The sequence below is a fragment of the Klebsiella sp. 141161 genome (assembly GCF_050600815.1).
GTDB classification, from domain to species: Bacteria; Pseudomonadota; Gammaproteobacteria; order Enterobacterales; family Enterobacteriaceae; genus Klebsiella; species Klebsiella aerogenes.
The window spans coordinates 1-95977 of the sequence record NZ_JAQIRN010000011.1 but is presented as its reverse complement, the minus strand read 5'-3'; the positions used below and the strand labels follow the sequence as shown (position 1 = coordinate 95977).

84 protein-coding genes, 1 rRNA gene, 1 pseudogene and 1 riboswitch are annotated in these 95977 nt (G+C 55.2%); of the genes and pseudogenes, 40 read left to right on the top strand and 46 right to left on the bottom strand.

All coding sequences use genetic code 11. The features are described 5' to 3' along the window. Positions 1-89: ribosomal RNA gene (rrf, locus tag PGR79_RS22485) — 5S ribosomal RNA — on the top strand; the annotation flags it as partial. Between the two features lie 339 nt (positions 90-428). Here rrf and mobB read toward each other — a convergent pair. Further along, on the bottom strand, positions 429-935 hold the full coding sequence (gene mobB, locus PGR79_RS22480; protein ID WP_271032444.1) for a molybdopterin-guanine dinucleotide biosynthesis protein MobB: 507 nt from the start codon (positions 933-935) through the stop codon (positions 429-431). Then, on the bottom strand, positions 932-1513 hold the full coding sequence (gene mobA / locus PGR79_RS22475) for a molybdenum cofactor guanylyltransferase MobA (protein WP_430922541.1): 582 nt from the start codon (positions 1511-1513) through the stop codon (positions 932-934). The genes mobB and mobA overlap by 4 nt, the downstream gene beginning before the upstream one ends. A 71-nt stretch (positions 1514-1584) precedes the next feature. Here mobA and PGR79_RS22470 point away from each other — a divergent pair, with 71 nt between their 5' ends. From PGR79_RS22470 to dsbA, 3 genes are all read left to right on the top strand, one after another. Continuing rightward, positions 1585-1854 carry a YihD family protein gene (locus PGR79_RS22470; RefSeq protein WP_015368982.1) on the top strand — a complete coding sequence of 90 codons (270 nt, stop codon included), beginning with the start codon at positions 1585-1587 and terminating at the stop codon, positions 1852-1854. 75 nt (positions 1855-1929) lie between these two features. Next, positions 1930-2928 carry a serine/threonine protein kinase gene (locus PGR79_RS22465; RefSeq protein WP_430922539.1) on the top strand — a complete coding sequence of 333 codons (999 nt, stop codon included), beginning with the start codon at positions 1930-1932 and terminating at the stop codon, positions 2926-2928. Positions 2929-2954: 26 nt separating this feature from the next. Beyond that, positions 2955-3578: a thiol:disulfide interchange protein DsbA gene (dsbA, locus tag PGR79_RS22460; RefSeq protein ID WP_015368980.1), complete on the top strand. Its 624-nt coding sequence runs from the start codon at positions 2955-2957 to the stop codon at positions 3576-3578. A 44-nt stretch (positions 3579-3622) separates the two neighbouring features. Here the strand turns inward: dsbA and PGR79_RS22455 are convergent, their stop codons facing one another. Next, positions 3623-4525 (bottom strand): acyltransferase, encoded by a 903-nt coding sequence (locus tag PGR79_RS22455; RefSeq protein WP_047054470.1) that lies wholly within the window; start codon positions 4523-4525, stop codon positions 3623-3625. Positions 4526-4921: 396 nt separating this feature from the next. On the opposite strand from PGR79_RS22455, the gene polA reads away from it, so the two are divergent. Continuing rightward, positions 4922-7702, top strand: coding sequence for a DNA polymerase I (gene polA / locus PGR79_RS22450; RefSeq protein WP_430922537.1), 2781 nt, complete (start codon positions 4922-4924; stop codon positions 7700-7702). A gap of 347 nt (positions 7703-8049) precedes the next feature. Here polA and yihA read toward each other — a convergent pair whose 3' ends face one another. Beyond that, positions 8050-8682, bottom strand: a complete 633-nt coding sequence (gene yihA, locus PGR79_RS22445) for a ribosome biogenesis GTP-binding protein YihA/YsxC (protein WP_087858755.1) — start codon at positions 8680-8682, stop codon at positions 8050-8052. A gap of 581 nt (positions 8683-9263) precedes the next feature. On the opposite strand from yihA, the gene yihI reads away from it, so the two are divergent. Together yihI and hemN are read left to right on the top strand one after the other, a co-directional pair. Beyond that, positions 9264-9770 carry a Der GTPase-activating protein YihI gene (gene yihI / locus PGR79_RS22440; protein ID WP_113374883.1) on the top strand — a complete coding sequence of 169 codons (507 nt, stop codon included), beginning with the start codon at positions 9264-9266 and terminating at the stop codon, positions 9768-9770. 188 nt (positions 9771-9958) lie between these two features. Beyond that, positions 9959-11332 (top strand): oxygen-independent coproporphyrinogen III oxidase, encoded by a 1374-nt coding sequence (gene hemN / locus PGR79_RS22435; protein ID WP_087858754.1) that lies wholly within the window; start codon positions 9959-9961, stop codon positions 11330-11332. A 54-nt stretch (positions 11333-11386) separates the two neighbouring features. On the opposite strand, the gene glnG is transcribed toward hemN, so the two are convergent. The 3 genes from glnG to glnA form a co-directional block, all read right to left on the bottom strand. Further along, the gene (glnG, locus tag PGR79_RS22430) at positions 11387-12796 is read right to left on the bottom strand and encodes a nitrogen regulation protein NR(I) (protein ID WP_087858753.1); all 1410 of its coding nucleotides are present in this window, start codon (positions 12794-12796) and stop codon (positions 11387-11389) included. Positions 12797-12804: 8 nt separating this feature from the next. Continuing rightward, entirely contained in the window at positions 12805-13854 is a 1050-nt protein-coding gene (gene glnL / locus PGR79_RS22425) for a nitrogen regulation protein NR(II) (RefSeq protein ID WP_015368972.1), read from the bottom strand. A gap of 188 nt (positions 13855-14042) precedes the next feature. Further along, complete coding sequence (gene glnA / locus PGR79_RS22420; protein ID WP_015368971.1) at positions 14043-15452, bottom strand: glutamate--ammonia ligase; 1410 nt, start codon at positions 15450-15452, stop codon at positions 14043-14045. Positions 15453-15828: 376 nt separating this feature from the next. On the opposite strand from glnA, the gene typA reads away from it, so the two are divergent. The 5 genes from typA to fabY all read left to right on the top strand — a co-directional run bounded on the left by typA (position 15829) and on the right by fabY (position 20658). Further along, positions 15829-17652 carry a ribosome-dependent GTPase TypA gene (gene typA, locus PGR79_RS22415; protein WP_045378776.1) on the top strand — a complete coding sequence of 608 codons (1824 nt, stop codon included), beginning with the start codon at positions 15829-15831 and terminating at the stop codon, positions 17650-17652. Positions 17653-17784: 132 nt separating this feature from the next. Continuing rightward, entirely contained in the window at positions 17785-18384 is a 600-nt protein-coding gene (gene yihX, locus PGR79_RS22410) for a glucose-1-phosphatase (protein WP_015368969.1), read from the top strand. Beyond that, entirely contained in the window at positions 18378-19238 is an 861-nt protein-coding gene (locus PGR79_RS22405; RefSeq protein ID WP_015368968.1) for a virulence factor BrkB family protein, read from the top strand. Before yihX ends, PGR79_RS22405 begins: the two co-directional genes overlap by 7 nt. Next, entirely contained in the window at positions 19235-19672 is a 438-nt protein-coding gene (gene dtd, locus PGR79_RS22400) for a D-aminoacyl-tRNA deacylase (RefSeq protein ID WP_015368967.1), read from the top strand. Before PGR79_RS22405 ends, dtd begins: the two co-directional genes overlap by 4 nt. A 44-nt stretch (positions 19673-19716) precedes the next feature. Further along, on the top strand, positions 19717-20658 hold the full coding sequence (gene fabY / locus PGR79_RS22395; protein WP_015368966.1) for a fatty acid biosynthesis protein FabY: 942 nt from the start codon (positions 19717-19719) through the stop codon (positions 20656-20658). 16 nt (positions 20659-20674) lie between these two features. Here fabY and PGR79_RS22390 read toward each other — a convergent pair whose 3' ends face one another. From PGR79_RS22390 to fdnG, 5 genes are all read right to left on the bottom strand, one after another. Next, entirely contained in the window at positions 20675-21592 is a 918-nt protein-coding gene (locus tag PGR79_RS22390; RefSeq protein ID WP_213794901.1) for an alpha/beta hydrolase, read from the bottom strand. 249 nt (positions 21593-21841) lie between these two features. Further along, a complete protein-coding gene (gene fdhE / locus PGR79_RS22385; protein ID WP_430922535.1) occupies positions 21842-22771 on the bottom strand; it encodes a formate dehydrogenase accessory protein FdhE in 930 nt (309 codons plus the stop codon). A gap of 5 nt (positions 22772-22776) precedes the next feature. Further along, a complete protein-coding gene (gene fdoI / locus PGR79_RS22380; RefSeq protein WP_015368962.1) occupies positions 22777-23403 on the bottom strand; it encodes a formate dehydrogenase cytochrome b556 subunit in 627 nt (208 codons plus the stop codon). Continuing rightward, on the bottom strand, positions 23400-24302 hold the full coding sequence (fdxH, locus tag PGR79_RS22375; protein WP_015368961.1) for a formate dehydrogenase subunit beta: 903 nt from the start codon (positions 24300-24302) through the stop codon (positions 23400-23402). Before fdxH ends, fdoI begins: the two co-directional genes overlap by 4 nt. 12 nt (positions 24303-24314) lie before the next feature. Then, the gene (gene fdnG, locus PGR79_RS22370) at positions 24315-27365 is read right to left on the bottom strand and encodes a formate dehydrogenase-N subunit alpha (protein WP_113374888.1); all 3051 of its coding nucleotides are present in this window, start codon (positions 27363-27365) and stop codon (positions 24315-24317) included. 157 nt (positions 27366-27522) lie between these two features. Between fdnG and fdhD the strand changes: the two genes are divergently transcribed. Both fdhD and PGR79_RS22360 read left to right on the top strand, forming a co-directional pair. Next, a complete protein-coding gene (fdhD, locus tag PGR79_RS22365) occupies positions 27523-28359 on the top strand; it encodes a formate dehydrogenase accessory sulfurtransferase FdhD (protein ID WP_045395330.1) in 837 nt (278 codons plus the stop codon). 128 nt (positions 28360-28487) lie between these two features. Further along, positions 28488-28700: a YdgH/BhsA/McbA-like domain containing protein gene (locus tag PGR79_RS22360; protein ID WP_015368957.1), complete on the top strand. Its 213-nt coding sequence runs from the start codon at positions 28488-28490 to the stop codon at positions 28698-28700. A 44-nt stretch (positions 28701-28744) separates the two neighbouring features. On the opposite strand, the gene PGR79_RS22355 is transcribed toward PGR79_RS22360, so the two are convergent. Together PGR79_RS22355 and PGR79_RS22350 are read right to left on the bottom strand one after the other, a co-directional pair. Then, a complete protein-coding gene (locus PGR79_RS22355) occupies positions 28745-29068 on the bottom strand; it encodes an AzlD domain-containing protein (protein WP_045378791.1) in 324 nt (107 codons plus the stop codon). Continuing rightward, on the bottom strand, positions 29068-29727 hold the full coding sequence (locus PGR79_RS22350; RefSeq protein WP_213317848.1) for an AzlC family ABC transporter permease: 660 nt from the start codon (positions 29725-29727) through the stop codon (positions 29068-29070). Before PGR79_RS22350 ends, PGR79_RS22355 begins: the two co-directional genes overlap by 1 nt. A 100-nt stretch (positions 29728-29827) precedes the next feature. On the opposite strand from PGR79_RS22350, the gene PGR79_RS22345 reads away from it, so the two are divergent. The 5 genes from PGR79_RS22345 to PGR79_RS22325 all read left to right on the top strand — a co-directional run bounded on the left by PGR79_RS22345 (position 29828) and on the right by PGR79_RS22325 (position 34500). After that, entirely contained in the window at positions 29828-30376 is a 549-nt protein-coding gene (locus PGR79_RS22345) for a helix-turn-helix domain-containing protein (RefSeq protein ID WP_087858746.1), read from the top strand. Positions 30377-30576: 200 nt separating this feature from the next. Continuing rightward, complete coding sequence (locus PGR79_RS22340) at positions 30577-31788, top strand: PfkB family carbohydrate kinase (RefSeq protein ID WP_113374889.1); 1212 nt, start codon at positions 30577-30579, stop codon at positions 31786-31788. Between the two features lie 15 nt (positions 31789-31803). Beyond that, positions 31804-32727 carry a dihydrodipicolinate synthase family protein gene (locus PGR79_RS22335; protein WP_032712972.1) on the top strand — a complete coding sequence of 308 codons (924 nt, stop codon included), beginning with the start codon at positions 31804-31806 and terminating at the stop codon, positions 32725-32727. 13 nt (positions 32728-32740) lie between these two features. After that, entirely contained in the window at positions 32741-33232 is a 492-nt protein-coding gene (locus PGR79_RS22330) for a YhcH/YjgK/YiaL family protein (RefSeq protein ID WP_047041910.1), read from the top strand. Beyond that, the gene (locus PGR79_RS22325) at positions 33229-34500 is read left to right on the top strand and encodes an MFS transporter (RefSeq protein WP_113374890.1); all 1272 of its coding nucleotides are present in this window, start codon (positions 33229-33231) and stop codon (positions 34498-34500) included. The genes PGR79_RS22330 and PGR79_RS22325 overlap by 4 nt, the downstream gene beginning before the upstream one ends. Before the next feature lie 45 nt (positions 34501-34545). Here PGR79_RS22325 and rhaM read toward each other — a convergent pair whose 3' ends face one another. The 5 genes from rhaM to rhaB all read right to left on the bottom strand — a co-directional run bounded on the left by rhaM (position 34546) and on the right by rhaB (position 39666). Further along, positions 34546-34860 carry an L-rhamnose mutarotase gene (gene rhaM, locus PGR79_RS22320; RefSeq protein WP_047066317.1) on the bottom strand — a complete coding sequence of 105 codons (315 nt, stop codon included), beginning with the start codon at positions 34858-34860 and terminating at the stop codon, positions 34546-34548. After that, positions 34857-36005: a lactaldehyde reductase gene (fucO, locus tag PGR79_RS22315; protein WP_430922531.1), complete on the bottom strand. Its 1149-nt coding sequence runs from the start codon at positions 36003-36005 to the stop codon at positions 34857-34859. The genes rhaM and fucO overlap by 4 nt, the downstream gene beginning before the upstream one ends. A gap of 31 nt (positions 36006-36036) precedes the next feature. Continuing rightward, entirely contained in the window at positions 36037-36861 is an 825-nt protein-coding gene (gene rhaD / locus PGR79_RS22310; RefSeq protein WP_113374891.1) for a rhamnulose-1-phosphate aldolase, read from the bottom strand. Between the two features lie 82 nt (positions 36862-36943). Beyond that, the gene (gene rhaA, locus PGR79_RS22305; RefSeq protein WP_113374892.1) at positions 36944-38203 is read right to left on the bottom strand and encodes an L-rhamnose isomerase; all 1260 of its coding nucleotides are present in this window, start codon (positions 38201-38203) and stop codon (positions 36944-36946) included. After that, on the bottom strand, positions 38200-39666 hold the full coding sequence (rhaB, locus tag PGR79_RS22300; RefSeq protein ID WP_113374893.1) for a rhamnulokinase: 1467 nt from the start codon (positions 39664-39666) through the stop codon (positions 38200-38202). The genes rhaA and rhaB overlap by 4 nt, the downstream gene beginning before the upstream one ends. 311 nt (positions 39667-39977) lie before the next feature. Here rhaB and rhaS point away from each other — a divergent pair, with 311 nt between their 5' ends. Both rhaS and rhaR read left to right on the top strand, forming a co-directional pair. Next, entirely contained in the window at positions 39978-40814 is an 837-nt protein-coding gene (gene rhaS, locus PGR79_RS22295; protein WP_113374895.1) for an HTH-type transcriptional activator RhaS, read from the top strand. 72 nt (positions 40815-40886) lie between these two features. Continuing rightward, complete coding sequence (gene rhaR / locus PGR79_RS22290) at positions 40887-41735, top strand: HTH-type transcriptional activator RhaR (protein WP_213317846.1); 849 nt, start codon at positions 40887-40889, stop codon at positions 41733-41735. 7 nt (positions 41736-41742) lie between these two features. On the opposite strand, the gene rhaT is transcribed toward rhaR, so the two are convergent. Continuing rightward, positions 41743-42777: an L-rhamnose/proton symporter RhaT gene (gene rhaT, locus PGR79_RS22285; RefSeq protein WP_430922528.1), complete on the bottom strand. Its 1035-nt coding sequence runs from the start codon at positions 42775-42777 to the stop codon at positions 41743-41745. A 290-nt stretch (positions 42778-43067) separates the two neighbouring features. Between rhaT and sodA the strand changes: the two genes are divergently transcribed. Continuing rightward, on the top strand, positions 43068-43688 hold the full coding sequence (gene sodA / locus PGR79_RS22280) for a superoxide dismutase [Mn] (RefSeq protein ID WP_015368940.1): 621 nt from the start codon (positions 43068-43070) through the stop codon (positions 43686-43688). Between the two features lie 72 nt (positions 43689-43760). Beyond that, entirely contained in the window at positions 43761-44435 is a 675-nt protein-coding gene (yiiM, locus tag PGR79_RS22275; protein ID WP_015368939.1) for a 6-hydroxyaminopurine reductase, read from the top strand. 62 nt (positions 44436-44497) lie between these two features. On the opposite strand, the gene cpxA is transcribed toward yiiM, so the two are convergent. Together cpxA and cpxR are read right to left on the bottom strand one after the other, a co-directional pair. After that, positions 44498-45871 carry an envelope stress sensor histidine kinase CpxA gene (gene cpxA / locus PGR79_RS22270; protein ID WP_015368938.1) on the bottom strand — a complete coding sequence of 458 codons (1374 nt, stop codon included), beginning with the start codon at positions 45869-45871 and terminating at the stop codon, positions 44498-44500. Then, entirely contained in the window at positions 45868-46566 is a 699-nt protein-coding gene (gene cpxR, locus PGR79_RS22265) for an envelope stress response regulator transcription factor CpxR (RefSeq protein ID WP_015368937.1), read from the bottom strand. Before cpxR ends, cpxA begins: the two co-directional genes overlap by 4 nt. Before the next feature lie 149 nt (positions 46567-46715). Here cpxR and cpxP point away from each other — a divergent pair, with 149 nt between their 5' ends. The 3 genes from cpxP to pfkA all read left to right on the top strand — a co-directional run bounded on the left by cpxP (position 46716) and on the right by pfkA (position 49440). Then, on the top strand, positions 46716-47219 hold the full coding sequence (gene cpxP / locus PGR79_RS22260; RefSeq protein ID WP_015368936.1) for a cell-envelope stress modulator CpxP: 504 nt from the start codon (positions 46716-46718) through the stop codon (positions 47217-47219). A 158-nt stretch (positions 47220-47377) separates the two neighbouring features. Further along, positions 47378-48274 carry a CDF family cation-efflux transporter FieF gene (gene fieF / locus PGR79_RS22255; protein WP_015368935.1) on the top strand — a complete coding sequence of 299 codons (897 nt, stop codon included), beginning with the start codon at positions 47378-47380 and terminating at the stop codon, positions 48272-48274. A 203-nt stretch (positions 48275-48477) separates the two neighbouring features. Beyond that, the gene (gene pfkA, locus PGR79_RS22250; protein ID WP_015368934.1) at positions 48478-49440 is read left to right on the top strand and encodes a 6-phosphofructokinase; all 963 of its coding nucleotides are present in this window, start codon (positions 48478-48480) and stop codon (positions 49438-49440) included. Between the two features lie 113 nt (positions 49441-49553). Here pfkA and PGR79_RS22245 read toward each other — a convergent pair whose 3' ends face one another. The 8 genes from PGR79_RS22245 to priA all read right to left on the bottom strand — a co-directional run bounded on the left by PGR79_RS22245 (position 49554) and on the right by priA (position 58217). Then, positions 49554-50156, bottom strand: a complete 603-nt coding sequence (locus PGR79_RS22245) for a hypothetical protein (protein ID WP_113374898.1) — start codon at positions 50154-50156, stop codon at positions 49554-49556. A gap of 87 nt (positions 50157-50243) precedes the next feature. After that, entirely contained in the window at positions 50244-50729 is a 486-nt protein-coding gene (gene rraA, locus PGR79_RS22240) for a ribonuclease E activity regulator RraA (RefSeq protein WP_015703948.1), read from the bottom strand. A 92-nt stretch (positions 50730-50821) separates the two neighbouring features. After that, positions 50822-51748 carry a 1,4-dihydroxy-2-naphthoate polyprenyltransferase gene (gene menA, locus PGR79_RS22235; protein ID WP_113374920.1) on the bottom strand — a complete coding sequence of 309 codons (927 nt, stop codon included), beginning with the start codon at positions 51746-51748 and terminating at the stop codon, positions 50822-50824. 67 nt (positions 51749-51815) lie between these two features. Further along, the gene (hslU, locus tag PGR79_RS22230; protein ID WP_045395296.1) at positions 51816-53150 is read right to left on the bottom strand and encodes an HslU--HslV peptidase ATPase subunit; all 1335 of its coding nucleotides are present in this window, start codon (positions 53148-53150) and stop codon (positions 51816-51818) included. Positions 53151-53159: 9 nt separating this feature from the next. Next, positions 53160-53690: an ATP-dependent protease subunit HslV gene (gene hslV / locus PGR79_RS22225; protein WP_015368930.1), complete on the bottom strand. Its 531-nt coding sequence runs from the start codon at positions 53688-53690 to the stop codon at positions 53160-53162. Positions 53691-53781: 91 nt separating this feature from the next. Beyond that, positions 53782-54750, bottom strand: coding sequence for a cell division protein FtsN (ftsN, locus tag PGR79_RS22220; protein WP_113374899.1), 969 nt, complete (start codon positions 54748-54750; stop codon positions 53782-53784). 93 nt (positions 54751-54843) lie between these two features. Continuing rightward, entirely contained in the window at positions 54844-55872 is a 1029-nt protein-coding gene (cytR, locus tag PGR79_RS22215) for a DNA-binding transcriptional regulator CytR (RefSeq protein WP_015368928.1), read from the bottom strand. A gap of 149 nt (positions 55873-56021) precedes the next feature. Next, the gene (gene priA / locus PGR79_RS22210) at positions 56022-58217 is read right to left on the bottom strand and encodes a primosomal protein N' (protein ID WP_430922525.1); all 2196 of its coding nucleotides are present in this window, start codon (positions 58215-58217) and stop codon (positions 56022-56024) included. 260 nt (positions 58218-58477) lie between these two features. On the opposite strand from priA, the gene rpmE reads away from it, so the two are divergent. Next, complete coding sequence (rpmE, locus tag PGR79_RS22205; RefSeq protein ID WP_087858736.1) at positions 58478-58690, top strand: 50S ribosomal protein L31; 213 nt, start codon at positions 58478-58480, stop codon at positions 58688-58690. A 101-nt stretch (positions 58691-58791) separates the two neighbouring features. Here the strand turns inward: rpmE and metJ are convergent, their stop codons facing one another. Beyond that, a complete protein-coding gene (metJ, locus tag PGR79_RS22200; protein WP_004107547.1) occupies positions 58792-59109 on the bottom strand; it encodes a met regulon transcriptional regulator MetJ in 318 nt (105 codons plus the stop codon). Between the two features lie 266 nt (positions 59110-59375). Here metJ and metB point away from each other — a divergent pair, with 266 nt between their 5' ends. Continuing rightward, complete coding sequence (gene metB / locus PGR79_RS22195; protein WP_113374901.1) at positions 59376-60536, top strand: cystathionine gamma-synthase; 1161 nt, start codon at positions 59376-59378, stop codon at positions 60534-60536. A 2-nt stretch (positions 60537-60538) separates the two neighbouring features. Beyond that, entirely contained in the window at positions 60539-62971 is a 2433-nt protein-coding gene (locus tag PGR79_RS22190) for a bifunctional aspartate kinase/homoserine dehydrogenase II (protein WP_113374902.1), read from the top strand. 32 nt (positions 62972-63003) lie between these two features. Here the strand turns inward: PGR79_RS22190 and malI are convergent, their stop codons facing one another. Beyond that, positions 63004-64020, bottom strand: a complete 1017-nt coding sequence (gene malI / locus PGR79_RS22185; RefSeq protein WP_113374903.1) for a Mal regulon transcriptional regulator MalI — start codon at positions 64018-64020, stop codon at positions 63004-63006. Positions 64021-64111: 91 nt separating this feature from the next. Next, complete coding sequence (locus PGR79_RS22180; RefSeq protein ID WP_087858733.1) at positions 64112-65611, bottom strand: PTS transporter subunit EIIC; 1500 nt, start codon at positions 65609-65611, stop codon at positions 64112-64114. A gap of 366 nt (positions 65612-65977) precedes the next feature. Here PGR79_RS22180 and metF point away from each other — a divergent pair, with 366 nt between their 5' ends. Both metF and PGR79_RS22170 read left to right on the top strand, forming a co-directional pair. Beyond that, positions 65978-66865: a methylenetetrahydrofolate reductase gene (metF, locus tag PGR79_RS22175; RefSeq protein WP_087858732.1), complete on the top strand. Its 888-nt coding sequence runs from the start codon at positions 65978-65980 to the stop codon at positions 66863-66865. 151 nt (positions 66866-67016) lie between these two features. Beyond that, a complete protein-coding gene (locus PGR79_RS22170) occupies positions 67017-67943 on the top strand; it encodes a DMT family transporter (protein ID WP_113374904.1) in 927 nt (308 codons plus the stop codon). Between the two features lie 44 nt (positions 67944-67987). On the opposite strand, the gene nagE is transcribed toward PGR79_RS22170, so the two are convergent. The 9 genes and pseudogenes from nagE to PGR79_RS22125 all read right to left on the bottom strand — a co-directional run bounded on the left by nagE (position 67988) and on the right by PGR79_RS22125 (position 79565). Continuing rightward, positions 67988-70000, bottom strand: a complete 2013-nt coding sequence (gene nagE, locus PGR79_RS22165; protein WP_430922523.1) for an N-acetylglucosamine-specific PTS transporter subunit IIBC — start codon at positions 69998-70000, stop codon at positions 67988-67990. Positions 70001-70262: 262 nt separating this feature from the next. Next, on the bottom strand, positions 70263-71405 hold the full coding sequence (gene nagA, locus PGR79_RS22160; RefSeq protein WP_411326003.1) for an N-acetylglucosamine-6-phosphate deacetylase: 1143 nt from the start codon (positions 71403-71405) through the stop codon (positions 70263-70265). A gap of 10 nt (positions 71406-71415) precedes the next feature. Continuing rightward, a complete protein-coding gene (nagB, locus tag PGR79_RS22155; protein WP_411326004.1) occupies positions 71416-72153 on the bottom strand; it encodes a glucosamine-6-phosphate deaminase in 738 nt (245 codons plus the stop codon). A gap of 8 nt (positions 72154-72161) precedes the next feature. After that, positions 72162-73076, bottom strand: coding sequence for a glycyl-radical enzyme activating protein (locus tag PGR79_RS22150; protein WP_411326005.1), 915 nt, complete (start codon positions 73074-73076; stop codon positions 72162-72164). 13 nt (positions 73077-73089) lie between these two features. After that, the gene (locus tag PGR79_RS22145) at positions 73090-75513 is read right to left on the bottom strand and encodes a glycyl radical protein (RefSeq protein ID WP_430922520.1); all 2424 of its coding nucleotides are present in this window, start codon (positions 75511-75513) and stop codon (positions 73090-73092) included. A 158-nt stretch (positions 75514-75671) separates the two neighbouring features. Continuing rightward, on the bottom strand, positions 75672-76421 hold the full coding sequence (locus tag PGR79_RS22140; RefSeq protein WP_430922518.1) for a DeoR/GlpR family DNA-binding transcription regulator: 750 nt from the start codon (positions 76419-76421) through the stop codon (positions 75672-75674). 138 nt (positions 76422-76559) lie between these two features. Then, positions 76560-77663 (bottom strand): bifunctional L-1,2-propanediol dehydrogenase/glycerol dehydrogenase, encoded by a 1104-nt coding sequence (gene gldA, locus PGR79_RS22135; protein ID WP_213317839.1) that lies wholly within the window; start codon positions 77661-77663, stop codon positions 76560-76562. A gap of 54 nt (positions 77664-77717) precedes the next feature. Then, positions 77718-78380 carry a fructose-6-phosphate aldolase gene (gene fsa, locus PGR79_RS22130; RefSeq protein WP_430922516.1) on the bottom strand — a complete coding sequence of 221 codons (663 nt, stop codon included), beginning with the start codon at positions 78378-78380 and terminating at the stop codon, positions 77718-77720. Positions 78381-78585: 205 nt separating this feature from the next. Then, positions 78586-79565: pseudogene (locus PGR79_RS22125) on the bottom strand (helix-turn-helix transcriptional regulator). 24 nt (positions 79566-79589) lie between these two features. Between PGR79_RS22125 and zinT the strand changes: the two are divergent. Beyond that, a complete protein-coding gene (zinT, locus tag PGR79_RS22120) occupies positions 79590-80240 on the top strand; it encodes a metal-binding protein ZinT (RefSeq protein WP_213317836.1) in 651 nt (216 codons plus the stop codon). Between the two features lie 46 nt (positions 80241-80286). On the opposite strand, the gene ppc is transcribed toward zinT, so the two are convergent. Together ppc and argE are read right to left on the bottom strand one after the other, a co-directional pair. Continuing rightward, positions 80287-82938 (bottom strand): phosphoenolpyruvate carboxylase, encoded by a 2652-nt coding sequence (ppc, locus tag PGR79_RS22115; protein ID WP_015368915.1) that lies wholly within the window; start codon positions 82936-82938, stop codon positions 80287-80289. 257 nt (positions 82939-83195) lie between these two features. Then, entirely contained in the window at positions 83196-84347 is a 1152-nt protein-coding gene (gene argE, locus PGR79_RS22110; protein WP_015368914.1) for an acetylornithine deacetylase, read from the bottom strand. Between the two features lie 113 nt (positions 84348-84460). Here argE and argC point away from each other — a divergent pair, with 113 nt between their 5' ends. The 4 genes from argC (at position 84461) to oxyR (ending at position 88895) form a co-directional block, all read left to right on the top strand. Continuing rightward, the gene (argC, locus tag PGR79_RS22105; RefSeq protein ID WP_271032462.1) at positions 84461-85465 is read left to right on the top strand and encodes an N-acetyl-gamma-glutamyl-phosphate reductase; all 1005 of its coding nucleotides are present in this window, start codon (positions 84461-84463) and stop codon (positions 85463-85465) included. 9 nt (positions 85466-85474) lie between these two features. Beyond that, positions 85475-86251 (top strand): acetylglutamate kinase, encoded by a 777-nt coding sequence (gene argB, locus PGR79_RS22100; protein ID WP_113374915.1) that lies wholly within the window; start codon positions 85475-85477, stop codon positions 86249-86251. A 101-nt stretch (positions 86252-86352) separates the two neighbouring features. Beyond that, on the top strand, positions 86353-87726 hold the full coding sequence (gene argH, locus PGR79_RS22095; RefSeq protein ID WP_430922514.1) for an argininosuccinate lyase: 1374 nt from the start codon (positions 86353-86355) through the stop codon (positions 87724-87726). Between the two features lie 251 nt (positions 87727-87977). Then, entirely contained in the window at positions 87978-88895 is a 918-nt protein-coding gene (oxyR, locus tag PGR79_RS22090; RefSeq protein WP_015368909.1) for a DNA-binding transcriptional regulator OxyR, read from the top strand. Here the strand turns inward: oxyR and sthA are convergent. Further along, entirely contained in the window at positions 88878-90278 is a 1401-nt protein-coding gene (gene sthA / locus PGR79_RS22085; RefSeq protein ID WP_015368908.1) for a Si-specific NAD(P)(+) transhydrogenase, read from the bottom strand. The two genes, oxyR and sthA, sit on opposite strands and share 18 nt — an antisense overlap. A 196-nt stretch (positions 90279-90474) precedes the next feature. Here sthA and fabR point away from each other — a divergent pair, with 196 nt between their 5' ends. Further along, positions 90475-91110, top strand: a complete 636-nt coding sequence (fabR, locus tag PGR79_RS22080; RefSeq protein WP_015368907.1) for an HTH-type transcriptional repressor FabR — start codon at positions 90475-90477, stop codon at positions 91108-91110. A 15-nt stretch (positions 91111-91125) separates the two neighbouring features. Next, positions 91126-91485, top strand: a complete 360-nt coding sequence (locus PGR79_RS22075) for a YijD family membrane protein (RefSeq protein WP_045395329.1) — start codon at positions 91126-91128, stop codon at positions 91483-91485. A 52-nt stretch (positions 91486-91537) separates the two neighbouring features. Here PGR79_RS22075 and trmA read toward each other — a convergent pair whose 3' ends face one another. Further along, entirely contained in the window at positions 91538-92638 is a 1101-nt protein-coding gene (gene trmA / locus PGR79_RS22070) for a tRNA (uridine(54)-C5)-methyltransferase TrmA (protein ID WP_113374917.1), read from the bottom strand. Between the two features lie 115 nt (positions 92639-92753). After that, positions 92754-92941, top strand: a riboswitch (cobalamin riboswitch). Positions 92942-93006: 65 nt separating this feature from the next. Here trmA and btuB point away from each other — a divergent pair. Further along, positions 93007-94854: a TonB-dependent vitamin B12 receptor BtuB gene (btuB, locus tag PGR79_RS22065; protein WP_113374918.1), complete on the top strand. Its 1848-nt coding sequence runs from the start codon at positions 93007-93009 to the stop codon at positions 94852-94854. Then, on the top strand, positions 94799-95650 hold the full coding sequence (gene murI, locus PGR79_RS22060; protein ID WP_015703959.1) for a glutamate racemase: 852 nt from the start codon (positions 94799-94801) through the stop codon (positions 95648-95650). The genes btuB and murI overlap by 56 nt, the downstream gene beginning before the upstream one ends. The last annotated feature ends 327 nt before the right edge of the window (positions 95651-95977 follow it).

The window sequence follows — 95977 nt, the reverse complement described above, 5'->3', positions numbered from 1 at the left end:
CCTGACCCCATGCCGAACTCAGAAGTGAAACGCCGTAGCGCCGATGGTAGTGTGGGGTCTCCCCATGTGAGAGTAGGGAACTGCCAGGCATCAAACAAGAAGAACCCCGTACCGAAAGGTGCGGGGTTTTTTGCTGTGTGGCGTCTATCCCCCGGTGGCGCTGCGCTTACCGGGGCTACAGACCGGCGTCGCAACCCGTAGCCCGGGAAAGGCGCCTCGCGCCGCCCCCGGGGAAAGCCGCTGTCATACCAACGTAAACGAAAGGCTCAGTCGGAAGTCCGGGCCTTTTGTTTTTGTGTTTTGCGGTCAGACGCGTCGCCATCTTCCCCGGTGGCGCTGCGCTTACCGGGGCTACAGACCGCGTAGCAACCCGTAGCCCGGAAAAGGTGCGCAGCACCGCCTCCGGGAAAATCCCACCTATATCACCGCTATTGCCTCTCTAACCAACTCTCAATAAACGTCGCGATCTGTGGAATATTATTTAAATCCAACAGCGGAAGTGACGTCGCGATGGGCACATCGCTGGCCACTGCTATCGTATGTTCATCAATCACTAACTCTTCTACACGATGTCCGCTGTTTTGCCGGAAAAGCAGGATCTTCGGTACAGGTTCATGCTTAAAACCCTCCACCAAAACGAAATCCAACTTTTCCGGATCCATTCTGCTTACCAGCCATTGAAGATCTAATTCGGGTTTATCAGGGGTTTCTGTCATCAGCGCCCAACGCTGCGCGCTTGCGACAATAGTTTGCGAAGCGCCAGCTTTGCGCAATTCGTAACTATCCTTGCCTGGCTTATCGACATCCATATCATGATGAGTGTGCTTAATCAGCCCCGGGCGTAATCCTTTGGCGCAGAGTTCAGGGATCAGGCGTTTTAATAGTGTTGTTTTCCCGGTACCGCTCCATGCGGCGATCGCCAGTAATGGGATCATGATGACTCCTGCATCTGCTGCAAATCATCCAGCGTATTCACATTGATGAATGCTGATTTCACATCGCTGAAATTCACCGGGTGCCCGCCCACTTGACGCATAAAGACCATCACCCGGCGTTCTCCATGAGCCAGATAAGTCTCCAGCTCTGGAATAATTCGTCGGTGGACTAATGCAACGGCGGGATGATCGCGCTCGCCATCGTGTACCCAAACCACCGGCGCTGAAGCTTTCTGTTGTACTAAACGCTCGACCAGAAAAGAGGGGATGAACGGCGTGTCGCAGGGGCAAAATACAAACCATGGGCTATCTATCTGCTGCATAACGGCAAGCATTCCGGCCAGTGGGCCTGGATAATCAGCTTGGGTATCGCGATAAACGGCATATCCGCTGGTATGCCAGTACTCAAGATTACGATTAGCGCTAATCACTAAACTGGCTACCTGCGGCTCTAATGTATCCGCGACGTGACGCCAGAGAGGACGACCATTCAGCAACTGCAATCCCTTATCAACACCGCCCATGCGCGTAGCTCTTCCACCCGCCAGCACGACGCCGGTTATTGCCTCGCTTTGCATATTAATATCGCCTCTTTCATTGTGGGATTGACCCTGTTAACTTGTCCCTATCAAGAGTAAGGAGCATGACTATGAAATGTAAACGCCTGAATGAAGTAATTGAACTTCTCCAGCCCGCCTGGCAAAAAGAACCTGAACTGAACCTGATGCAATTCTTGCAGAAACTGGCGGCTGAAGCAGGTTACAAAGGTGAACTAGCCGATCTTTCTGATGATATTCTGATTTATCACCTGAAGATGCGTGATTCATCGAAAGAGGCTGTCATCCCGGGTATTCAGAAAGATTATGAAGAGGATTTTAAAACCGCACTGTTACGCGCGCGCGGTGTTATTAAAGAGTAAAAGGTTGTAAGTGCTGCCGCGAAACCGGCTACGAGATGATATCCTGAAGCATTCGTACGATTATCGGATGTCAGGATGCACGATAAGGCTTTTACTTTTCAGACGCTTCACCCGGATACCATCATTGATGGATTATTCGATCTGGGAATGCGGGTCGACTCCGGTCTGACTCCGCTTAATAGCTATGAGAACCGTGTTTACCAGTTTCAGGACGAAGACCGCCGCCGCTATGTGGTGAAGTTCTATCGTCCTGAACGCTGGTCTGCAGAACAGATCCTCGAAGAACACCAGTTTGCGCTTCAACTCGTAGAAGATGAAGTGCCCGTTGCCGCGCCGCTCTTATTTAACGACAGCACGCTACATCAACATCAACATCAACATCAAGGATTCTTCTTTGCCGTCTTCCCAAGCCTCGGCGGCCGCCAGTTCGAAGCGGATAATCTTGACCAAATAGAATGGGTCGGGCGCTATCTTGGCCGCCTGCACCAGACCGGTCGTAAGCAGCGTTTTAATGCGCGCCCGGAGATTGGCGTACAAGAATATCTGTTGGAACCACGTCAGGTATTCGAACAGGCGACGCTTATTCCATCTGGCCTGAAGGCTGATTTCCTGAGTGCGGCTGATAAACTCATCGATGCTGTCAGGGCACGGTGGCACGGGCGTGCGGATACGCTTCGTCTGCATGGCGACTGCCACGCCGGCAATATCCTGTGGCGCGATGGTCCGCTGTTTGTTGATTTAGATGATGCCCGCACCGGCCCGGCAGTACAGGATCTCTGGATGCTGCTGAATGGCGATAAAGCCGAACAGCGCATGCAGCTGGAGACCATCATTGAGGCCTATGAAGAATTCAGTCCGTTCAATACGGACGAAATCGCTCTCATCGAACCTTTACGCGCCATGCGTTTAGTTTATTATCTGGCGTGGCTGCTCAGGCGTTGGGACGATCCTGCTTTCCCTATAAATTTCCCATGGTTAACCGGGGAAGATTATTGGCGCGGGCAGACTGCAACATTTTTTGAGCAGGTGAAGGTTCTGCAGGAACCCCCTCTTCAGTTAACGCCAATGTATTAATGTGATATATCAGGAGAGAAATAATCATGAAAAAAATTTGGCTGGCGCTGGCTGGTATGATTCTGGCTTTCAGTGCATCCGCTGCCCAGATCACCGACGGCAAGCAGTACACCACCCTTGATAAGCCGGTTGCAGGCGAACCTCAGGTCCTTGAGTTCTTCTCATTCTACTGCCCGCACTGCTATCAGTTTGAAGAAGTGCTGCACGTTTCCGACAACGTACGTCAGAAACTGCCGGAAGGCACCAAAATGACCAAGTATCACGTTGAATTCCTGGGCCCGTTGGGTAAAGACCTGACCCAGGCGTGGGCTGTGGCGATCGCGCTGGGCGTTGAAGATAAAGTAACCGCGCCGATGTTTGAAGCGGTACAGAAAACCCAAACCGTGCAGTCCACTGCCGACATCCGTAAAGTCTTCGTTGATGCGGGCGTGAAAGGTGAAGATTACGACGCGGCATGGAACAGCTTTGTGGTGAAGTCTCTGGTCGCCCAACAAGAGAAAGCCGCAGCCGATTTACAGCTGCAGGGCGTTCCCGCGATGTTTGTTAATGGTAAATACCAGCTGAACCCGCAGGGTATGGATACCAGCAATATGGACGCGTTTGTCTCCCAGTACGCAGATACTGTGAAACAACTGGTTGAAAAGAAATAAAAAAAATGCCGGTCACTGACCGGCTTTTTTTATCGACTAAATAGTTACGACTTTTCGTTACCTTGCATAATGTCAGTGAGCTGGCGATCTTTTTCTTCCCAAAGCCCATTCAGCCAGCGCTGGAAACCGCGCTTAAAGTTTTTATCATTGACGTAATCACCGTGTAGTTCCTCGCCAATCGGCACCAGATTAATACGTACCACGATGCGCGTCAGGCGACCGCTTAACATATCGTAAAACGGCCTGGCATTATTGTCCGGATAGCACAGCGTAACGTTCAGTAGCTTATCGAACTGTGCGCCGAGGACGTTTAATGCCATCGCAATGCCCGCAGCTTTAGGCGGCAATAGGTTGTGGTAAGGCGAGCGCGTCTCGCGCTTCTTTTCTACGGTAAACCTTGAACCTTCAACGAAATTGACGATGGTTGTCGGATGAGAACGGAATTTTTCACATGAGCGGCGAGTCGTTTCGACGTCTTTACCGCGACGTTCCGGGTGGCGCAGTAAGTAGCCGCGCGAATAACGGCGCATAAAAGGCATATCAAGCGCCCAGCAGGCCAGACCGATAAACGGTACCCAGGCCAACTGCTGCTTGAGGAAGTATTTATTCATCGGGATATGCTTGCGAAACAGAACGCAGAGCACCACGATGTCCGCCCAGCTGTGATGGTTGCTGATAAGCAGATACCAGTTCTTTTTATTCAGCCCTTCCAGCCCCTGAATATCCCATTTCAACCATGGGTTGAGATGCAGCAGCAGCGCCAGTCCTTCGCACCAGCAATACATCATAAAATTGCAAAAAACGGAAATAGAACGCCATACCGCCGGGATAGGTACCAGCAGTTTAATCAGTCCGGCGATGATAATCGGTACGGAACAGATAATGGTGACTAAGATGGTAAGGGCGATACTCAGCGGGAGTGTTATCGCAGCGAGTAATCTCGACATAGTTAGTTTATTCAGAAAGTTAGGCCGGTAAAGAACGTTCTTAAACCGCGCAAGGGGCTGATTTTACCAGAAAACGCGGCAAATAACGGGTCTTACCAGAACAGAAAAAAATGCGAATCTTATATCCACATGGAACATTGAGTCATCATGAAGCATATATAGCCCTGGGTGCATATTTAATTCATTGATATATAATGATTTATAAGATTCTTTGTTACATGGTTTAGGCTTTTTTGGCTGAGGCGATAAAACTATGCACAAAGTTATCCACAGATAATATTGTGCAGCGATTTCCCTCTGCGATGAATCTTTTCGGCTAAATGCGGGAAAAATTCAGGATTTCATGCCCGTCTGTGGCATCCTTTACCCATAATCTGATAAACAGGCACGGAAATTATGGTTCAGATCCCAGAAAACCCTCTCATCCTCGTCGACGGCTCCTCTTACCTATATCGGGCTTACCACGCCTTCCCACCGCTAACCAATAGCGCCGGGGAGCCTACCGGTGCTATGTACGGCGTGCTGAATATGTTGCGTAGCCTGATCCTGCAGTATCAGCCGACGCATGCCGTCGTGGTATTTGATGCCAAAGGGAAAACCTTCCGTGACGAATTGTTTGAGCATTACAAATCACATCGTCCGCCGATGCCGGACGATCTACGTGCGCAGATTGAACCGCTGCACAAGATGGTGAAGGCGATGGGGCTGCCGCTGATGGCGGTGCCTGGCGTTGAAGCGGATGACGTTATCGGCACGCTGGCCCGCGAGGCGGAAAAAGTGGGCCGCCCGGTACTGATCAGCACCGGTGATAAAGATATGGCGCAACTGGTGACGCCGGGCATTACGTTAATCAACACCATGACCAACACTATCCTCGGCCCGGAAGAGGTCGTGAATAAGTACGGCGTACCGCCGGAACTGATTATTGATTTCCTCGCGCTGATGGGCGACTCCTCGGATAACATACCTGGCGTCCCGGGCGTTGGGGAAAAAACGGCGCAGGCGCTACTGCAGGGATTGGGTGGTCTGGATACGCTCTATGCGGAACCAGAAAAAATCGCCGGGCTGACCTTCCGCGGCGCGAAAACGATGGCGGCGAAGCTGGAGCAGAACAAAGAGGTGGCCTACCTCTCTTATCAACTCGCCACAATAAAAACCGATGTGGAGCTGGATCTGGGTTGCGAAGAGCTGTTAGTTGCGCAGCCGGCGGCTGATGAACTGCTGGTGCTCTTTAAGCAATATGAATTCAAACGTTGGATCACCGATGTCGAATCTGGCAAATGGCTACAGGGGAAAGGCGCTAAACCAGCGGCGAAACCAGCTGAAGCCGCGGTGATTGTGGAAGAAGAGGTCGCCGCGACGCTCTCTGCTGAGCATTATGTGACAATCCTGGATGAAGCGACGCTGGTTGAATGGATTGCCAGATTGAAGAAAGCGCCGCTATTCGCTTTTGATACCGAAACGGATAGCCTCGATAACATTTCCGCCAATATGGTGGGTCTGTCATTCGCGATTGAGCCTGGCATCGCGGCTTATGTGCCGGTGGCCCATGATTATCTCGATGCGCCGGACCAGATCCCTCGTGAACGCGTGCTGGAGCTGCTCAAGCCGCTGCTGGAAGATGACAAGGTGCTAAAAGTAGGGCAAAACCTGAAGTACGATCGCGGCATCCTGGCCAACTACGACATTGAACTGCGTGGTATTGCCTTCGACACCATGCTGGAATCCTACACCCTCGACAGCGTCGCGGGCCGACATGATATGGATAGCCTGTCCGATCGCTGGTTGAAACACAAAACCATCACCTTTGAAGAGATTGCCGGTAAGGGGAAAAATCAGCTCACCTTTAATCAGATTGCGCTGGAAGAGGCAGGGCGTTACGCCGCGGAAGATGCTGACGTGACGCTACAACTGCATCTGAAGATGTGGCCGCAACTACAGCAGCATGAAGGCCCGCTGAATATCTTTAAAAATATCGAGATGCCGCTGGTGCCGGTGCTGTCGCGGGTTGAGCGCAACGGCGTGAAGATCGATCCGGCGGTGCTACATGCGCATTCGCAGGAGATCGCTAAGCGTCTGGTTGAGCTGGAACAACGTGCCCATGAGATTGCCGGTGAGGAGTTCAACCTCTCTTCTACCAAACAGTTGCAAACCATCTTGTTTGAAAAGCAGGGCATCAAGCCGCTGAAGAAAACGCCTGGCGGCGCGCCGTCGACTTCTGAAGAGGTGCTGGAGGAACTGGCGCTGGATTATCCGCTGCCGAAGGTGATCCTCGAGTATCGTGGGCTGGCGAAGCTTAAATCGACCTATACCGATAAGCTGCCGCTGATGATTAACCCGAAAACCGGCCGCGTTCATACTTCTTACCATCAGGCGGTGACGGCGACCGGGCGTCTCTCTTCGACCGATCCTAACCTGCAGAACATTCCGGTGCGTAATGACGAAGGTCGCCGTATTCGTCAGGCGTTTATCGCGCCTGAGGATTACCTGATTGTGTCTGCCGACTATTCGCAGATTGAGCTGCGCATCATGGCGCATCTGTCGCGCGATGAAGGGCTGCTGAAGGCTTTTGCTGAAGGTAAGGATATTCACCGTGCCACCGCGGCAGAGGTGTTTGGCTTACCGCTGGAAAGCGTCAGTAATGAACAGCGCCGCAGCGCGAAGGCGATTAACTTTGGCCTGATTTACGGCATGAGCGCATTTGGTCTGGCGCGTCAGCTGAATATCCCGCGTAAAGAAGCGCAGAAGTATATGGATCTCTATTTCGAACGCTACCCGGGCGTACTGGACTACATGGAACGTACCCGCGCGCAGGCGAAAGAGCAGGGTTATGTCGAAACGCTGGAAGGGCGTCGTCTGTATCTGCCGGATATCAAATCCAGCAATGGCGCGCGCCGCGCGGGCGCGGAACGTGCAGCGATTAACGCTCCGATGCAGGGAACGGCGGCGGATATTATTAAACGGGCAATGATCGCCGTTGATGACTGGCTGCTGAGCGAAAAACCGCGCGTGCGGATGATCATGCAGGTGCACGATGAACTGGTGTTTGAAGTGCACAAAGACGATCTGGATAGCGTATCGAAGAAGGTGCATGAGTTAATGGAAAACAGCACCACGCTTGCAGTGCCGTTATTGGTGGAAGTCGGTAGCGGTGAAAACTGGGATCAAGCGCACTAAGTGGGCAATCTGTAAGGCTCTTTTTTGTAAGTTAGCAACATAACTTATAGATTTTTGTGATGGTCATTTGAATTTGTTATGTAAATAGTGAAAAAAAACTACAAAAAATGCTTTATCCATAACCGAAAGAAGAGTAAAGTTATTCGCGTAGGGTACAGAGGTAAGATGTTCTATCTTTCAGACCTTTTACTTCACGTAATCGGATTTGGCTGAATATTTTAGCCGCCCCGGTCATTTATGACCGGGGCGTTTTTTATTGCGCGAAAGAAAAGTTTTACGCGCTGACAACAGCGTAAAATGAACGTCCGGATAGGGCGCTGGGCGCCATTATCCGGAAAAAGCGGGGGTTACTCTGCGTCTTCGGCGGCTTCTTGCGGCGGGATTTCGTTAAACCAGCTATCCAGCTTCTGACGCAATTTATCCACGCCAGTTTTTTTCAGCGAAGAGAAAGGCTCAACCTGGATATCGCCATTGAAGGCCTGTACCGCTTCACGCACCATATTGACCTGCGCTTTACGCGCGCCGCTGGCGAGCTTATCGGCTTTGGTTAGCAGGACCAGCACCTGAATATCGCTTTCTACCGCCCATTCGATCATCTGCTGATCGAGATCTTTCAGCGGATGACGGATATCCATTAACACCACCAGGCCTTTCAGGCACAGACGTTTTTCAAGATACTCACCCAGCGCCTTCTGCCATTTGATTTTCATCTCTTCCGGCACCTGCGCATAGCCATACCCCGGCAAGTCGACCAGGCGTTTACCTTCCGCGACTTCAAACAGGTTGATAAGCTGGGTACGACCCGGCGTTTTTGACGTACGCGCCAGGCTTTTCTGGTTAGTCAGCGTATTAAGGGCGCTGGATTTGCCCGCATTTGAGCGGCCAGCGAATGCCACTTCGATTCCGGTATCGGATGGAAGATGGCGGATATCAGGCGCGCTCGTGACAAAATGCGTCTGTTGATAATTCCAGTTGGTCAAGACTGTCGTCTCCGTAAAATCAGGCTATGGCGGGGATTATACCTGAAAGGGAGAAAAAGACTGTTTTTACCGCACGTCGGCGTTGTAAGTAAAAACCATGCGGTTTGTGAGACATTGTCCATAAGGACTATACGAAATTTGTGAGAAAAACCTGACGCCAAATTCATTGATTATCGTTAAATCAAACTGTTACAGGAAATTCTATATCCTTAAGCTGGCTTTTCATCCTACAGGTGGTTGTCGATTTTCGGCAAAGCGGTAAAGTAGTGGGCAAAGGCGAGGATGCCGGAGGATTACGACTCAGGACGAGGGGTCAGGAGCGCCAGGAGGCGAAGACCAGGATTGTCAGGATGACAAACGTCTGGAGACGTTTTAAAAGGGAAAGGGACAGAACAAGGACCGTTGGAAGCTAAGGGAAAGACAGGGTAAGTCGATAGCTGACATGGAAAGTGGAAACCCGTTAAGGGTTGTGAGTGCGGAAAAAGGCGACAGATTAATCTGTCGCCTTTTTTCTTTGCTTGCTTTCTGCTAGATTCCGCCTCAATTCTATACTGAAGAAAACTGTCTGAAGATCACACATCATGAAAAAACCGGCATCCGCATCGCGCGGTAAAGCACGTGGTAAGTCGCGTGAAGAGTTGAACCAGGAAGCACGCGACCGTAAACGTCAGAAAAAACACCGCGGCCATGCCGCAGGCAGCCGCGCCAGCGGCGGCGATGCTGCTTCAGCAGGCAAAGGCCGCAGCCAGCAGCTGGACCCACGCATTGGCAGCAAAAAACCGATCCCGCTGGGCGTGACTGAAAGCACCCCGGCCGTTAAGCAGCACAAACCAAAGAGCGAGAAACCTATGCTTTCACCGCAGGCTGAGCTGGATTTGCTGGAGAATGATGAGCGCCTGGACGCGCTGCTGGAACGTCTGGAAGAGGGCGGTACCCTGAATGCTGAAGAGCAGGCCTGGGTCGATGCTAAACTGGATCGTATTGACGCGCTGATGCAGCAGCTTGGCCTCTCCTATGATGACGACGAGGACGAGGAAGAAGAAGAGCGTCAGGAAGATATGATGCGTCTGCTGAAGGGTGGAAACTAACGTTTGCATCCCATCGGATTCCCGGTCCTGCTTATAACCCTTCTGGTTATATGTTATCTGCTGTGGTTATTCGTTAAACTAAGACGGTTGTCGCGGCGTCAAAAATGGCTGCGCAACCGGCTCATGACCCGAGGTGCGGTTGGGCCGGCACGGCGTACCCGTCGGCGGCATCATCGGAAGGAGTGAGCATGTCTGAGCAGTTAATCGACTGGGATCTGGCCCTTATCCAGAAATATAACTATTCCGGGCCGCGATATACCTCGTATCCCACCGCGCTGGAGTTTTCTCCGGCGTTCGGCGCTGCTGATTTTGCCGCCGCCGTCGCCCGTTACCCGCAGCGCCCGCTGTCGCTGTACGTCCATATCCCGTTCTGCCATAAGCTCTGCTATTTTTGCGGCTGTAATAAGATTGTCACCCGTCAGCAGCATAAGGCTGACCAGTATCTTGATGTCCTTGAGCAGGAAATTATTCACCGCGCGCCGCTTTTTGCCGGCCGTCAGGTTAGCCAACTGCACTGGGGCGGCGGTACGCCGACCTATCTCAACAAAGCGCAAATCAGCCGCTTGATGAATCTGCTGCGTGGCCACTTCAGCTTTAACGCCGATGCGGAAATCTCCATCGAAGTCGATCCGCGTGAAATCGAACTGGATGTACTGGATCATTTACGATCCGCAGGGTTCAACCGTTTGAGCATGGGGGTGCAGGATTTCAATAAAGAAGTACAGCGCCTGGTGAACCGTGAACAAGATGAAGAATTCATCTTTGCGCTGCTGCGTCATGCGCGTGAGATTGGCTTCACATCGACCAACATCGATTTGATTTACGGTCTGCCGAAGCAAACGCCGGAAAGCTTTGCCTTCACGCTGCAGAAAGTCGCTGAACTCAATCCGGACCGTCTGAGCGTATTTAACTACGCGCATCTGCCCACGCTATTCGCTGCGCAGCGCAAAATTAAAGACGCGGATTTACCGAGCGCAGAGCAGAAACTGGATATCCTGCAGGAAACCATCGCTTCGCTTACCGACGCTGGCTATCAGTTTATCGGTATGGATCACTTTGCCCGGCCGGACGATGAACTCGCAATTGCCCAGCGTGAAGGCGTGCTGCACCGCAACTTCCAGGGGTACACCACCCAGGGCGATACCGACCTGCTCGGAATGGGCGTGTCGGCGATCAGTATGATTGGCGACTGCTATGCGCAGAACCAGAAAGAGCTGAAACAGTATTATCAGCAGGTCGATGAAAGCGGCACCGCGCTGTGGCGGGGTATTGCGTTAACCCGCGATGATTGTATCCGCCGGGATATCATTAAGGCCCTGATTTGCAACTTCCGTCTTGAGTTCTCGGCGGTTGAAACGCAGTGGGATCTTATCTTCAACGATTACTTTGCCGAAGATATGAAATTGCTGGCGCCGCTGGCGAAAGACGGGCTGGTGGATGTGGATGAAAAAGGAATACAGGTTACGGCAAAAGGCCGTCTGTTGATTCGTAATATCTGTATGTGCTTCGATGCCTATCTGCGGCAGAAAGCGCGCCTGCAGCAGTTCTCTCGCGTTATTTAAGCGAATCCCGGTGAGCCAGCTCACCGGGCGTTCATTTCACCGCTGAGTCCGGTGTTATTCCATTCCCAGCTCTTTTAGCTTCCGCGTTAACGTATTTCGCCCCCATCCTAGCAGACGAGCAGCTTCCTGCTTATGCCCTTGCGTATGGCGCAGCGCGGTGGTGAGCAGTGCACGCTCCATCTCCGGCTGCGCTTCTGATAGCAGGTTTTGATGACCGGAACGCAGGGCGCGGTCGGCCCATTGCCCCAGCAGCGTCGCCCAGCTATCCGGTTGGAGTTGCGTTGGGCTATCGGGAATCGACGTTTCGAACAGCTCGGACGGCAGATCTTGGGTCAGTACCTCCTGGCCTGCTGCCATCACCGTTAGCCAGCGACAGGTGTTCTCCAGCTGTCGCACGTTACCGGGCCAGGCCAGTCGCGTCAGCGCCGCTTCCGTTTCCGGATGCAATTGCTTGGCTTCGACGCCCAGTTCACGGGCGGCAATCTGCAGGAAGTGGCGCGCCAGGCGTGGAATATCTTCCCGGCGTTCGCGCAGCGGCGGCAAATGCACGCGAATCACGTTCAGGCGATGGAACAAATCTTCACGGAACTTTCCTTCCTGCACGCGTAGCTCAAGGTTCTGGTGAGTCGCGGCAATAATCCGCACATCGACTTTCACCGGCGCATAGCCGCCAACGCGATAAAATTGGCCGTCAGCCAGCACGCGCAGCAGTCGCGTCTGAACATCCAGCGGCATATCGCCAATTTCATCAAGGAACAGCGTACCGCCATCGGCCTGCTCAAAACGCCCCTGACGGACGGTATTGGCGCCGGTAAAAGCTCCTTTTTCATGGCCGAACAGTTCCGATTCAATTAAATCTTTCGGAATGGCCGCCATGTTAAGGGCGATAAACGGCGATTTGGCGCGTGGACTGTGGCGATGCAGCGCGTGGGCGACCAGCTCTTTACCGGTACCTGATTCGCCGTTGATCAGTACGCTGATTGAGGAGCGTGACAGGCGGCCAATGATGCGAAACACATCCTGCATCGCCGGCGCTTCGCCAATAATATCGGCCGTCGGGCTGCTGACCGGCGTATTACGCGGCTGCTGCTGCTCCTGATAATGGCTAATCGCACGGTCAACCAGCGCTACAGCCTCATCAATATCAAAAGGTTTCGGCAGGTAATCAAAGGCCCCCTGCTGATAGGCGCTGACGGCGGCATCGAGATCCGAGTGCGCGGTCATAATGATGACCGGAAGCATCGGATGGCGTTGTTTAATCTGCTTTAACAGCGCCAGGCCGTCCATCCCAGGCATGCGAATGTCGGAAAGTAAAACGTCCGGCGTTTTGGTAGTGAGGGCATCAAGCACCTCATTGCCGCTCTCAAACGTGGTGCAGCTTAAACCCGCTCCGGTGAGTGCGCGTTCAAGCACCCAACGGATGGAGCTATCGTCATCGACTACCCAGGCTATCCCTCGTTGCATAAACACCTCTATTTCCGAATAGGCAGGTATACCGAGAACTCGGTATGGCCAGGCCAACTGGTAAATTCAATTTTGCCGGAGTGCTGATCGATAAGACTGCGGGCGATGGAAAGCCCAAGACCGGTGCCGCCTTCGCGGCCGCTAACCATGGGGTAAAACAGCGTATCCTGCAGATGGGGCGGGATACCGGGCCCGTTATCTTCCACGTCGATACGCGCCGCCAGACGGTAACGTACGCCGTGGAGCGTGAGCTGAAAGGCGGTACGGGTGCGCAGGATGATTTCGCCGCCTTCGGGCCCCAGGGCCTGCAGCGCGTTGCGCACGATATTCAGCAACACTTGCTCGATTTGTTCCGGGTCGTGGGCCAGCTCAGGCAGGCTCGGGTCGTAATCACGGATCAGTTTGACGTTATCCGGCAACTCCATGGAGACCAGCGCCACCACGCGCTCCGCGACTTTATGAATGCTTTCTGTGATGTGCATACCGGGATGCTGCGGCCCCAGCAGGCGATCGACCAGGTTACGTAACCTGTCTGCCTGTTCAATAATCACCTGGGTATATTCCATCAGCGCGGGATCCGGTAGCGCTTTACTCAATAGCTGTGCCGCGCCGCGCAGGCCGCCGAGTGGGTTTTTAATCTCATGCGCCAGACCGCGCACTAAATCGCGCGCCGCCACCTGCTGAGCATGCTGCAGCTGTTCCTGGCTCAAACGTCGCTGATTATCCATCGGCGACATCTCAAGCAGGATATAGCCTTCAGGCAGGCGCTGAGCGGTGAGGGAGAGAATGTGCGAGCGGCCGTCAATCACCAGCGTCACTTCATTATCCGTGAAGCCCTGACCCGCCTGCAGGCTCTCCTGCATCAGGCCAATGTTTAACGAAAAGTAGCTCAGCAATTCTGGCAGCGGTGTACCGAATAATTTACGCGAACTTTGCGCCAGTAACTGCTGGGCAGCCGGGTTGGCATAATGCACCGCGAGGTCGTCATCGACTAATAAAATGCTGTGGATCAGCGAGTTGAGGATCTGCCCAGCATCGGGCTGTGTGCCTGTTGCCATCTGACAGTCTCCTGAAATGGTTGCACTATTTTAGTGCAGTATAGCTTTTTATTGGTAAAAAGCGCGAGAGATCAGCGTGTTGCTGGTGAAAAAAGCCCATCCTGAGATGGGCTGAAAGTTTCCACGGCAACAAAACATCCCTGGTGTCCCGTGCCACAACACGGGAACACCATGGATTTACAGCAAAATCAGACGCTGTAGTACAGTTCGAACTCAACCGGGTGCGGAGTCATACGTACGCGGTCGTTTTCTTCAATGCGCAGGGCGATGTAAGCATCGATAGCTTCGTCAGTGAAGACGCCGCCTGCGGTCAGGAACTCGCGGTCTGCGTCCAGAGCCTGCAGGGCTTCTTCCAGAGAACCTGCAACCTGCGGGATTTCTTTCGCTTCTTCCGGCGGCAGATCGTACAGGTTTTTGTCCATCGCATCGCCAGGATGGATTTTGTTTTTAATACCGTCCAGACCGGCCATCAGCAGCGCGGCAAAGCACAGGTATGGGTTGGCAGCCGGGTCCGGGAAGCGCACTTCGATACGACGCGCTTTCGGCGAGGCAACCACCGGAATACGGATGGAAGCAGAGCGGTTACGGGCGGAGTAAGCCAGCATAACCGGCGCTTCGTAACCCGGGACCAGACGCTTGTAGGAGTTGGTGGTCGGGTTCGCTAGGGCGTTGATCGCTTTAGCGTGCTTGATAACGCCGCCGATGTAGTGCAGCGCTTGCTCAGACAGTCCCGCGTATTTGTCGCCGGAGAACAGGTTTACGCCGTTCTTGGACAGGGACATGTGGCAGTGCATGCCGGAACCGTTATCGCCAAACATTGGTTTTGGCATGAAGGTTGCGGTTTTACCGAAACGGTGAGCGACGTTGTGTACAACGTATTTGTAGATCTGAATTTCGTCCGCTTTTTTGGTCATGGTGTTGAAGCGGGTGGCGATTTCGTTCTGACCTGCAGTTGCCACTTCGTGGTGGTGAGCTTCAACAACCAGGCCCATCTCTTCCATGATCATACACATGGTAGAACGGATGTCCTGAGAGGAGTCTACCGGCGGAACCGGGAAGTAACCGCCTTTCACGCCCGGACGGTGGCCTTTGTTGCCGCCTTCGTATTTGGTAGAAGAGTTCCATGCGCCTTCGATATCGTCAATGGCCACGTGGGAACCAGAGATGGATGCGCCAAAGCGGATGTCGTCGAACAGGAAGAATTCTGGTTCCGGCCCGAACAGCACGGTGTCGGCGATGCCGGTGGCGCGCAGGTATTCTTCAGCGCGCTTGGCGATAGAGCGCGGGTCGCGGTCGTAGCCCTGCAGGGTGCCTGGTTCCAGGATATCGCAGCGGATGATCAGCGTCGGTTCTTCGTAGAACGGGTCGATCAGCGCCGTGGTGGCATCCGGCATCAGGACCATGTCGGATTCGTTAATACCTTTCCAACCGCCAATCGAGGAGCCATCAAACATTTTGCCTTCTTCAAAGAATTCGGCATTTACCTGATGGGAAGGAATCGTGACGTGCTGTTCTTTACCTTTGGTATCGGTGAAGCGCAGATCGACAAACTTCACTTCGTGCTCGTTCAGCATCGTCAAAACGTGTTCAGCGGACATACTTAAACTCTCCCGGATTGGTCATTGTCGTCGTGGTAACGAACTTCTTACTGCTTAAAAGTGGCGTTGTTGCCTTAAAAAATATAAAGCGAAATCTGTGCCAACTTTTAAAAGTACGGTAAAACGCTGTATCATGCGCACCATAGTGCAAAAGGACTGCACCATGATGGAGATAATGCACCAAAATAGTGCTTCAATGTGAACGTTGAGCACCATTTTGGTGCAATTTTTATTACGGTGCCCTTTTATCGCTCCGTGAAAGCGGTCACAAACAAACTCTGCAATACTTGTTTGCGGAGGATCTTTGTGATCCTGTTCAGTCCTTCGCTTAATACGTGTACAATAACGCGCTATTTCTAATGCCTGAGGCAAAGTTGTGATCGAAAATCTGCGTAATATCGCCATCATCGCGCACGTCGACCATGGTAAAACTACCTTGGTTGATAAGCTGCTACAGCAATCCGGTACGTTCGACGCACGTACTGAAGCACAAGAACGTGTGATGGACTCCAACGATTTGGAGAAAGAGCGTGGGATTACCATCCTCGCTAAAAACACTGCAATCAAATGGAATGATTACCGTATCAACATCGTTGATACCCCAGGGCACGCCGACTTCGGAGGTGAAGTTGAGCGTGTTATGTCCATGGTTGACTCTGTGCTGCTGGTGGTTGATGCCTTTGACGGCCCGATGCCGCAGACGCGCTTTGTTACCAAAAAAGCGTTTGCTCACGGTCTGAAGCCGATCGTGGTCATCAACAAAGTTGACCGTCCGGGCGCGCGTCCGGATTGGGTTGTCGACCAGGTATTCGACCTGTTCGTTAACCTCGACGCGACCGACGAACAGCTGGACTTCCCGATCGTTTACGCTTCCGCGCTGAACGGTATCGCGGGTCTGGACCACGAAGACATGGCTGACGACATGACCCCGCTGTACCAGGCGATTGTTGACCGTGTACCGGCGCCGGACGTTGACCTTGACGGTCCGCTGCAGATGCAAATCTCCCAGCTCGACTACAACAACTACGTTGGCGTAATCGGCATTGGTCGCATCAAGCGCGGTAAAGTGAAGCCGAACCAGCAGATCACTATCATCGATAGCGAAGGGAAAACCCGTAACGGTAAAGTCGGTAAAGTACTGACTCACCTGGGCCTCGAGCGTATCGAGAGCGATGTAGCCGAAGCCGGCGACATCATCGCGATCACCGGTCTGGGCGAGCTGAACATCTCCGACACCATCTGCGACCCGCAGAACGTCGAAGCGCTGCCGGCGCTGTCTGTTGATGAGCCGACCGTATCTATGTTCTTCAACGTCAACACCTCTCCGTTCTGCGGTAAAGAAGGTAAGTTCGTTACCTCTCGCCAGATCCTGGACCGTCTGAACAAAGAGCTGGTGCACAACGTTGCGCTGCGCGTTGAAGAAACCGAAGACGCCGATGCGTTCCGCGTTTCTGGCCGTGGCGAACTGCACCTGTCCGTTCTGATTGAAAACATGCGTCGTGAAGGTTTCGAGATGGCGGTTTCCCGTCCGAAAGTTATCTTCCGCGAAATCGATGGCCGTAAACAAGAGCCATTCGAAAACGTAACGCTGGACGTCGAAGAGCAGCACCAGGGGTCTGTCATGCAGGCGCTGGGCGAGCGTAAAGGCGACCTGAAAAACATGAATCCAGACGGTAAAGGCCGCGTACGTCTCGACTACGTGATCCCAAGCCGTGGTCTGATCGGCTTCCGTTCAGAGTTCATGACCATGACTTCCGGTACCGGTCTGCTGTACTCCACCTTCAGCCACTACGACGATGTTCGTCCGGGCGAAGTGGGCCAGCGTAACAACGGCGTACTGATCTCTAACGGTCAGGGTAAAGCGGTTGCGTTCGCACTGTTCGGCCTGCAGGATCGCGGTAAGCTGTTCCTCGGCCACGGTGCTGAAGTTTACGAAGGTCAGATTATCGGTATTCACAGCCGTTCTAACGACCTGACCGTAAACTGCCTGACCGGTAAGAAACTGACCAACATGCGTGCGTCCGGTACTGACGAAGCAACGGTTCTGGTTCCGCCGGTTAAGATGACCCTGGAGCAGGCTCTGGAGTTCATCGATGACGACGAACTGGTAGAAGTTACTCCGACGTCTATCCGTATCCGTAAACGTCACCTGACCGAGAACGACCGTAAACGCGCTATGCGCGGTGCGAAAGAAGAGTAATTACCCTTCTTGTTGCAAGCTAAACCCCGCCACAACGGCGGGGTTTCTTTTTGGGCGCTTTTCACGCCGTCGATAGTCAAACCTCTTCTTTCCCGCTACAGTTAATCTTCAACGGCGCGGAAGGAGACAAAAATGCTCTATATCTTTGATTTAGGTAATGTGATTGTCGACATTGACTTCAACCGGGTGCTCGGAACGTGGAGTGATTTGACCCGCATTCCGCTGGCGACGCTAAAGCAAGACTTTGTCATGGGCGATGCCTTCCACCAGCATGAACGCGGGGAGATCAGCGATGAAGAGTTTGCCGCCGCGATGTGCCACGAAATGAACATGCCGCTGAGCTATGAACAGTTCGCCCACGGCTGGCAGGCCGTTTTTGTCGCCTTGCGTCCAGAAGTCACCGACATCATGCAAAAACTTCGCGACCAGGGGCACCGCGTGGTCGTACTCTCGAACACCAACCGATTACATACCACTTTCTGGCCAAGCGAATATCCACAAGTGCGTGCTGCCGCAGATCATGTGTATCTTTCGCAAGAGATGGGGATGCGCAAACCCGAAACGCGTATCTACCAAAGCGTGCTGCAGGCGGAAGGATTTTCGCCGCAAGACGCGGTCTTTTTTGACGATAACGCCGATAATATAGCTGGGGCTAACCAGTTGGGGATCACCAGTATTCTGGTCACGGATAAGGAGACCATCCCCAACTACTTTGCGAAGCAGCTATGCTAAAAAGCGTTCATCAAAAAACCAAATACCATACCAGGCCGCTGGTGGCCTGGCTTAAGCTGCTGTGGCGGCGAATTGAAGAAGACAACATGACGACGTTGGCGGGGAATCTTGCCTACGTGTCTTTACTTGCGCTGGTACCGCTGATCGCCGTGGTTTTTGCCCTGTTTGCCGCCTTTCCGATGTTCTCCGACGTCAGCGTGCAGATCCGCCATTTTATCTTTGCCAACTTCATTCCGGCGACCGGCGATGTCATTCAGGGATATATCGAACAGTTTGTGGCGAACTCCAGCAGGATGACGGCCGTCGGCGCCTTTGGGTTAATCGTCACCTCATTACTGCTGATGTACTCGATTGATAGCGCGTTGAATACCATCTGGCGCAGCAGTCGGACGCGACCAAAGATCTATTCATTTGCGGTCTACTGGATGATCCTGACTCTCGGGCCGCTGTTGGCTGGCGCCAGTCTGGCAATCAGTTCCTATCTTCTCTCACTACGTTGGGCCAGCGATCTCAATAGTGTCATTGATGATGTACTACGTATATTCCCGCTAATTTTATCGTGGGCGGCGTTCTGGATGCTTTATAGCATCGTGCCCACCACCCAGGTGCGCAATCGCGATGCGGTGATTGGCTCGCTGGTGGCGGCACTGCTTTTTGAAGCCGGTAAAAAGGCTTTTGCTTTATATATCACCATGTTTCCGTCATACCAGCTGATTTATGGCGTGATTGCGGTAGTACCCATTTTGTTTGTCTGGGTTTACTGGACCTGGTGTATCGTCTTGCTTGGCGCTGAAATAACTGTCACTCTCGGTGAATACCGCAAACTCAAAAAAGAAGAAACAGAACAACCATGATTGCATTAATTCAACGCGTATCCCGTGCAAGCGTTACCGTGGAGGGTGAAGTGACGGGTGAAATCGGGCCGGGGCTGCTGGTGCTGCTGGGGGTCGAGAAAGACGATGACGAACAGAAGGCCAACCGTCTGTGTGAACGGGTGCTCGGCTATCGCATTTTCAGCGACGCCGAAGGCAAAATGAATCTTAATGTCCAGCAGGCGGGCGGCAGCGTGCTGGTGGTTTCGCAATTTACGCTGGCGGCCGATACCGAGCGCGGCATGCGCCCGAGTTTTTCCAAAGGCGCGGCGCCGGACAGAGCGGAAGCGCTGTATGAATATTTTGTTGAGCGCTGCCGCCAACAAGAAATGAATACTCAGACCGGGAGATTCGCTGCGGATATGCAGGTCTCGCTGGTAAACGATGGTCCCGTGACCTTTTGGTTGCAGGTATGAGTCAGCTTCCGGGCAGGCTGCGGGTAACAAAAGAGAGTACAGCTATGTATCACCTTCGTGTACCGCAAACAGAAGAAGAGTTAGAAAGCTATTATCAATTCCGCTGGGAGATGCTGCGTAAGCCGCTGCATCAGCCTAAAGGATCGGAACGCGACGCCTGGGATGCCATGGCGCATCATCAGATGGTCGTCGATGAAGAAGGCAACCTGGTTGCCGTCGGCCGGCTGTATATTAATGCGGAGAATGAAGCCTCGATCCGCTTTATGGCCGTACATCCTTCCGTTCAGGATAAAGGTTTAGGCACCCTTATGGCGATGACTCTTGAGTCAGTCGCCCGTCAGGAAGGGGTGAAGCGGGTGACCTGTAGCGCCCGTGAAGACGCGATGGAGTTCTTCTCTAAGCTGGGCTTTGTGAACCAGGGTGAAATCACCACGCCGACAACCACGCCGATTCGCCACTTCTTGATGATTAAACCCATTGCTTCGTTGGACGATATCCTGCACCGCGGCGACTGGTGCGGCCAGCTGCAGCAGGCCTGGTATCAGCACATTCCGCTGAGCGAAAAGATGGGAGTGCGCATCCAGCAGTACACCGGGCAAAAATTTATCACCACCATGCCCGAAGCGGGGAACCAGAATCCGCACCATACGTTATTTGCCGGCAGCCTGTTTTCGCTCGCTACCTTAACCGGCTGGGGGCTAATCTGGTTAATGCTGCGCGAGAGGCACCTTGGCGGCACGATTATCCTTGCGGATGCGCATATCCGTTACAGCAAGCCGATCAGCGGGAGGCCGAATGCCGTGGCCGATTTGGGCTCGCTAAGCGGCGATCTCGATCGCCTGGCGCGCGGGCGTAAGGCTCGCGTGCAGCTTCAGGTCGAACTGTTCGGTAACGATAAGCTGGGCGCCGTTTTTGAGGGAACCTATATCGTACTGCCCGCGAAGCCGTTCGGTTCGTATGAAGAGGGCGGGAACGAGGAAGAGTAACCCGCCTCCGGCATTATTATTGGCCTGGCGTTCGCGTATGCCAGGCAATATCGCGCATCGCCTGCCTTGCCGCGAGGCTTATCCCGCCTAACTGAAAGAAACCGTGTATGACGCCCAGATAGCGCTGGCAGGTGCTTTCTATTCCCTGTGCTATTAACCGCCGGTACAGCGCTTCTCCCTCATCGCGCAAAGGATCAAATTCGGCCGTCAGGATATGAACCGGCGGCAGCCCGTTAAAATCTTCGCGCCACAGCGGACTGGCTTCCGGATGGGTGGCGGGTGTGGCCGCTAAATACATCTCGTAGCCGCTAAGCAGCGTATCCCGGGTAATGATGTAATCCTCGCCGTTGCAGGCGTAGCTTGCCATGCTGGCGGTAGCGTCGAGCATAGGGTAAATCAGGATAAGCTGCGCAGGTTGCCATACTCCCGCTGCTTTCAGGCGCAGAGCCGTGACCAGGGCGAGGTGGCCGCCGGCGCTGTCGCCGGCCAGCGTGATGCGAGCGGCGTCAACGCCAAGCCGCTGCGCATACCGATGGACAATGTTGGCGCCTCGTTCCGCATCATCGTGCGCCGCCGGAAAAGGGGACTCCGGGGCGAGGCGGTATTGCACGGCGATCACCCGGCATCCACTGAACCAGGCAAGCTGGCGCAATTGGTTGTCATGGGTGGCAAAGCCGCCGCTCACAAAACAGCCGCCGTGGTAATACACAATGGTGGGTAGCAAGCCGTTGCTTTTTGGCGGCGAGACGACGCGAAAGGTTATGCCATCGAGCGTGATGTCTTCAACCTGCACACGCGTTTCAGTTTCCCCTGCGAGAACGGCGCTGGCGAGATAGCCGTTTCTCCGGTCATCAATACTCTGTTCTCGTGCTGATGGCCGCCCCGCAGCAATAAACTCCTCAACCAGCGAAGCAATACCTTTTTCCAACGTCATGGCAAGTCCCTTTTACTGGATTAATATCCAGTGTTATAGCCTGGTTTTTGCGAAAAAGATATACCGAATAAAGCCGCGATCGCTTTCTGGAAAGCGGCTCGCAAAAGCGTATTTCTCAGCAAAGATCTGCTTCTTCTGTTGAACAATAGCTGGAGAAGCAGGATCGGGATAAGGAGAGCATTTCCGGCGTGGTCACGCCGTATGAATGATAACGAGCGACCTGAGTCGCCCGTTATAGGTGCGCAGAACTTACTCCCCTTCGCCGGGGAACATGAACGGGTTAATTGAGCTTCTGGCGAAGCCTTCCTGTTCCATGCGAGCATCGAGTACCAGCGAGGCTAAATCGTCGGCAACGGCTTCGACTTTCGGGTCTTTCTCCTGATACATAATCTTCAGGTAGCTCCCGCAGTCGCCGCAGCTTTCGGCTTTCACCGCCGCCTGCTCGTTATCCAGCGACCAGTAGTGCAGGTCGCGGCTCTGTTCGCAGTTGCTGCATTTTACGCGTACCACATGCCATTCGGTTTCACACAAGTTGCAGTGCAGATAGCGCAGCCCCTGAGTGGTGCCGATTTGCACGATGCTGGAGACCGGCATCGAGCCGCAAACCGGGCAGAACTGGCGATGCTCGCCGTATTCGGCGCGCGCTTTCCCCGGGATCAGGCTGGCCATTTGCGCCCAGTACAGCGACAGCGCGGCCCAGATAAACGGCGCTTTGTCGCTGCTGACCGAGGCGAAATCGGAAACAAACAGCGCGCTGGCCATCTCTTCCAGTTCCGGCCCGGAGGCTTTTTCCAGGTTCTCGATAACCGACAGCGCCGGGCCGCTCATCTCAGGTTTCAGCTCGGCGATCAGTGAATGCAGTAGCTTGTGCCAGTGTTTATCACGCGGTAATACGTGAATATCCAGCGGCGGCTTGCCCTGATCGTTGGCCTCTTTAATGCGGGCAGTCAGATCCATCTGCAACGGATGGTCGTACAGCACCACTTCCTGCGCATGAGCGATCAGCGCGGCAAAGCGCAGGTAATCGCCCAGCGGGTTGTTGGCGGCCAGCTCGCGCAGGCGCTCTGCGCGGCGGTTATAAAGATTCTTCAGTCTGGGGAACAGTAGCGGCGGAATTGCTTCCGCCGTGCGTTTCTCGCTCGAACCCAGCTCGTCTTGCGGGATTATGCGAATACTCATGCAGTCTATTTTTCCTGTTTCTGGCGGACTTCACGGTACCAGCGCGGGTGATGTTTCTTCGCCCACGTTTTGGTAACCCAGCCTTCCACCATCGCGGTAATGGTGCCTTTCACCCAGAGGGCGGCGTAGATATGCACCATGATAACCACAATTAACGCGACTGCGGCAAAAGAATGCAGCATCAGCGCGAATCGGATCACCGGGATTGAGAATGCAGGCGCAAAGTACGGACGCCAGATGATCACACCGCTCACCAGCAGCAGCACCAGGAAAATAATTGCCGCCCAGAATACGCATTTCTGGCCGAAGTTATAACGCCCGGTATCGCCTACCTCCTCGTTGACGACGATCTTACGAATATTCTTCGCCCAAAAGATATCATCCCGATTGATTAGGTTATGGTGCCAGTAACGGAAAAACATGATGATAAACGACGCGAACATCACCACCCCGACGAACGGGTGGAGAATACGCGCCAGCTGCGGCGTACCGAGAATATGCATCAGCCAGTTAAACGACGGGAAGAAAAAGCCTAACCCGCTTACCGCCGCCAGAATAAAGCAGAAGGCGGTTATCCAGTGGTTGATGCGTTCCGGCGCCGTGTAGCGCACGATGGTGTCACGTTTTCTCATTTGCGCACCTCGTCTTTCTCTTCATGCAGGTTGTCTTCTTCCTCATCTGCGCGGTTCGGACCGACGCCGACGTAGTGGAAGATGCTGGCTGCGAAGGTCGCAGCAAAGCCGACCGCCGCCAGCGGTTTCCAGATACCTTTCCAGAATTTCACCGTTTGGCTGATTTCCGGATTCTCTGGCAGACCGTGGTACAGATTCGGTTTATCGGCATGGTGCAGCACGTACATCACGTGGGTGCCGCCGACGCCAGCCGGATCGTACAGGCCCGCCTTGTCGTAACCGCGGGTTTTCAGCTCTGCGACGCGCTCGCCGGCCAGCGTTTTCATATCCTCTTTCGAACCAAAGTGGATAGCGCCGGTTGGGCAGGTTTTCACGCACGCCGGCTCCTGGCCGACGGTCACGCGGTCCACGCACAGCGTACATTTGTAGACACGGTTGTCTTCCGGGTTCAGACGCGGTACATCGAACGGGCAACCTGCGATGCAGTAGCCGCAGCCGATACACTGCTCAGACTGGAAGTCGACGATGCCGTTAGCGTACTGAATGATTGCGCCTTCTGACGGACAGGCCTTCAGGCAGCCCGGGTCAGCGCAGTGCATGCAGCCATCTTTACGAATAAGCCATTCCAGCTTGTCGTTTTGTTCCACTTCCGAGAAGCGCATGACCGTCCATGACTTGGCGGTCAGGTCCGCCGGGTTGTCATACACCCCAACGTTGTTACCCACTTCGTCACGGAGATCGTTCCATTCGGAACAGGCCACCTGGCAGGCTTTACAGCCGATACAGGTGGTAACGTCGATAAGCTTCGCCACTTCCTGCTGGTGGTCCCGCGCCTGAGGCGCGGGAGTGAAACCGTTAGTCGCGGAACGACGAATAATATCTTGCGATTGATAAGCCATAAGTCGTCTCCGTTACACCTTTTCCACGTTCACGAGGAAGGCTTTAAACTCCGGCGTCTGCGTGTTGGCGTCGCCGACAAACGGCGTCAGCGTATTGGCGATAAAGCCTTTTTTCGCCACGCCTTCGTAGCCCCAGTGAATAGGAATACCGATGGTATCCACCTCTTTACCGTGAACCTGCAGCGTACGAATACGCTTGGTCACTACCGCCTTGGCTTTGATATAGCCGCGGTTAGAGGAGACTTTCACGGTATCGCCATGGCCGATGCCGAGCTTATTCGCCAGTTTTTCGCCGATCTCCACAAACTGTTCCGGCTGCGCGATGGCGTTAAGCAGCGCGTGTTTGGTCCAGTAGTGGAAGTGTTCGGTCAGGCGGTAAGTGGTGCCGACGTACGGGAACTGCTCGGCCTTGCCCATCTGCTCGAGATCGCCTTTAAAGACGCGAGCGGCCGGGTTAGAGACCACGTTTGGATGCAGCGGGTTAGTCCCCAGCGGCGTTTCAAACGGTTCGTAGTGTTCCGGGAACGGCCCCTCAGCCATCTTATCAATAGCGAACAGACGCCCCATCCCTTCAGGCTGCATGATAAACGGACCGACGTCGCTGCCAGGGGCGGCGGCGCTGTAATCCGGAATATCCACACCACCCCATTTCGCGCCGTCCCATTTCAGCAACTGACGCTTCGGATCCCACGGTTTACCCTGCGGGTCCGCGGAGGCGCGGTTATACAGAATGCGGCGGTTTAGCGGCCATGCCCAAGCCCAGCCCAGCGTATTGCCGAGGCCTGACGGGTCGGCGTTATCGCGGCGCGCCATCTGGTTGCCTTCCGGCGTCCAGCTACCGGCGAAGATCCAGCAGCCGCTGGAAGTCGTGCCGTCGTCGCGTAGCTGTGCGAAGGAGCTCAATTGCTGCCCTTTCTTAACGATTACCGCGCCGGTTGCCGGATCGGTAATATCCGCCAGCGCTTTACCGTTGCTTTCCATCGCCACTTCTTCCGATGCCGGCTCGTGCGGCGTGGAGTAGTTCCACGTCATGTTGAGCACCGGCTCCGGCGTTGGACCGCCTTCTTCGGCATACATCTTACGCAGACGCGAGAAGATACCAGCGAGGATTTCGCCATCGGTCACGGCTATCCCCGGGGCGTCCGCGCCTTTCCAGTGCCACTGCAGCCAGCGGCCGGAGTTCACGATAGAACCGTTTTCTTCGGCGAAGCAGGTGGACGGCAGACGGAACACTTCGGTCTGGATTTTCGCCGGATCAACATCGTTGGACTCACCGTGGTTTTGCCAGAAGGTGGACGTTTCGGTGTTGAGCGGATCGATGGTCACAAGGAACTTCAGCTTCGACAGGGAAGCTACTACCTTGTTTTTGTTCGGGAACGAGGCGACCGGGTTAAAGCCCTGGCAAATGTAGCCATTCACTTTGCCCTGATTCATCATCTCGAAATACTGCAGCACGTCGTAGCTCTTATCCCACTTCGGCAACCAGTCAAAGCCCCAGCTATTTTCTGCCGTAGCTTTATCGCCGAAGAAGGCTTTCATCATGGAGACGAAGAACTTCGGATAGTTGCCCCAGTAGTTCACCTGATCTTTCAACAGCGGTTTCGGCGTGTTGGCGCTCAGGTAGGTCTGCAGGTCGGCCTGTTTTTCATTAGGCAGCGACATGTATCCCGGCAGGCTGGTTGAGAGCAGGCCGAGGTCAGTCAGACCCTGGATATTGGAGTGACCGCGCAGGGCATTGACGCCGCCGCCTGCCATCCCCATGTTGCCAAGCAGCAGCTGGATCATCGCCATGGTGCGAATGTTCTGCGCGCCGATGGAGTGCTGGGTCCAGCCGAGAGCATACAGGAACGACGCGGTTTTATCGTGCGCGCTGGTTTCTGCAATATATTCGCAAACTTTAAGGAAATCGGCCTTCGGCGTACCACAGATGTTTTCGACCACATCCGGCGTATAGCGGGAAACGTGCTGTTTTAGCAGATTCCAGACGCAGCGTGGATGCTGTAGCGTGGTATCGCGTTTGGCGAAGCCGTTTTCATCCAGCTCATAGTTCCAGCTGGTTTTGTCATACTGGCGTTTTTCGGCATCGTAGCCGCTGAACAGACCATCATCAAAGCTGTAGTCCTCACGCACGATCAGGCTGGCGTTGGTATAGGCTTCGGTGTATTCACGGTTGAATTTTTCGTTATTCAGCAGGTACAGGATGACGCCCGACAGGAAGGTTATGTCGGTACCGGAACGAATCGGGGTGTAGAAATCAGCCACCGACGCCGTACGCGTAAAGCGCGGATCGATAACGATGAGCTTGGCGCCGTTATGAATTTTGGCTTCCATCGCCCAGCGGAATCCCACCGGATGCGCTTCTGCGGCGTTACCGCCCATCACCACGATCAGGTTGGCGTTTTTAATATCAACCCAGTGGTTGGTCATCGCACCGCGACCAAATGTTGGAGCAAGACTTGCTACCGTTGGTCCGTGTCAGACACGCGCCTGGTTATCCACCGCCAGCATCCCGAGGGCGCGGGTGAATTTTTGCGTTAAATAGCCGGTTTCGTTACTGGAAGCGGAGGCGCACAGCATACCGGTGGTCAGCCAACGGTTAACGGTGGTGCCGGCGCTGTTTTGGGCGATAAAGTTGGCGTCACGGTCTTCTTTCATCAGCTTCGCGATGCGATCGAACGCTTCGTCCCAGCTGATTTGCTGCCATTTATCAGAACCTGGCGCGCGATATTCCGGGAATTTCAGGCGGCTTTCAGAATGGATAAAGTCCACCAGACCGGCCCCTTTCGGGCAGAGCGCACCACGGTTTACCGGATGATCCGGATCGCCTTCGATATGGAAAATGGATGCTTTGGCGTTTTTCGCACCGTCGCCGAGGCTATACATCAATAGCCCGCAGCCAACGGAACAGTACGTACAGGTGTTGCGGGTTTCGCGAGTACGCAGCAGTTTGTACTGCCGGGTTTCCGCGAGCGCAGTAGCCGGGGCAAAGCCCAGCGCTGCTGCCGTCGTGCCTGCCATACCGCCAGCGCAGATCTTAAAGAACTGCCTTCTGCTGACCTGCATGGTTCGCTCCTTGTTTCGACATTGTCACATGTAGTTATTTACTTTGCGGTGAAGGCCGCAAAGGTTCAGAATTGAGTTAATTTCCCTCGGTCCTGGAGGGATATAAAAACAGAATACCACATTGTGTGTATGCCTGTTCCAATACGGTTAAATGAAAGTGAATAAGAACCTTCCTGAACAAATCAAAAATGTGACAGATGTCACAGGTTATCGCCAGATTACCCTCTGGAAACGTGAGGATTTACAACATCCTCAGCCAGACGAGGTAGCAGAAGAGGTACCCGTCGCTCTGGTCTATAACGGCATCTCGCACGTCGTCATGATGGCGACGCCACGTGACCTGGAACATTTCGCCGTCGGTTTTTCCCTATCTGAAGGGATTATACAAAGCCGACAAGAGATCTACGGGATGGACGTGGTACAGGCCTGTAACGGGGTTGAAGTGCAAATAGAACTCTCCAGCCGCCGGTTTATGGGGCTGAAAGAGCGCCGCCGGGCGCTCGCCGGGCGTACCGGTTGTGGGGTATGTGGCGTCGAGCAGCTAAATGATATTGGTAAGCCCGTCGAGCCGCTGCCCTTTAGCCAGACCTTTGCGCTCTCTCATCTCGATCGCGCGCTCAAACAGTTAAATGAGGTTCAGCCTATCGGCCGCCTGACCGGCTGTACGCACGCCGCCGCGTGGGTGCGCCCTGACGGTGAACTGGCGGGCGGGCATGAAGATGTAGGCCGTCACGTTGCGCTGGATAAACTGCTGGGGCGTCGTAGTGAAGAAGGAGAGGGCTGGCAGCAGGGCGCGGCCTTAGTCTCCAGCCGCGCCAGTTATGAGATGGTACAGAAGGCCGCGATGTGCGGGGTGGAAATCCTGTTTGCCGTCTCTGCGGCGACGACGCTGGCGGTTGAAGTCGCCGAGCGTTGTAATCTGACGCTGGTGGGGTTCTGCAGGCCAGGCAGAGCGACGATTTATACTCATCCGCAGCGCCTCATTGCCGGTTAAATGTTGGTCAGTTTTTTTGAAAGATGACAGCAAATCCTTCCGCTTTTAGTTACGGGATGTGAAGATTATTATTTATCACATCAAGGCACGGCGCCTTATCCAAACAACTAAATTAAAGGGTTTATATCATGAAAAGCATCAAAACTTTTGTCGCTGTTATCGCTCTGGCCGCTTCTTTCGGTTCTTTCGCTGCACAATCCGTGACCGCCACCGCTTCCACTATGGACGCCGCGGAAGCGAAAATCGCCGCTCAGGCGCAGGCTGCCGGCGCGTCTTCTTACACCATTACCGAAGCGTTTAACGGTAATCGCGTGCATATGACCGCTGAACTGAACAAATAAGTTAGCAAGTAACTACCGTCGAAAGAGCGCCTCAGGGCGCTTTTTTAGTTTATACCCGCCAGGCGTAGCAACGCCGTCACCACCGCCGCGGCGATAATCACCACGATAAGCGGCATCTTGCGCCAGGCAAGGAACACGGCAAAACCGACGCCAAGTACCCGCGCCATGCCGGAAAAATGCTCGCCTTCATAAAAGGTGGTTGCCAGCGCCACGGAAAACAGCAACACCGTCGCGGCATCAGAAAGCAGCGCCTGTGAGCGCTCGGAAAACGCTAAACGGCTGCCGAGCTTTGCCCCGCCCAAACGCATCAGGTATGTGCCGATCGACAGAATCGCGATCCCGGCGATAAACAGCGTCATATTAGCCATTATTTTTTCCTCGCCAGTAAGCCAAACAATGAGAGCAGAACCGGTAATCCAACCGGCGCGAAGGGCACGGCGGCAAGCGAAATAACCGCGCCGCTGCAGGCACGAATCAGTGTGGTACGTTTTTTAAAAGCCGGTACCACCAGCGCCAGCAGAATAGCCGGGAATACCGCATCCAGGCCGATGGTTTCTGGAGCGGGTAATAATTTACCGACGCCGGCACCCAGCAGGGTACCGAGCGGCCAGATGAGCGCCACGCCTAGCCCGCAGAGCCAGTAGGCGGCTTTACGTTGCTCCTGGGTTTTCTGCGACAGGCCGAACACCACGCTCTCATCATTCATGATGTGGCAGCCGAGCAGGCTGGCGGCGCGGGCGCCGACCAGATCGCGCACGGTGACGCCAAAAGGAACGTGGCGGGCGTTCACCAGTAAACCTGCCGCCGCCGCGGCGAGCGGGTTACCGCCGCTGGCGACAATACCGATAAACATAAACTCAGAGGCACCGGCCAGCACCGTAATGGAAAGGACAAACGGCACCCACAGCGGAAAACCGTAGGCCATCGCTAATGAACCGTAAGACATGCCAACCACGCCGACCGCCAGGCATACCAGAATGATTGCTTTAATGGTGTCTCCACTGAGACAGGAAAATTTGTAACGCATACGCTTTAGCCATATCGAACGAATTTCCATTATAATGAACGCAACAGAATGGTTTTTCAAGACGAACGATTCGTTCGATATAAAATACGAGGAGCGGTGTATGACACAGCCCATCAGCGTAATTGCTAAAAGCCTGGCGCGCGAGCGTTCGCGCACCGGGCTCTCACTGGCGGAGGTGGCGCGCCGCGCCGGGATAGCCAAATCGACCCTGTCACAGCTGGAGTCCGGCAATGGCAACCCTAGCCTGGAAACATTGTGGGCGCTGTGCGTGGCGCTGGACATTCCCTTCGCCCGCTTACTGGAGCCGCAGGCCAACCAGACCCAGGTGATTCGCCGCGGCGAAGGCACTAAAGTGGTTGCTGAGCAGGCCAACTATCAGGCCATTTTGCTGGCGGCTTGTCCCCCCGGCGCGCGTCGCGACATCTATCTGCTGTTGACGCAGCCCGGCGCCGATCGGATCTCGCACCCGCACCCGCCCGGGTCGGTCGAACATATTATTATCACTCAGGGGCGCGCGCGCGTTGGTCTTACCGAAGCGCCGGAAGAGCTGGGGGAAGGGGATTACATCTGCTACCCGGCCGATCGGGAACACCTCTTTCAGGCGCTGGAGCCGGATACCCAGGCGCTGCTGGTGGCAGAGCAAAATTAGTCATAATCTGCGCATTTTATTCTGATGCGCAGAAGATTATTTCATTTCCCATTAATGATTGAGTGAATTATTTATTCACTCAATTTCTTCATTGTTTTTCCATTTTTGTTTCCTTCCGTTTTGCCTGAAAACATGGGATTGATGTCACTCTTCCTTCCGGAAGGGGTTCGTATACTTAATTCGTGACATTGGGGCCTATTATGTTTTTAGAAGAACGTAGAAAGCATATCCTGAAATATTTAAACGATCATGAGCGTGGTTTTGTTAATTATTTTGCTGCTTATTTTAGTGTTTCAAAAGAAACCATTCGCAGTGATTTAAATATTCTTGCAGAAATGGGGTTGGTGCAACGTTGTTATGGCGGAGCGATTATTTCCCGGCACAATTTAAAGGCTGAACTTATTTCTGAAACCGGTGATAGTTTCGGCGTGCTGCTGCAGCCGATTAACCATCGGAAACCTACGGCGAGCGGTCAGCAGAAAGGAAAATCGATGAACGGCAAAGTGTGTGTATTCGGCTCATTTAATGTGGATATCGTGGCCCGAGTGGAGCGTTTTCCGCGCGGCGGAGAATCGCTACTGGCGCTCGCCAGCAGCCTTGGGCCCGGTGGCAAGGGGGCGAATCAGGCGACAGCGGCCAGTAAAGCCGGCGCGCAGGTCCATTTTGTCGCTAAGGTGGGCAAGGATCAGTTTAGCCACCTGGCGGCCGATCATCTCACTCGTTCAGAAATACACTCCTATACGCTTTATCAATCTGAGAGCGAACCTACCGGCAATGCCATTATTTATGTTTCGCAGGAAAATGGCGAAAATATGATTGCTATTTACTCTGGCGCCAATACTACAATAACGCATAATGAGATTGAGGCGATTATTCCAGAGTTGTCCGCCTCCGACGTTTTACTTGTTCAGCTTGAGAATAATTTTGACGCCACCCATTCGCTAATAAAAATCGCCAGGGAACTCGGTAAGACAGTCATTCTCAATCCGGCGCCATACTCGGCGGAAATAATCAAAAGCATCCCTTATATCGATGTGATTACACCGAATGAAACCGAGGCTTCATTATTATCCGGTATCGACATTCACGATGTTGATACTGCCAAAGAAGCCGCGCTGCGCATCGCTGAATTAGGTGTAAAGAAAGTTCTGATTACCATGGGGTCGCGCGGAGCGCTGCTGCTGGATAATCTCCAGTTTAGCCAAATTCGCGCCTTTCCGGCGGTCACCGTCGATACCACCGGCGCTGGCGATGCGTTTAATGGCGCGCTCGCCGCCTCGCTGGCTGCCGGCAACACCCTGGTTCAGGCCGCGACCTGGGCCTCTGCTTTCGCCTCTCTGGCCGTCGAGCTGGAGGGGGCTTCCAACATGCCTGACTTTGCGCAGGCAAGTGCCCGACTCCGTACCCTCTAATCCAGGAAAAATAAGATGAAAACGATTAACGGTGTTGTACCCGTCATGCTGACCCCTTTTACCGCTGACGACCAGATTGATTATCCGGCGCTGGCGAAGCTGATTGATTGGTATCTGGCAAAGGGCGTGGATGCGCTTTTTGCCGTCTGCCAGTCCAGCGAAATGCAATATCTCAGCCTACAGGAGCGTGTCGAGCTGGCGCGTTTCGTGGTGCAACGCGTGGCGGGACGCATTCCAGTCATTGCCTCGGGCCATATCAGCGATGATCTGGCGGCGCAAAAAGAGGAGTTGCTGGCAATGGCGCAGACCGGCATTGATGCGCTGGTGCTGGTCACTAATCATCTCGATCCGCGTAATGAGGGCAGTGAAGTCTTTTTCGCTACCCTGCAATCGCTGTTAGCGGCTTTGCCTTCTTCCATGCCGCTGGGGCTGTACGAGTGCCCGGCGCCGTATCGCCGCCTGCTTAGCGACGACGAGTTCGCCTGGTGCGCCAACAGTGGTCGTTTCGTGGTGCTGAAAGATGTGAGCTGCGATCTGCCAACCGTTGAGCGCCGCGTGCGTCTGGCGCAGGGAACCCCGCTGAAGGTCATTAACGCCAATGCCGCGATTGCCTGGCCGGCGATGCTGGCGGGCGCCGAAGGTTTCAGCGGCGTGTTCACCAACTTCCATCCCGAACTGTACGGCTGGCTGTGGCGGGAAGGCAAAAATCAGCGGGCGCTGGCCGATGAACTGGCGATATTTCTGTCGCTGGGTGCGGTAACCGAAACGCTGGGCTACCCGAAAAACGCCAAAATTTACCATCAACGGCTGGGGACCTTCGACAGCGATGCCTGCCGGGTTAATAAAGACGATGTGCTGAGCAAATTCTGGGGGCTGACGGTGATCCTCGACCAGATCCGCGCCGGGACTGAACTGTGGCAGCAGCGGATCGCCGGCTAAGGGAGGGATCGTTATGATCGTATCGAGTCTGCAGGCGTGGTCTGCGCAACAGGCCGCGTTTCATCCGGCGATCCGCCAGGCGCTGGCGTTTATCGCCAGCCAGGATTTCCAGCGCTTCGCGCCGGGGAAAATCGACCTGATCCCGGGGAAACTTTTCTGCCTGCTACAGGAGATGGAGAGCGTGCCTTTCGCGCAGGCGCGGCCGGAGTCGCACAAGCAGTTCATTGATATTCAGTATCTGATTTCCGGCGAGGAGCGGATGGGTGTCAGCCGCGCTGAAAGCGGCAGTCATTGCGTTACCGAGGATCGGACGCCGCAGCAGGACATCTTGTTCTGGCAGGTTGAAGAAGAGGAGACGCAGATAACCCTGAAACCCGGCATGTTCGCCATTTTCTTTCCCCAGGATATCCATCGCCCCTGCTGCCATCCGCGCGATGGCGAGCGGCAACATATCCGTAAAGCGGTGATGAAAATCGATCGCGCCTTGCTGGAGGAGGGTTTATGAGTTCGCTAAATCAAACGGCGGCTGAAGCGATTGCGGCGCCGAAACTCTCGCGTCGACGTTGGGGCATTATTTTAATCCTGCTGCTGGCCGCGGTGGTCAATTACCTCGATCGCGCCAACCTGAGTATCGCGAACACCACCATCGCCAGGGAGTTTGGCTTCTCTGGTACTGAAATGGGGCTGTTATTGTCAGCGTTTCTCTGGCCCTATGCGCTGGCGAATTTACCCGCCGGCTGGCTGGTAGACCGCTTTGGCGCGAAGAAAATGTTCAGCGGCGCGCTGGGGTTATGGTCAGCGGTGACGTTCTTAATGGGCTTCGTGAACACCTATAGCTTCTTCTATGGTTTGCGCATGCTGCTGGGCGTGGCGGAGTCACCGTTCTTCACTTCCGGTATCAAGATCACCCAGAGCTGGTTTGCGGAGAAAGAACGCGGTTTGCCAACGTCAATTATCAATACCGGTTCGCAAATCGCCAATGCGATAGCGCCTCCGGTGCTGACTATTTTGCTGTTATGGATCGGCTGGCGCGGCATGTTCATGGTTGTCGGCCTGCTCGGACTGCCATTGTTGCTGGCGTGGCTTAAGTTTTATCGCGACCCGGACGCGCGCGAGGCGATGCTGATACATACCGGGAAAGTCATACGTCCCGAAGGTGAGCAGCCGAAGGTCAGCTGGGGAGAACTGTTTCGCCGGAAAACCACCTGGTTCATGATTGCCGGTAACTTCTGCATCATGTTTACCATTTGGGTTTATCTGACATGGCTGCCGGGATATCTGGAAACCTCGCTGGGCTTTAGCCTCAAGCAGACCGGTTTTATCGCCTCGATACCTTTCTTTGCCGGTATTATCGGCGTGCTGTGTGGCGGGATGCTTTCTGACAGACTGGTGCGTAAAGGGATGAACGCCGTTACCGCGCGTAAAGTGCCGATTGTGGCGGGTGCCGCGCTGGCGGCCTGTTTCGTGATGCCGATTCCGTTTGTTGATAATAGCGGCGTTGCGATCGCCCTGCTGACGCTGGGCTACTTCTGTTCACAAATGCCTTCCGGCGTGATCTGGACGTTAGCGACCGATATGGCGCCGAAAGAACAGGTCGCCTCATTGGGTGCTATCCAGAACTTTGGCGGCTTTCTCGGCGCGGCGCTGGCGCCGATTATCACCGGCATTATTCTTGATGCTACCGGGCACTTTACCAACGTATTTATTCTCGGTGGGATACTGCTGTTTATGGGCGCCTGCTGCTACGGTTTCTTTGTGCGCAAAAATGCCTAATCCCTCTGGTAGCAAAAACGCCTGATTGCTCAGGCGTTTTCTTTATTACGCAAGGTAAAACACTTCACTCAGTTCAGCGCTTAGCGGGCTGTTATCCGGATTCGTCGGCATCACCTCGCGCATATACCGCCACCAGCGTTGGCAGACCTCTGTTTCCGCCACCGCGTTCCAGCGGGCCTCCGATTCAATTTCCACCGTGGCGAATAGCAGATGGCGCTGTTTGTCGAGGTAGATTGCATAGTGGTGCGCGCCATGCGCTTTCAGCGTGGCTTCCAGTTCAGGCCAGATGGGATTATGACGGCGCTGATACTCCTCGTGGGCGTCGGGATTAACCTGCATCACGAAGGCTTTGCGGATCATAACGCCTCCAGGTATAACTCGCGCACCTCGTCGCGGCTGGCGCTGCGCGGGTTACACGGCGCGCAGGGGTCGGCCAGCGCTTTATCCAGCCAGCCTTCGATGTCGGCCTTACTGACGCCAAGCTGGCTAAAGCCTTCAGGAATACCGACTCGTTTGCTCAACGCGCGAATCGCATTAATCGCCGCCATGCTGGCGGTTTCGTCGCTCATGCCGCCCGTATCGACGCCCACCGCCTGGGCGATGCGGGCAAAACGCGCTACCGCGTTCGGGCGGTTAAAGTTTTCGATGATCGGCAGCAGGATGGCATTACAAACGCCGTGCGGCAGATTGTGGGTCGCGCCCGGCTGGTGCGCCAGCGCGTGTACCAGACCAAGACCTGCGCTGTTGAACGCCATTCCTGCCAGATACTGACCGTATGCCATCTGCTCGCGGGCCTGCAGATTGTGCCCGTCATCAACGGCCAGCGGCAGCCACTGGTGAATTAAGCGAATCGCTTCCAGCGCGTTGGCGTCGGTCAGCGGATGGGCGCCGACGGAGACAAACGCCTCAATAGCGTGGGTTAACGCATCCATACCGGTCGCGGCGGTAACCGACGGCGGAATATCGAGCATCACGCTGGCGTCGTCGACGGCAATATCCGGGATGATGTTTGGGTCGATGATGACCTCTTTCACCTGACGTTCGCTATCAATAATCACCGCGTTGCTGGTCATTTCAGCGGCGGTTCCGGCGGTGGTGTTTATTGCCACCAGCGGCACGCCGGCATTCTTCACTTTGCCCACGCCGGAATAGGCGGTCGATGGCGCCGGGTTAGCGCTGAGAATTTTCACCGCCTTAGCGGTATCGATCGGGCTGCCGCCGCCGAAGGCGATAATATAGTCGCACTGCGCCGCACGGAATGCGGCGATACCTTGCTGAACCAGCGCTTCGGTTGGGTTCGGAAAGACGTTATCGAACAGATGATAAGACAGTTGATGCGCTTCCAGCGCCTGAAACAGGCTATCGAGCAGGCCCATTTCCACCAGATGGCCGTCGGTGACAATCAGCGCTTTTCCCCACTGCTTGTCCGCCACCAGGCTCACCATATCGCCGATCGCGCCCGCGCCATGCAGGCTGATTTTCGGCAGTGCCAACATAAAGCTCATGATTATTCTCCTTACAAAGCGACTCGCTTTCTTAGAGCGCCAGCGCGCTGGCCAGCGGCGTGACGCCAAAGCGTTGGCCTAACGCAATCAATTCTTCGCGGCTAATCGTCTGTTTCATGCCGCCCATCGAATAGACTTTCACCAGCACCTCGGCGGATTTCTCGGCGGTATCGATTAGGCCGAAAGTCTCATCCAGCGTCGGTCCGCTGCCGAAGACGCCGTGGAATGGCCACAGCACCAGAGAGTGTTTCTGCATTTCACCGGCGGTCGCCTGGCCAATCTCGTCGGTGCCCGGCACCATCCACGGCAGAATGCCGACGCCGTCCGGGAACACCACCAGGCATTCGGTGCTGCCTTCCCAAAGCTTGCGGGTGAACAGATCGCTGTTGTTCTCCAGCACGTAGGTCAGGGCGATCAGGTTGGTGGCATGGCAGTGCATGATCACGCGATCTTTGCCGCCGGTGGCTTTGATGCGCTCGCAGTGCGACAGGAAATGCGCCGGCAGTTCCGACGTCGGCACGGCTTCTTCCGTTAACCCCCACAGAATGAAGTAGCCCGCGCCGTCGTTGTCTATTTTCACCACTCCGAGATTGGCGGCGGGATCGAGCTGCACATTACGGAAGAATTTACCGGAACCGGTAACGATAAACGGCTGATTAGCCAGTTCCGGCATCGGCTGGCTTAAGGCGATATAGCGCGGCTGAGCGTGAAAATCGGCTTTGAATGGCGCGATATCCGCTTCATCCAGGCGCAGCGTCAAATTACCGCCGTTACGCTCGTCCCAGCCTTTAAGCCAGGCGTCGGAGGTGGCTTTGATCATGCCCTGAACGAACCATGAATTGATGATGTTGTGCATAGTCTTGTCTTTCCTGTTGATTCGTAATAGGTGTGATTCCCCGGATAAACCCTGTACGGCGCAATCCGGGGAAAGTCAGGCATTAGCCGCGCTGGCTCAGCACGTCTTTTTCATAGGTCCGCACGTTTTCCAGCCACTGGCTGCCTGCCGGCGTATCGTGACGCTGGCAGTACATCTCCCAGATGGCCTGCCACGGCAGAGATTTCTGCTCTTCGAGCAGCGCCAGACGGGCGGTGTAATCACCGTCGTTTTCCAGCTGGCGCAGCAGCGCCGTCGGCTCGAGCAGCGCGCGCAGCAGGGCTTTTTTCATGTTGCGGGTGCCGATTACCCACGCCGCGATGCGGTTAATGGAGGCATCAAAGAAGTCGAGGCCGATATGCACGCGGTCGAACAGGTTGTGGCGGATAATTTCGCTGGCGATGGCCTGGGTTTCGTCATCCAGCAGCACCACGTGATCGCTGTCCCAGCGTACCGGGCGGCTGACGTGCAGCAGCAGGCGTGGGATATAGAGCATGGCGGCGGAGATTTTGTCGGAGATGACTTCCGTCGGATGGAAGTGGCCGGCATCCAGGCACAACGCGGTTTGACGACTGGCGGCGTAGCCCATGTAGAATTCATTGGAGCCCACGGTATAGCTTTCAGCGCCGATACCGAACAGCTTGCTCTCAACGGCGTCGATATGGTGCGCCGGATCGAGCTTTTCGCTGATGACCTCATCCAGCGCGTTCAGCAGCCGCTGGCGCGGGGCGAAGCGATCGACGGTAATATCTTTCATGCCGTCCGGCACCCAGATATTCATTACCGATGGCGTCCCAAGTTGTTCGCCGAAATAAGCGGAGATGCGGCGGCTGGCTTTACAGTGATCGATCCAGAACTGACGAATCTCCGGGTTGGCGTGCGACAGCGTAAAGCCGTCGGCGCTTAGCGGATGCGAGAAGCAGGAAGGGTTAAAATCGAGCCCCAACTGGTGGCGTTTCGCCCATTCCACCCAGTGCTTAAAGTGTTCCGGCTTGATTTCATTACGCGCGACCGGCGTGGCGGACTCAAGATAAATCGCGTGCAGATTAAGGCGCTTCGGCCCCGGTATCAGGCTTAGCGCCTGTTCGAGGTCGGCGCGTAGCTCCTGGGCATTGCGCGCTTTGCCGGGATAGTTGCCGGTGGCCTGAATGCCGCCGGTTAAGTTGCCTTCCGGGTTTTCAAAGCCCGCCACGTCATCGCCCTGCCAGCAGTGCATTGACACCGGCAGACGGTCCAGCTGACGCAGAGCTTCCTCGGCATCTACGCCGATGGCGGCATAGCGCTGCTTAGCAATTTCCCAGGCTTGTTCAAGTTGAGTGGTCATGCGCAAAGCTCCTTTGTAGGTTGTGGCTGAAATTGCGCGACGAAGCGGGCAATTTCGCTATCTGAATGTGGGGTGAACGTGGTGAGCGACGCGTTGTCGCGTACCACCTGACGGAATTCATCGACGTTGTGCAGTTCATCCAGCGTCATCAGCTGGATGCCGATATTGCCAAGCGTGGAGGCTTCAATGGGGCCCGCCACCGCCGGCAGGCCGCAGGCATCGGCGCACAGTTGGTTAAGCAACGCGTTCTGGCAGCCGCCGCCGACGATATGTAACTGGCTAAAAGGGTGGCCGCGGAGTGCTGCAAGCTCGCCCAATACCCGGGCATACAGCAGCGCCAGGCTGTCAAAAATGCAGCGCGCCAGTTCGGCGGGAGTGACCGGAATCGGCTGGGCGGTCTCCGCGCAGGCGGCCTGAATTTCGGCACTCATATTGGCCGGGTTAATAAAGCGATCGTTATTGCAATCAATCAGGTAACGGCAGGCTGGCAGCATCGCCGTGTCGACAATCAGCGCCTGCAGATCGCTAATGTTCTGCTCTTGCAGTACCCGCTGCAGCAGCCATAGGCCCATGATGTTTTTCAGTACCCGATAGCGTCCCTCAGCGCCGCCTTCATTAGTGATATTCGCCTTCAGTGCTTGCTGGCTGGTGTAAGGCGTTTTACTTTCAAAGCCCATCAGCGACCAGGTGCCTGATGAGAGATAGGCGGCATTTTTATCCGCCAGCGGCGAGGCGATCACGGCGCTGGCCGTATCGTGGCTGGCGACGGCGACCACCGGGATGCGGTTACCCTGCGGGCAGATCCAGTGGCCGATAACATTGCCCGGATGCGTCGGCGTACCGAACCAGTCCGGCTGCGCGCCGCTCCAGCGGAGCAGCTCGTCATCCCAGTTATCGCTATTGATATTAACCAGTTGCGTGGTGGTGGCGTTGGTGTATTCCCAGTTCATCGCGCCGGTCAGGCGGTAGCTGAAGTAGTCCGGGATCAGCAGCGCATGGGCGACCTGTTCCACCAGCGTCGGCTGCTGGCTGACCAGCGCCCGCAGCTGATAAAGGGTGTTGAACGGCAGAAATTGGATGCCGCTGCGGCAGTAGATATTGGCGCGGCCGAGGTGTTCGATTGCCTGCGCCATCAGGCCGTGAGTGCGGCTATCGCGATAGGAAACCGGCAGGCCGACGCGCTGGCCGTGCTTATCCAGCAAGACGAAATCAACGCCCCAGGTGTCGATGCCGATACTGTCGATCAGGATCCCCTGTTCGCACACTTTCACCAGCCCACGGCGAATTTCCGCTTCCAGGCTATCGATATCCCAGCAATCGTAGCCGCCCACTTTCAGGAGGCGGTTGGTGAAACGGTGAACTTCACGCAGCGTCAGCGCGCGCGTCGCGGTGTCATAATTCGCAAGCATGACCCGACCGCTGGATGCGCCTAAATCAACGGCGACACAATGACGAATACTCATGGCACGACCCTTCTTAAAATCATTACAGGCAGTCTAAAAAAGGCGTCTCTGCGTCACCTTCTCGCTACTGACAGCGAAAGCGGGCGGCTGGCAACACAGCAAAGGTGACCGTGAGAAGCGTCACAGTTTCGTTTTATGGGCGGCGCGAGGTGCGGTGTGATGTTGGCCGCAGTTCCGGAAATTTCCGGCTGGTTCTTGAAAAAACGGCAGGTTTTACGCGGTTCGCGGTCAAAAATTGAAGGCCGGATTGCCGGCCCTTAATTACTATTTGCGGCGACGGTTGATAATTTTTCTCATTCGTGGAGGCTGCTATGACCGTGTTGCACAGTACGGATTTTTTTAAGGCCGGCGTCTCGGCGGTGGCGATTGAACCGCGCCTTCCTCAAGCGGCCTTTCCAGAACATCACCATGATTTTCATGAGATTGTCATCGTTGAACAGGGTACGGGCATTCACGTTTTCAACGGCCAGCCCTATACCATCAGCGGCGGTTCGGTCTGCTTTATTCGCGATCACGATCGCCATCTTTACGAACACACTAATAACCTGTGTCTGACCAACGTGCTCTACCGCGCGCCGGATGCTTTTCGTTTTTTGACCGGCGTGAACCAGCTGCTGCCGCAGGAGCAGGACGGCAACTATCTGTCACACTGGCGAGTCAACCAGACGGTACTGCAGCAGGTGCGGCAAATCGTCGGTCAGATGGAAAAGGTCGGGCAGGGCATCGAACCCCATACCATCGCCAGCCGTGAAATCCTTTTTATGCAGCTACTGGTGCTACTGCACAGCAACAGCCTGGCGGAAGGCGCCGGCAACCACGAGGCGCGGCTGAATCAGCTGATGGCCTGGCTGGAAGACCATTTTGCCGAAGAGATATGCTGGGAGGAGGTAGCGGCGCAGTTTTCGCTCTCTTTACGCACCCTGCATCGCCAGCTAAAGCTGCAAACCGGGCTGACGCCCCAGCGCTACCTCAACCGGGTGCGCCTGATGAAAGCGCGGCACCTGCTGCGCCACAGCGATGATAGCGTGACAGAAATCGCTTATCGCTGCGGTTTTGGCGACAGTAACCATTTTTCGACGCTATTTCGCCGTGAATTCGACTGGTCGCCGCGCGATATTCGCCAGGGGCGCGACGCTATTCTTCAGTAACGCGAGAAGAGTCAACGTATTGCCTCACCAAAATGCGAATAATGGTTGGTTTCCGCGTCGGGAGTAAGAGTTGTGGCAGGTCAGCTGGTGCTTCGCAAAGATGAGTTTTTTGCCTCTCCCTCGCAGGCGGTCGCGGTGGCTGACCGCTACCCGCAAAACGTCTTCGCCGAGCATACCCATGAATTTTGCGAGCTGGTGCTGGTGTGGCGCGGCAACGGCCTGCATATCCTCAACGATCGCCCGTGGCGGATTACCCGCGGCGATCTCTTTTATATCCGCGCGGAAGATAAACACTCTTATGCTTCGGTCAACGACCTGGTTCTGCAGAATATTATTTATTGCCCGGATCGACTGCGGCTCAATTTTGACTGGGCGGCGCATATTCCGGGATTATTCGGCACGACCTGGCAGCCGCACTGGCGGATCGGCAGCAGCGGCATGGCGCAGGTCAGGCAGGTGATTAACCAGCTGGAACACGAAAGCGCGCGGCAGGATGCGCAGGCGGACAGCATGGCGGAACTGCTGTTTGCCCAACTGGCGCTAACGCTCCAGCGCTATCGCTACGCCACTGATAATCTGGCGGCGACGCAAAGCGAAACTCTGCTCGACAAACTGCTAACGGCGCTGGCCGGAAGTCTGAATCGCCCCTTTAATCTGGATAGCTTCTGTCTGCATGAAGGCTGCAGCGAACGCGCGTTACGCCAGCAGTTTCGCCAGCAAACGGGAATGACGATAACTCACTATTTGCGCCAGCTGCGGATCTGCCATGCGCAGTATTTACTGCAGCATACCGAGCGGCTAATCGGCGAGATCGCCATGCAGTGCGGGTTTGAGGACAGTAACTATTTTTCGGTGGTGTTTAATCGGGAAATTGGCATGACGCCGGGACAGTGGCGGCAGCGCAGTCGCGCCGCCGCGTAAGGGGAAATCAGTTAGCCATTCCCAGGCCGACGATATTCGCGGCGATGATAATCACCACGCAGCCGAGGCTGAGCACGCTGACCGGGCGGCGTCCGGCGTTGTTCCACTCTTTCAGCACCAGCCCGACCAGCCCGCCGCACAGTACGTAGAAGCTCATATGCAGCATCCAGCTCATGTAGTCATACTGCGCCGGGATACTGGCGTGGCCCCAGGCATAGAAGAAGAACTGCAGATACCACATTAGCCCGCCCAATGCGGAAAGCAGAATGTTGCTGATGATAAGCGGTTTTGCCAGTGAGAAGTCGGCTTTTAGCGACAAATCCTTCACTTTGGCGAGGCGAATATAACAGAAGCCGAGGTTAACCAGTGCGCCGCCGCCCATGATCACCACGTAGCTTGGCAGCGCGGTATACAGCGGATCGACGCCCAGCGCCGCGGCGGCTTCATGCATTGGTTTAGCGGCGTTCATCGCAAATGACATGCCGGCGGAGAAAATACCGCACATCACCGCCAGCATCAGCCCTTTTTTCAGGTTGAACTCTTCCGCTTTGATGCCCATTTTGCGCTCTTTAAGCTGGCCGGCGCGGGTGACGATACCCACGCCAATCACCGCCACCAGCACGCCGAGCAGGGTCATTTGTCCGCCTTTGGTGTGAATCAACACATCAAAGTGGCCGTTGAGGATCGGCGTCATTAAGGTGCCGACGATAAGCGTAATGCCGATAGCGATACCGATACCCATCGACATCCCCAGATAGCGCATGGTCAGGCCATAGTTGATGTTACCGATGCCCCACATCGCGCCGAACAAAAACACCGGCAGCAGCGTGGAAGCGCTAAATGAGCGATAGTAGGCCCAGAAATCGGGCAGCAGCATGGCGCTTATCGCCCACGGCAGAATTAGCCAGGAAACAATCCCGCCGATCGACCACATGGTTTCCCACGACCAGTGTTTCACCTTCTTGAAAGGGGCATAAAAACAGGCGGCACTGGCGGCGCCAATTAAATGCCAAAAAATTCCCATCGTAATCGCATGATTCATTGCCTTTACCCTCATCTGTGTTGGGTTGGATAGACTCTCTCCGATGCGATGAGTGTAAAAATTGCGCAGTTTTTACGCCTTTGAGCTGTTGCCACCTCAGACGAAACTCTGGCAATCAGGGGCTTAATGGGTTGTTTTAGCTCACAAACCGGCGTGTATCTATTTTGGGTATAACCTTAGTAAAACTACGGCATTGATAATCATTTTCAATATCATTTAATTAACTATAATGAACCGACTGCTTACGCGGCGTTAACACCCTCTGCCGCCCGATAATAATGGAGATGATTATGAGTTATACACTGCCATCCCTGCCGTACGCTTACGATGCTCTGGAACCGCATTTCGACAAGCAGACGATGGAGATCCATCATACTAAGCATCACCAGACCTACGTTAACAACGCTAACGCAGCGCTGGAAAGCCTGCCGGAATTCGCTAACCTGTCCGCGGAAGAGCTGATCACTAAGCTTGATCAACTGCCGGCTGACAAAAAAACCGTACTGCGTAACAACGCGGGCGGCCACGCTAACCACAGCCTGTTCTGGAAAGGCCTGAAAACCGGCACCACCCTGCAGGGCGACCTGAAAGCCGCTATCGAGCGTGATTTCGGTTCTGTGGACAACTTCAAAGCTGAATTCGAAAAAGCGGCAGCTACCCGCTTTGGTTCCGGCTGGGCGTGGCTGGTGCTGAAAGGCGACAAACTGGCCGTCGTTTCTACCGCAAACCAGGACTCCCCGCTGATGGGCGAAGCCATTTCCGGCGCTTCAGGCTTCCCGATTATCGGCCTGGATGTGTGGGAACACGCTTACTACCTGAAATTCCAGAACCGCCGTCCGGACTACATCAAAGCCTTCTGGGACGTGGTGAACTGGGACGAAGCAGCAGCGCGTTTTGCCGCCAAAAAATAAGGTTGCATTGTGCTAAGAGAGAAGCGAGTCTGATGACTCGCTTTTTTTATATCCGTAGCAAGGAGAGCAGCAATGCATTATCCGGTGAATGTCTTTGTCGGCAAAATCAGGGACTACGACGGTAGCCGCCCCAGCGCAATTGGCAAAATCCAGGTCGATGGCGAATTACAGCTCGGCGATCTCGGGCTGGAAGGGGACGAGCAGGCGGAAAAGAAAATTCACGGCGGGCCGGATCGCGCGCTGTGCCACTATCCCCGCGAGCATTACCTCGACTGGATCCGCGAATTCCCGCAGCAGGCCGATCTGTTCTGCGCCCCCGCATTCGGCGAAAACCTTTCTACCGAAGGGCTAACGGAAAAAAACGTCTATATCGGCGATATCTTTCGTTGGGGCGAAGCGCTGATTCAGGTCACTCAACCGCGCTCTCCCTGCTTCAAACTGAATTACCATTTCGGTATTAGCGACATGGCGCAACTGATGCAAAACAGCGGCAAGGTTGGCTGGCTCTACCGCATTATCGCCGGCGGCCGGGTTTCCAGCGATGCGCCGCTGGAGCTGGTATCGCGTCTGAGCGACGTGAGCGTGCATGAGGCTGGTGCGATTGCCTGGCATATGCCGTTTGACGACGACCAGTATCACCGTCTGCTATCGGCGGCGGGACTGTCGGTGAGCTGGAGCAGAACCATGCAGAAACGGCGTTTAAGCGGGCAGATCGAGGATAATTCGCGCAGATTATGGGGGAAATAATTCCCCCATATTGAACGTTGCAACCAGTAGCCCGGCTCAGCGTAGCGCAAGCCGGGACAGGGTTAAGTACGCTTATACAGCGGCAGCCAGATTGTTAAACGCAGCCCACCCAGCGGGCTATCGTCGGCTTTAACCCAGCCGCGATGTTGCTGAATCGCCGTTTCGACAATCGCCAGCCCCAGACCGGTGCCGCCGGACTCGCGATCGCGAGCCTCGTCGGTACGATAGAACGGACGGAAAATCTGTTCGCGATCCTCCGGGCTGACGCCCGGGCCGTCATCATCGACGTTGACCGTGATTCCGTCTTTATCCACCGAGAAACTGACGGAAATTTTCGTGTGCGAGTAGCGCAGCGCGTTGCGCACGATATTTTCCAGCGCGCTTTCCAGCGCATTAGGGTTACCGTACAGCGGCCAGGGGCCCGGCGGATACTCAACGGTAAATGATTTCCCCATCTGTTCGGCTTCAAATGCCGCGTTGTCCAGCACTTCGCCCCACAGCTGATTCGCTTTCACCGTCTCGCTGACCAGCGCGTTTTTCGCCTGATTACGCGACATCACCAGCAGGTCGTTAATCATGCTATCCAGCCGGTGCGCTTCGGTTTCGATACGCTCCAGCTCTTTGCTTTCACCGCTGCGGCGGCGCAGCAACGCAGTGCCTAACTGCAGACGGGTTAACGGCGTGCGTAGCTCGTGCGAGATATCCGACAGCAGCCGCTGCTGGCTGGTCATCATTCGCTCAAGCGCGGTCACCATCTGGTTGAAGCTGGCCCCGGCGGCCAGAAACTCCTGCGGACCGGCTTCCAGTTCAGGATGCTGCCGCAGGTTACCCTGGGCAACTTCGTCGGCGGCGTTTTTCAGTTTGCGCGCCGGTTTCGCCAGACTCCACGCCAGCCAGAGCAGCAGCGGGGCGCTGACCAGCATCGTCACGATAAGCAGTAATAGCGGACGGTCAAACAGCAGGTTGATGAAGTCGGATTGTGAAGTGCTGGCAGGGCGGATGAGATAAAGTTGATAATTATCTTCACCATCCCTGACGGAAAACGGGCCGACCATCTCCAGGCGTCCGTAACGCTTCTTCTGCGGATGATCGGCATTATCGGCCTGGCCGATAAAGTTACGAATGATCTGCATTTCGTTGCGTTCTGCGCCGATCACGCGGCCTTCGCTGGTGACCAGCAGCAGTCGCTGCCCCGGCGGCGCCCACTTATCGATGGCGCGAAACAGGCGTCGCCACCACATCAGGTCGTTCGGCGGGTCGTTCGCCAGTTCGGCCTCGACGTGCTGCTCAATCATGATGCCCTGACGTTGCTCGCTTTCCAGCAGCTCGGTCATCTGGCGCGAGTCCAGCTTGGGCAACATCAGTACCAGCATCAACACCAGCGCCAGCGTGAGCCAGAAGATGGCGAAGATGCGTGCGGTTAAACTTCCAATCATGAAGCAGAAACCATCAGATAGCCGCGTCCGCGCAACGTTTTAAACCACGGATGGCCGTCTTTGCGCTCCGGCAGCTTACGCCGCAGGTTGGAAATATGCATATCGATAGCGCGGTCGAACGGCGTCAGCCGCTTGCCCAGCACTTCCTGGCTTAAGTGTTCACGTGACACCACCTGACCCAGATGCTGTGCCAGCAGATACAGCAGAGTGAACTCGGTACCGGTCAGCTCCAGCGTTTGCCCATCAAAATTGGCTTCCTGACGACCCGGATTGAGGCTTAACGCATCCACTTCCAGGGTCGGAGAACCGGATTCAGTGGTCTGCTGCTGCTCGCTCCAGTGGGAACGACGCAGAATCGCGCGTATACGGGCCACCAGCTCGCGATCGTTAAACGGCTTAGGCAAATAGTCATCCGCCCCGAGTTCGAGGCCGAGAACGCGATCCAGCTCGCTTCCGCGCGCCGTTAGCATGATAACCGGGGTCTGGTGTGTCTGACGTAATTCTTTAAGCGTGTCGATACCGTTTTTCTTCGGCATCATCACATCAAGCAAAAGGAGATCAATGCTGTCGTCAAGAAGCGCCAGCGCCTGTTCACCGTCATGGGCAACGAGCACATTAAAACCTTCCATATCGAGCAGCTCTTTTAACAGGGAGGTGAGCTCCCGGTCATCATCAACTAACAGGATTTTATTCATTGTTTAAATACCTCCGAGGCAGAAATTACGTCATCAAGGCTCGCTAATCCATGACTTTACGTTGTTTTACACCCCCTGACGCATGTTTGCAGCCTGAATCGTAAACTGTCTCTCGTTGAATCGCGACACAAACGTTTTGGGAGTATGTGATGCGCAATGTTATCGCTGCCGTCATGGCCTCAACGCTGGCGCTAAGTGCTACTAGCCAAGCCGCTGAAGTCGTTACCGGCGTTAACTGGCTCCACGGTGAAGAGGGAGCCCAGCGCAGCGGCCAGAGCCATATGTTTGACGGCATAAGTCTAACCGAACAGCAACGACAGCAGTTACGGGATCTTATGCAACGGGCGCGCCATGACCGGCTCCCTGTTAATGTTAGCGAACTGGAGACAATGCATAGTCTTGTCACCGCAGATAAATTTGATGAAAGCGCTGTGCGCGCTCAGGCAGAAAAGATGGCGCAGGAACAGGTTGCCCGCCAGGTAGAAATGGCGAAAGTCCGCAACCAGATGTACCACCTGCTAACCCCTGAGCAGCAAGCGGTTTTAAATGCTAAGCACCAGCAGCGTATGGATCAGTTGCGTGAGGTTGCAAGGATGCAGAAAGGCTCAGCCATGATGCTTTCCAGTAGTAGCAGTACCGTGCAACCCAAGTAACAAACCCTGTTTTCCTTGCCATAGACACCATCCCTGTCTTCCCCCACATGATGTGGGGGTTTTTTTTGTCTTTTTTTCGCCTCAGCCGCCGCATGCCCGTTCATCTTCCGGGTAAAAGTTCAGGTTATACTAAGCGCATCGCCGGAAAAGGAGCGTTTATGAATCAATCTTATGGGCGGCTGGTGAGTCGCGCGGCTATTGCCGCGACGGCGATGGCCTCCGTGTTACTTTTGATCAAAATTTTTGCGTGGTGGTATACCGGTTCGGTGAGTATTCTGGCGGCGCTGGTGGATTCGCTGGTGGATATTGCCGCCTCGCTGACCAACCTGCTGGTGGTGCGTTACTCACTACAACCCGCTGATGAAGAACATACTTTTGGCCATGGGAAAGCGGAATCGCTGGCGGCGCTGGCGCAGAGCATGTTTATTTCCGGTTCGGCGTTGTTTCTGTTCCTGACCGGGATCCAGCATCTGATTCGCCCTGAACCGATGCAGGCGGCAGGCGTCGGGATGGTGGTAACGCTGATTGCCTTGATAAGCACCCTGATGCTGGTGACCTTTCAGCGCTGGGTGGTCAGAAAAACCCAGAGCCAGGCCGTGCGTGCGGATATGCTTCATTATCAGTCTGATGTTATGATGAACGGCGCTATTCTTATCGCCCTCGGCCTCTCCTGGTACGGCTGGCACCGCGCCGATGCGCTGTTTGCATTAGGGATTGGCATCTATATTTTATATAGCGCCCTGCGTATGGGTTACGACGCGGTGCAATCGTTATTAGACCGCGCGCTTCCGGATGAGGAACGTCAGGAAATCATCAGTATCGTGAATAGCTGGCCCGGCGTCAGCGGCGCGCACGATCTACGAACGCGGCAGTCAGGGCCGACTCGCTTTATTCAAATACATTTGGAAATGGAAGATAACCTCCCTCTGGTACAGGCGCACGTGATTGCCGACCAGGTGGAGCAGGCTATTTTGCGCCGTTTCCCGGGATCGGATGTCATCATCCATCAGGATCCCTGTTCTGTGGTGCCGCCGGCGCGGCAGGGCGTTTTTTGAGCTTTCGGTTATAGTCTGTAAACTCGATGTAAAAATGTGGGGCGGGTAGGCATTTTTTGTATAAATTACCGCCATTTGGTCTGACCTGAATCAATTCAGCCAGAAGCGTTTGATATACTATTGCAATTATCGTCGTGCACTCCTGGTATGGGAGCGCTTCAGGCAACAGGATTATTTTTTGCTTCCTAAGTTCAGAGGTAGTCATGATTAAGAAAATCGGTGTGTTGACAAGTGGCGGTGATGCGCCGGGCATGAACGCAGCAATTCGCGGCGTTGTGCGCGCGGCATTAACGGAAGGTCTGGAAGTTTTTGGAATCTATGACGGTTACCTCGGCCTGTATGAAGATCGTATGGTTCAGCTTGACCGTTACAGCGTGTCCGACATGATCAACCGTGGCGGTACCTTCCTCGGCTCCGCTCGCTTCCCGGAATTCCGTGAAGAGCATATTCGCGCTGTCGCCATTGAAAATATGAAAAAGCGCGGCCTGGACGCGCTGGTTGTTATCGGCGGCGACGGTTCCTATATGGGTGCGATGCGTCTGACCGAGATGGGTTTCCCTTGCATCGGCCTGCCGGGCACCATCGACAACGACATCAAAGGTACTGACTACACCATCGGTTTCTTTACCGCGCTGAGCACCGTTGTTGAAGCGATTGACCGCCTGCGTGACACCTCCTCTTCGCACCAGCGTATCTCTGTGGTGGAAGTGATGGGCCGCTATTGCGGCGATCTGACTCTGGCGGCGGCGATAGCCGGCGGCTGTGAGTTCATCATGGTGCCGGAAGTAGAATATACCCGCGACGATCTGGTGGCCGAAATCAAAGCCGGCATCGCGAAAGGTAAGAAACACGCGATCGTGGCCATCACCGAGCACATGTGCGACGTTGACGAACTGGCGAGCTTCATTGAGAAAGAAACGGGCCGTGAAACCCGTGCTACCGTGCTGGGTCACATTCAGCGCGGCGGCTCTCCGGTTCCTTACGACCGTATTCTGGCTTCCCGCATGGGCGCATATGCTATTGAACTGCTGCTGCAGGGCTTTGGCGGCCGCTGTGTCGGTATCCAGAACGAGAAGCTGGTTCACCACGACATCATCGATGCTATCGAAAATATGAAGCGTCCGTTCAAGTCTGACTGGATGGATTGCGCGAAGAAACTGTACTAAGTTTCTCGGCATAACAAAAAGGCCTTCTCACTGAGAAGGCCTTTTTTCGTAGCGTATAAAACCGAGCGAGCCATGCTCGGTATGCTATTTATCGACAAGCGTGGGATTCGATTTCAAGGGCGAAATTGAACCTTGCGTTGCAAATGATAATTTTCTAGCGATTGGCTTAACAGCTCAGAAAAAACAGAATGATTTTCTTGAGCGATTGTTAATTTTAACGCCGCTTCTAAAGTATCTATTTCTTCATCTTCAAGTGGTCTGCCGGTGGCTATCTCCAGCCGATTTTCTTGCCAGCGGTAGCGCGTAGGGATCGTATCGTGCCAGGTTCTGTATTGGCTCTGGGGATTAGTCGCTTCACCCCATGTCTTGACGCCTTTTCCCGTCGCTTTCTTTTGTGTAACGTTTATCATCTTTTCGGTATCTGAAAAGTATTTTGCCATCTCTCGCAAAATTTGTTGTTTTTGCGAATTGTCCAGCGTTGCAAATTGCAGTGTTACCTGGGTCGATGGATAGCCAACGATTTCTTTGTATTCCTTTTCAAAGGTCGCTGCGTTACGTGGAAGAGATACCGCACCGATAAATATAATGAAAGCTGCTCCTAAGCGTAATGACGCAGCAAGGGCATAGGGCGGTTGGGCTAAAATCAGGATGCGAAATCCTCGATATAGTAGCCATGGTATCGAAATAAAGCTGAGGAAATAGAGTATTTCATGCAAGTCATGCACTCCTTTGCGCTTGTGTGAGCGATTAACCATCCTGGTTATAAAGAAAAGGCAGGCTGCGCCTGCCTTTCAATGCTAGTGCTATTCGATATCCAGCGCATCCTCGGAAAGGATGATACCGGTATTGTCAGCATACAGATGATCGCCGGAGAAGAAGGTAACGCCGCCGAAGTTGACGCGCACGTCGCTTTCGCCGATACCTTCCCCAGCAGCGGCCACAGGAATGGCGGCTAACGCCTGGATACCGATATCTAAATCTTCCAGGTCGTCAACCTGGCGCACCGCGCCATAGACCACCAGCCCTTCCCATTCGTTCTGTACCGCCAGACGCGCCAGGTCTGCGTCAATTAACGCGCGTCGTACGGAACCGCCGCCGTCGATAAGGAGAATATGACCACGGCCATTCTGCTCGAGCAGATCGTAGAGCAACCCGTTATCCTCGAAACATTTTACCGTAATGATCTGTCCACCAAACGACGACCGCCCTCCAAAGTTGGAAAACAGCGGTTCCACGACATTGACATCTTCCTGGTAGATGTCGCAAAGCTCGGAAGTATCGTATTTCATAGGCTTAACGTTCAGTTGCTGCGAGAATTTTTAGTATATCCCGTGAACTGCATTGTTTGCAAAATCATCAATTGTTAATTGATATTTGTCAGTTATGCCGCCAGCTTACTGCCGATAATCCCGATGACAAACAGCAGGTTGGTTAATAATGCCGCTTTGACCGTGCGTTCGAGCATCGGACGCATCGCCACCGGTTCGCGCTCACGCATGACGAAACGCGCCTGTTTCACCAGTAGCGGAATGGCGAGAATAAACAGCCAGCCCCACAGGCTGCGCAGCGCCAGCAGGTTAAACAGCGCCAGGCAGAGCGGAGCGCCGAGCAGCAGGACGCTGTGATAACGGCGGGCGTTCACCGGCCCCAGACGGACCGCCAGCGTATTTTTACCGTTCTGACGGTCGCTATCGATATCGCGCAGGTTATTGATATTCAGCACCGCGGCGGCCAGCAGACCACAGGCTGTAGCGGGCAGGAAAATAACCGCGTCGATGCTGTGCGCCTGTAGATACCAACTGCCGACAACGCTCAGCCAGCCGAAGAAAACCAGCACCGAGATATCGCCAAGGCCAATATAGCCGTAAGGACGCGTGCCGACGGTATAAGTGATAGCCGCGATAATCGACAACCCGCCGAGCACCATAAAGCCGATGAAGTCCGCCATTGTCTGCCAGGCGGAGAACAGCAACGCCAGGCCGGAAAGGCAAATCAGCGCTACCGTTACGATCAGCGCGCGTTTCATCTGCGATTGGGTGATGGCGCCTTTTTGCATTCCGCGCAGCGGCCCGATACGGTCAGGTTTATCGCTGCCTTTAACGGCGTCGCCATAATCATTGGCGAGATTAGATAAAATTTGCAGCAAACCGGCGGTAATAAGCGCCAGCAGCGCGACCAGCGGATCGAAGTGGCCTTGCTGCCACGCCAACGCGGTGCCGACGACGATAGCGGCGAACGCCAGAGGTAATGTTTTGGGACGCAGGCTTTCAAGCCAGGCCTTAGTGCGTGTTATCGGTTGTTCAGTCATTTCTTTCAGCCAAAAAAATGGGGCTATCATAGCCCCATCGTGTGTGATGAAAATGCATTGAACCGGATTATAGGATAAAACGGCTCAGATCTTCATCTGCCACCAGAACATCCAGGTGTTTACCGACATAATCACCGTCGATGGTCACCGTCTGGCCGTTCATTTCGCTGGCATCATAAGAGATGTCTTCGATCAGACGTTCCAGCACCGTGTGCAGGCGACGCGCGCCGATATTTTCGGTGGTTTCGTTAACCTGCCATGCCGCCTGAGCGATACGCTTGATACCATCTTCAGTGAATTCGATATTCACGCCTTCGGTGGCCATCAGCGCTTTGTACTGCACGGTGATGGAAGCATTCGGCTCGGTCAGAATACGTTCGAAATCATGGGTGGTCAGCGCTTTCAGCTCAACGCGGATCGGCAGACGGCCCTGCAGTTCCGGGATCAAATCTGATGGGCTGGCGACCTGGAATGCGCCGGAGGCGATAAACAGAATGTGATCGGTTTTCACCATCCCGTGTTTAGTGGAGACGGTGCAGCCTTCCACCAGCGGCAGCAGGTCGCGCTGAACGCCTTCACGAGACACATCCGGGCCGGAGGAGTTGCCGCCGCGCTTACAGATTTTGTCGATTTCGTCGATAAACACGATCCCGTGCTGTTCAACGGCGTCGATAGCTTCTTGCTTCAGCTCTTCCGGGTTAACCAGCTTCGCCGCTTCTTCTTCGATAAGCAGCTTCATCGCGTCTTTGATTTTCAGCTTACGCGGTTTTTGTTTCTGGCCGCCCAGGTTCTGGAACATGGACTGCAGCTGGCTGGTCATCTCTTCCATGCCCGGAGGGGACATGATTTCAACGCCCATCGGCGCCGCGGCGAGGTCGATTTCGATCTCTTTGTCGTCAAGCTGGCCTTCGCGCAGTTTCTTGCGGAATGCCTGGCGCGCAGCGGAAGGTTCCTGCGGCTGTTCAGCCTGGCCCCAGTTATTTTTCGCCGGCGGGATCAGTACGTCGAGGATACGCTCTTCGGCCATTTCTTCGGCGCGATAGCGGTTTTTATCGATGGACTGCATGCGGACCATTTTGATCGCGGCGTCGGTCAGATCGCGGATGATGGAGTCCACTTCTTTACCAACATAGCCCACTTCGGTGAACTTGGTCGCTTCAACTTTGATGAACGGCGCGTTGGCCAGTTTCGCCAGGCGACGGGCGATTTCGGTTTTACCGACGCCGGTCGGGCCTATCATCAGAATGTTTTTCGGCGTGACTTCATGACGCAGCTCTTCATTAAGCTGCATACGGCGCCAGCGGTTACGCAGGGCGATAGCAACAGAACGCTTGGCTGCGTCCTGGCCGATAATATGTTTGTCCAGTTCGCTGACAATTTCGCGTGGGGTCATTTCAGACATGGGAGATCCTTACGCTTTAGAAGGTAATTCTTCGATGGTGTGGAAGTGGTTGGTATAGATGCAGATATCCCCTGCAATATCCAACGCTTTCTCGGCGATGTCGCGAGCGCCCATTTCGGTGTTTTCCAGCAGCGCGCGAGCGGCGGCCTGGGCATATGGCCCGCCGGAGCCAATCGCAATCAAATCGTTTTCTGGCTGAACCACGTCGCCGTTACCGGTGATGATAAGCGACGCGTTTTCGTCAGCGACGGCGAGCAACGCTTCCAGTTTGCGCAGCATGCGGTCGGTACGCCAGTCTTTCGCCAGCTCAACGGCGGCTTTCACCAGATGGCCCTGATGCATCTCGAGCTTACGTTCGAAAAGTTCGAACAGGGTGAAGGCGTCAGCGGTGCCGCCAGCGAAACCAGCGATCACTTTGTCGTTGTACAGACGACGCACTTTCTTCACGTTGCCTTTCATCACGGTGTTGCCCAGCGTGGCCTGGCCATCACCGGCGATAACGACATGGCCGTTACGGCGAACACTAACTATTGTTGTCACGAGCAGACCCCTTGGTTGCAAAAGCGGAATAGGGGCCCCGCGCGTTACGCGGGGCAGAATGCAATTATAGATGGGGGGGATTTTTGGGGTTTCAACCCCTGGCGGCGAGACGAATGCAGTTTGCGTGCCCGGCCATCTTGAGACGGTTGATCATATCGTTGGCGTTCTCTTTGCCTTTCAGCGGCCCAATCACCACCCGATTCCAGCCGTTGTTGGTGGTGATATGCGAAGCAAAGCCCTCAAAAGCCAACTGAGCGCGTACGGTTTCGGCCTGCTCAGCGCCTTTAAAGGAACCACACTGAACCATCCAGCTGCGATCGTCTTTCTTTTCGGCGGCTGCGGCTTTCGGCGCTTCCTCCACGCGGGCGACCGGCGCGGCGGCCTGGCTTTTCGGTTGCGCGGTGGTGTTATGCGCCGGCGTCTGCAGCAGATCCTGGTACGGCTGCTGGTTGGACGCGGTTTGCTTCGGCTGCTGTTGCTGCACCGGCTTCGGCTGCTGGACGCGCGGCTGTTGCTGCACAGTTTGCTGCTGAGTCTGCGCCCACTGTTGCTGCTGCGCCTGCTGCTGTTGCTGCGCCAGACGTTGACGCTGCAGCGTCTGCTGACGCTGCGCCGGCGTTTGTTCGTTCCACGGCACTTCGGTCAGCTGCGTGGGCTGCTGACGCATATCCGCCTGCATTTGCGCCAGCAACTGGCGCTGCTCGTCGGTAAGCTGCTCGGGTTTCATCACTTCGCCGCCGGCGGTTGGCTCAGTCGGCGCGCGAACGCCCGGCTGGCGGCTTTCCAGCTCTTTAATATAGCGCCAACGCTCTTCCGGCTTCGGCGGGAGACCATTGCCTGCCGCCTGACGGTTCTGCAGCGCTTCCGCTTCTTCTTTCTTGTGATGGGTAATGAAATACAGACCACCGATAAAGGCCACCAGCACGGCCGCTGCGATCGCAACCATAGTCGGTGAAATCGCCGGAAGGCTGCTTTGCTTGTTCCTTGAGCTTCGGGAGCTGCTCTTTTTGCGCCGCGAAGGAGCCGGTTGGCTGCGGCGTACATAATCTCGTTGTGCCACTATCGTTTCGCTGTCTTATATTCGTTCGTCAGCCCGCCATGTTACTTAAGCGGCGGGCCTTTGACCAGAAGAGCAGGCCCGAAAGCCTGATGGTTATCGTCTGATTTTTTGCGTACTGCCGCGAACGATCAGTTCGCAATCGAGCAGACGCGAGCCGCTGTTGACGTTACGGCCCTGCATTTGCTCGAGTAAAAGCAGCATTCCTTCACGGCCGATATCAAAACGCGGCTGTGAAACGGTGGTTAACGGTGGATCGCAAAATTCAGACAACGCGATGTTATCAAACCCAACAATCGATAAATCTTCCGGCACCCTCAGGCCGCGACGTTTGGCCAGCGACAACGCGCCCAGCGCCATAACGTCGCTATGGCAAAAGACCGCCGTCGGCGGCACCGGCTGCGCCAGCAGTTGCTCCAGCGCGTTGGCCCCGGCTTCAAAGGTAAAGTTGCCGCGGGCGATGTAGTGCGGATCGACGGTGATACCGCTGCGGCGCAGCGCCTGAACGTATCCCTGCAGCCGGTAATGGCACAGCGGCATATCCTCCGGCCCGGCGATACAGCCGATACGTTGATGCCCCAGTTCGTGGAGATAATTAACGGCATTAAACGCGGCGGTCAGGTTATCGATATGCACGGTAGGGAGCTCCAGCTCCGGCGCAAACTCGTTCGACATGACCATCGGCGGCAAATTACGCTGCTCTTCGACGCTGGCGTCGAACGGCAGGCGCGAGCTCAGCAGCACCATACCGTCAATTTGTTTGGTGATAATGAGATCAATAAAGGTTTTTTCTTTCTGATTCTGATGGGCGCAATCGCCGATCAGCACCAGATAGCCTTCGTCGGCGGCGGTCACTTCAATGCCGCGAATCACCTCACTGAAGAAGGGATCGCAAATATCCGGCACGATCACAAGGATCGTCCGCGACTCATTGCGTTTCATGTTACGCCCGAGCGATTGCGGTAAATAGCCGACTTCCTGCGCCGCCTGCTCCACCCGACTGCGGGTTGCCTGCGACACTTTGTCGGGATTCATTAGCGCACGGGATACGGTTGCCGTTGAAACGTTTGCCTTCAGGGCGACGTCTTTCATGGTGGCGGCAACCATTTGTTTTTTGGGCTTCACCTGGTTTCTCCTCGCTGACTGCGCAGACACATCCCTTGCGTGCTGACATCAGCAACATTTTTAACAGATAGTACAGCCTGAGAGTTACAGAATTTTCATGAAAAACGTGACGGTTGTTGAATTTTTCGATCCGCCTCGCAAGAGAAGACTTAGCCTTCAATAGGATCGACATCCAGCACCCACTTCACTTTACGCGCTTCCGGCAAGGTGTTTATCAACGCCAGCGTACCGCTGACGATATGTTGTAGACGTATGCGGGAAGGGTGCTGCAGCAGAATTTGCCAGCGCCAGCGACCGCCGCGCTTTGGCGCCAGCGCGGGGACCGGGCCGAGTACCCACAGTTTATCATCGGCCAGCGGGCTGGCCTGCAGCAGGTTACGTAACTGCTGTAAAAACAGCGGCGCCTGCTGGTTATTATGGTCTTCGGCGCGGATCAGCACGTGACTGGTCCACGGCGGTAGCTGCATGGTTTGCCGTTCCGCCAGCGCCTGCTCGGCAAACGCATCGTAGCCTTTATACAGTAGGGTTTGCAGCAGCGGGTGTTCCGGATGGTGGGTTTGCAGGATTACTTCACCCTGTTTGCCCGCGCGCCCGGAACGGCCGGAGACCTGGGTATAGAGCTGGGCAAAACGCTCCGCCGAGCGGAAATCGGCGGAAAACAGCGCGCCGTCGACATCCAGCAGCGACACCAGGGTGACGTCCGGGAAATGATGTCCCTTAGCCAGCATTTGGGTGCCAATCAGAATGCGCGCGCCGCCGCGATGGACGTCGGCAAGATATTGCTCCAGCGCCCCTTTACGGCTGGTGGTATCGCGGTCGATACGTGAGATTGGCACATCAGGGAACATCGGCGCCAGCGCCTGCTCCAGCTGTTCGGTCCCGAGACCCACTGGCACCAGGTGTGTCGATCCGCAGGAAGGACATTGGCGTGGAATGGGACGCTGGCTGTCGCAGTGGTGGCAGCGCAGATGGTGCTGCGCCTGATGCAGGGTGTAGTAACTATCGCAGCGCGGGCACTCCGCTATCCAGCCGCAGTCGTGGCACAGCAGCGCCGGGGCGAAACCGCGGCGATTTAAAAACAGGATCACCTGATTGTCGGCCTGCAGATGCTGTCGCATGCGGTTAATCAGCGCAGGCGATAGGCCCGCCTGCAACTGCTGGCCTTTTAAATCCAGCACGTGCTGCTGTGCCGGACGGGCATTGCCCGCGCGTTTCGTCAGCTTTAACTCACGGTACTTACGCTGGCGTACGTTGTAGAGCGTCTCCAGCGCCGGGGTTGCCGAGCCGAGGATAATCGGGATCTGTTCGCTATGGGCGCGCCAAACTGCCAGGTCGCGAGCGTGATAACGCCAGCCTTCCTGCTGTTTATAGGAGCTATCGTGTTCTTCGTCGATGACAATAACGCCGAGATCTTTAAACGGCGTAAACAGCGACGAGCGGGTGCCGATGACGATCGGCGCTTCGCCATTTTTCGCCTTTAACCATGATGCGAGGCGCTCGCTGTCGTTGAGACCCGAATGCAGGACCTCCACCGGAGCGTTAAAACGCTGGCGGAAGCGGGCGATAGTCTGCGGCGTCAGGCCGATTTCCGGCACCATTACCAGCGCCTGCCGACCCTGCGCCAGCACGTTCTCCAGCACGCTCAGATAGACTTCCGTTTTCCCTGAGCCGGTAATACCCGCCAGCAGCCAGGCGGAGAAACGGTCCGAGGCGCTATGAATTGCCCCGACGGCGGTCGCCTGCTCGGTATTCAGGCGCAGCCGTTCGCCGGGCACAGCGAAGCTGGTCCGCCAATCGCTAATGGCTGGGGATTCGCTGGCCAACTCCGCCAGCCCTTTGCCGCGCAGCGCCTGTAGCGCCGCGTCATTGAATTCAAGTTCTGCGACCTGATAGCGCCAGATTTTGCCCTGGCGCAGCGCTGCCAGCGCCTGCTGCTGTTTCGGCGAGCGTTTAAGGCTGTTGATATCCAGCGCTTGTCCCTGTTCCGTCGCAAACCAGTACCACATTGGCGCGGCGCTGGCCGGTTTGCCCTGGCGCAGCATAATCGGCAGCGCGTGGAACAGCACATCGCCGATGGGATGATGATAGTAATCCGCGGCCCATAGCAACATGCGCCAGACGGTAGAGGAAAAAACCGGTTCGCTATCCAGCGCTTCGGCGACCGGTTTGAGTTCGGCGAGCGGGAGTTCGCTACGCTCGCTGACCGACACCACGATACCGATTCGCTCCTGTTTGCCGAACGGCACGCGTACGCGACAGCCTGCTTTGACCAGGATGCCTTCAGGCAACAAATAGTCAAAGGTGCGGGGCAGCGGAACGGGCAGGGCGACATGAGCGACGGACATGGAATCTTCCTGACTTGAAATCTGGCGGGATAGTATACACATTACCGAAGGCGACGCGGATAAGTTTGCATCTGCTGGTCAAATTCTGTATGATTCGCCGCCTTTGGTGCGCTTTATGCCGCATCAAACATCCCAAAACCCGGGAAATTCGTTAAGCTGGTATGCGCCAGCTGTGCGAAGGTCGTCGGGAAATTATTAATATCGCGTGGTGTCTGGCGTTAGGGCTGGAAGAGCGACGCGGCCTTAACTGAGGTTCTCCCATGAAAAAAGGTATTCACCCAAATTACGAAGAAATTACTGCTACCTGTTCTTGCGGTAATGTCATGAAAATCCGTTCCACCGTTGGTCACGACCTGAACCTCGACGTGTGCGGTAAATGCCACCCGTTCTACACCGGCAAACAGCGTGATGTTGCTACCGGTGGCCGTGTTGACCGCTTCAACAAGCGCTTCAGCATCCCGGGCAGCAAGTAAGTTGCCAGAAAGAGCCGCCTCAGGGCGGCTTTTTTGTATCCTTCGTCTGGCCAGGCCGAGGGATAAAAAAAGCGGAAGATGTCTTCCGCTTTTTTTATGTCTTAGTATTCCCACGTATCCGGGTCGATACCCAGTTCACGCATAATCTCTTTCGCCGCTTCCGGGATTTCATCGCTGCGCTCTTTACGCAGGTCTTCATCGTTAGGTAACGGTTGACCGGTAAAGGCATGCAGGAACGCCTCGCACAGCAGTTCGCTATTCGTGGCGTGACGCAGGTTATTCACCTGACGACGCGTGCGTTCATCGGTGAGGATCTTTAACACCTTCAGAGGAATGGAAACCGTAATTTTTTTTACTTGCTCACTCTTCTTACCGTGCTCAGCGTATGGGCTGATATATTCGCCGCTCCATTCAGCCATGAGATACCTTAATCCTCTGTTTATTAGTTAAGGGCCAGAACATTACGCCCGGCCATAATTGCGCGTAGTTTACCGTATGAGCGCGCTTTCCGACATGAGATAAGCCGCCGCCGACGTGCGCTAATGCATATAATTTTAACGGCTATTTGTCTTTTGCTCAATCTATACGCAAAGAAGTTTAGATGTCCAGATGTATTGACGTCTATTGTGACAATGATTACTCTGAGGCCTGACTTCTCACCGAACAGCCCAGGAACTGTCCAAACATGACGCGTAAACAGGCCACCATTGCAGTGCGTAGCGGTTTAAATGACGACGAACAGTACGGTTGCGTTGTCCCGCCGATTCACCTCTCCAGCACCTATAATTTCACCGGTTTCAATGAACCTCGCGCCCACGATTATTCCCGTCGCGGCAACCCGACTCGCGATGTCGTACAGCGCGCGCTGGCGGAACTGGAAGGCGGCGCGGGCGCGGTACTGACCAATACCGGAATGTCGGCTATCCTGCTGGTGACCACGGTGTTCCTGAAACCGGGCGATCTGCTGGTGGCACCGCACGATTGTTATGGCGGCAGCTATCGTCTGTTTGACAGCCTGGCGAAACGCGGCTGCTATCGCGTGCGCTTTGTCGATCAAAGCGATGAGCAGGCATTACGTGAAGCATTAGCGGAACAACCGAAGCTGGTGCTGGTCGAAAGCCCGAGCAACCCATTGCTGCGGGTGGTCGATATTGCGAAAATCTGCGGGCTGGCGCGTGAAGCCGGCGCAGTGAGCGTGGTGGATAACACCTTCCTGAGCCCAGCGTTGCAAAATCCGCTGGCGCTGGGCGCCGATCTGGTGTTGCATTCGTGCACCAAATATCTCAACGGCCACTCTGACGTGGTCGCCGGGGTGGTGATTGCCAACGATCCTGAAACTGTCACCGAACTGGCATGGTGGGCGAATAATATCGGCGTCACCGGCGGGGCGTTTGATAGCTATCTGTTATTGCGTGGTTTGCGTACCCTTTCTCCGCGAATGGAAGTGGCGCAGCGCAACGCGCAGGCGATAGTCGACTATCTGAAAACCCAGCCGCTGGTGAAAAAGCTGTATCATCCGTCCCTGCCGGAAAATCAGGGGCACGAGATTGCAGCGCGTCAGCAAAAAGGTTTTGGAGCGATGCTAAGCTTCGAGCTCGATGGCGATGAGCAGACGCTGCGTCGCTTCTTGAGCGGTTTATCGCTCTTTACGCTGGCGGAATCGTTGGGGGGCGTTGAGAGCCTGATTTCCCATGCGGCGACGATGACGCATGCGGGCATGGCGCCGGAAGCGCGTGCGGCGGCAGGGATCTCGGAAACGCTCCTGCGTATTTCGACCGGTATTGAAGATGGTGAAGATTTAATTGCCGACCTGGAAAATGGCTTCCGGGCAGCAAACGAGGAATAAAGATGAGTGTGATTGCGCAGGCAGGGGCGAAGGGTCGTCAGCTGCACAAATTTGGTGGGAGTAGTTTAGCGGATGCGAAATGTTACCTGCGCGTCGCCGGGATCATGACCGACTATGCGCAGGCAGGCGATATGATGGTCGTTTCTGCCGCCGGTAGCACCACCAACCAGCTGATTAGCTGGCTGCAGCTAAGCCAGACCGATCGTCTTTCTGCGCATCAGGTGCAACAAGCGCTGCGTCGCTATCAAATGGATCTGATCGCCGGCCTGTTGCCGGCGGACGCCGCTGACGCGCTGATCGCGACGTTTATTCACGATCTTGAACGTCTGGCGGGCCTGCTGGATAGCGGCATCACCGATGCGGTATATGCTGAAGTCGTCGGCCACGGCGAAGTGTGGTCCGCGCGCCTGATGGCGGCGGTACTGAACCACCTTGGCGTTGAAGCCGCCTGGCTGGACGCGCGCGCTTTCCTGCGCGCGGAACGTGCCGCGCAGCCGCAGGTTGATGAAGGCTTGTCCTACCCGTTGTTACAACAGTTGATGGCGCAGCACCCCAACAAACGGCTGGTGGTGACCGGCTTTATCGCTCGTAACAATGCCGGGGAAACCGTACTGCTGGGCCGTAACGGTTCCGACTACTCCGCCACCCAAATTGGCGCGCTGGCCGGGGTCTCCCGCGTCACCATCTGGAGCGATGTGGCCGGGGTTTACAGCGCCGACCCGCGTAAAGTGAAAGATGCATGCCTGCTGCCGCTGCTGCGTCTTGATGAAGCCAGCGAGCTGGCTCGCCTGGCGGCGCCGGTACTGCACGCGCGTACGCTACAGCCGGTTTCCGGCAGCGATATCGATTTACAGCTGCGCTGCAGCTACACCCCCGACCAGGGTTCGACGCGCATTGAGCGCGTGCTGGCATCCGGCACCGGCGCGCGTATTGTCACCAGTCACGACGACGTCTGCCTGATTGAATTCCAGGTGCCTGCCGGGCAGGATTTCAAGCTGGCGCATAAAGAGCTGGATCAGATTTTCAAACGCGCGCAGCTGCGCCCGCTGGCGGTGGGCGTGCATGCCGACCGTAAGCTGCTGCAGTTCTGTTACACCTCTGAGGTGGCCGATAGCGCGCTGAAGCTGCTGGACGAGGCGGGCCTGCCGGGCGAGCTGCGTCTGCGCCAGAAGCTGGCGCTGGTCGCGATGGTCGGCGCGGGCGTGACCCGCAATCCATTGCACTGCCACCGTTTCTGGCAGCAATTGAAAGGGCAGCCGGTAGAGTTTACCTGGCAATCGGAAGAGGGTATCAGCCTGGTGGCGGTACTGCGCGCCGGCCCAACCGAGAGCCTGATTCAGGGGCTGCATCATTCCGTGTTCCGTGCTGAAAAACGCATCGGTCTGGTGCTGTTCGGCAAAGGCAATATCGGTTCCCGCTGGCTGGAGTTGTTCGCGCGCGAGCAGAGCACGCTTTCCGCCCGTACCGGCTTTGAATTCCTGCTGGCCGGGGTGGTGGATAGCCGCCGTAGCCTGCTGAACTATGAAGGCCTGGATGCCAGTCGCGCATTGGCATTCTTTGAAGATGAAGCGGTTGAGCAGGATGAAGAGTCGCTATTCCTGTGGATGCGCGCGCACCCTTATGATGATTTAGTGGTGCTGGACGTGACCGCCAGCGAGCAGCTGGCCGATCAGTATCTGGATTTCGCCAGCCACGGCTTCCACGTGATCAGCGCCAATAAGCTGGCGGGCGCCAGCAGCAGCGATAAATATCGCCAGATCCACGACGCCTTCGAAAAAACCGGCCGTCACTGGCTGTATAACGCCACCGTCGGCGCAGGCTTGCCGGTTAACCATACGGTGCGCGATCTCATCGACAGCGGCGATACCATCCTGGGGCTGAGCGGTATCTTCTCCGGTACGCTCTCCTGGCTGTTCCTGCAGTTTGACGGCACGGTGCCATTTACCGAACTGGTGGATCAGGCCTGGCAGCAAGGGCTGACCGAACCGGATCCGCGCGTTGACCTGTCAGGTAAAGACGTGATGCGCAAGCTGGTGATCCTGGCGCGCGAAGCTGGTTACAATATCGAGCCGGATCAGGTGCGCGTGGAATCGCTGGTTCCGGCGCATTGCGAAGAGGGCTCGGTTGACCACTTCTTTGAGAACGGCGAAGAGCTGAACGAACAGATGCTGCAGCGCCTTGAAGCCGCCCGTGAAATGGGGCTGGTGTTGCGTTACGTGGCGCGTTTTGATGCCAACGGTAAAGCACGCGTCGGGGTCGAAGCGGTGCGTCAGGAGCATCCGCTGGCGGCGCTGCTGCCGTGCGATAACGTCTTCGCTATCGAGAGTCGCTGGTATCGCGATAACCCAATGGTGATTCGTGGGCCAGGCGCGGGTCGCGATGTTACCGCCGGGGCTATTCAGTCAGATATTAACCGTCTGGCGCAACTGCTGTAATCTCTCAAGCCGGCCCGCTGGGCCGGCCTTCATTATGCGGATTCCCGCGCGACGAGCTGCCCGGAGAGGGTGATATGCTGCGTCGGCAGCGTGGGTTCTTTGATCTTGCGGATAATTAACGCGGCGGCCTGACGGCCGGTCTCTTCGCTGGCGGAGGAGACATAGGTAAAGGACGGCGAGGTCAAATTCACATGCATCATATCTTCGAAACCCACCAGCGCCACCTGCTGGGTAAGAAAAACATCTTTACCTACCGTCCGCCCCACCTGATGAATACCGTTGAGACAGCCAATCATCGCGTCCGGCGAATGGCACAGCAGCGCGGTAATAGCGTTGTTCTGTTCCAGTAGCTGACGGGTGGCGATACTCGCGGCCTGCGTGTTGTCGTGACAGGCAGGCGCAAACTCTTCGCGCACCGCCATGCCGTTTTTCTCTAGCGTGCTGTAAAAGCCGAGCAATCGCTGCTGGCGGATGAGATCGTTTTCCTGACCGCCGATATAGGCAATGTAGCGATGGCCGCGCTCGATCAGATAACGCGCGGCGATGCTCGCGGCCTGACGGTTATCGCGGACCACGCGATCGCGGTTGTCGATTAACGGCGTTTGCGAGACGGCCACTAGCGGTAGCGGGCAACGCAGCAGCGCTGCTGGCAGCGTATTGCTGGTGGTATCAGCATCAAGATAAATCACGCCGGCGACGCCCTGTTGTTTAAATGACAGCAGGCAGCGATCCAGATAGTCGCTATCGTTAAGCGGCTGACCGAGAAAAACCATGTAGCCCTGTTTCTCCAGTTCCTGCACGATATTGGCCATCACTTTGATGGAAAAACTGTCGTTGAAATCGCGAAGAATCAGGCCGATCAGATTGGTGGTGTTGGCGCGAAGGTTGGCGGCGGCGACGTTATGCACATAGCCGAGCTCCTGGATGGCAGCATTGACTTTTTCGATGGTGGCGTCGGAAATCTTCCCTTTTTGACGTAATACCAGCGAGACCGTAGAAACGGAAACTCCGGCCAGTTTCGCCACATCTATAATGCTGACTTTCTTCAAAATCGCTCCATGAAAACTGTTGTATGACAGTCAGATAGCAGAAGATCGCTTCTCCAGGACAAGCGATCTTCCACACCATAACATCTTCTGCTTATTTGCCAATCATCCCCGACATGGTTTGGGCGATAAATTGCGCCCTGGCGCCAAAAATTATCTGGATACCGTTATCACCGACGAAGACTACGCCGCGCGCGCCGATACTGTTGAGGCCGTCTTTATCTACCGCATCGCGTTCGGCAACCTCCAGACGCAAGCGGGTGATGCAGGCGCCAACCGAGTCGATATTCTGCGAACCGCCGAGCAGGCTGACTATTTCGGTTGCCAGTTCGGTGTCGGTTTTATCATTGGCCGTTACGGTGATATCGGTACGTCCCGGCGTTTTCACATCGAAGCGGCGGATCACGAAACGGAAGGTGAAATAATAAATCAGCGCCATCGGCACGCCAACAATCACCGCGCTGAGGAAGTTTGTCTGATAGCCGTTCATGGAAGGCAAAATACCGAAGGAGATATAGTCGATAAGCCCGGCGGAGAACGACTTGGCAATATGCGCGTGCAGCAGGTACATGGTCATGTACGAGAGCCCCGCCATAATGGCGTTAAAGACGTACAGAATCGGCGCCACGAAGATAAAGGTGAATTCGACGGGTTCGGTGATGCCGGTCAGGAAGCAGGTCAGCGCGGCGGAGAAGAGAATACCGGCCGCGATTTTTTTATTTTTAGTATGCGCTTCGTGATACATCGCCAGACAGGCGGCCGGCAGAGCGAACAGCATCAGCGGGAATTCACCCTGCATAAATTTGCCGGCGTTTTGATAACTGTCGGTGCTAAAGGATTTCACCCCTTCTTCCAGCATCTTAAACCAGATGGTCTGGTCGCCGTGGATCATCTGGCCTGCCTGGGTAGTGTAATCGCCGAAGGAGTACCAGAAGGAAGGGTACCAGATGTGGTGCAGGCCAAGCGGGATCAGCGCGCGTTCAACGAGGCCGAAAATAAAGGTTGAGGCGGCCTGGTTATCGCCGTTAATCACCATCGACAGGGAATCAATACCGGCCTGGATATGCTGCCAGACATAAGGTAGCAGCAGGCCGAGGATGAACGACAAGAAGGCGGTGGCGATCGCCACAAAGCGCTTACCGGAGAAGAAGCCGAGGAATTCCGGTAATTGCAACGTATGGAAGCGGTTATAACACCAGGCGGCGAGGATCCCGCAGATTAGCCCGCCGAATACCCCCATCTGTAACGTCGGGATGCCGACCACCATCGCGTATTTCCCGCCCTGTGCGGCCATTTCCGGCGTGATACCGAGCACGGTACCGATGGTGATGTTGGTGACGAAAACGGAGACGGCCGCCGATAGCGCGGCGATACCGGATTCTGACGCCAGGCCGACCGCGGAGCCGATAGCGAAGAGCATCGGTAGGTTATCGAAAATAATACCGCCGGCATTCATCATCAGCGGTAAATGGAATTTGTCCCCGAAGGCCAACAGCAAGCCGGCGGCCGGGAGGAGCGAAATCGGCAGCATTAAGGCGCGGCCGATCATCGACAGTTTTGATAATGATTTTATGAACCCTGACCACAGACTCATGCTGATTACCCCGAATAGATATTATTGGCGATGATACATTAAGTAGAACGTTCTAGTAGAACGTTCTACTTAATGTGGATCAAGGCGGGCGTTGCTGCAATAGTAATCGTCATGCCAGGGGGGGAGATGTGCGATTTTTTGAACTACTTCAAATTACGTTGTGGACAAAATCTGAAAACAACGCCAGGGCGCGCCTGGCCTGACGCCAGATGAACTTTTTTCACTTTGACTGAAAATTCCTCACTGTTTACGCAGATTTTTCTATTGACGCCCGCCCGCTTTTCCGTCATTTTTACATCTGGACGTCTAAACGTATAGAAGTTCGCAACACGACTGATAAATATAATGCGATTGATGAGGTAAGGTATGAGCTTTTTTCACGCCAATCAGCGGGAAGCCCTGAATCAGAGCCTGGCGGAAGTCCAGGGCCAGATTAATGTGTCCTTTGAATTCTTTCCGCCGCGTACCAGTGAAATGGAGCAAACCCTGTGGAAATCCATCGATCGCTTAAGCAGCCTGAAGCCGAAGTTTGTTTCCGTCACCTACGGGGCGAACTCCGGCGAGCGCGACCGCACCCACAGCATTATTAAAGGCATTAAAGACCGCACCGGTCTGGAAGCGGCGCCGCACCTGACCTGTATCGACGCCAGCCGCGATGAACTGCGCGCGATTGCCCAGGATTACTGGAACAACGGTATCCGCCATATTGTCGCGCTGCGCGGCGACCTGCCGCCGGGTAGCGGCAAGCCGGAGATGTACGCCGCCGATCTGGTCACGCTGCTGAAAGAAGTGGGTGATTTTGATATCTCCGTCGCCGCCTATCCGGAAGTCCATCCGGAAGCCAAAAGCGCGCAGGCCGATCTGTTAAACCTGAAACGTAAAGTAGAAGCCGGCGCTAATCGCGCGATCACTCAGTTCTTTTTTGATGTCGAAAGCTACCTGCGTTTCCGTGACCGCTGCGTCTCCGCCGGTATCGACGTGGAAATTATTCCGGGCATTCTGCCGGTCTCTAACTTCAAGCAGGCGAAGAAATTTGCCGATATGACGAACGTGCGTATTCCGACCTGGATGTCGAAAATGTTCGAAGGACTGGATAACGATGCCGAAACGCGCCAGCTGGTAGGGGCGAATATCGCCATGGACATGGTGAAAATTTTAAGCCGCGAAGGAGTGAAAGATTTCCACTTCTACACCCTGAATCGCGCCGAAATGAGCTATGCCATTTGCCATACTCTGGGCGTGCGTCCGGCGTAATCACCTGCTTTACCTCTTGTTTCATCCTTACCGGGGCGGCGAACTGCAGTTTGCCGCCCTCTTTTTTAGCACGAAAAGTGCGCTCTGCCTTTAAGCAACCTGCCGCCAAAGCGAGTATAGTGCCCGCAAAAATAATGACGGTGGAGAAGTTATGACGGTTGCAAGGAACAGCAATCTCCTGGCCGGTTGCGGCCTCGTCCTGCTGACGCTTATCTGGAGCTACAGCTGGATTGCGATGAAACAGGTAACGCTCTATATCGGAGCCTTCGATTTTACCGCACTGCGCTGCATCTTCGGCGCGATTGTGCTGATGGCGGTGCTGGCGCTGCGCGGTCGCGGCATGCGGCCGACGCCGTTTGGCTATACCCTGGCGATTGCGCTGCTGCAAACCTGCGGCATGGTCGGCCTGGCGCAGTGGGCGCTGATGAGCGGCGGCGCCGGTAAAGTCGCCATTCTCAGCTACACCATGCCGTTCTGGGTGGTGATCATGGCGGCGCTGTTTTTAGGCGAGCGCATGCGGCGGCTACAGTATGCCGCTATCGTACTGGCGGCGTGCGGTCTACTGCTGGTGCTGCAGCCGTGGCAGTTGGATTTCTCCTCGATGAAAAGCGCGCTGCTGGCGATCCTCTCCGGCATCAGTTGGGGAGCGAGCGCCATTGTCGCTAAACGCATGTATCGGCGCTATCCGCGCCTCGATTTACTATCATTAACCGCCTGGCAGATGCTATATGCCGCGCTGGTGATGAGCGTGGTGGCGTGGCTGGTGCCGCAGCGCAGCATTGACTGGCAGCCTGGGGTTTTTTGGGCGCTTGGCTATAGCGCGATCCTGGCTACGGCGGTGGCCTGGAGCCTGTGGCTGTATGTCCTGCGTAACCTGCCTGCCAGCGTCGCCGGCCTGAGTACGCTGGCGGTACCGGTCTGCGGCGTGCTGTTTTCCTGGTGGCTGCTGGGTGAAAATCCGGGGCTGGTGGAAGGCGCCGGCATTGTGCTGATTGTCGCTGCGCTGGCGATTATCAGCCTTAAAAAGCGCCACGCTCAGGGGCAATCTGTTGAGCGGCCGGCGACGGCGGCAAAGTAATCATTCAATGTGGCCGCAGGGCGCGGCCACTTTGTCTATTAATTTTATCCCTTGATGTGGTACAACGGTTCACCCGCTTTCACCTGACCCTGCGCTTTGATTTCCAGCTGCGCGAACTCCTCTATATTGCTGCAGAGCACCGGGCTTACCATCGAACGCACGTTAGCTTCGAGGTACACGAGATCCATTTCGAGAATCGGCTGACCTGCGACAACGGTAGCGCCTTCTTCCGCCAGCCGGGTAAAGCCCTGACCCGCCAGCGCAACGGTATCAATCCCCATATGCACCACGATCTCAGCGCCATCTTCGGTTTCAAGACAGAAGGCATGATTAGTGTTGAAAATCTTGATGAGAGTACCCGCCGCGGGTGAAACCACAATGTTGCTGGCCGGCAGGATGGCGACACCATCGCCGACGGCGCCGCTGGCAAAAGCTTCATCTGGGACGTGCTTCAGCGCGATCAGCTCACCGCTTACCGGTGCGACGAGCTCGATAACTCGCAATGCATTCGCTGCCTTGCGTGGACTGTTGTGGGCCTGCGCGGTGACGCTGGGTAGCGCCTGCGCGGCATCGACATGGCCCGCTGTTTTCATGGCGGTGGCGATTTTTTCCGCCACGAAGCCAACGATTATCTGCACATTGCTGGAGTTGAGGCGAATGACCCCGCTGGCGCCCAGGCGGCGAGCCAGCGCTTCATCGACCAGCGTTGCATCCTTAACGCCAAGGCGCAGGCGGGTGATGCAGGCGTCGATATTGGTGAGATTATCGGAACCGCCGATGGCGGCAATGTACTGGCGCGCCAGCGCGCTGATATCCTGCTGTTTTGCGGCGCTCAGGTTTACATCTTCGCCGTCGGCGGCGCTGCCGGCAACGGCCAGTTCGCGGCCCGGCGTCAGCAGGTTGAAGCGGGTGATGGTGAAGCGAAAGACCAGATAATAAATCGCGAAGTACACTAGTCCCATGGGGATAAGCAGATACCAGTGGGTTGCCAGCGGATTGCGTGATGCCAGTACCATATCGACCAGACCGGCGCTGAAGCCGAATCCGGCAATCCAGTGCATGCTGGCGGCGATGAAGACGGAAACACCGGTTAAAAAGGCGTGGATGACGTACAGCGCCGGGGCCACGAACATGAAGGAAAATTCCAGCGGTTCGGTAATGCCGGTGAAGAAGGCGGCAAACGCGCCAGCCATCATAATCCCCATCACTTTCGCTCTATTTTCCGCGCGGGCGCATTGGTACATGGCCAGCGCCGCGCCCGGCAGACCGAACATCATGACCGGGAAAAAGCCCGCCTGATAACGACCGGTAATACCGACCACCGCTTTACCGGAGGCGATGGACTGCGCGCCGCCGAGGAAATTAGGGATGTCGTTAATCCCGGCGACGTCGAACCAGAATACCGAGTTCAGGGCGTGATGAAGGCCGACCGGGATGAGCATGCGGTTGAAAAAAGCATAGATCCCCGCGCCTAATGAACCCAGTTTCTGGATATGTTCACCGAAGCTAACTAGTCCGCTAAAGACCACCGGCCAGATGAACATCAGGACAAACGCCACGACAATCATGGTGAATGAAGTGAGGATCGGCACCAGACGACGTCCGCTGAAGAACGAGAGCGCTTTCGGTAACTCCGTGCTGCTAAAGCGATTATAGAGTTCAGCCGAAATAATGCCGACCATGATGCCGATAAACTGATTTTTAATCTTCGCAAAGGCCGCAGGCACCTGCTCGATTGGGATCTGTTGGATCATGGCGACAGCTGCTGGCGAACAGAGCGTGGTTAATACCAGAAAGCCGACAAACCCGGCCAGCGCGGCGGCGCCGTCTTTATCTTTCGACATGCCGTAAGCTACCCCGACGGCAAACAGGACGCCCATATTATCGATAATGGCTGAACCGGACTGAATACACAGTGCCGCCAGCGCGTTAGAACTGCCCCAGCCGTTGGGATCGATCCAGTAACCGATACCCATTAAAATGGCGGCGGCAGGTAAAGTGGCGACGGGCACCATCAATGCCCGGCCGACTTTTTGTAGATAACCCAAAATATTCATATGAATTCCCTTAAAATAATAAATCCTGAAGCCGCATGTAATAAAGCGACTGACCTGTATAACGATGGGCAGTTAAATTTAATTAGGCTTATTTTTTTATTGTGGATTAGTTTTAAAGGATTTCAGGAGGTGTTTAATGTTAGCCAGGTCGCATTTTAATAAATATTAAAAAGGACTTAGGCTATTAATAAATAGAAGGAATGACAAAGCAGCGGTTATTTTTCAATAACCGCCATTGTTAAATGATATGGAGATGAATTAATTAATTTATTGACCAGGCTACCGTACCGCGACAATAGGTTGTATTCACCTGATAATTATCTTCAAGTACAACAATATCGGCATCGTATCCGCGCTGTAATTTCCCTTTTCGACTATCAAAACCTAATAACCGTGCCGGGTTAATGGTGCAGGATTTTAACGCTGCGCTAAACGGCACCATTGCTCTTTCGACCATATTATATAAGCCGCGATTGAGCTGTAGCGTGCTGCCGACCAGGACGCCGTTATCCCGCCGGGTCGCGCCATCATCGCCAAGCACCATCGGTTCGCCGCCGAACATATAGCGCCCCGGAGGACAACCTTTCGCCTTCATCGAGTCGCTTATCATGATGATGTCATTATCATTTTTGCTACGATAAAGGTGGGCGGCGGAAACCAGGCTGACAAAGATACCGTCGGCAATCACCTCGCCGTACAGGCCGTCAAGATTCAGGGCGGCGCCAAGCAGGCCGGGCTCGCGATTGACGTATTTCGCCATGCCGTTATACACGTGGGTGACATTTTTAGCGCCGTTGGCGACCGCCGCCAGCGCCTGCTCGAAAGAAGCATCCGAGTGGCCCATATTGACCGCAATCCCTTTCTGCGCGCAGTAGCGGGTCAGCGCAAACTGATGGTCTTCTTCCGGGGCAAGGGTAATGGCGATAATGTGGTCGCGCGCCGCCTTTTCGAAAGCCTGAAACTGGGTGACATCGGCAGGGCGAATCTGTTTTTCCGGCTGCGCCCCGCGATAAAGCTGGCTCAGGAACGGGCCTTCGAGATGGATGCCCAGAATTTCCGCGCCGCTATATCCTTCGTCCATGACGCGGGAAATATTGTCCAGCGCCGCCAGTAGCGTCGCGTTTTCATCGGTAACGGTAGTTGGGCAAAAGGCGGTGACGCCTTCTTCCGGTAGGCGTGAGGCCCAACGGCGTAGCCCCTGCGGATCATTTTCGTTGGTGTCGTAATCCCAGGCGCCGTGCGCATGGCTATCGATAAGGCCGGGAATAATACGCCGTGCCCCGTAATCCTTATCCACGCGGGAGCTAAGCCCGGGAGTGATAGCGCTGATAAGTCCATCCTCAATAGTTATTTGCGCCGGATAAAAACCACCGGCCAGCCACACTCTTTCGCTCTGGATTATCATATGCTCACCTTTAGGCGCTGATAAGCGATGCCGCTTCACGGTCGCAAATGATGGTGACGTCCGCGTGCATCAATAGGAAGGAGGCAGGGAATTGCGGATCGATGCGCGTGCACTGGTGCAACTGCTTGATAACTTCGGCTTTTGATTGACCGTTAGCAATCAGCACAATCTTTTTGCTGCGCAAGATGGTCCCCATACCTAAAGTGATGGCCTGCCGGGGAACATCATCCTGGCTGACGAAGAAGCGGGCATTCGCCGCAATGGTCTCTTCGTTAAGGTCGATGATATGGCATACCGGGCTATGGGTAGTATGGGGTTCATTGAAACCAATATGGCCATCGTGGCCAATGCCGAGAACGGTAATATCAAAATCGCCATGGCTTTGAATCAGACGTTCGTAGCGAACGCATTCGGCGTGCAGGTCGGGAGCCAGAATATCCGGTACAAAGGTATTTTCGTCAGCAATGTTGGCATGTTGATAGAAGTGCTGTTGCAGGAAATAATAATAACTTTGCGGATCGTTTTTGGCCAGTGGGATATATTCGTCGATATTAAACGAGAGGGCGCAGGAGAAATCGGCTTCGCCATCTTTCGCCATTCGACTCATTTCAGCCAGGAGACCGACCGGAGTTCCGCCAGTCGGTAAGGCCATCACTAAATCCGGCTTTTTATTCAGCGCCTGGGCAATATGTTCTGCCGCCTGAGCGCTCATTTTTTCGTAGGTGTCGGTAATAATAAAGTTCAACATGTTAATCCTTAACCGCCAATGGTGGCTTTTAGTCCAATATCTTCAGCGTATTGTTTAATTTGTTCCGTGACTTCGCGTTGGCATGCCGGGATGTTGTGCAGAAAATAGGGCATACCAAGCTTTTGATATTTCCCGATGCCATAAATATGGTATTCGAGAATATCAACCTGTAAAACTGCCGGGCCGAGCTTACGAATAAAGTCGAGACGCTGGCGAATATCCTCGGGATCGTCGTTACGCGTCGGCACGATCACCATACGCGCGAGGATCGGTTTGCCCATGGCGGCGATCGCTTTGGCATTGTCGAGGATCCGCCGATTGTCTACGCCGGTACAGGCGAGGTGGGTCTCGGAGTTGAAAGCTTTAAAGTCGTAAGAGACCAGATCGACCGTTTCAATCAACGGGCGCAGTTTTTCCCAGCGGACATTCCCTGCGGTGTCGAGACACACATGCACGCCCTGCGCTTTCAATATTTGCGCTGTTTCTTTGACGAACTCCGCCTGTAGCGCCGGCTCGCCGCCGGAAAAGGTCACGCCGCCTGCGCTTGAGTCGTAAAATGTTTTGTCGCGCAGTAGTAATTCCGCCAACTCGTGCGAGGTCATCTCTTTAGCGACTTTTTCATAGCCGTCGTAGGGACAGAGATCGACCATATCCAGCAAATTGTTGCAATTTCTACGGTCTATATTGACGCCATTGCCCGGTTCAGCAAGGGTAATGGCGTGGTTGTTCGCCGCCTGTACGCAGGTACCGCACTGGCGGCAGCGTTCTTTAAACCAGAAAACGTTGTGGCCTGGCCCGATGGTTTCCGGATTCGCGCACCACTGGCAGCGCAGGTTGCACTGTTGCATAAAGACGGTGCTGCGTATTCCTGGGCCATCTTTGGTGGAATAACGTTGAATTCGGGAAATCAGGCCAGTTCTCATCGCGTTTCCTCTCTTACCAGCTCAGTTCGGTGCGCGCGATAATCGCATCCTGCGCTTCCGGCATCAGCGTTGAGAACAGCGCGCAATACCCGGCAACGCGCACCATCAGATTCGGGTAATCCTGCGGATTCGCCTTTGCGGCGCGCAGAATATTGGAATCAATGATGTTGAACTGGTTATGGAAGATGTTTTTCTCACGGCTGGCTTCCATAAAGGCGGTAAATTTCTCCAGATTATTATCGCCTTCCAGCGCGCTTGGCGTGAACTTCATGTTCAGCAACTGGCCGCCGGCGATTTTCTGGTTCGGCAGTTTCGCAACCGAGTTAATGACCGCCGTCGGGCCTTCTTTATCCGCGCCGAGGCACGGAGAGGCGCCTTCATTCAGCGGTAGTGTCGCCAGGCGACCATCCGGCGTGGCGCCGACGTCAAAACCATTCGGCACGTATGAAGTAATATTAGAGGTCGACATGGTATAGCCGCAGCCTTTCGGCCCCTTACCATAGCGATCGGTTTTGTATTTCGGCAGTAATTTGAGATAGGACTCGAATACATCGGCGACGATATGATCGACATAGTCGATATCGTTACCAAACTTCGGCGCATTGCGGCACAGTTTGCGCACGCGCGCGCCTTCCAGACCTGCAAAGTTGCTATCCATGGCGTCGCGCAGCTGTTGAAGCGTCAGGACTTTATCGTCGAAGACCAGCTTTTTCACTGCCGCCAGGCTGTCGCCGACCACGGAAGGGCCGATGTTGGAGGAACTCACGAAATCATATTCCGCGCCGCCGTTTTTCAACGTCTTACCGCGTTCAAGTGAACAGTTAATCGTGGCGGAGGCAAAGGCATCGGCATCGTGATATTTCAGCGCCCGGTCGCAGACCAGATCGCAATCTACCGCCAGATCGGAGTAAAACTCCAGTAGCTGGTTCCATGCCGCCCATACTTCATCATAAGACTGATAGTTTATCTCGCGGCCTTCTTTACCGTTGATTTTAACTAACTGCACGCCGGTTGCCGGATCGCAGCCGTTGTTCATCACCAGCTCAAGGATTTTGCCAAAGTTCACGTAGGTCATGCCGGTGGCGCGATGCCCCCAGCGGCCTGGGATCGCGGTTTCTACGCAACCCATTGAAGCGTATTCGCGGGCGACTTCTTCCGTCAGGCCCAGCGTCATCATGGCAGGGATAACCACTTCGTCGCAGAAGATCGACGGCATACCGAAGCCTTTACGAATGAGCTTTGCAGAATCCTGCATCAGCGAATGCGGGGTATCTTTTGAGAAACGAACGCTGAGGTTTGGTTCCGGCAGGCCGGTTAGCGCCATAGCTTCCAGCGAAAGATAGGAAAGATCGTTAGTGCCGTCGCTGCCGTCAGGCTTCATGCCGCCAACCATCAGGTTGGAGTAAAGCGGATAGCCCCCGCTGTACTGAGTATGGCCCCACGGGCGCACTTTATTCAGGCTGTTGGTCATGATGAAGAAGTGGGTCAGGATCTCCAGCGCTTTCTCTTTGCTGATCTTCCCGGCTTTGATATCGGCTTCGTAATACGGCCAGACGTACTGGTCGAAGCGGCCAAAGGAGAAAGAGTGGCCGTTGCTTTCAATCATCATCAGCAAATGGGTAAGGTAGACGGTTTCCACGGCTTCATAGAAGCTACGGGCTTTCCCTTCCATCAGATGGGCGAACATGTCGCTCATCGCCAGCAGTTCGTCGCGGCGTTTGGCATCGGAAACTCTCGCCGCTTCGGTTTTAGCAAGCGCGGAGAAGCGCTTGCAGTATTTCAGCGCGGCTTCCATGGTAATAATAACCGCCTGATAGAAATCTTTTTGCTCGTCGGTCAGGTTGTCGTCATTTTCCAGGTGCTGTTTGGCGATATCGCGCATACCGCCATAGCCAACTTCCAGTACGAAATCGTGGTTCGGAATGATATGGCCGTCGCCGGACATGCTGATGCCGCCGCGGTGCAGCACGCCCTGTTTTTCCGCCAGACGGTTAATTTGCGGTAGGTTGGCAAGCACTTCATCCTGATGGGTTTTTCCTTGCCAGTAATCCTGCAGGGTACGCAAGCGGGCTTTGGTGGATTCGGACACGCGGAAACTATCACCGGAACGCTTATCAAATTCGTCCAGTTCATCGATAACCCAGTTAAAGGAGAATTCCGGGAACACCGGGGCGGCAAAATTGGCGCTCGCCTGGTTGCCGACAATCAGCATATCCGGTTCGATATAGATGGTCATTTTCTCCAGAATATCGGCTAACGCCAAAGCCCGGCGAATCACGATGGACTGGCCTTCGGAGCGTTTAAACGACTCGGTGATGATCTCTGCTCGTTCCGGACACAGCGTCGCTACGCGATGGAACATCTGATCCTGTTTTTTAGCGATACGCGCGAAGTCGCAATCGTCGTTGGTAGGTTTGAAGCTCAGTAATCCGTTCATAAAGACCTCAATTCTGGAGGGGGTATCGATATTCCACGCCTGAGGTGTTCTTTTGTCAATTTATTTATGATCTTTTGTGTTCTATTTATCATTAATAAATCTAAAAAGAACATTTAGAAAAAACGGAAAAGAACAAACGCCCGTTGCCGGGCGTGAGGTTACGCTGCGCTGTCGGCCAACAGCAGCTCGGTTTTTTGCGCAGTCAGCAGGGAGAGGATGTCGGCAGGGAGGCCATCCTGACTAATAACGATGTCAAAATCGTCCAGTCGGGCATGCCCGGCAAGGAAAGTTTGCTCGAATTTACTTTTATCGGCGAGAAGGATTTTTTGTCGTCCGGCGCGTAGCAGCGCCCGCTTGACGTGGGCATCGGTCATTTTAGGGACCGTTAGCTCGCCATGCTGGTTAATACCCTGGGTGCTGATAAAGACCTTATCGGAATGAATGGTGCTGAAAAACTCCGCGGTACTGAAAGAGATCATCCCCTGGGTATCATCTTCATATTCCCCCGGGGCGACGATTAGCTTGATGTTTTTTCGCCCCTTTAGCAGATTCACTACCGGTACTGAGTTAGTGATCACCATAATTTTTTTATCGAAAATAGATTGCGCCAGCGCCAGCAGCGTGGTCCCGCAGTCGATGATGATCGTGTCGCCGTCTTCAACCAGTTCTGCTGCTTTACGGCCAATCAGGTGTTTATCGTCAACCATCTGCACGGATTTAAGCTGGAAGCTTGGCTCGACGCTGGCGCCGCTGGTCAGATAGGCGCCGCCGTAGGTCGTTTTAACGATTCCCTGTTTTTCAAAGAATGACAGATCCCGACGAATAGTCATTTTGGTGACGCCGAATTTCTCGGCCAGTTCGTTCACAACGACTTTTTTGTCCTGCTGCAGAATGGCGTAAATGCTCATTCTTCTATCTGATGATTGCATAACAACGGTTCGCCCAAAGGAAAAACGCACTATAAAACACATCCAGCGTGCGGGCAATTGGCGATAAAAGGAACATGAAAGAACACGCCCGGCAAACGCCGGGCGTAACGGGAAAGGTTATTCCCACTCTTGCAGGAAACGCTGACCGTATTGGTCGGCCACCAGCAGCGCGGCGTAAACCTGATCGGCGCAGGCGCCGCCCGGCATATTGTGGATGGTTTCGCCTTCGGCGCAGGCGGCTTCCGCGACCGTGCGCATTTTAGCCGGGATATCGCCTTTAATATCGAGCTGCGCCAGCGTGATGGGCAGGCCGACGCTGTGACAAAGCGCCGCCGCGGTCTCAATCTCTTCCACCGGCGCGTTTTCCAGCACCAGCTGCGTCAGCGTACCAAATGCGACTTTCTCGCCGTGATAGAAGTGATGGGCGTCCGGGATGGCGGTCAGGCCGTTGTGAATCGCGTGCGCCGCCGCCAGCCCGCCGCTCTCAAAGCCGACGCCGCTCAGGTAGGTGTTGGCTTCGATCACCCGTTCAAGCGCTGGAGTGACTACATGCTGCTCGGCGGCAAGCATCGCCTTTTCGCCTTCTTCAACCAGCGTGTTGTAGCAGAGTTCCGCTAACGCCAGCGCCGCCTGTGTGCACTTACCGCCCGCCATTGTGGTCGCGCCGCTGCGCGAGCAGGCGCGGGCTTCAAACCAGGTCGCCAGCGCATCGCCAATCCCGGCGGCCAGCAGGCGTGCTGGCGCGGCCGCGACGATCTGCGTATCAACAACCACCATGTTCGGGTTGTGCGGCAGCATCAGATAGCTTTCGAATTCGCCATCATCGGTATAGATAACAGACAACGCGCTGCACGGCGCATCGGTGGAGGCGATAGTTGGGGCTACTACCACCGGCAGATGCATATAGTGAGCCAGCGCTTTCGCGGTATCCAGCGTCTTGCCGCCGCCGATGCCGAGCACCGCATGGCATTGGGCGCTGCTGGCGATATCGCGCAGGCGGTTGATTTCATTTTGCGAACATTCACCGCCGAACGGGGCGATTTCGGCCACCAGACCAGCGCCGCTCAGGCTGGTACGCAGCTGCTCTTCGGCAAAGCCGAGAACGAACTTGTCGCCGATGATTAGCCAGCGTTCAGCCAGCGGTTTGAGATATTCGCCGAGGCGCTTGATGGCGCCAGCGCCCTGGATGTATTTACCGGGTGATTGAATAATGCGATCCATTTCGATTCCTCCTCGATGACCGTGCAAGCCGCCTGTTGGCGGCCGACGATCGGATTACAGGTTCAACGTGCCAAATGCGTTATTCCAGTCCTGCTCGAACTTCTCTATGGCTGACTCTACCGCAGGGGTGCCGAGCATTTGTTGCGCTACGTCTAAGGGGAGGGTGATAGCTTCGCAGCCGGCTAACAGGCAATCCAGCGCCTGGCGCGGGGTTTTGAAGCTCGCGGCCAGGACTTTGCTTTCCGGGGCGTGCATTTCCATCAGGGATTGCAGTTCTTGCACCATGCGAATACCGTCACCGCCCTGGGCGTCGACGCGGTTGACGTACGGCGCGACGTATTTCGCGCCGGCCAGCGCCGCGAGCAGCCCCTGGGAAGCGCTATAGACCGCGGTGCCAAGCGTCGGGATGCCTTCTTTTTTTAGTACTTTGATGGCGGCGAGACCTTCGGCGGTAACCGGGATCTTAACCACGATTCCTGGTACGGCGTTACTCAGGCGTTTGGCTTCAGCCACCATACCTTGCGCATCGCGACTCATGGTCTGCGCGAACAGAATACCTTCCGGGCCAACGGCTTTTTGCAGGCGCGGCAGCACGTCCCAAACCGGGGTTTTGCCGGCGGCGATGATGCTCGGGTTGGTGGTGACGCCAGCCAGCGGATAAATGCGGGCCAGACGTTCAACTTCAGCGACGTTCGCGGTGTCCAGATAGAGTTCCATAACCATTCCTCGATGTGTAATTCAATGATGTTGAGGTAAGGATACGGCTTCCGTTTGCCTGCCCGCCAGATGACAAATTTGCCAAAAACTGGATAAATGTACGCATTACGGTTAAGAGTGATTTAGATCACGTTTGTCCGTGTGATAGTACCTCCAGGCTGAAATAGCCTGCAGGTAGAAATCAGTAACTTACAAAAATCTAGTTTTACGGCGCAGAGGGGTTTTCCGTCAGCTGGCTATGGTACTGGCGGCGATACTCGGAAGGTGAACGTTCAGTATTCTTGCGAAACAGGCGGCAGAAGTAATTGCTGTCGGCGAAGCCGCAGGCGTGGGCGATATCTTTTACCTTCATATCATGACCCTTCAGCAGCATGCGCGCCTGTTCGAGACGGATATGATTGAGGTATTCGTTAAAGCCCATAGGTCCGCACTTCTGAAACAGATGCGAGAGATAGTTGGGAGAGAGATAAAACGCCTGTGCTACGGATTCCCGGCTCAGCGGCTCGGCGAAATGAATATCGATATATTGGCGGATCGCCTCGAATAGCGCCTGGCTGCGCGATGAGGTTTGCGCCTGGCTACCCAGTAGATCGGTACAGTGGCTGAGTAGGCTAATGACGATGCAGCGGGCGGTTTGCTGCTCCTGCGGCTGCATGCGTATTTCATTTAGCGCCTGTAGCAGAAATGAACCCACGCGCGGCCCGCGGCGCGGTACCTGAATCTTCTGGACCAGGGTTAGCGCTTCTCCGTTCCAGCGCTGCAGCGAAAATTCCAGCTGCTGTTTGCCGAATAAGATGCTTAGCAGCAGGCATGGGGTGTACCATCGCGGCCAGTTCCAGCTATCGCTCGCAATATAGAGTACGTCACGCGCCTGCAGCGGCGCGGCGTTATCGCCGAGGGCGAGATCGTACAACTGCCCCTCAATGACGATATTCAGACGTGGAAAATCAACCTTGATCGCGGCGTCGGCTGGCGGGCGTGATTCTCCGGCAAAATGCACTTCTGCAATGCAGGTTTGTTTTTTCACTAATGAATCAATGAGCTGATTGATGCTGTTATCCATCTTTACCCCGCCAAAACGCCACGCATTTCATCATACCGGACATTTTTCCAGCGGTAAAAGTACGAACTCATCGTTATTGCTTCCCGATTAAGATATGTTATATCGTAACATTTTGTCGCAATCGATATTTATCTCAGGAGAGAGTAATGACCCGAAAGATCCCCATGCTCGCGTTTAGTTTCGGCATAGCGCTTGCCGGCGCTCAGGCTTTTGCCCACGGTAATCATAGTCATGGCCCGGCGTTAACTGAAACAGAACGCCAGGCCAGCGAAGGCATTTTTGCCGATAAAGATGTGAAGGATCGCGCGTTGAGCGATTGGGATGGCGTCTGGCAGTCAGTCTATCCGTATCTGCTGAATGGCGACCTTGATCCGGTGCTGGAGCAGAAGGCGAAAAAGCCCGGCGCCATGAGCGTGGAAGAGTATCGCGCCTATTACAAGAAAGGTTACGCCACCGATGTGGAGCAGATTGGCATCGAAGATGGGGTGATAGAGTTCCACGTCGGCAAGACCGTTAATAGCTGCAAATATACCTACTCAGGCTACAAAATTCTGCAATACGCCTCCGGCAAGAAGGGGGTTCGTTACCTGTTTGAGTGCCAACAGGGCGATGGTAACGCGCCGAAATTCGTCCAATTCAGCGACCACATTATTAGCCCGCGTAAATCACAGCATTTCCATATATTTATGGGCAATGAATCTCAGGAAGCCTTGCTGAAAGAGATGGATAACTGGCCGACCTATTATCCTTATGCGCTGCATAAAGAGCAGATCGTCGATGAGATGTTGCATCACTAAAATGAGAGGGAAAATCCCCCGGCCGGGCGGCCGGGGGAAACGGTGACTAGCCGGTATTACGCATCCCTGCCGCGACGCCGGCAATGGTGACCATCAGCGCTTGCTCAACGCGCGCATCCGGTTCCTCGCCTGCTTCTTCGGCCTGGCGCGAACGGTGCAACAGTTCGGCCTGCAGGACGTTAAGCGGGTCGGTATAGATGTTACGCAACTGGATGGATTCGGCGATCCACGGCAGGTCGGCCATCAGGTGGGAGTCATTAGCGATAGCCAGCACCACTTTGATATCGGCGGTTAACAGCTGACGTAGCTCTTCGCCTAGCTTCCACAGTTCCGGTTTCACCAGCCGCTGATCGTAGTACTCCGCCAGCCACAGGTCGGCTTTTGAGTAGACCATCTCCAGCATTCCGAGACGGGTCGAGAAGAATGGCCAATCGCGGCACATGCTTTCCAGCTCGCTTTGCTTACCGCCCTCGACCACTTTCTGCAGCGCGGCGCCGGCGCCCAGCCAGGCCGGCAGCATCAGGCGGTTCTGGGTCCAGGCGAAGATCCACGGGATAGCGCGCAGTGACTCGACGCCGCCGGTCGGGCGACGCTTCGCCGGGCGCGAGCCAAGCGGCAGTTTGCCCAGTTCCTGTTCCGGGGTCGCGGAGCGGAAATAAGGGACGAAGTCTTTATTCTCACGCACGTAGCCGCGATACATCTTGCAGGAAACGTCGGACAGCTCGGCCATGATTTCGCGCCACTGCGGTTTTGGTTCCGGCGGCGGCAGCAGGTTGGCTTCCAGAATCGCACTGGTATACAACGACAGGCTGCTGATGGTCACTTCCGGCAGGCCGTACTTAAAGCGGATCATCTCGCCCTGTTCGGTGACGCGCAGGCCGCCTTTCAGGCTGCCCGGCGGCTGCGAGAGCAGCGCCGCGTGGGCCGGCGCGCCGCCGCGACCGATGGAGCCGCCGCGACCGTGGAACAGCGTCAGTTCAATACCGGCTTTTTCGCAGGTTTTGATCAGCGCGTCCTGGGCCTGGTACTGGGCCCAGGAGGCGGCCATGACGCCAGCATCTTTGGCCGAGTCGGAATAACCGATCATGACCATCTGTTTGCCCTGAATAAAGCCGCGATACCAGTCAATATTCAGCAACTGAGTCATGACGTCGTTGGCGTTGTTCAGGTCGTCCAGCGTTTCAAACAGCGGCGCAACTGGCAGCGCGAAGCCGATACCGGCTTCTTTTAACAGCAAATGAACCGCCAGCACGTCGGACGGCGTTTTGGCCATTGAGATCACATAAGCAGCGATCGATCCACGCGGCGCTTCGGCGATCACTTTGCAGGTGTCGAGAACTTCGCGGGTCTCTTCGCTCGGCTCCCACTGACGCGGCAGCAGCGGGCGTTTGGAGTTCAGTTCACGGATCAGGAAGGCCTGCTTGTCGGCTTCCGACCAGCTTTCATAATCGCCGATCCCGAGGTAGCGGGTCATTTCGCCCAGCGCTTCGGTGTGGCGGGTGCTTTCCTGACGAATATCGATACGCACCAGCGGTACGCCGAAAGATTTCACCCGGCGCAGGGTATCAAGCAGTTCGCCGTTGGCGATGATGCCCATGCCGCAGGCCTGGAGCGATTTATAGCAGGCATACAGCGGTTCCCACAGCTGTTCGTTTTGCGTGATAAGCCCTGCCGGTTTCGGCAGTTTTTGCCCTTTCAGGCGAGCTTCCAGCCAGGCCTGGGTCTCCATCAACTGACTACGCAGCTTTTTCATCAGATAACGATACGGCTCTTGCGCGCCTTCCGCGCCGGCCAAATCGCGGAGCTCGTCGGTGCATTCGACCATCGACAGCTCAGAGATAAGCACCTGGATATCTTTCAGGAACAGATCGGTCGCTTTCCAGCGGCTGAGCAGCAGCACGTGGCGGGTGATATCGGCGGTGACGTTCGGGTTGCCGTCACGGTCGCCGCCCATCCAGGAGGTGAAGCGTACCGGGACGAAATCAACCGGTAGCTGGTAGCCGAGGTTGGCTTCCAGCTGTTCGTTCAGCTCGCGCAGATAGTTCGGCACGCCTTCCCACAGGCTGTTTTCAACTACCGCGAAACCCCATTTGGCTTCATCGACCGGAGAAGGACGGTGCTTACGAATTTCATCGGTATGCCAGGACTGGGCGATCAGCTGGCGCAGGCGGCGCATCAGCTGATTGTGCTCGTAGTCGGCGATATCTTTGTTATCCAACTGCTTAAGGCAGTTGTTGACTTCCACCATTTTATGGATCAGCGTCCGGCGGGTGATCTCGGTCGGGTGAGCGGTTAACACCAGCTCCAGCGACAGGGATTCCACCGCTTTTTTAATGGTGTCTTCGTTGAGATTGGGTTGGTCTTTGAGTTTTCTCAGGGTACGAGCAATAACTTCCGGATTGCTGGCGGCTTCGCCGTTGGGCGAAATGCTGTGATATTGCTCGGCGGTATTAGCCAGATTCAAAAACTGGCTAAAGGCGCGCGCCACCGGCAGCAGCTCGTCGTTGGACAAGTTTTGCAGCGTGGTAAGCAGCTCCTGGCGATTGGCCTCATTGCCCGCGCGAGAAGATTTGGACAACTTACGGATAGTTTCGACTCGATCAAGAATGTTTTCTCCTAGCGCATCCTTGATGGTGTCGCCCAGCACCTTACCGAGCATACTGACATTACTACGCAAAGCGGAATATTGTTCGTTCATGTTACCCCAGACACCCCATCTCATTTTATTTTGTTATATCCGGCGCTCCGTGATTTGAGCAGTGGATAAGCAACCCGTCTTTTATAAAGCCACGTAAATACCCCCGCGTCAATTGCTGCGAAATCGCTTCAGCAAACGAATAAATAGCGATAATTTGCGAAAGTTAACTCAGCGGTCGGCGGATAAGCATTACTTATGGAAGTGTGACGATCGTCACTCTCCCGCCTCCGGACGCGAAGGCGGGAAAATAGCAGCGATTAATGCCAGCAGAAGTGATGGACAACCTGGGTGATGAGCTCGCGCGTCGGCTTAATAAACCGCGTCTCCAGATATTCATCCGGCTGGTGGGCCTGGTTGATGGAGCCCGGACCTAACACCAGCGTAGGACACAGCGTCTGGATAAACGGCGCTTCGGTGCAGTAGTTCACCACTTCGGTCTGCGCGCCGAGCAGTTTTTCAACCACTTCTACCAGCTTGTGGTCCGGAGGGCATTCATAGCCAGGGATCGGCGGATGCAGCTCAGAGACCGTCAGACGCCCCGGCCAGCGTTCGCTCACCGGCGCCAGCGCTTCATCCAGCAGGCCGTTCAGGTCGTTAAGCGTCATACCCGGCAATGGACGAATATCCATGTGCAGCTCGCAGCAGGCGCAGATGCGGTTGGATGCATCGCCGCCGTGAATAGCGCCCAGGTTGAGCGTCGGATAAGGCACGGTGAAGGCGGCGTAGTGGTAACGCTCTTTTAAGTCATCGCGCAGTTGCATGATGCGGCCAATCGCATCGTGCATCAGTTCGATAGCGTTCACGCCGCGCGCCGGGTCGCTGGAGTGGCCGGACTGGCCCAGTACGCGTACCGCTGTTGAAATGTGCCCTTTATGCGCCCGTACCGGCTGCAGCGAGGTCGGCTCGCCGATGATCGCGCAATCCGGGCGCAGCTGTGTGGTTTCGGCGAAGTAGCGCGCGCCCGCCATGCTGGTTTCTTCGTCAGCGGTAGCCAGTATATACAGCGGTTTTTTCAATTTACTGACGTCAACGTCGCGCAGGGCATCGAGGATAAACGCGAAGAAGCCTTTCATATCGGCCGTGCCGAGTCCGTAGAGTTTGTTGTCGTGCTCGGTAAGGGTAAACGGGTCGCGAGTCCAGCGGCCATCGTCGAAAGGCACGGTATCGGTATGCCCGGCGAGCAGCAGGCCGCCAGCGCCGTGGCCGGTACTGGCCAACATATTGAATTTATTACGCGTCTCAGGTACCGGCTGGATCTCGACGTTAAAGCCCAGATCGCGGAACCAGCCGCCGAGTAAATTGATTAAAGACTCATTGCTTTGATCCAGCGCTTCTTCGGTCGCGCTGATGGAAGGTGTGGCGATCAATGCGCGGTAAATCTCGATAAAGGGCGGTAAATTGTTTTTCATTGTTGACACACCTCTGGTCATGATAGTATCAATATTCATGCAGTATTTGTGAATAAAAATACAATATCGTTGAGCGCAATAAAACCCATCGAATGTAAGGAGATGCTCTTCCAATGCTAAATACGCTGATCGTGGGAGCTAGCGGCTATGCCGGCGCAGAGCTGGTGGCCTATGTAAATCGCCACCCTCATATGAACATAACCGCTTTGACCGTCTCCGCGCAAAGTAATGATGCTGGAAAGTTCATTTCCGATATACATCCGCAGCTGAAAGGTATTGTCGACCTGCCGCTGCAGGCGATGTCTGATATCAGCGAATTTAGCGCTGGCGCGGATGTGGTGTTCCTCGCGACCGCGCATGAAGTTAGCCACGATCTGGCGCCGCAGTTTTTGGCCGCGGGCTGCGTGGTGTTCGATTTGTCCGGCGCGTTTCGCGTCAACGATGGCGCGTTCTACGAAAAATACTACGGTTTCACTCATCGGCATCCGGACCTGCTCAAACAGGCGGTATACGGCCTGGCGGAGTGGAACGTCGAAGCATTGAAAGAGGCGAATTTGATCGCGGTGCCTGGCTGCTACCCGACGGCGGCGCAGCTGTCGTTAAAACCGCTGATCGATGCCGGTCTGCTGGATCTGAAGCAGTGGCCGGTGATCAACGCCACCAGCGGCGTCAGCGGCGCCGGTCGTAAGGCGGCGATGAGCAATAGCTTCTGTGAAGTCAGCCTGCAGCCGTACGGCGTTTTCAATCATCGCCATCATCCAGAAATTGCCACCCATCTGGGCGCAGAGGTGATCTTCACTCCCCATTTGGGCAATTTTAAACGCGGTATTCTTGAAACCATTACCTGTCGCCTGAAGCCGGGCGTCGGTAAAGAGCAGGTTGCAGAGGTCTTCCAGCAGGCCTATGCCAATAAGCCGTTGGTCCGTTTATACGATAAAGGCGTACCGGCGCTGAAAAATGTGGTTGGGCTGCCATTCTGTGATATCGGTTTTGCCGTCCAGGATGAACATATTATCGTCGTGGCCGCAGAAGATAACCTGCTGAAAGGCGCGGCAGCGCAGGCCGTGCAGTGCGCTAACATTCGTTTCGGCTTCGCTGAGACGCAGTCTTTAATTTAAGGTGTGATGATGAACAATCCATTGATTATCAAACTTGGCGGCGTGTTGTTGGATAGCGAAGAAGCGCTGGAACGTCTGTTTACCGCGCTGGTGCACTACCGCGAAACACACCAGCGTCCGCTGGTTATCGTCCACGGCGGCGGCTGCGTGGTGGATGAGCTGATGAAACAGCTTAATCTGCCGGTGAAAAAGAAAAATGGCCTGCGCGTAACGCCTGCCGATCAGATTGACATCATTACCGGCGCGCTGGCGGGAACCGCCAACAAAACGCTGCTGGCATGGGCGAAAAAGCATGGTCTGGCTTCGGTAGGGCTGTTCCTCGGCGATGGCGATAGCGTGAAGGTGACTCAGTTGGATGAAGAACTGGGCCACGTTGGTAAAGCGCAGGCAGGCTCGCCGACGCTTATCAATACGCTGTTGGCGGGCGGCTACCTGCCTGTCGTGAGCTCGATCGGCGTCACCGACCAAGGACAACTGATGAACGTCAACGCCGATCAGGCAGCGACGGCGCTGGCGGCGACGCTGGGCGCGGATCTTATCCTGCTGTCCGATGTTAGCGGCATTCTCGACGGTAAAGGTCAGCGGATTGCGGAAATGACTGCCTCCAGGGCCGAGCAACTGATTGAACAGGGCATTATTACCGACGGCATGATCGTGAAAGTGAACGCGGCGCTGGACGCGGCGCGCGAGCTGGGCCGTCCGGTAGATATCGCCTCCTGGCGCCATGCCGAGCAGCTGCCGGCATTATTTAACGGTACCCCGATCGGTACGCGTATTTTGGCTTAAGATTGAATGCCCGGCGGCGCGTTGCTTGCCGGGGCAACAAGACCGTAGGCCGGGTAAGCGTAGCGCGGCCCGGCAGAACTCACGAATTAAGGAAGCATGTTATGGCACTTTGGGGCGGGCGTTTTACACAGGCAGCAGATCAGCGGTTCAAACAATTCAACGACTCTTTACGCTTTGACTATCGTCTGGCGGAACAGGATATCGTGGGATCCGTCGCCTGGTCCAAAGCGCTGGTAACCGTAGGCGTACTGACCGCCGATGAGCAACTGCAGCTGGAAGAGGCGCTGAACGTCTTGCTGGAAGAGGTACGCGCCAACCCGCAGCAAATCCTTGAATGCGATGCCGAAGATATCCATAGCTGGGTCGAAGGAAAACTGATCGATAAAGTCGGCCAGTTGGGCAAAAAACTGCATACCGGACGTAGTCGTAATGACCAGGTCGCCACCGATCTCAAGCTGTGGTGCAAAGAGACCGTCACCGAGCTGCTGTCCGCGACCCGCCAACTGCAAAGCGCGCTGGTGGAAACCGCGGGCAACAATCAGGACGCGGTGATGCCGGGTTATACCCATCTGCAGCGCGCCCAGCCGGTGACTTTTGCGCACTGGTGTCTGGCCTACGTTGAAATGCTGGCCCGTGATGAAAGCCGCCTGCAGGATGCGCTCAAGCGCCTTGATGTCAGCCCGCTGGGCTGCGGCGCGCTGGCGGGAACCGCTTATGAAATCGACCGTGAACAGCTGGCCGGTTGGTTGGGTTTCGCATCGGCGACCCGTAACAGCCTCGATAGCGTCTCCGATCGCGATCACGTGCTGGAGCTGCTTTCCGATGCCTCTATCGGCATGGTGCACCTGTCGCGTTTTGCCGAAGATCTGATTTTCTTCAATACCGGCGAAGCGGGTTTTGTTGAATTGTCTGACCGCGTTACTTCCGGCTCGTCACTGATGCCGCAGAAGAAAAACCCGGATGCGCTGGAACTGATCCGCGGTAAATGCGGCCGCGTGCAGGGCGCGCTGACCGGCATGATGATGACCCTGAAAGGGCTACCGCTGGCCTACAACAAAGATATGCAGGAAGACAAAGAAGGGCTGTTCGATGCGCTGGACACCTGGCTCGACTGCCTGCACATGGCGGCGCTGGTGCTGGACGGTATCCAGGTGAAACGTCCGCGCTGTGCGGAAGCGGCGCAGCAGGGTTACGCCAACGCTACCGAGCTGGCGGATTACCTGGTAGCAAAAGGCGTTCCGTTCCGTGAAGCACACCATATCGTCGGTGAAGCGGTGGTTGAAGCGATTGCTCAGGGCAAAGCGCTGGAAGATTTACCGTTAAGCGACCTGCAAAAGTTCAGCAACGTTATCGGCGATGACGTCTATCCGATCCTGTCGTTGCAGTCCTGCCTTGATAAACGTGCGGCCAAAGGCGGCGTCTCGCCGCAGCAGGTGACGCAGGCGATTGCCGACGCCAGACAGCGCCTGGTGTAAGAGATTGCACCGGTGTTGAATGAGCCTGGGTACTCCCCGGGCTTTTTTACGTAAAAAAAAGCGGACACGAAGTCCGCAAAAGTTCACGTTGGCTTTAGTTGTTCGGGTAGGGAAACTGTGAGGCGACTCAATGATTTTCAGATGTTCTCCTCGTTTCTGTGGTTATTATTGAACAGAAAACTTGATAGGGATAATCGTTCGTTGCTATTCTATCTATCGCCATGGACTATCGTGGCGATGGAGGATGAATAATGAATATTCGCGATCTTGAATACCTGGTAGCGCTGGCTGAACATCGCCACTTCCGACGTGCGGCAGATTCCTGCCACGTCAGTCAGCCCACGCTCAGCGGACAAATTCGCAAGCTGGAAGATGAACTTGGGGTGATGTTGCTGGAGCGCACCAGCCGTAAGGTTCTGTTCACTCAGGCGGGTTTGCTGCTGGTGGATCAGGCGCGTACCGTGCTACGCGAAGTAAAAGTGCTCAAGGAGATGGCAAGCCAGCAAGGGGAAACCATGTCCGGGCCGCTGCATATCGGCCTGATCCCGACGGTGGGGCCATATTTGCTGCCGCACATAATCCCGATGCTGCATCAGACTTTCCCGAAGCTGGAAATGTATCTGCATGAGGCGCAAACCCATCAGCTGCTGGCGCAGCTCGATAGCGGTAAGCTCGACTGCGCGATCCTCGCGCTGGTCAAAGAGAGTGAAGCCTTTATCGAAGTGCCGCTGTTCGATGAGCCGATGATGCTGGCTATCTACGAAGACCATCCGTGGGCAGAGCGCGATCGCGTTCCGATGGCGGATTTAGCGGGTGAAAAGCTATTGATGCTGGAAGACGGACACTGTCTGCGCGACCAGGCGATGGGCTTCTGCTTTGAAGCGGGTGCGGATGAAGATACCCACTTCCGGGCGACCAGCCTTGAAACGCTGCGCAACATGGTTGCCGCCGGAAGTGGTATTACGCTGCTGCCGGCGCTGGCGGTGCCGCAGGAGAGAAAACGCGATGGCGTGGTCTATATTCCGTGCATTAAGCCGGAACCAAGACGTACCATCGGGCTGGTTTATCGTCCTGGTTCGCCGCTGCGTAGCCGCTATGAGCATCTGGCGGAGGCCATCCGCAGTACTATGGATGGCCACTTTGATAAGGCGTTAAAAGAGGCGGTTTAAGCCGTTTAACGCCGCTACCCGATAGGCTTCGGCCATGGTCGGGTAGTTAAAGGTGGTGTTAACGAAGTACTCAATGGTGTTACCGCCACCTTTCTGCTCCATAATCGCCTGACCGATATGAATAATTTCGGCCGCGCGCTCACCAAAGCAGTGGATACCGAGGATCTCTTTCGTCTCACGATGGAACAGAATCTTCAGCGTACCTACGCTCATACCGACGATTTGCGCCCGCGCCAGATGTTTAAACTGCGCGCGACCCACCTCATAAGGCACCTTCATGGCGGTTAGCTGCTGCTCGGTTTTACCCACTGAGCTGATTTCTGGAATGGTGTAGATCCCGGTCGGGATATCTTCAATCAGATGCGCGGAGGCTTCGCCTTTGATCAGCGCCTGTGCGGCGATGCGCCCCTGATCGTAAGCCGCTGACGCCAGGCTCGGATAACCGATAACGTCGCCGACGGCATAGATATGCGGCAGAGCGGTCTGATACATGCTGTTCACTTTCAGCTGGCCGCGGCTGTCGGTTTGCAGACCGATATTTTCCAGCGCCAGGGTGTCGGTGTTACCGGTACGGCCGTTGGCATACAGCAGACAGTCAGCTTTCAGCTTCTTACCGGATTTCAGATGCATGATCACGCCATCATCAACGCCTTCGATTTTCTCGTACTCTTCGTTGTGGCGGATAACCACGCCGCTGTTCCAGAAGTGATAGGAGAGTGAATCGGACATCTCCTGATCGAGGAACGCCAGTAGACGATCGCGGGTGTTGATCAGATCGACCTTCACCTCCATACCGCGGAAGATCGACGCGTACTCGCAGCCGATCACCCCGGCGCCGTAAATGATCACATGGCGCGGTTCGTGGTGCAGGCTAAGAATGGAATCGCTGTCGTAAATACGCGGGTGGTGGAAATCGACGTCGGCCGGATGATACGGGCGCGAGCCGCAGGCGATAACGAATTTCTCGGCGGTGACCGTTTCTACGGTGCCATCGTGACACTCCAGCGCCAGCGTGTGCTCATCAACAAAGTGGGCGTTGCCCTGCAGAATTTCGCAGTGGTTGCGCTCATAGAAACCCTGACGCATATGGGTTTGCTGGTTAATGACGCTGTCGGCATGGTTGAGGATGTCGGCGAAGGAAGAACGGAGAAGACGGGAATGGTCGCTGTAGAGGGGGTTTTGGTTAAACTCAATAATACGGCTGACGGCATGGCGAAGCGCTTTTGACGGGATGGTTCCCCAGTGGGTACAACCACCGCCGACGTTATGGTAGCGCTCGATAACGGCAACACGAGCTCCCTGTTTCACCAGTCCCATCGCGGCGCCTTCGCCGCCAGGACCGGAACCAATCACTATTGCATCATAATCCCAAGAGTGTGACATGGCATTACTCACCTGTTTTATACACAAAATAAACACGATGATAACATTTGGCGAGCTTTAACCCAATTATCGTTGTGCTTTTTTGCGGCATAAAAGCAGAAACGGCTCATAAACAATCATTCACAATCCAGTACAAACCGATTAGTTTTAATCTCTGGTATAGTGCCGACAGGGCTATTGGAAGGATTCATACATCGTGATGGGCGTAAGAGCACAACAAAAAGAAAAAACCCGCCGCTCGCTGGTGGAAGCGGCATTTAGCCAACTTAGCGCTGAGCGAAGCTTTGCCAGCCTGAGCTTGCGCGAGGTTGCGCGGGAAGCAGGGATCGCGCCGACGTCCTTTTATCGTCATTTTCGCGATGTCGATGAGTTAGGCCTGACAATGGTAGACGAAAGCGGGCTAATGTTGCGCCAGCTGATGCGCCAGGCGCGCCAGCGCATTGCGAAAGGCGGCAGCGTGATCCGCACCTCCGTCTCTACCTTTATGGAGTTTATTGGTAACAACCCGAACGCTTTCCGTCTGCTGTTGCGTGAGCGTTCTGGCACATCCGCGGCGTTTCGAGCCGCTGTAGCGCGCGAGATCCAGCATTTCATCGCGGAACTTGCCGACTATTTAGAACTCGAAAACCATATGCCGCGCGCCTTTACTGAAGCGCAGGCTGAAGCTATGGTCACCATCGTATTCAACGCCGGTGCGGAAGCGTTGGACGTTAGTCCGGAGCAGCGCCGACAGCTGGAAGAGCGGCTGGTACTGCAGCTCAGAATGATTTCAAAAGGCGCGTATTACTGGTATCGCCGTGAACAAGAAAAAATGTCACATCATTCCGAATAACGTGAAGGACGAGCAATGAAACACTCAGTTCAAGATAAAGGTACGCTACTGCTGGCGCTGATCGCGGGTTTGTCCATTAATGGCACCTTCGCCGCGCTGTTCAGCTCAATCGTTCCCTTTTCCATCTTCCCGGTTCTGTCGCTGCTGCTGACGGTGTACTGCCTGCATCAGCGCTATCAGAACCGCAGTATGCCAGTCGGGCTGCCGGGGCTTTCCGCCGCCTGCTTTATTCTCGGCGTCCTGCTGTATAGCACCGTGGTGCGCGCAGAATATCCGGATATCGGCTCTAACTTCTTCCCGGCGGTGCTGTCCGTCGTGATGGTGTTCTGGATCGGTTACAAGATGCGCAACCGCAAAGATACCGCGGCGGAGTAATCCGCCAGGCAATAACCCGGCAACGTTGCGTTCGCCGGGTTTTTTTATGCGTTTATTTCTTCGTTAACAGGACGCCGCATTCCATATGGTGGGTATACGGGAACTGATCGAATAGCGCCAGGCGGGTGACATTGTGCGTCTGGCTGAGGGTTTCCAGGTTCTGGCACAGTGTTTCCGGGTTGCAGGAGATATAGAGAATTCGCGGATAGGCCTGGACCATTTTTTCTGTCTCGCTATCCAGCCCGCTGCGCGGCGGATCGACAAAAATGGTCTCGCACTGATAGCTCTGCAGATCGATGCCCTGCAGGCGATTAAACTGCCGCACGCCGTTCATCGCCTGGGTAAACTCTTCCGCCGCCATGCGGATAATTTGCACGTTATCGATATGGTTGGCGGCAATATTGTATTGCGCGGAGGCGACTGACGGTTTAGCGATTTCCGTCGCCAGCACGCGCTCGAAGTTACGCGCCAGCGCCAGCGAGAAGTTGCCGTTGCCGCAGTAGAGCTCCAGCAGATCGCCGGTGGAACCTTTGGTGACGTCCAGCGCCCACTCCAGCATCTGAATATTCATCGCCGCGTTTGGCTGGGTAAAGCTGTTTTCCACCTGACGATAGATCATTTCGCGCCCGCCAACCGGCAGACGTTCATCGACATAATCCCTATCGAGCTCAATTTTGGTTTTAGTGGCGCGGCCAATCAGCTGCACGTTGAGGTTTTGCGCGCGTAGGGCATCGCGCAGCGCTTCCGCCTGCTGGCGCCACTCGTCGTCGAGCTTTTTATGATAGAGCAGCGAGACGATGGCCTGGTTGCTCATGGTCGTCAGATAATCAATCTGGAAAAGCTTATGGCGCAGGACCGGGTTATGGCGCACGCCGTCGAGCATTGCCGGCATCAGCTGGTTGATGAGCTCGCTGGCGGCCGGGAAGGTATCGACGCGAATACGCGACTTGGTCTGCTGATCGAAGATGATGTGATAGAGGTCGTCGCCGTCGTGCCACAGGCGAAATTCAGCGCGCATCCGGTAGTGGCTGACCGGCGAACGAAACACCTCCGGAACCGGCGCGGCAAAAGGGGCCATCATTTTCTGCAAACGGACGACTTTTTCTGCCAGTTGCGCTTCGTATTGCTCGGTAGGAAGGTGTTCGGGGGTCATGATGCATCCTGAATAAAATAAGTACGCGGGGATTGTAGGGAAAGCATTGGGGATGTCCAGCCCTCGTTGCGGATGAAATATCGTTATAGCAGTCTGGACATCTATATGTTTCTAATTGTAGCATCTTGCAACCGGTCCTCTGAGTTAATAGGGAATCCAGTGCGAATCTGGAGCTGACGCGCAGCGGTAAGGAAAGGCGAGAAATAAGCGCACTCGGTGCAGACACTGCGGTTAGCCGTGGGAAGTCATTATTTCTTAAAGCAGCCTCCAAGCCCGAAGACCTGCCGGATACGTCGCATTTGGTTTCTATCATCGCGAGCTACTGATAGAGCCGGCGGCATCCTCTCTATATTATGGATGCTTTTACAATGATTAAAAAAGCTTCGCTGATGACGGCTTTATCCGTCACGGCATTTTCCGGCTGGGCGCAGGACAGCAATTCAAATACGTTAGTGGTGACGGCAAACCGTGTGGCGCAACCTATCGAGACCGTGCTGGCGCCGGTGAGCGTGGTGACGCGGCAGGATATCGATCGCTGGCAGTCAACCTCTCTCACCGATGTGATGCGCCGCCTGCCGGGCGTGGACATCGCGCAAAACGGCGGCATGGGGCAGCAGAGCTCTCTTTTCGTACGCGGCACCAACTCCAGCCATGTCTTAATTTTGGTGGATGGCGTGCGTCTGAATCAGGCGGGCGTCAGCGGCTCTTCCGACTTAAGCCAGTTCCCTATCGCTCTGGTGCAGCGCATTGAATACGTTCGCGGCCCGCGCTCGGCGGTCTACGGCTCAGACGCGATTGGCGGGGTGGTGAACATTATTACCACTCGCGACCAGGACGGCACAACGCTCAATGCCGGCGTGGGCTCAAATGGCTACCAGAACTATGGCGGCAGCACGCAGCAGACTTTCGGCGGTAATACCCGCGTCACCCTGGCGGGAGACTATACCTATACCAAAGGCTTTGATGTGGTTGCGGAAGGCAATACCGGCGGCGTTCGCCAGCCGGATCGCGATGGCTTTATGAGCAAAACGATCTACGGCGCGCTGGAGCATAGCTTCTCCAATGAGTGGAGCGGCTTTGTGCGCGGGTACGGCTATGACAACCGGACGGCCTACGACGGCTCTCCTTATGGCGGCGTATTAGTCGACACTCGCCAGCTGTACAGCCAGACCTGGGATGCCGGCCTGCGTTTTAATCAGGATATCTTCCACTCGCAGCTGACTTCCAGCTATAGCCACAGCAAGGACTACAATTACGATCCGCGACTGGGGCGCTATGACACCTCGGCGACGCTGGATGAAGTGAAACAGTACAACGTGCAGTGGGCGAACACGGTCGATGTTGGCCACGGCAACGTTGGCGCTGGAATCGACTGGCAGAAACAAACCACCGAGCCTGGCACGAACTATGTGACCGAAGGCTACGAAATCCGTAATACCGGCCTGTTTCTCACTGGCTTGCAAAAGTTGGGCGATTTCACCCTGGAAGGGGCGGCGCGTAGTGATGATAACTCGCAGTTTGGCCAGCACGGTACCTGGCAGAGCAGCGCCGCGTGGGAGTTTATCGACGGCTATCGCTTTATCGCCTCTTATGGCACCGCCTACAAAGCGCCGAATCTCGGCCAGCTGTACGGCTTCTATGGTAATCAGAATCTCGACCCGGAAGAGAGCAAGCAGTGGGAAGGGGCCTTTGAAGGCCTGACGTCTGGGGTGACATGGCGGCTGTCCGGGTATCGTAATGACATCGATAATCTGATCGACTACGACTCGCAGCTGATGAAATATTACAACGTCGGCAAGGCGCGTATTAAAGGTATTGAAGCGACGGCGTCGTTTGATACCGGGCCGCTGGCGCACAGTATCAGCTATGACTATGTCGATGCGCGTGATGCGAAAACCAACGAGCTGCTGGTGCGCCGGGCAAAACAACAGGTGAAATACCAGCTGGACTGGCAGGTTTATGATTTCGACTGGGGTGTGACCTATCACTATCTTGGCACCCGTTATGACAACACTTACGACCCGGTAACCTATGCGCCTGAGAGCGTTAAGTTGGGCGGCGTCAGCTTGTGGGATCTCGCAGTTTCGTATCCAGTCACCTCACATCTCACAGTTCGTGGTAAAATAGCCAACCTGTTCGATAAAGATTACGAGACAGTATATGGCTACCAAACTGCAGGACGGGAATACACCTTGTCTGGCAGCTACACCTTCTGATCCACGTCCCACCGTGCTGGTGTTTGATTCCGGCGTCGGTGGGTTGTCGGTATATAACGAGATTCGGCAGCTTCTGCCGGATCTACATTACATTTATGCTTTCGATAACGTTGCTTTCCCCTATGGCGAGAAGAGCGAAGAGTTTATCGTTGAGCGTGTTGTTGAGATCGTGACTGCCGTTCAGCAACGCTATCCTCTGGCGCTGGCGGTCATCGCCTGTAATACCGCCAGTACCGTTTCCCTGCCAGCCCTACGTGAAAAGTTCGCTTTCCCGGTGGTCGGCGTGGTGCCGGCAATTAAGCCTGCCGCGCGCTTAACGGCAAACGGCATTGTTGGCCTGCTGGCGACGCGCGGTACCGTCAAGCGTCCTTATACCCGTGAACTCATTGACCGCTTTGCCAATGAATGCCGCATCGAAATGCTGGGTTCCGCTGAACTGGTGGAATTGGCAGAGGCGAAGCTGCACGGCGAAGCGGTACCGTTAGAAGAGCTGCGTCGAATTCTGCGTCCGTGGCTACGGATGCAGGAACCGCCCGATACGGTCGTATTAGGTTGTACGCACTTCCCGCTACTGGCGGAAGAACTGCAACAGGTTATGCCGGAAGGAACGCGGTTTATCGATTCCGGCGCGGCGATTGCTCGACGCACCGCCTGGCTGCTGGAGCATGAAGCGCCGGATGCCAAATCGAATGATGCCAATAAGGCTTTTTGCATGGCGATTACCCCGGATACTGAACAGCTTTTACCCGTTTTACAGCGTTACGGCTTTGAAACGCTGGAAAAACTACCGCTTTAATGGCGTTTTGCGCAAAAAAAAGACGGTTGAAAAGTTTTTTGAAAACAGGGCTTGTCAACGTCTCAGAACTCCCTATAATGCGCCACCACTGACACGGAACAACGGCAAACAAGCCGTCGGGTCAGCGGGGTTCCGGTGAGAACCTCGCGGAGAAAAGCAAAAATAAATGCTTGACTCTGAGGCGGGAAAGCGTAATATGCACACCCCGCGCCGCAGCGAAAAACGAAGCGGCACTGCTCTTTAACAATTTATCAGACAATCTGTGTGGGCACTCAAAGTGACATGGATTCTTAATGTCTTCGGACAATAAATGAATACCAAGTCTCT

Coding starts and splice junctions, on each gene's coding strand:
- PGR79_RS22170 (WP_113374904.1), top strand. CDS start 67,017: ATGACGGTTGCAAGGAACAGCAATCTCCTGGCCGGTTGCGGCCTCGTC.
- argE (WP_015368914.1), bottom strand. CDS start 84,347: ATGAAAAACAATTTACCGCCCTTTATCGAGATTTACCGCGCATTGATC.
- sthA (WP_015368908.1), bottom strand. CDS start 90,278: ATGTCACACTCTTGGGATTATGATGCAATAGTGATTGGTTCCGGTCCT.
- PGR79_RS22325 (WP_113374890.1), top strand. CDS start 33,229: ATGAGTTCGCTAAATCAAACGGCGGCTGAAGCGATTGCGGCGCCGAAA.
- PGR79_RS22350 (WP_213317848.1), bottom strand. CDS start 29,727: ATGCGTTACAAATTTTCCTGTCTCAGTGGAGACACCATTAAAGCAATC.
- rhaA (WP_113374892.1), bottom strand. CDS start 38,203: ATGACCACTCAACTTGAACAAGCCTGGGAAATTGCTAAGCAGCGCTAT.
- fsa (WP_430922516.1), bottom strand. CDS start 78,380: ATGGAACTCTATCTGGACACCGCGAACGTCGCTGAAGTTGAACGTCTG.
- fabY (WP_015368966.1), top strand. CDS start 19,717: ATGTATCACCTTCGTGTACCGCAAACAGAAGAAGAGTTAGAAAGCTAT.
- mobB (WP_271032444.1), bottom strand. CDS start 935: ATGATCCCATTACTGGCGATCGCCGCATGGAGCGGTACCGGGAAAACA.
- glnG (WP_087858753.1), bottom strand. CDS start 12,796: ATGCAACGAGGGATAGCCTGGGTAGTCGATGACGATAGCTCCATCCGT.
- dtd (WP_015368967.1), top strand. CDS start 19,235: ATGATTGCATTAATTCAACGCGTATCCCGTGCAAGCGTTACCGTGGAG.
- PGR79_RS22470 (WP_015368982.1), top strand. CDS start 1,585: ATGAAATGTAAACGCCTGAATGAAGTAATTGAACTTCTCCAGCCCGCC.
- cpxA (WP_015368938.1), bottom strand. CDS start 45,871: ATGATTGGAAGTTTAACCGCACGCATCTTCGCCATCTTCTGGCTCACG.
- dsbA (WP_015368980.1), top strand. CDS start 2,955: ATGAAAAAAATTTGGCTGGCGCTGGCTGGTATGATTCTGGCTTTCAGT.
- cpxP (WP_015368936.1), top strand. CDS start 46,716: ATGCGCAATGTTATCGCTGCCGTCATGGCCTCAACGCTGGCGCTAAGT.
- mobA (WP_430922541.1), bottom strand. CDS start 1,513: ATGCAAAGCGAGGCAATAACCGGCGTCGTGCTGGCGGGTGGAAGAGCT.
- rhaB (WP_113374893.1), bottom strand. CDS start 39,666: ATGAGTATTCGTCATTGTGTCGCCGTTGATTTAGGCGCATCCAGCGGT.
- PGR79_RS22140 (WP_430922518.1), bottom strand. CDS start 76,421: ATGAGCATTTACGCCATTCTGCAGCAGGACAAAAAAGTCGTTGTGAAC.
- argB (WP_113374915.1), top strand. CDS start 85,475: ATGAACAATCCATTGATTATCAAACTTGGCGGCGTGTTGTTGGATAGC.
- nagA (WP_411326003.1), bottom strand. CDS start 71,405: ATGATAATCCAGAGCGAAAGAGTGTGGCTGGCCGGTGGTTTTTATCCG.
- fdhE (WP_430922535.1), bottom strand. CDS start 22,771: ATGAGTATTCGCATAATCCCGCAAGACGAGCTGGGTTCGAGCGAGAAA.
- btuB (WP_113374918.1), top strand. CDS start 93,007: ATGATTAAAAAAGCTTCGCTGATGACGGCTTTATCCGTCACGGCATTT.
- ppc (WP_015368915.1), bottom strand. CDS start 82,938: ATGAACGAACAATATTCCGCTTTGCGTAGTAATGTCAGTATGCTCGGT.
- argC (WP_271032462.1), top strand. CDS start 84,461: ATGCTAAATACGCTGATCGTGGGAGCTAGCGGCTATGCCGGCGCAGAG.
- fdoI (WP_015368962.1), bottom strand. CDS start 23,403: ATGAGAAAACGTGACACCATCGTGCGCTACACGGCGCCGGAACGCATC.
- PGR79_RS22405 (WP_015368968.1), top strand. CDS start 18,378: ATGCTAAAAAGCGTTCATCAAAAAACCAAATACCATACCAGGCCGCTG.
- rpmE (WP_087858736.1), top strand. CDS start 58,478: ATGAAAAAAGGTATTCACCCAAATTACGAAGAAATTACTGCTACCTGT.
- cpxR (WP_015368937.1), bottom strand. CDS start 46,566: ATGAATAAAATCCTGTTAGTTGATGATGACCGGGAGCTCACCTCCCTG.
- fieF (WP_015368935.1), top strand. CDS start 47,378: ATGAATCAATCTTATGGGCGGCTGGTGAGTCGCGCGGCTATTGCCGCG.
- fucO (WP_430922531.1), bottom strand. CDS start 36,005: ATGAGCTTTATGTTGGCACTGCCGAAAATCAGCCTGCATGGCGCGGGC.
- argH (WP_430922514.1), top strand. CDS start 86,353: ATGGCACTTTGGGGCGGGCGTTTTACACAGGCAGCAGATCAGCGGTTC.
- rhaD (WP_113374891.1), bottom strand. CDS start 36,861: ATGCACAACATCATCAATTCATGGTTCGTTCAGGGCATGATCAAAGCC.
- metB (WP_113374901.1), top strand. CDS start 59,376: ATGACGCGTAAACAGGCCACCATTGCAGTGCGTAGCGGTTTAAATGAC.
- oxyR (WP_015368909.1), top strand. CDS start 87,978: ATGAATATTCGCGATCTTGAATACCTGGTAGCGCTGGCTGAACATCGC.
- PGR79_RS22340 (WP_113374889.1), top strand. CDS start 30,577: ATGTTTTTAGAAGAACGTAGAAAGCATATCCTGAAATATTTAAACGAT.
- metJ (WP_004107547.1), bottom strand. CDS start 59,109: ATGGCTGAATGGAGCGGCGAATATATCAGCCCATACGCTGAGCACGGT.
- menA (WP_113374920.1), bottom strand. CDS start 51,748: ATGACTGAACAACCGATAACACGCACTAAGGCCTGGCTTGAAAGCCTG.
- nagE (WP_430922523.1), bottom strand. CDS start 70,000: ATGAATATTTTGGGTTATCTACAAAAAGTCGGCCGGGCATTGATGGTG.
- PGR79_RS22360 (WP_015368957.1), top strand. CDS start 28,488: ATGAAAAGCATCAAAACTTTTGTCGCTGTTATCGCTCTGGCCGCTTCT.
- yihX (WP_015368969.1), top strand. CDS start 17,785: ATGCTCTATATCTTTGATTTAGGTAATGTGATTGTCGACATTGACTTC.
- hemN (WP_087858754.1), top strand. CDS start 9,959: ATGTCTGAGCAGTTAATCGACTGGGATCTGGCCCTTATCCAGAAATAT.
- PGR79_RS22150 (WP_411326005.1), bottom strand. CDS start 73,076: ATGAGAACTGGCCTGATTTCCCGAATTCAACGTTATTCCACCAAAGAT.
- PGR79_RS22190 (WP_113374902.1), top strand. CDS start 60,539: ATGAGTGTGATTGCGCAGGCAGGGGCGAAGGGTCGTCAGCTGCACAAA.
- glnL (WP_015368972.1), bottom strand. CDS start 13,854: ATGGCAACAGGCACACAGCCCGATGCTGGGCAGATCCTCAACTCGCTG.
- PGR79_RS22330 (WP_047041910.1), top strand. CDS start 32,741: ATGATCGTATCGAGTCTGCAGGCGTGGTCTGCGCAACAGGCCGCGTTT.
- nagB (WP_411326004.1), bottom strand. CDS start 72,153: ATGTTGAACTTTATTATTACCGACACCTACGAAAAAATGAGCGCTCAG.
- yiiM (WP_015368939.1), top strand. CDS start 43,761: ATGCATTATCCGGTGAATGTCTTTGTCGGCAAAATCAGGGACTACGAC.
- PGR79_RS22355 (WP_045378791.1), bottom strand. CDS start 29,068: ATGGCTAATATGACGCTGTTTATCGCCGGGATCGCGATTCTGTCGATC.
- PGR79_RS22465 (WP_430922539.1), top strand. CDS start 1,930: ATGCACGATAAGGCTTTTACTTTTCAGACGCTTCACCCGGATACCATC.
- hslU (WP_045395296.1), bottom strand. CDS start 53,150: ATGTCTGAAATGACCCCACGCGAAATTGTCAGCGAACTGGACAAACAT.
- metF (WP_087858732.1), top strand. CDS start 65,978: ATGAGCTTTTTTCACGCCAATCAGCGGGAAGCCCTGAATCAGAGCCTG.
- rhaT (WP_430922528.1), bottom strand. CDS start 42,777: ATGAATCATGCGATTACGATGGGAATTTTTTGGCATTTAATTGGCGCC.
- yihI (WP_113374883.1), top strand. CDS start 9,264: ATGAAAAAACCGGCATCCGCATCGCGCGGTAAAGCACGTGGTAAGTCG.
- murI (WP_015703959.1), top strand. CDS start 94,799: ATGGCTACCAAACTGCAGGACGGGAATACACCTTGTCTGGCAGCTACA.
- pfkA (WP_015368934.1), top strand. CDS start 48,478: ATGATTAAGAAAATCGGTGTGTTGACAAGTGGCGGTGATGCGCCGGGC.
- rraA (WP_015703948.1), bottom strand. CDS start 50,729: ATGAAATACGATACTTCCGAGCTTTGCGACATCTACCAGGAAGATGTC.
- priA (WP_430922525.1), bottom strand. CDS start 58,217: ATGTCCGTCGCTCATGTCGCCCTGCCCGTTCCGCTGCCCCGCACCTTT.
- PGR79_RS22180 (WP_087858733.1), bottom strand. CDS start 65,611: ATGAGTCTGTGGTCAGGGTTCATAAAATCATTATCAAAACTGTCGATG.
- PGR79_RS22145 (WP_430922520.1), bottom strand. CDS start 75,513: ATGAACGGATTACTGAGCTTCAAACCTACCAACGACGATTGCGACTTC.
- PGR79_RS22335 (WP_032712972.1), top strand. CDS start 31,804: ATGAAAACGATTAACGGTGTTGTACCCGTCATGCTGACCCCTTTTACC.
- polA (WP_430922537.1), top strand. CDS start 4,922: ATGGTTCAGATCCCAGAAAACCCTCTCATCCTCGTCGACGGCTCCTCT.
- gldA (WP_213317839.1), bottom strand. CDS start 77,663: ATGGATCGCATTATTCAATCACCCGGTAAATACATCCAGGGCGCTGGC.
- PGR79_RS22455 (WP_047054470.1), bottom strand. CDS start 4,525: ATGTCGAGATTACTCGCTGCGATAACACTCCCGCTGAGTATCGCCCTT.
- PGR79_RS22390 (WP_213794901.1), bottom strand. CDS start 21,592: ATGACGTTGGAAAAAGGTATTGCTTCGCTGGTTGAGGAGTTTATTGCT.
- trmA (WP_113374917.1), bottom strand. CDS start 92,638: ATGACCCCCGAACACCTTCCTACCGAGCAATACGAAGCGCAACTGGCA.
- rhaS (WP_113374895.1), top strand. CDS start 39,978: ATGACCGTGTTGCACAGTACGGATTTTTTTAAGGCCGGCGTCTCGGCG.
- zinT (WP_213317836.1), top strand. CDS start 79,590: ATGACCCGAAAGATCCCCATGCTCGCGTTTAGTTTCGGCATAGCGCTT.
- PGR79_RS22345 (WP_087858746.1), top strand. CDS start 29,828: ATGACACAGCCCATCAGCGTAATTGCTAAAAGCCTGGCGCGCGAGCGT.
- fdxH (WP_015368961.1), bottom strand. CDS start 24,302: ATGGCTTATCAATCGCAAGATATTATTCGTCGTTCCGCGACTAACGGT.
- glnA (WP_015368971.1), bottom strand. CDS start 15,452: ATGTCCGCTGAACACGTTTTGACGATGCTGAACGAGCACGAAGTGAAG.
- sodA (WP_015368940.1), top strand. CDS start 43,068: ATGAGTTATACACTGCCATCCCTGCCGTACGCTTACGATGCTCTGGAA.
- rhaM (WP_047066317.1), bottom strand. CDS start 34,860: ATGATCCGCAAAGCCTTCGTGATGCAGGTTAATCCCGACGCCCACGAG.
- PGR79_RS22075 (WP_045395329.1), top strand. CDS start 91,126: ATGAAACACTCAGTTCAAGATAAAGGTACGCTACTGCTGGCGCTGATC.